The organism is Bradyrhizobium roseum (genome assembly GCF_030413175.1).
Classification (GTDB): domain Bacteria; phylum Pseudomonadota; class Alphaproteobacteria; order Rhizobiales; family Xanthobacteraceae; genus Bradyrhizobium; species Bradyrhizobium roseum.
Genome location: NZ_CP129212.1, coordinates 6,006,069 through 6,120,129 on the forward strand (window position 1 = coordinate 6,006,069; position 114,061 = coordinate 6,120,129).

General features: G+C 63.4%; 106 protein-coding genes and 1 riboswitch (2 of these 107 only partly in view). Of the genes, 39 read left to right on the forward strand and 67 right to left on the reverse strand.

Translation table 11 applies throughout. The features are described 5' to 3' along the window. A protein-coding gene (locus QUH67_RS28375) for a helix-turn-helix transcriptional regulator (protein WP_300942789.1) crosses the window boundary here: on the reverse strand, positions 1-55 show its 5' end (the start). Its footprint begins 575 nt before the window's first position; 55 of the gene's 630 nt are visible here — the first part of the coding sequence; it begins with the start codon at positions 53-55; the stop codon falls past the left edge of the window. 257 nt (positions 56-312) lie between these two features. Between QUH67_RS28375 and QUH67_RS28380 the strand changes: the two genes are divergently transcribed. Further along, complete coding sequence (locus tag QUH67_RS28380) at positions 313-1,659, forward strand: acyl-CoA dehydrogenase family protein (RefSeq protein WP_300942790.1); 1,347 nt, start codon at positions 313-315, stop codon at positions 1,657-1,659. Between the two features lie 116 nt (positions 1,660-1,775). Here QUH67_RS28380 and QUH67_RS28385 read toward each other — a convergent pair whose 3' ends face one another. From QUH67_RS28385 to QUH67_RS28395, 3 genes are all read right to left on the reverse strand, one after another. Continuing rightward, positions 1,776-2,504, reverse strand: a complete 729-nt coding sequence (locus tag QUH67_RS28385) for an alpha/beta hydrolase (RefSeq protein WP_300942791.1) — start codon at positions 2,502-2,504, stop codon at positions 1,776-1,778. 113 nt (positions 2,505-2,617) lie between these two features. Further along, positions 2,618-3,583, reverse strand: a complete 966-nt coding sequence (locus tag QUH67_RS28390) for a helix-turn-helix domain-containing protein (RefSeq protein WP_300942792.1) — start codon at positions 3,581-3,583, stop codon at positions 2,618-2,620. A 92-nt stretch (positions 3,584-3,675) separates the two neighbouring features. Then, complete coding sequence (locus tag QUH67_RS28395; protein ID WP_300942793.1) at positions 3,676-4,389, reverse strand: alpha/beta fold hydrolase; 714 nt, start codon at positions 4,387-4,389, stop codon at positions 3,676-3,678. Positions 4,390-4,567: 178 nt separating this feature from the next. Here QUH67_RS28395 and QUH67_RS28400 point away from each other — a divergent pair, with 178 nt between their 5' ends. Together QUH67_RS28400 and QUH67_RS28405 are read left to right on the forward strand one after the other, a co-directional pair. After that, a complete protein-coding gene (locus QUH67_RS28400; RefSeq protein WP_300942794.1) occupies positions 4,568-5,311 on the forward strand; it encodes a sulfite exporter TauE/SafE family protein in 744 nt (247 codons plus the stop codon). A gap of 72 nt (positions 5,312-5,383) precedes the next feature. Then, entirely contained in the window at positions 5,384-6,325 is a 942-nt protein-coding gene (locus QUH67_RS28405; RefSeq protein WP_300942795.1) for a DMT family transporter, read from the forward strand. Here QUH67_RS28405 and QUH67_RS28410 read toward each other — a convergent pair. The 5 genes from QUH67_RS28410 to QUH67_RS28430 form a co-directional block, all read right to left on the reverse strand. Beyond that, complete coding sequence (locus tag QUH67_RS28410) at positions 6,307-6,708, reverse strand: hypothetical protein (protein WP_300942796.1); 402 nt, start codon at positions 6,706-6,708, stop codon at positions 6,307-6,309. The genes QUH67_RS28405 and QUH67_RS28410 overlap by 19 nt on opposite strands. A 64-nt stretch (positions 6,709-6,772) precedes the next feature. After that, positions 6,773-8,575 (reverse strand): ABC transporter ATP-binding protein, encoded by a 1,803-nt coding sequence (locus QUH67_RS28415; RefSeq protein WP_300942797.1) that lies wholly within the window; start codon positions 8,573-8,575, stop codon positions 6,773-6,775. 411 nt (positions 8,576-8,986) lie between these two features. Beyond that, positions 8,987-9,526 (reverse strand): REP-associated tyrosine transposase, encoded by a 540-nt coding sequence (locus tag QUH67_RS28420; protein WP_300942798.1) that lies wholly within the window; start codon positions 9,524-9,526, stop codon positions 8,987-8,989. Between the two features lie 75 nt (positions 9,527-9,601). Further along, complete coding sequence (locus QUH67_RS28425) at positions 9,602-11,176, reverse strand: DHA2 family efflux MFS transporter permease subunit (RefSeq protein WP_300942799.1); 1,575 nt, start codon at positions 11,174-11,176, stop codon at positions 9,602-9,604. A 50-nt stretch (positions 11,177-11,226) separates the two neighbouring features. Beyond that, on the reverse strand, positions 11,227-12,519 hold the full coding sequence (locus QUH67_RS28430) for an HlyD family secretion protein (RefSeq protein WP_300942800.1): 1,293 nt from the start codon (positions 12,517-12,519) through the stop codon (positions 11,227-11,229). Positions 12,520-12,716: 197 nt separating this feature from the next. On the opposite strand from QUH67_RS28430, the gene QUH67_RS28435 reads away from it, so the two are divergent. Continuing rightward, complete coding sequence (locus tag QUH67_RS28435) at positions 12,717-13,358, forward strand: TetR/AcrR family transcriptional regulator (RefSeq protein WP_300942801.1); 642 nt, start codon at positions 12,717-12,719, stop codon at positions 13,356-13,358. A 90-nt stretch (positions 13,359-13,448) separates the two neighbouring features. On the opposite strand, the gene QUH67_RS28440 is transcribed toward QUH67_RS28435, so the two are convergent. Beyond that, positions 13,449-15,689 carry a TonB-dependent siderophore receptor gene (locus QUH67_RS28440; protein WP_300948201.1) on the reverse strand — a complete coding sequence of 747 codons (2,241 nt, stop codon included), beginning with the start codon at positions 15,687-15,689 and terminating at the stop codon, positions 13,449-13,451. 425 nt (positions 15,690-16,114) lie between these two features. Between QUH67_RS28440 and QUH67_RS28445 the strand changes: the two genes are divergently transcribed. From QUH67_RS28445 to QUH67_RS28460, 4 genes are all read left to right on the forward strand, one after another. Beyond that, on the forward strand, positions 16,115-16,444 hold the full coding sequence (locus QUH67_RS28445) for a KTSC domain-containing protein (protein ID WP_300942802.1): 330 nt from the start codon (positions 16,115-16,117) through the stop codon (positions 16,442-16,444). 85 nt (positions 16,445-16,529) lie between these two features. Continuing rightward, the gene (locus QUH67_RS28450) at positions 16,530-17,201 is read left to right on the forward strand and encodes a TetR/AcrR family transcriptional regulator (RefSeq protein ID WP_300942803.1); all 672 of its coding nucleotides are present in this window, start codon (positions 16,530-16,532) and stop codon (positions 17,199-17,201) included. Next, positions 17,198-19,888, forward strand: coding sequence for a molybdopterin-dependent oxidoreductase (locus QUH67_RS28455; protein ID WP_300942804.1), 2,691 nt, complete (start codon positions 17,198-17,200; stop codon positions 19,886-19,888). Before QUH67_RS28450 ends, QUH67_RS28455 begins: the two co-directional genes overlap by 4 nt. Beyond that, entirely contained in the window at positions 19,885-20,805 is a 921-nt protein-coding gene (locus tag QUH67_RS28460; protein WP_300942805.1) for an FAD binding domain-containing protein, read from the forward strand. Before QUH67_RS28455 ends, QUH67_RS28460 begins: the two co-directional genes overlap by 4 nt. A gap of 16 nt (positions 20,806-20,821) precedes the next feature. On the opposite strand, the gene QUH67_RS28465 is transcribed toward QUH67_RS28460, so the two are convergent. Both QUH67_RS28465 and QUH67_RS28470 read right to left on the reverse strand, forming a co-directional pair. Continuing rightward, on the reverse strand, positions 20,822-21,994 hold the full coding sequence (locus QUH67_RS28465; protein WP_300942806.1) for an extensin family protein: 1,173 nt from the start codon (positions 21,992-21,994) through the stop codon (positions 20,822-20,824). A gap of 356 nt (positions 21,995-22,350) precedes the next feature. Continuing rightward, positions 22,351-23,193, reverse strand: a complete 843-nt coding sequence (locus tag QUH67_RS28470; RefSeq protein WP_300942807.1) for a DUF2147 domain-containing protein — start codon at positions 23,191-23,193, stop codon at positions 22,351-22,353. Positions 23,194-23,398: 205 nt separating this feature from the next. Here QUH67_RS28470 and QUH67_RS28475 point away from each other — a divergent pair, with 205 nt between their 5' ends. Next, a complete protein-coding gene (locus tag QUH67_RS28475) occupies positions 23,399-24,142 on the forward strand; it encodes a DUF2147 domain-containing protein (protein WP_300942808.1) in 744 nt (247 codons plus the stop codon). A 315-nt stretch (positions 24,143-24,457) separates the two neighbouring features. Here QUH67_RS28475 and QUH67_RS28480 read toward each other — a convergent pair whose 3' ends face one another. Genes QUH67_RS28480 through QUH67_RS28490 form a run of 3 tightly spaced genes read right to left on the reverse strand, consistent with a single transcriptional unit; the run spans position 24,458 to position 27,191 of the window. Continuing rightward, positions 24,458-25,588 carry an alanine racemase gene (locus QUH67_RS28480; RefSeq protein WP_300942809.1) on the reverse strand — a complete coding sequence of 377 codons (1,131 nt, stop codon included), beginning with the start codon at positions 25,586-25,588 and terminating at the stop codon, positions 24,458-24,460. A gap of 2 nt (positions 25,589-25,590) precedes the next feature. Then, positions 25,591-26,565, reverse strand: coding sequence for a tripartite tricarboxylate transporter substrate-binding protein (locus QUH67_RS28485; protein ID WP_300942810.1), 975 nt, complete (start codon positions 26,563-26,565; stop codon positions 25,591-25,593). Beyond that, positions 26,562-27,191 (reverse strand): HAD-IA family hydrolase, encoded by a 630-nt coding sequence (locus tag QUH67_RS28490; protein ID WP_300942811.1) that lies wholly within the window; start codon positions 27,189-27,191, stop codon positions 26,562-26,564. Before QUH67_RS28490 ends, QUH67_RS28485 begins: the two co-directional genes overlap by 4 nt. A gap of 70 nt (positions 27,192-27,261) precedes the next feature. Between QUH67_RS28490 and QUH67_RS28495 the strand changes: the two genes are divergently transcribed. Next, complete coding sequence (locus QUH67_RS28495) at positions 27,262-28,173, forward strand: LysR family transcriptional regulator (protein ID WP_300942812.1); 912 nt, start codon at positions 27,262-27,264, stop codon at positions 28,171-28,173. A gap of 235 nt (positions 28,174-28,408) precedes the next feature. Here QUH67_RS28495 and QUH67_RS28500 read toward each other — a convergent pair whose 3' ends face one another. Beyond that, positions 28,409-29,122 carry a DNA helicase gene (locus QUH67_RS28500; RefSeq protein WP_300942813.1) on the reverse strand — a complete coding sequence of 238 codons (714 nt, stop codon included), beginning with the start codon at positions 29,120-29,122 and terminating at the stop codon, positions 28,409-28,411. A gap of 338 nt (positions 29,123-29,460) precedes the next feature. Between QUH67_RS28500 and QUH67_RS28505 the strand changes: the two genes are divergently transcribed. Then, complete coding sequence (locus QUH67_RS28505; protein ID WP_300942814.1) at positions 29,461-30,906, forward strand: FecR domain-containing protein; 1,446 nt, start codon at positions 29,461-29,463, stop codon at positions 30,904-30,906. Positions 30,907-30,919: 13 nt separating this feature from the next. On the opposite strand, the gene QUH67_RS35035 is transcribed toward QUH67_RS28505, so the two are convergent. Further along, a complete protein-coding gene (locus tag QUH67_RS35035; protein WP_300942815.1) occupies positions 30,920-31,672 on the reverse strand; it encodes an NUDIX hydrolase in 753 nt (250 codons plus the stop codon). A gap of 76 nt (positions 31,673-31,748) precedes the next feature. Beyond that, the gene (gene asd, locus QUH67_RS28515) at positions 31,749-32,618 is read right to left on the reverse strand and encodes an archaetidylserine decarboxylase (RefSeq protein ID WP_300948202.1); all 870 of its coding nucleotides are present in this window, start codon (positions 32,616-32,618) and stop codon (positions 31,749-31,751) included. A 34-nt stretch (positions 32,619-32,652) separates the two neighbouring features. Here asd and QUH67_RS28520 point away from each other — a divergent pair, with 34 nt between their 5' ends. After that, positions 32,653-34,317, forward strand: a complete 1,665-nt coding sequence (locus QUH67_RS28520; RefSeq protein ID WP_300942816.1) for an aminotransferase class III-fold pyridoxal phosphate-dependent enzyme — start codon at positions 32,653-32,655, stop codon at positions 34,315-34,317. A 185-nt stretch (positions 34,318-34,502) separates the two neighbouring features. Here the strand turns inward: QUH67_RS28520 and QUH67_RS28525 are convergent, their stop codons facing one another. The 3 genes from QUH67_RS28525 to QUH67_RS28535 form a co-directional block, all read right to left on the reverse strand. Then, positions 34,503-35,120: a hypothetical protein gene (locus QUH67_RS28525; protein WP_300942817.1), complete on the reverse strand. Its 618-nt coding sequence runs from the start codon at positions 35,118-35,120 to the stop codon at positions 34,503-34,505. 121 nt (positions 35,121-35,241) lie between these two features. Continuing rightward, entirely contained in the window at positions 35,242-35,931 is a 690-nt protein-coding gene (locus QUH67_RS28530; protein WP_300942818.1) for a class I SAM-dependent methyltransferase, read from the reverse strand. Positions 35,932-35,985: 54 nt separating this feature from the next. Then, positions 35,986-37,041 (reverse strand): glycosyltransferase family 4 protein, encoded by a 1,056-nt coding sequence (locus QUH67_RS28535; RefSeq protein WP_300942819.1) that lies wholly within the window; start codon positions 37,039-37,041, stop codon positions 35,986-35,988. A 133-nt stretch (positions 37,042-37,174) separates the two neighbouring features. Here QUH67_RS28535 and QUH67_RS28540 point away from each other — a divergent pair, with 133 nt between their 5' ends. From QUH67_RS28540 to QUH67_RS28550, 3 genes are all read left to right on the forward strand, one after another. Beyond that, on the forward strand, positions 37,175-38,572 hold the full coding sequence (locus QUH67_RS28540; RefSeq protein WP_320416106.1) for a TAXI family TRAP transporter solute-binding subunit: 1,398 nt from the start codon (positions 37,175-37,177) through the stop codon (positions 38,570-38,572). Positions 38,573-38,779: 207 nt separating this feature from the next. Next, positions 38,780-39,463, forward strand: a complete 684-nt coding sequence (locus QUH67_RS28545) for a L,D-transpeptidase (RefSeq protein ID WP_300942820.1) — start codon at positions 38,780-38,782, stop codon at positions 39,461-39,463. A 150-nt stretch (positions 39,464-39,613) separates the two neighbouring features. Further along, positions 39,614-41,182 (forward strand): DUF4403 family protein, encoded by a 1,569-nt coding sequence (locus tag QUH67_RS28550; protein WP_300942821.1) that lies wholly within the window; start codon positions 39,614-39,616, stop codon positions 41,180-41,182. A 34-nt stretch (positions 41,183-41,216) separates the two neighbouring features. Here QUH67_RS28550 and QUH67_RS28555 read toward each other — a convergent pair whose 3' ends face one another. The 6 genes from QUH67_RS28555 to QUH67_RS28580 all read right to left on the reverse strand — a co-directional run bounded on the left by QUH67_RS28555 (position 41,217) and on the right by QUH67_RS28580 (position 47,552). Continuing rightward, on the reverse strand, positions 41,217-42,152 hold the full coding sequence (locus QUH67_RS28555; RefSeq protein WP_300942822.1) for a LysR family transcriptional regulator: 936 nt from the start codon (positions 42,150-42,152) through the stop codon (positions 41,217-41,219). Positions 42,153-42,226: 74 nt separating this feature from the next. Beyond that, on the reverse strand, positions 42,227-43,900 hold the full coding sequence (locus QUH67_RS28560) for a carbon-nitrogen hydrolase family protein (RefSeq protein ID WP_300942823.1): 1,674 nt from the start codon (positions 43,898-43,900) through the stop codon (positions 42,227-42,229). A gap of 76 nt (positions 43,901-43,976) precedes the next feature. After that, on the reverse strand, positions 43,977-44,810 hold the full coding sequence (locus tag QUH67_RS28565) for an ABC transporter ATP-binding protein (RefSeq protein ID WP_300942824.1): 834 nt from the start codon (positions 44,808-44,810) through the stop codon (positions 43,977-43,979). Between the two features lie 13 nt (positions 44,811-44,823). After that, entirely contained in the window at positions 44,824-45,816 is a 993-nt protein-coding gene (locus tag QUH67_RS28570) for an ABC transporter substrate-binding protein (protein ID WP_300942825.1), read from the reverse strand. A 38-nt stretch (positions 45,817-45,854) separates the two neighbouring features. Continuing rightward, positions 45,855-46,640, reverse strand: coding sequence for an ABC transporter permease (locus QUH67_RS28575; protein ID WP_300942826.1), 786 nt, complete (start codon positions 46,638-46,640; stop codon positions 45,855-45,857). Positions 46,641-46,988: 348 nt separating this feature from the next. Beyond that, a complete protein-coding gene (locus QUH67_RS28580; RefSeq protein ID WP_300942827.1) occupies positions 46,989-47,552 on the reverse strand; it encodes a hypothetical protein in 564 nt (187 codons plus the stop codon). A gap of 199 nt (positions 47,553-47,751) precedes the next feature. Between QUH67_RS28580 and QUH67_RS28585 the strand changes: the two genes are divergently transcribed. Together QUH67_RS28585 and QUH67_RS28590 are read left to right on the forward strand one after the other, a co-directional pair. Continuing rightward, a complete protein-coding gene (locus QUH67_RS28585; protein ID WP_300942828.1) occupies positions 47,752-48,507 on the forward strand; it encodes a response regulator in 756 nt (251 codons plus the stop codon). 2 nt (positions 48,508-48,509) lie between these two features. After that, positions 48,510-49,847, forward strand: a complete 1,338-nt coding sequence (locus QUH67_RS28590) for an ATP-binding protein (protein ID WP_300942829.1) — start codon at positions 48,510-48,512, stop codon at positions 49,845-49,847. Positions 49,848-49,863: 16 nt separating this feature from the next. Here QUH67_RS28590 and QUH67_RS28595 read toward each other — a convergent pair whose 3' ends face one another. Continuing rightward, the gene (locus tag QUH67_RS28595; protein WP_300942830.1) at positions 49,864-50,058 is read right to left on the reverse strand and encodes a hypothetical protein; all 195 of its coding nucleotides are present in this window, start codon (positions 50,056-50,058) and stop codon (positions 49,864-49,866) included. Positions 50,059-50,395: 337 nt separating this feature from the next. Between QUH67_RS28595 and QUH67_RS28600 the strand changes: the two genes are divergently transcribed. From QUH67_RS28600 to QUH67_RS28635, 8 genes are all read left to right on the forward strand, one after another. Continuing rightward, positions 50,396-50,878, forward strand: coding sequence for a lytic transglycosylase domain-containing protein (locus QUH67_RS28600; protein WP_300948204.1), 483 nt, complete (start codon positions 50,396-50,398; stop codon positions 50,876-50,878). A gap of 98 nt (positions 50,879-50,976) precedes the next feature. Beyond that, a riboswitch (TPP riboswitch) is annotated at positions 50,977-51,119 on the forward strand. After that, the gene (locus QUH67_RS28605; protein ID WP_300942831.1) at positions 51,107-52,120 is read left to right on the forward strand and encodes an FAD-dependent oxidoreductase; all 1,014 of its coding nucleotides are present in this window, start codon (positions 51,107-51,109) and stop codon (positions 52,118-52,120) included. (Overlaps the previous riboswitch by 13 nt.) Next, the gene (gene thiS / locus QUH67_RS28610) at positions 52,111-52,308 is read left to right on the forward strand and encodes a sulfur carrier protein ThiS (RefSeq protein WP_300942832.1); all 198 of its coding nucleotides are present in this window, start codon (positions 52,111-52,113) and stop codon (positions 52,306-52,308) included. Before QUH67_RS28605 ends, thiS begins: the two co-directional genes overlap by 10 nt. 191 nt (positions 52,309-52,499) lie before the next feature. After that, positions 52,500-53,282 carry a thiazole synthase gene (locus QUH67_RS28615; protein WP_300942833.1) on the forward strand — a complete coding sequence of 261 codons (783 nt, stop codon included), beginning with the start codon at positions 52,500-52,502 and terminating at the stop codon, positions 53,280-53,282. After that, complete coding sequence (locus tag QUH67_RS28620) at positions 53,269-53,877, forward strand: thiamine phosphate synthase (RefSeq protein WP_300942834.1); 609 nt, start codon at positions 53,269-53,271, stop codon at positions 53,875-53,877. The genes QUH67_RS28615 and QUH67_RS28620 overlap by 14 nt, the downstream gene beginning before the upstream one ends. Before the next feature lie 143 nt (positions 53,878-54,020). Next, positions 54,021-55,919: a phosphomethylpyrimidine synthase ThiC gene (gene thiC, locus QUH67_RS28625; RefSeq protein WP_300942835.1), complete on the forward strand. Its 1,899-nt coding sequence runs from the start codon at positions 54,021-54,023 to the stop codon at positions 55,917-55,919. A 160-nt stretch (positions 55,920-56,079) separates the two neighbouring features. Next, entirely contained in the window at positions 56,080-56,808 is a 729-nt protein-coding gene (locus tag QUH67_RS28630) for a hypothetical protein (protein ID WP_300942836.1), read from the forward strand. Continuing rightward, positions 56,805-57,368, forward strand: a complete 564-nt coding sequence (locus tag QUH67_RS28635; protein ID WP_300942837.1) for a hypothetical protein — start codon at positions 56,805-56,807, stop codon at positions 57,366-57,368. The genes QUH67_RS28630 and QUH67_RS28635 overlap by 4 nt, the downstream gene beginning before the upstream one ends. Before the next feature lie 335 nt (positions 57,369-57,703). On the opposite strand, the gene QUH67_RS28640 is transcribed toward QUH67_RS28635, so the two are convergent. Then, positions 57,704-60,166 (reverse strand): P-loop NTPase, encoded by a 2,463-nt coding sequence (locus QUH67_RS28640; RefSeq protein ID WP_300942838.1) that lies wholly within the window; start codon positions 60,164-60,166, stop codon positions 57,704-57,706. Positions 60,167-61,203: 1,037 nt separating this feature from the next. Between QUH67_RS28640 and QUH67_RS28645 the strand changes: the two genes are divergently transcribed. Both QUH67_RS28645 and QUH67_RS28650 read left to right on the forward strand, forming a co-directional pair. Beyond that, positions 61,204-61,848 (forward strand): SPFH domain-containing protein, encoded by a 645-nt coding sequence (locus tag QUH67_RS28645; RefSeq protein WP_300942839.1) that lies wholly within the window; start codon positions 61,204-61,206, stop codon positions 61,846-61,848. Between the two features lie 265 nt (positions 61,849-62,113). Beyond that, complete coding sequence (locus tag QUH67_RS28650) at positions 62,114-63,214, forward strand: alkene reductase (protein WP_300942840.1); 1,101 nt, start codon at positions 62,114-62,116, stop codon at positions 63,212-63,214. A 185-nt stretch (positions 63,215-63,399) separates the two neighbouring features. Here the strand turns inward: QUH67_RS28650 and QUH67_RS28655 are convergent, their stop codons facing one another. The 8 genes from QUH67_RS28655 to QUH67_RS28690 all read right to left on the reverse strand — a co-directional run bounded on the left by QUH67_RS28655 (position 63,400) and on the right by QUH67_RS28690 (position 72,130). Beyond that, positions 63,400-65,142: an ABC transporter substrate-binding protein gene (locus tag QUH67_RS28655; protein WP_300948205.1), complete on the reverse strand. Its 1,743-nt coding sequence runs from the start codon at positions 65,140-65,142 to the stop codon at positions 63,400-63,402. 108 nt (positions 65,143-65,250) lie between these two features. After that, complete coding sequence (locus QUH67_RS28660) at positions 65,251-65,577, reverse strand: DUF2160 domain-containing protein (protein WP_300942841.1); 327 nt, start codon at positions 65,575-65,577, stop codon at positions 65,251-65,253. Positions 65,578-65,586: 9 nt separating this feature from the next. After that, complete coding sequence (locus QUH67_RS28665; RefSeq protein WP_300942842.1) at positions 65,587-66,393, reverse strand: carbohydrate ABC transporter permease; 807 nt, start codon at positions 66,391-66,393, stop codon at positions 65,587-65,589. After that, the gene (locus QUH67_RS28670; protein WP_300942843.1) at positions 66,390-67,295 is read right to left on the reverse strand and encodes a carbohydrate ABC transporter permease; all 906 of its coding nucleotides are present in this window, start codon (positions 67,293-67,295) and stop codon (positions 66,390-66,392) included. The genes QUH67_RS28665 and QUH67_RS28670 overlap by 4 nt, the downstream gene beginning before the upstream one ends. Next, positions 67,295-68,380, reverse strand: coding sequence for an ABC transporter ATP-binding protein (locus tag QUH67_RS28675; RefSeq protein ID WP_300942845.1), 1,086 nt, complete (start codon positions 68,378-68,380; stop codon positions 67,295-67,297). The genes QUH67_RS28670 and QUH67_RS28675 overlap by 1 nt, the downstream gene beginning before the upstream one ends. 12 nt (positions 68,381-68,392) lie before the next feature. Further along, entirely contained in the window at positions 68,393-69,472 is a 1,080-nt protein-coding gene (locus QUH67_RS28680) for an ABC transporter ATP-binding protein (RefSeq protein WP_300942847.1), read from the reverse strand. Then, positions 69,469-71,013: a glycerol-3-phosphate dehydrogenase gene (glpD, locus tag QUH67_RS28685; RefSeq protein ID WP_300942848.1), complete on the reverse strand. Its 1,545-nt coding sequence runs from the start codon at positions 71,011-71,013 to the stop codon at positions 69,469-69,471. Before glpD ends, QUH67_RS28680 begins: the two co-directional genes overlap by 4 nt. Before the next feature lie 289 nt (positions 71,014-71,302). Beyond that, positions 71,303-72,130, reverse strand: a complete 828-nt coding sequence (locus QUH67_RS28690) for a DeoR/GlpR family DNA-binding transcription regulator (RefSeq protein ID WP_300942849.1) — start codon at positions 72,128-72,130, stop codon at positions 71,303-71,305. 231 nt (positions 72,131-72,361) lie between these two features. Between QUH67_RS28690 and QUH67_RS28695 the strand changes: the two genes are divergently transcribed. Beyond that, entirely contained in the window at positions 72,362-72,805 is a 444-nt protein-coding gene (locus QUH67_RS28695) for a nuclear transport factor 2 family protein (protein WP_300942850.1), read from the forward strand. 27 nt (positions 72,806-72,832) lie between these two features. Here the strand turns inward: QUH67_RS28695 and QUH67_RS28700 are convergent, their stop codons facing one another. Beyond that, on the reverse strand, positions 72,833-73,021 hold the full coding sequence (locus QUH67_RS28700) for a hypothetical protein (RefSeq protein WP_300942851.1): 189 nt from the start codon (positions 73,019-73,021) through the stop codon (positions 72,833-72,835). Positions 73,022-73,163: 142 nt separating this feature from the next. Here QUH67_RS28700 and QUH67_RS28705 point away from each other — a divergent pair, with 142 nt between their 5' ends. After that, positions 73,164-73,622: a hypothetical protein gene (locus QUH67_RS28705; protein ID WP_300942852.1), complete on the forward strand. Its 459-nt coding sequence runs from the start codon at positions 73,164-73,166 to the stop codon at positions 73,620-73,622. Between the two features lie 3 nt (positions 73,623-73,625). Here the strand turns inward: QUH67_RS28705 and QUH67_RS28710 are convergent, their stop codons facing one another. From QUH67_RS28710 to QUH67_RS28780, 15 genes are all read right to left on the reverse strand, one after another. Continuing rightward, positions 73,626-74,054: an acyl-CoA thioesterase gene (locus QUH67_RS28710; protein ID WP_300942853.1), complete on the reverse strand. Its 429-nt coding sequence runs from the start codon at positions 74,052-74,054 to the stop codon at positions 73,626-73,628. Next, on the reverse strand, positions 74,051-76,144 hold the full coding sequence (locus QUH67_RS28715) for a 3-hydroxyacyl-CoA dehydrogenase NAD-binding domain-containing protein (RefSeq protein WP_300942854.1): 2,094 nt from the start codon (positions 76,142-76,144) through the stop codon (positions 74,051-74,053). The genes QUH67_RS28710 and QUH67_RS28715 overlap by 4 nt, the downstream gene beginning before the upstream one ends. A gap of 2 nt (positions 76,145-76,146) precedes the next feature. Beyond that, positions 76,147-77,430, reverse strand: a complete 1,284-nt coding sequence (locus QUH67_RS28720) for an acetyl-CoA C-acetyltransferase (RefSeq protein WP_300942855.1) — start codon at positions 77,428-77,430, stop codon at positions 76,147-76,149. Next, positions 77,430-79,697: an acyl-CoA dehydrogenase gene (locus tag QUH67_RS28725; protein ID WP_300942856.1), complete on the reverse strand. Its 2,268-nt coding sequence runs from the start codon at positions 79,695-79,697 to the stop codon at positions 77,430-77,432. Before QUH67_RS28725 ends, QUH67_RS28720 begins: the two co-directional genes overlap by 1 nt. A gap of 247 nt (positions 79,698-79,944) precedes the next feature. After that, complete coding sequence (locus QUH67_RS28730) at positions 79,945-80,208, reverse strand: hypothetical protein (protein ID WP_300942857.1); 264 nt, start codon at positions 80,206-80,208, stop codon at positions 79,945-79,947. Positions 80,209-80,471: 263 nt separating this feature from the next. Beyond that, positions 80,472-81,719, reverse strand: coding sequence for an SMP-30/gluconolactonase/LRE family protein (locus QUH67_RS28735; protein WP_300942858.1), 1,248 nt, complete (start codon positions 81,717-81,719; stop codon positions 80,472-80,474). 331 nt (positions 81,720-82,050) lie between these two features. Next, the gene (locus tag QUH67_RS28740) at positions 82,051-82,827 is read right to left on the reverse strand and encodes a potassium channel family protein (protein WP_300942859.1); all 777 of its coding nucleotides are present in this window, start codon (positions 82,825-82,827) and stop codon (positions 82,051-82,053) included. A 69-nt stretch (positions 82,828-82,896) separates the two neighbouring features. Then, the gene (locus QUH67_RS28745) at positions 82,897-83,913 is read right to left on the reverse strand and encodes a L,D-transpeptidase family protein (protein ID WP_300942860.1); all 1,017 of its coding nucleotides are present in this window, start codon (positions 83,911-83,913) and stop codon (positions 82,897-82,899) included. Positions 83,914-83,980: 67 nt separating this feature from the next. Continuing rightward, positions 83,981-84,604: a flavin reductase family protein gene (locus QUH67_RS28750; protein ID WP_300942861.1), complete on the reverse strand. Its 624-nt coding sequence runs from the start codon at positions 84,602-84,604 to the stop codon at positions 83,981-83,983. Between the two features lie 81 nt (positions 84,605-84,685). Next, complete coding sequence (locus tag QUH67_RS28755) at positions 84,686-85,291, reverse strand: TetR/AcrR family transcriptional regulator (RefSeq protein WP_300942862.1); 606 nt, start codon at positions 85,289-85,291, stop codon at positions 84,686-84,688. Between the two features lie 19 nt (positions 85,292-85,310). After that, the gene (locus QUH67_RS28760) at positions 85,311-88,463 is read right to left on the reverse strand and encodes an efflux RND transporter permease subunit (RefSeq protein ID WP_300942863.1); all 3,153 of its coding nucleotides are present in this window, start codon (positions 88,461-88,463) and stop codon (positions 85,311-85,313) included. Positions 88,464-88,544: 81 nt separating this feature from the next. Continuing rightward, on the reverse strand, positions 88,545-89,651 hold the full coding sequence (locus tag QUH67_RS28765; protein WP_300942864.1) for an efflux RND transporter periplasmic adaptor subunit: 1,107 nt from the start codon (positions 89,649-89,651) through the stop codon (positions 88,545-88,547). A 232-nt stretch (positions 89,652-89,883) separates the two neighbouring features. Next, positions 89,884-91,194 carry an MFS transporter gene (locus QUH67_RS28770; RefSeq protein WP_300942865.1) on the reverse strand — a complete coding sequence of 437 codons (1,311 nt, stop codon included), beginning with the start codon at positions 91,192-91,194 and terminating at the stop codon, positions 89,884-89,886. A 142-nt stretch (positions 91,195-91,336) separates the two neighbouring features. Beyond that, a complete protein-coding gene (locus QUH67_RS28775; protein WP_300942866.1) occupies positions 91,337-92,518 on the reverse strand; it encodes a winged helix-turn-helix domain-containing protein in 1,182 nt (393 codons plus the stop codon). A gap of 60 nt (positions 92,519-92,578) precedes the next feature. Then, on the reverse strand, positions 92,579-92,827 hold the full coding sequence (locus tag QUH67_RS28780; protein ID WP_300948206.1) for a hypothetical protein: 249 nt from the start codon (positions 92,825-92,827) through the stop codon (positions 92,579-92,581). Positions 92,828-93,459: 632 nt separating this feature from the next. On the opposite strand from QUH67_RS28780, the gene QUH67_RS28785 reads away from it, so the two are divergent. Next, a complete protein-coding gene (locus tag QUH67_RS28785) occupies positions 93,460-94,092 on the forward strand; it encodes an OmpA family protein (RefSeq protein ID WP_300942867.1) in 633 nt (210 codons plus the stop codon). Positions 94,093-94,345: 253 nt separating this feature from the next. Here the strand turns inward: QUH67_RS28785 and QUH67_RS28790 are convergent, their stop codons facing one another. Next, positions 94,346-95,608, reverse strand: coding sequence for a phospholipid carrier-dependent glycosyltransferase (locus tag QUH67_RS28790; RefSeq protein ID WP_300942869.1), 1,263 nt, complete (start codon positions 95,606-95,608; stop codon positions 94,346-94,348). A 379-nt stretch (positions 95,609-95,987) separates the two neighbouring features. Between QUH67_RS28790 and QUH67_RS28795 the strand changes: the two genes are divergently transcribed. Next, on the forward strand, positions 95,988-96,590 hold the full coding sequence (locus QUH67_RS28795) for a FecR family protein (RefSeq protein WP_300942871.1): 603 nt from the start codon (positions 95,988-95,990) through the stop codon (positions 96,588-96,590). A 2-nt stretch (positions 96,591-96,592) separates the two neighbouring features. Then, positions 96,593-97,750, forward strand: a complete 1,158-nt coding sequence (locus tag QUH67_RS28800; RefSeq protein ID WP_300942873.1) for a hypothetical protein — start codon at positions 96,593-96,595, stop codon at positions 97,748-97,750. Here QUH67_RS28800 and QUH67_RS28805 read toward each other — a convergent pair. The 3 genes from QUH67_RS28805 to QUH67_RS28815 form a co-directional block, all read right to left on the reverse strand. After that, a complete protein-coding gene (locus QUH67_RS28805) occupies positions 97,747-98,166 on the reverse strand; it encodes a VOC family protein (RefSeq protein ID WP_300942875.1) in 420 nt (139 codons plus the stop codon). The genes QUH67_RS28800 and QUH67_RS28805 overlap by 4 nt on opposite strands. 165 nt (positions 98,167-98,331) lie before the next feature. Then, positions 98,332-99,069: an enoyl-CoA hydratase/isomerase family protein gene (locus tag QUH67_RS28810; protein WP_300942877.1), complete on the reverse strand. Its 738-nt coding sequence runs from the start codon at positions 99,067-99,069 to the stop codon at positions 98,332-98,334. Positions 99,070-99,099: 30 nt separating this feature from the next. After that, positions 99,100-99,627, reverse strand: a complete 528-nt coding sequence (locus tag QUH67_RS28815) for a cupin domain-containing protein (protein WP_300942879.1) — start codon at positions 99,625-99,627, stop codon at positions 99,100-99,102. A 133-nt stretch (positions 99,628-99,760) separates the two neighbouring features. Here QUH67_RS28815 and QUH67_RS28820 point away from each other — a divergent pair, with 133 nt between their 5' ends. After that, the gene (locus QUH67_RS28820) at positions 99,761-99,976 is read left to right on the forward strand and encodes a CsbD family protein (protein ID WP_300942881.1); all 216 of its coding nucleotides are present in this window, start codon (positions 99,761-99,763) and stop codon (positions 99,974-99,976) included. Positions 99,977-100,074: 98 nt separating this feature from the next. Here the strand turns inward: QUH67_RS28820 and QUH67_RS28825 are convergent, their stop codons facing one another. From QUH67_RS28825 to ggt, 4 genes are all read right to left on the reverse strand, one after another. Further along, positions 100,075-101,055: a D-2-hydroxyacid dehydrogenase family protein gene (locus QUH67_RS28825; RefSeq protein ID WP_300942883.1), complete on the reverse strand. Its 981-nt coding sequence runs from the start codon at positions 101,053-101,055 to the stop codon at positions 100,075-100,077. A 23-nt stretch (positions 101,056-101,078) separates the two neighbouring features. Continuing rightward, positions 101,079-101,540: an FKBP-type peptidyl-prolyl cis-trans isomerase gene (locus tag QUH67_RS28830; protein ID WP_300942884.1), complete on the reverse strand. Its 462-nt coding sequence runs from the start codon at positions 101,538-101,540 to the stop codon at positions 101,079-101,081. Between the two features lie 84 nt (positions 101,541-101,624). Next, complete coding sequence (locus QUH67_RS28835; RefSeq protein ID WP_407080485.1) at positions 101,625-102,863, reverse strand: NAD(P)/FAD-dependent oxidoreductase; 1,239 nt, start codon at positions 102,861-102,863, stop codon at positions 101,625-101,627. A 114-nt stretch (positions 102,864-102,977) separates the two neighbouring features. Continuing rightward, complete coding sequence (ggt, locus tag QUH67_RS28840; RefSeq protein ID WP_300942885.1) at positions 102,978-104,564, reverse strand: gamma-glutamyltransferase; 1,587 nt, start codon at positions 104,562-104,564, stop codon at positions 102,978-102,980. Between the two features lie 183 nt (positions 104,565-104,747). Between ggt and trhO the strand changes: the two genes are divergently transcribed. Continuing rightward, on the forward strand, positions 104,748-105,500 hold the full coding sequence (gene trhO, locus QUH67_RS28845) for an oxygen-dependent tRNA uridine(34) hydroxylase TrhO (RefSeq protein ID WP_300942886.1): 753 nt from the start codon (positions 104,748-104,750) through the stop codon (positions 105,498-105,500). Next, positions 105,493-105,708 (forward strand): SlyX family protein, encoded by a 216-nt coding sequence (locus QUH67_RS28850; RefSeq protein WP_300942887.1) that lies wholly within the window; start codon positions 105,493-105,495, stop codon positions 105,706-105,708. The genes trhO and QUH67_RS28850 overlap by 8 nt, the downstream gene beginning before the upstream one ends. A 77-nt stretch (positions 105,709-105,785) precedes the next feature. On the opposite strand, the gene QUH67_RS28855 is transcribed toward QUH67_RS28850, so the two are convergent. Then, positions 105,786-105,920, reverse strand: coding sequence for a hypothetical protein (locus QUH67_RS28855; RefSeq protein ID WP_300942888.1), 135 nt, complete (start codon positions 105,918-105,920; stop codon positions 105,786-105,788). A gap of 21 nt (positions 105,921-105,941) precedes the next feature. Continuing rightward, on the reverse strand, positions 105,942-106,160 hold the full coding sequence (locus QUH67_RS28860; RefSeq protein ID WP_300942890.1) for a hypothetical protein: 219 nt from the start codon (positions 106,158-106,160) through the stop codon (positions 105,942-105,944). A gap of 125 nt (positions 106,161-106,285) precedes the next feature. Here QUH67_RS28860 and hemE point away from each other — a divergent pair, with 125 nt between their 5' ends. After that, positions 106,286-107,326 (forward strand): uroporphyrinogen decarboxylase, encoded by a 1,041-nt coding sequence (hemE, locus tag QUH67_RS28865; RefSeq protein ID WP_300942892.1) that lies wholly within the window; start codon positions 106,286-106,288, stop codon positions 107,324-107,326. 25 nt (positions 107,327-107,351) lie between these two features. Here hemE and QUH67_RS28870 read toward each other — a convergent pair whose 3' ends face one another. The 4 genes from QUH67_RS28870 to QUH67_RS28885 all read right to left on the reverse strand — a co-directional run bounded on the left by QUH67_RS28870 (position 107,352) and on the right by QUH67_RS28885 (position 111,426). After that, positions 107,352-108,500 (reverse strand): acyl-CoA dehydrogenase family protein, encoded by a 1,149-nt coding sequence (locus QUH67_RS28870; RefSeq protein WP_300942893.1) that lies wholly within the window; start codon positions 108,498-108,500, stop codon positions 107,352-107,354. Between the two features lie 8 nt (positions 108,501-108,508). Further along, entirely contained in the window at positions 108,509-110,122 is a 1,614-nt protein-coding gene (locus QUH67_RS28875; RefSeq protein WP_300942894.1) for a GMC family oxidoreductase, read from the reverse strand. A 93-nt stretch (positions 110,123-110,215) separates the two neighbouring features. Further along, complete coding sequence (locus QUH67_RS28880) at positions 110,216-110,989, reverse strand: enoyl-CoA hydratase (RefSeq protein WP_300942895.1); 774 nt, start codon at positions 110,987-110,989, stop codon at positions 110,216-110,218. Next, complete coding sequence (locus QUH67_RS28885; protein WP_300942896.1) at positions 110,986-111,426, reverse strand: MarR family winged helix-turn-helix transcriptional regulator; 441 nt, start codon at positions 111,424-111,426, stop codon at positions 110,986-110,988. Before QUH67_RS28885 ends, QUH67_RS28880 begins: the two co-directional genes overlap by 4 nt. A gap of 203 nt (positions 111,427-111,629) precedes the next feature. Between QUH67_RS28885 and QUH67_RS28890 the strand changes: the two genes are divergently transcribed. From QUH67_RS28890 to QUH67_RS28900, 3 genes are all read left to right on the forward strand, one after another. Then, positions 111,630-112,346 carry a GntR family transcriptional regulator gene (locus tag QUH67_RS28890; RefSeq protein ID WP_300942897.1) on the forward strand — a complete coding sequence of 239 codons (717 nt, stop codon included), beginning with the start codon at positions 111,630-111,632 and terminating at the stop codon, positions 112,344-112,346. Between the two features lie 63 nt (positions 112,347-112,409). Continuing rightward, positions 112,410-113,381: an ABC transporter substrate-binding protein gene (locus tag QUH67_RS28895; RefSeq protein ID WP_300942898.1), complete on the forward strand. Its 972-nt coding sequence runs from the start codon at positions 112,410-112,412 to the stop codon at positions 113,379-113,381. 10 nt (positions 113,382-113,391) lie between these two features. Next, positions 113,392-114,061 carry the 5' portion of an ABC transporter permease gene (locus QUH67_RS28900; RefSeq protein WP_300942899.1) on the forward strand. The gene runs 86 nt beyond the window's last position, so only the first 670 of its 756 coding nucleotides appear in the window; it begins with the start codon at positions 113,392-113,394; the stop codon falls past the right edge of the window.

Sequence of the window (114,061 nt, forward strand, 5' to 3'; positions counted from 1 at the left end):
CCTTGGCTTCCAGGAGTTGAGCCAGCAGCTTTTGCTGGGTGTCGCCGACGATCAAGCAAAGCCTCCGTTTCCAGCCTACAGCGCCAGATGTATCCGAACACAGCCGCCCGCGCTGCGTCGATTCCGATCATATCCTGCCCAAAACTCCGACAATTTGCACGCTCGAAGTGCGCTTTTGGTTCTTTAAACAGTTAATACTGCCTAAAGTATTTTCTTGTCGTTTCTTCGCGTGAGCAGATGATGTCGGCGTTGAAGCAAGTCCGGCCGGCTTTGTCTTGAACGATCTGTAACGAGCACCAACGGAGGACTCGAATGGCGATCGATTTCACGATGTCCGCGGAGCAGCGGAAAATTCAGAAAATGGCGCGGGACTTTTCGGAGGGCGTGCTGGCCCCGGTGATACCGGCGGCCGACAAAGAGCCGGACCCCATGCTGGCCTACCAGAAGACCAAGGGCGCCTATATCGAGGCGTACAAGGCCGGCATCGCGATGGCGATGCTGCCGAAGGAATACGGCGGCGGCGGATTGTCGTGCCTCGATTTCGTGATTGCAGCGGAAGAGATCTGCGCCGTCGATCCCGGCTTCGCCTGCACCGTCCTGTGCAACGGACTCGGACTGATGCCCGTGTCCTGGTACGGCAGCGAGGAACAGAAGAAGCGGTTCATCGGGGCGGCAACTTCCGATCCAACCGGCACCTACCTCAGCGCATGGACCGCCGGTGAGCCGCCGGGCGGTACCGGCGGCACGGCGAATTTCGACAGCCCGCTACCGAAGGCCGGCATCGGCATGACCGCGGTCCGCGATGGCGACCACTTCATCCTCAACGGCAAGAAGAAATGGTCGTCTTCCGCCGGCTGGGATGGTCTCGGCACCAATACGCAATGCGCCATTATCCGCACCGACACCAATGTCGGCGGCACCGAGGGACTGTCCGCGATCATCATCGAGCGCGGCACGCCCGGCATCACCTGGACGTTCCTGGACAAGGAGGGCCATCGCACCACGTCGAACGCGTTCATCGTGTTCAAGGATGCCAGAGTGCCGGTCGACAATCTGCTGCCCGGCGCCAAGGGCAACGGCGACTTCGTGATCAACAGGAACTTTGCCTGGTCGGGCCCGGTCGCCGCGATCGCCGCAGTCGGCGTCGCACGGTCGGCCTACGAGGATGCGCTGAAGTTCCTCAAGACCAACACCGCCGGATCGCTGACGCCGATCATCCGCTTCCAGAATGCCGGCTACATCATGGGCGACGTCGCGGCCAAGATCGAATCCGCCCGCTATTTCTCCTGGCGCGCGGCGGATTATCTCGACAAGCACTCGCAGCATGCCGAACTGATCGGTGCGATGTGCAAGATCAACGTCACCGAAGCCATGGTCGACTGCGTCTACAAATGCATGCAGGTGGTCGGCGTCAACAGCCTCAGCACCGAATTCAAGTTCGGCAAGTACCTGCGCGAGGCCGCGGTGCTGCCGATCTACGACGGCGGCAACATGGGGATGCAGCGCCGCCGCGTGCACGGCATCATTGCCGAGGAGAGTTTCAATCCCCGCGCCATCATGGACGACGACTTCGTCAAGTTTGAGAAGTCGATGGAGGCGATCGGCACCGTGGCCGATCCGGTGGCGAAATCCCGCGGCATCATGCAGGCCGCGGAATAGGAGTTCGGGACCGGCCAGCGGCGGCCGGTCCCCTTTCTTTCGAATGCGAAGTCAGGTCGCGATACTTCTGGGCAAGCTACGCGGTGTTTCGAGCGAGGCGATCGCGTGCGCGGATCTCAGTCGCGCCCGGCCTCCGCGATCGCTTGCGCCAGCCGTGCCGGATTGCTGAAGAACATCTCGTGGCTGCCGTCGCATTCGACCAGCCGGAAGAGCCCCAGCCGTTCCGACAGCCGCGGATGCCATGGCAGCCCGTGCGGCAGGGCGGTGTCCTGCCGGCAATTGACATAGGACTTGCCGACCGGCAATTCCGCCAACGCCTGCTTCAACGTGATCTTGTCGGTGAACGTCTTGTACGGATGCAGGTTGAGTTTGGCGTACGCGGATTTCGCCAGCTCAAGATCGGCGTCGTTGATGAAGGCATCGCGCCAGATTTCGAACGGCAGCATCACGGCGCCGTTGTTGGCGGCGGCTACCGCATCGAACAGGTTGACATAGTGCGGCGGCACCATGTCGTTGAGGCACTGTCCGTCCAGCGGCACGAACGCATTGACATAGACGAGGCGTCTGATCCGATCGGTCAAACGGTCGGCGACGCCCGAAATCACCATCCCGCCATAGGAATGTCCGACCAGACGGATGTCGCGCAGATTGTTCGTTTCGATGTAGGTAACGATCGACGAGATCGCTTGCTCGAGGCCAATCTTCTCGCGATCATCATCCGTGTTGTTGCCGGCAATCGTCGGGCAGTGCACGACATGGCCGCCCCTTCGCAGATGTCCGGCCACCGCTTCCATTTCGGCGCCGGTGTGCCACGCGCCATGAACCAGAACATAAGTGTCTGCCATTCCCGTCTCCCTCGATTTCGAAAAATCGAACATTGATACGGACGGGCATCGGTGCCGGATGGCCGGATTCGGCCATCGTCATCGGCGATTTACGCCAAGGGGACAATGCGGCTTCAGCGCTGCCGACGGAATGCGCCTGGCGTCATGCCCAGAGACTTGCGGCATTGGCGGATGAAGTGGGATGGATCGGACAGGCCGACGCGCAGCCCGATGCCGCCGACGCTGAGGCGGTCGAACCGCGGATCGCGCAGCATCCGGCGCGCGGCCGCCATCCGGCAATCGTTCAGCAGCCCGCCAAATGTCAGGCCCGCCTTGTTGAGGCAGCGGTGCAAGGTCCGCTCAGAAACACGCAAATCCTCCGCGACGGCCAAAGCCGTCAGCCCCGGTTCGGCGTAGCGCAGCCTTATGGCACGGCCGATCTGGTCCAAGAGCTTCGTGGCATCGCGCTGCTCGGCGGGCGTGGCCGGAATCTCGCTGCCCAACCCCAGCGCCAGCAGCGCGCCGAGTTGGTCGGTCAGCACCGGAGCCGGCAACGGCCGGTCGGCGGCGAGTTCGGGCGTCAGCTGGCCGGCAAATGCGCTGAGCGCCGCGCCCCAGCCGGCGCGCCCGTCGATGCGCTGCCCGATCCGCCGCTCGGGATCTGATATCCACGATTCGACCCAGTGGATCGGCAGTTCCAGCGACAGCGTGTCGGCGGTCGCCGGAAAGTTGAATTCATAGCAACGCCGGGAATCCAGCAGGACAAGATCCATCGGCCGCATCCGCGACGAATGACCGTTCTGCATGACCGTCCAGTCGTTGTCGGTCTTGCACAGCAAGTAATAGTAGTTGGCCGCGCTGCGCGCGACGCTCGCTTTCCGGCGGTAGACGTGCTGCGCAGATCCCTGCACACGGTTGATGCCGATGGTGTCGAGCTGCCCGCGCTGAACGGAGCAATCGAAGTCCGTGCGGACCTGCGTCGTGATGTCCATTTCGAGAAAACATTCGCAGACGGCGCCGATCCAGTAATCGAGGCGCCGCTCGGGCTTGACCGAACCCGTCGACCACGTCTCGATGCCCGTCGTCGTTCTGGCCGCCATGGCCCCGTCCTCCGCGATCGACGTCGATCACTGGTCGCTAGCTTGTTGAGCGGATGGCAGAGAGTCAATCCTCGAAGAAACCCGAAGCCCCGCTAAGCCGCTATCTTCTGCAGCAGCGCCGCCAGCGCTTCCGGCGCGGTGACGTTCGGCGAGTGGCTGGCGTCGATCTCGTAATAGCTCCAGGCCGGATTGTTCTTTGTCATCTTCGAAAAGCGACCGAACGTATCGGCCGGCGTAATGCGCGTGGCGTAGATGTAGCTGCGCGGCAAGGTGAGCGGGCCGCCCTGCAGCCTGATCGGGGAGTCGAAACATTTGATCGGCATGTCGACCCGGCGGGCGCTGAGCCATTCGAGGTCGGCGGCGGGCGTATCCTCCGGCGTCGGGTTCGGCGGCACGCGCCAGCCGTCGCCGGTCTTGGAGAGCTCCTGCATCCGCGGCCGCGCCACCTCGTTGAGGTCGAGCAGCGACTGGCCGTCTTCCGGCACGAAGGCATCGATGTAGATGAGCTGTTTGACCTTGTCGCGCGCACGGTCGGCGACCCCGGTCGCGACCATGCCGCCATAGCTGTGCCCGATCAGCACGATGTCGCGCAGGTCCTCATATTTGATCACGTTCAGCATGTCCTCGATATGGGAATTGAGGTCGATGCCGGGATGAGCCAGATGGACTCGCTCGCCGAGGCCAGTGTAGCTCGGGGTCACCAGGCGGTGCCCGGCCGCCTGCATCAGCGGATGTACCTTCTTCCAGGCCCAGCCCGCGGACCACGCGCCGTGACAGACGAGAAAGGTTTTTGGAGAGGCACTCATGGGCTTTTTCCACCGGTTATTGTTGACGCTTGGATTGCGATAGTACCTGTCCCGGGCGTCGTGTAAACGAAGCCACAACATTCAACGTCATTCCGGGGCGATGCGAAGCATCGAACCCGGAATCTCGAGATTCCGGGTCTGGTCCTTCGGACCATCCCGGAATGACTGGGGAGAAAGAGTGGACTTAACCACCTACGCCGTTCTGCTCGCCGGCGCGCTCGCCGGCGGCTTCGTCTCCGGACTGGCCGGCTTCGGCACCGCGCTGATGGCGCTGGGGATCTGGTTGTACATTCTGCCGCCGGCGGTGGCGGTGCCGCTGGTGCTGATCTGCTCGGTGAGTTCGCAGATATCGACCTTGCCCGCGATGTGGAAGCTGCTCGACTTCAGGCTCGCGCTGCCGTTCGTAGCCGGCGGACTGCTCGGCATGCCGATCGGCGCCCTGCTGGTCGCGCGCGCCGATCCGCAAACCTTCAAGCTCAGCGTCGGCGTGATGCTGCTGGTATTTCCGACCGCGCTGTTTTTCATTCGCAAGCCGATGGCGTTTCGCTTCGGCGGCCGCATCGCCGATGCCTGTGTCGGGTTTGCCGGCGGCATCCTCGGCGGCCTTGCCGGGCTGTCCGGCCCGCTGCCGACCCTGTGGGCGAGCATCCGCGGCTGGACCAAGGATCAGCGCCGCGGCGTCTTCCAGATTTTCAACGGCACTGTGCTCGGCGCCGCGCTGATCCTGCAGAGCGCGACCGGGTTCGTGAAGCTGAACGTCCTGTTCCTGGCGTTGCTCGCGATGCCCGGCACGCTGGTCGGCGCCCGCCTCGGCATGCGGACCTACCGCGCCCTGAACGATCGAAACTTCTACGACGTGGTGCTGGCGCTGCTGTTCATGTCGGGACTCGGATTGGTGTGGAGCAGCATTGCTCCGAGGTAAAGGCGCATGGCCGCCATGTGCTCCGAGCAGATTGCTGTACGCTGGCGCGCAAAGCGGCTAACCAGTCGCCTCATGTCCTCCCCTGCTTCACGCGAGCGCCTCGGCCTGCTGCTGGGCTTCATCGGCATGGTGATCTTCGGCGGCACGCTGCCGGCGACGCGGCTTGCTGTTGCGGAAATTGATCCGATTGCACTGACCGCGCTGCGCACCGCGATCGCCGGGACGTGCTCGCTCGCGCTGCTTCTGATGTTACGCCGCCCGCTGCCGCCGCGCGCGCTGTGGCCGCAACTGGTCATCGCGATGCTCTGCGTCGCGGTCGTTTTCCCGCTATTGATGTCGATGGGGATGCAGCGGGTCGACGCCTCCCATGGCGGCGTGGTGCTCGGCGTATTGCCGATCGCGACCGCCCTCGCCGCTGTGGCCGTTGCCCACGAGCGGCCGCGGCCCTTGTTCTGGATAGCGTCCATCGCCGGCGCCGCGCTGGTGATTGCGTTCTCTTTGCGCCAGGGCGGCGGCACGTTCTCGACCGGCGATTTGCTGCTGTTCGCCGCGGTAGCGGTATCGGCGCTCGGCTACACGTTCTCCGGCCGGCTCACCGCGCACATGCCGGGCTGGGAGGTCATCAGCTGGATCCTCGTGATCGGCCTGCCGCTGTCGATTCCCGCGGCTGTTCTGACCATGCCGCCCGACGTCGGCCAGGTCGGCGTCAAGCCGTGGCTCGGGCTGCTCTATGTCGCGCTGTTCTCGCAGTGGATCGGCTTCTTCGCCTGGAACGCCGGCATGGCGATGGGCGGTATCGCGCGGGTGTCGCAGGTGCAGCTGCTGCAGCCTTTCGTTACCTTTGCGCTGGCGTCGCTGTTCAACGACGAGACCATCACGCTGCAGATCCTGCTGTTCGCCGCCGCCGTCGTCGTGACGGTCGCGATCTCGACGCGCACGCGCGCCAGGGCCAAGCCGCCCGAAACTGCGCCACCGCAGCGCGATCGCGAGCCGCCTCAGCTGGCTGCTTCCTGATCGATCAGGATCGGGTAATCGACCACCAGTTCGCCCCTCGTTTTTTCCGACTGGATGGCGCGAAGCAGGACTCGCGCGGTCTTCAGATGATCGACCTTCACGCACAGCCTGATGACCTGGCTCACGGAAACGTCGCGCATCGAATCGTCGGAAATCTGCATGGCGATCTCGAGCGCGCGCTTGATGGCAGCCTGGTATCGCGCGGCGTCGGCTGCCAGCTTGTGCTCGGCATCGCGCGTGCTGGCTGCCACCAGCTTTTCCGCGATAGTGGCTGCGGATGCACAAATTTCCCGAATCCTGTGCGCCGCCGCGATATCGCCCAACGGTTGATCGTCGGCGACTTCCCAGACGTCAGGCTGCTTTTCCTTGTTAAACCAGCGCATTGCGCAAGTCCTCTCGGTGCGGGAAGCATATTCCCACACCGCGTGGAATCGCAAGTTGCGCAGATCACACTGCCGCCGAGATGCGGCTGAACTCGGTCGCCTGCAGTTCGAACAGCCCGCGATAGACGCCGCCCGGACGCGCCGTCAGCGCCGCGTGGGTGCCCTGCTCGACGATCTCGCCGCGGTCGAACACCAGGATGCGATCGAGGCTGCGCACCGTCGAAAGCCGGTGCGCGATCACGATCGAGGTGCGCCCCTTCATCAGGCGCTCCATCGCCTGCTGGATCAGGCCCTCCGATTCCGAGTCCAGGCTCGAGGTCGCCTCGTCCAGGATCAGCACCGGCGCGTCCGCCAGGAACGCGCGCGCCAGCGCGACGCGCTGTCGCTCGCCGCCCGACAGCTTGACGCCGCGTTCGCCGACCAGCGTGCCATAGCCCTTCGGCAGCCGCAGGATGAAGTCATGCGCATTGGCGAGCCGCGCCGCCTGCTCGACCGCCGCCATGCTGGCGCCCGGCCGGCCATAGGCGATGTTTTCCGCCAGCGTGCGGTGAAACAGGATCGGCTCCTGCTGCACGATCGCGATCTGGCTGCGCAGCGAATGCTGCGTCGCCTTGGCGATGTCCTGACCGTCGATCAGGATCTTGCCGCCGCTGACGTCGTACAGCCGCTGCACCAGCTTGACGAAGGTGGTCTTGCCGGAACCGGAACGTCCGACCAGGCCGACCCGTTCGCCGGCGCGGATCTCCACCGACAGGCCGTCATACAGCGGCGTGCGATGGCCGCCATAATGGAACGTCACGTTATCGAACACGATGCGGCCGCCCTGGATGTCGATCGGCTTGGCATCCGGCGCGTCGGCGATGCCGATCGGCTCGGCATGGATCGCAACGAGCTCCTCCATGTCGTTGACCGAGCGCTGCAAATTGTTGATGTGCATGCCGACGTCGCGCAGATAGGCGTGGATGATGTAGTAGCTGGTCAGCACATAGGTGACGTCGCCCGGCGTGGCGCGGCCGGCGATCCACAGCAGGATCGCGCCGCCGATCACCGAACCGCGAAAGCACAACAGCACCGCCAGTTGCGCCGTCGAGGTATAGTTGTAGCGATACCACGTCCGCCGCACCCGCCTGCGCCAGCGGCCGATCACCCCGCCCAGCCGTGCATCCTCGCGCGCTTCCGCGCCGAAGGATTTTACCACCGCGTTGCAGGTCAAGGCATCCGCCAGCGTACCGCCGACCTTGGTGTCCCAGGCGTTGGAGACGCGCGCGGCCGGCGCAATGTAGTTCATCGAGAATGCCAGCGTCATCGAGACGTAGATCACCGTACCGACCGCGATCACCGCGCCCAGCACCGGCCAGTGCAGCCCGAGCAGGATCATCGAACCCAGCAGCACCAGCAGCGACGGCGCCAGCGCCATCAGGATGGTGTCGTTGAGCAGGTCGAGCGCCCACATGCCGCGCGTGACCTTGCGCACGGTCGAGCCGGCGAACGAGTTGGCGTGCCAGTCGGTCGAGAAACGTTGCACGCGGGCAAAGGCGTCGCGCGACACGTCGGACATCGTCTTCAGCGTGAACGGCACGATCGCCTGCAGGCCGGCGAGCCGCAGGATCATCGACACCAGGCCAAGCGCCACGATGCCGCCAAAGGCGGTGAACGCAGCATGGCGCGCCGCCGGGTCCGAAGCGCCCAACGTCAGCGCATCGACCAGGCGGCCGGAAAAGATCGGCATGAACAGGTCGGCCGCCGTCGCGCCCAGCAGGCCGCCGGCAACGACGGCGGCGCGGCCGGGCTGTTGCAGCCAGTGGCGGAACACGAACGGGATCACCACGCGTATCGCCGCGGGCTTGTTGTCCTTGAGAGCGGTCATGGCGTCATCCGGCTGCGCTTAAGGCGCACACGCCGGCTCCATCTGTTTGACGCGACGGCAGCCCGAAGGCCGAGCAGGGGCGTCGTTGAAAAAGGTCAAGTCGTTGGGAAGCTTCGGAGATCGGGCATCAGACCCGATCGGGGCCGGCGGCGATCGCGCTCAGTGACGCGATCGAAAGACCAGCACAAGCACCGGACGCGAGGGTGCGATCTGCGAATACATCGACATCATGCAAATCTCCCCGGTTCGAGCGACGATTTGCTGCTTATAAATGCATCGTGGGCGATTTGCAACATGACAAGGGCGTGATGAGAGCAATCACTGCCGGCTTCCCGCATGTCGCTTCGCTCATGGCGGGCTACGATTGCGGACCCGTAGCCCGCCATGAGCGTAGCGAAATGCGGGACAACTCTATCCGCTCACGCGCTCTCCAAAGTTTCCCTCGCCCTGACCGGCGTCTCCCGCCCAGTCCTCGGGCACAATTCCATCCCGCACATAGCGATGAAACGACGAATAGGGCCAGTCACGGACACGCTGCACCAGCCCGTGCTTGACCGGGTTGAAATGAATGTAGTCGACATGCCGCGCATAGTCGCCTTCATCGCGGATGGTGTGTTCCCAGAACCGTCGTTGCCAAAGCGCCAAACTACCGTTCGGCCGGCGCTTTAATTCTGTCGAGGTGTCGATCAAGGCGCTGCTGAAATGTCCCTTGATGCGCCGCCAACGTCCCGAAAAATCGGAATCGTCGGGTGGCAACGTAAAGATTGCATGCAAATGGTCGGGGAGTATGACGACCGCATCGATGACGAATGGACGTTCCCGACGGGCGAAGCGCAAAGCATTGCGCAGGAGGTCGACATGGTCGACCAGGAGTTTGGAACGCCGGTCTGCGAGCGTAACCGTGAAGAAAAACGTACCGCCGGGAAGGAAATTGCGTCGATAGTTGACCATTCGATTAGCGCCATTCCCAGGACTTCCCGCATGTCGCTGCGCTCATGGCGGGCTACGATCGTCGCTATCTCCGTCTCAATGCGCGTCGCCGCCGAGCACCGCGGCAGATGGCTTTTTCAGCACCAACACCAGCACGGTGAGGCCGAAATAGAACACGGTCATCATGAAGAAGGCGTCGCCGTAACCCATCACCACGGCCTGGCGGTGCACGATCTGCGACAATTGCTTCATCGCCATCAGCGCGGCGTCGCCCATGCCCTGCATTTTCTGGGTGAGCATGTTGAGGGTCTCGACCGCGGCGGCGTTGCCCCAGGTGACGCGGTCGTGCAGGCGCGAGATATGCAGGTCGGTGCGGTCGTTCAGCACCTGGTTGATGACGGCGAGCCCCAGGGCGCCGCCGAGATTGCGCGTCAGGTTGAACAGGCCCGAAGCGTTCTTCACCCGATCGGGCGCCAGCGTGCCGAGCGCGATGGTGTTGGTCGGCACCATCGCCAGCATCATGCCGACACCGCGCAGGACCTGCGGAACCAGCAGTTCCCAGAAGTCATATTCCTTCGTGATCCACGTCATCTGATACGAACCCAGCGCGAACAGCATGAGACCGATCGCGATCAGATAGCGCATATCGTACTTCACCATCAGCCGGCCGACGATCGGCGCGGTGAGGAACATGGCGATGCCCGAGACGAACATGGTCTCGCCGATCATCAGCGGGCTGTAGCCGCGCACTTCGGCGAGATAACGCGGATACATGTAGGTCAGGCCGTAAAGTCCGATGCCGACGCAGAACGAGATCAGGCAGCCGACGCCGAAATTGCGGTCGGTAAAAGTCCTGAGGTCGACGATCGGCTCCCGCGCGCTGAGCACGCGCCAGAAGAAGGCGATCGCCGAGACCACGCAGGTCGCCGCGCAAACCGCGACCGAGGTATCCTCCAGCCATTGCGACTGCGGGCCCTCTTCCAGCACATATTCCAGCGTGCCGAGGAAGCCGGCCATGAACGCCAGGCCCCACCAGTCGAAATGCTCGAGCAGCGCGAAGTTCGGCTTGTCGAAATCGCACAGCATCCACACACCGATGGTGATGCCGATGCCGGGAACGATGTTGATGAAGAACAGCCAGTGCCACGACATCAAGTCGGTGATGTAGCCGCCGACCGTCGGCCCGATGGTCGGCGCCAGTGTCGCGACCAGGCCGATGATGGGGCCGACGATATGGAATTTAGAGCGCGGGAACACCGTGTAGGCGGATGCAAACACGGTCGGGATCATGCCGGCACCGAGAAATCCCTGCAGCGCGCGCCAAAAAATCATCTGCTCGATCGTCGAGGCGAACCCGCAGAACAGGCTCGCGACCGTGAAGCCGGAGGCCGAGATCGAAAACAGCAGCCGCGTGCCGAACGCGCGCGACAGGAATCCGGACAGCGGGATCGCGATCACTTCGGCGATCAGGTACGACGTCTGCACCCACGACACTTCGCTGGAACTGGCCGAAAGCCCGGCCTGGATTTGCTGCAGCGATGCCGAGACGACCTGGATGTCCAGGATCGACATGAACATCCCGAATACCATGATGAGGAAGCAGAATAGCCGGCGCGGCGGGATGTGGTCCGCCGCGGTGTTCGTCGTCGATGGGGTAACGGCGTCAGCCATGGTGAACCCGGAATGCGCGCCGGAGGTTTGCCCAACGGCTTCAATAACGACTACTTCGGTTGAACCGTGCCGGGCGCGTCAAGATCCGCATCGCTGTCGGCGTCGGCCGCGCCCTCGCGGGTGTCCACGGTGGTGTAGACCGACATGCCGGCGCGCAGCAGGTTCTGTTTCGCCACTTCCTTCGGCACGCGAATGCGGACCGGCAGCCGCTGCACGATCTTGGTGAAATTGCCGGTCGCATTGTCTGGCGGCAGCAGCGTGAATACCGAGCCTGCGGCCGGCGAGATGCTGTCGACCACCCCGGCGAACTTGCGATGGCCATAGGCATCGACCGAGATGGTGACGGGCTGGCCGGGTCGGATGCGCTTGAGCTGCGTTTCCTTGTAGTTGGCGTCGATGAAGACGTCGTTGAGCGGCACCACGTTCGCAAGCCGCTGCCCGGCCTGGATGAAATCGCCGGCATTGACCAGGCGGTTGGAGAAGGTGCCGTCGACCGGCGCGCGCACCGCGGTAAACGCAAGGTCGCGCTCCGCCTTGGCGAGCTGGCCCTGCAATTCCACGAGCTGCGCGCGGGCCTCGGCCTGCTGCGCCTTCGTCACCTCGACATTGTCGCGCGCGGCATCGAAGGCCGCCTGCGCCGATTTCACCGCGGCAAGGCCCTGATCCCGACTGGCCTCGGAAACCTCGAAGGTGGCGCGCGAGGCAAAGCCCTTGGTGCTCAGCGCCTGCTGCCGTTCGAAGTCGAGGCCGGCGCGCTTCAGCGCCGCGTCCGCCGAGGCGAGCTGCGCCTTGGCCTGCTCGGCCGCGCTTTCCAGCGCGGTGACCTGGCGGCCGATACGATCGATCGTGGCCTGCTGGGTCGCGATCTTGCTCCGCGCGGCCTCCACGGCGATGCGATAGTCACCGTCATCGATCCGGAAGATCACGTCGCCGGCGCGCACGAGGGAATTGTCGCGGGGCAGGATGGCCGCGACGTGGCCCGAAACCCGGGCGCCGAGCGTGGTGTTGTTGGCGCGAACGTAAGCGTCATCCGTCGAGATGTAGAAGCGCCCGACCAGGACGAAGTAGACGCCGTAAGCGATCGCGGCCAGCGCGAGCAGCCCGAACACACCGATCATGATGAATTTGCGCTTGCCCGGTTTCGCCATGGTTGCATCGGCCGCCGGCGGTGCGGCCGGCCGCTCGGCGCCGTGCGACTCGGCCGGACGGCGGCGGGTCTCTTCGGCGACATGCGCGCGCAACTGGTCAGCGAGTTGTGCGCTGGTCTCACTGGCGGCCTCGTCCTGCGCCGTTTCCGATCCGCCGCGGATGATGCGTGCGGCCTGATCTCTCGCTGCGGCCATAACGGCCTCCCCAAAATAACGCGGCGCACGTGAAGCCAGAAAAGCCGGGACAATACCGGCAGCATTGGTGTGCTCGACATCAAAAGTATCATTGACCGAACGGTTCGGTCAACATATATTCATACCATCACGGACCATACGCGAGAAAAGCTTCCCGCCAGATCTTGGGATGAATTGTTGCGCGAGAAGATAAACCAATGGTTGCATCGATACCAAACACGATTCATCCCTTTGGCGAGGACGACAGTTCAAAGCGCCGGCAGATTTTGGACGGCGCACGAAAGGTGTTCATGGATCTGGGCTTTGACGGCGCCAGCATGAACGAGATCGCCCGCGCCGCCGGCGTCTCCAAGGGCACGCTCTATGTCTATTTCAGCGACAAGAGCCGGCTGTTCGAGGCGATGGTCGAGGACGAAGAGGTCGAAAAGGGCAAGATCGCGTTCAATCTCGATCCAGGGCGCGATGTCGAAACCACGTTGCGCGAGTTCGGCCGGAGCTACATCGGTTCGATGTGCCGGCCGGGCGGCGGGTCGTCGATCCGGACGGTGATGGCGATCGCCGAACGGATGCCGGAGGTCGGACGCCGCTTCTACCAAAACGTGCTGGCGAAATCGATCGAAAGCCTTTCCGAATATCTCCAGGCGCATGTCCGGCCGAACGATCTGGCGATCGACGACTGCCAGCTCGCGGCGGCGCAGTTCATGCAGATGTGCCAGGCAACGCTGTTTCTGCCATTCGTGTTCCAGGCCGAACCGGCGCCGTCGGCGGAACGCATCGCGCGCGTGGTCGACAGCGCGACGCGGCTATTCCTGCAGACGTACAAGGCGACGCCGAAGTAGGCTCCTCCCCCACCTTTCCTGACCGTGCGCCAGGTCCCGGCATCACAGATCAGTACTGCGCCACGCACGGGACATGCACGGAAGACTCGCTCAGAACTTGTAGGTGAGTCGCGACAGGATGGACCGCCTTGCCCCGTAGAAGCAGTCGCCGCGCGCCAGACATGACGAGAAGTATTGCTGATCCCCGAGGTTTGATCCGTTGATCTGGAAGCGCCAGTTCCTGTTCTCCCACGCGATCATTGCGTCAAAGAGCGTTTTGGATGGCGTCATGAGCGTGTCGGTGCCGTCCCACTGTTCGCCGATGTAGCGGACGCCGGCGCCGACCGAGAAACCCGGGATGCCGAAGGCCGTGAAGCGGTACTTCGCCCACACTGCAGTCTGATGCTCCGGCACCGTCTCGATCCGCTTGCCGGCGTTGTCGCCTTCCACCACCTTGGCGTCGAGGTAGGTGTAGACACCGATGATGTCGAGGTCGCCCCCGAGCGTGGTCAGCACTTCCAGTTCGGCGCCTTTGATACTTGCCCTGCCGACCTGCACGGCCCCCAACGAGCTGGCGCTATAGGCGATGCGGTTCTGCTGGGTGATGTCGAACAGCGCGCCGTTGATAGCGAGCGTATTCGACGGCTTGTACTTGAAGCCGACTTCATATTGTTCGCCCAGCACGGGCTTGCAGAGGCCCGTGGCGCTGTCGACGCAGCGGTTGTTGCCATACGGCGCGGTACCGAACTGCGGCTCGAACGACTTCGCGTAGGAGAAATACGGCGTCACGTTGTTCGGAAGCTCGTACATCAGGGCCGCGCGCCAGGTCGTCGCTTCGTCCGTCTGCGATGGATTGCCCTGAAGGCTGCTGGTCGCCTGGTCATGGCGCAAACCGAACAGGCCGATCAACGGGCCCCACTTCACCTGATCCTGCACGTAGACGCCGGCCTGCCTCTGCGAGAGCTCCGGCAACACGGAGAGCACGGGCGGTACTACGGAGGTGTAGACCGGCGAATAGAGATCGAACGGCGTCAGGTCGAGTTTGCTTCCTGCCGTGCCGGTCTCGTCCATCCGGCGGTAGTCGAACCCGGCGAGAACCTTGTGCGACAGCGGACCGGTGTTGAACTTCACTTCCGCATTGCTGTCGGAGGTAAACGTCTGGCGATGACTGTTCCAGGCATCGACATAACGCGAAATCGTGCGCCGCGCCGGATCGAGGTACGGGTCCTTGGAGTAGCTGTTGGCATAGACCGTGTTGTAGATGCCGTTGACGTCCTGATAGCGCGCGTTGACGGAGACTTTCAACGCGTCGTTGAAGCGATGCTCGAACAGGCTGGTGATCGACTTCGTCTCGGTCTGATAAAGGTCGTAGTTCGGATCGCCGACGAAGCGGTTGATCGGGATTGTGCCGTTGGGATTGAAGGAGATCGTGCCGGAGTGCGGCAGGAACGCCGTCGACGATCCGGTCTTGTCCTTCTGGTAGTTCGCGAGCACGGTCCAGGTGGTCATATCGGTCGGCACCCACGTCACTGCCGGCATGAAGAAGACGCGATTATCCCTGACGTAGTCGGTCTGGTAGTCGCTGTCGCGGAACACGCCGATCACGCGGTAGAGCCAGCGACCGTCCTCGGAGATTTTGCCGGTGTGGTCGGTCTGGATCTGCTTGCGGTGGAAGCTGCCGTACTGGACTTCGACTTCGTGCAGCGCCTCCGCGCGCGGCCGTTTCGACACCAGATTGATGAGCCCGGCGGTCGTGGTGCTGCCATAGAGCGTCGAAGACGGGCCGCGCAGCGCCTCCGCGCGCTCTAGTGAGTAGGGCTCCGCGCGTTGATGGTTCCACCAGGAATTGGTGATACGCATGCCGTCGAGATAGATGTCGGGATTCATGCCGCGGATCATGATCGAGTCGACGCGCGAATCCGGGCCATAGGCGTCGGCGTTGACACCGGGCACATAGCGCAGCGCCTCTTGCACCGTGGTCACGCCTTGATCTCGCATGCGGTCGGCGGTGACCACCGTGATGGATTGCGGCGTCTGGTTCAGCGGCGTATCGGTCTTGGTTGCGGTCGCGCTCTGGTTGGCGATGTAACCCTGCACCGGACCGTAGGCCGTTTCGGCGCGTGCGCCGGCGGCAGCCGCGGCATCAGGCGTCGTCTGCCCGCGCTGGGCTGCGCGGCGGCTCGCGGCCGACGAAGCTTGCCGCTTCGGTGCGGGCCGCGACCGCGCGGCCGGCGGACGGGAGGGCTGATCGACGACGACGGCCGGCAACTCCCGCGCCGACGACTGCGCATTCGCCGGCGTCATATCGATCATCACGGCCAGCATCGGCAGTGCGGTGCCTAACCGTCCCACAGTCTTCAAGCATGCGCTCATTTCCAGCCCCCATCGCTTCGTGAGGAACCAGTAGCAAGCGCGAACAACGCGATGAAAGTGCATGAGGGAAACAGCGGCGCGGCAAACGCCTGTTTAGAACTAGTATTGCTCCAGACGCACATCGGGAAAGGGGAATTGGTGCGCAACGCGTCTTCTCGCGCGAGCGCAGAGGCGGCTATCGCGCGCTCACCGGAACCAAACCCGCAATGAGGGGTTGCTTCGCGGTGAGAGACTTTGAAATGAGACCTGTGAAATCCACTCTGCTCTGGCTGACCGGCTTTCCGCTGCTGCCGGTCATCCTATTGGTCGCGCTGTTTCTTCATCCGGCTTGACCATCCGCCGCAAGCGCTTGCCGGCTTCCCGCCGAAGGTGCAGAGTGCGGCCTCCTTGCCGGCCCGAACAAGATGACCCGCATCGCCTTCATCCTCGCGTTGCTATTGGCCGCTCCCTGGGAAGAGGCCGAGACCGTTGACGTGAAGGATCGCGGCACGGTCGATCTCAAGCCGTTCAATTGCCAGGACATCACCCGCAGCAGCCTCGTCGGCCGGGTCTGCTACGACGCCGCAAGCCGCCGCCTGCTGGTGCAGCGGCACGCGGTCTACCGCCAATATTGCGAAGTGCCGAAAAGCACGGTCGATGCCTTTCTGAACGCGCCCTCGATGGGCCGGTTTTTCAAGATCAACATCGAAGGCGGCGACGAAGGCGGTCCGCACGCCTGCCCGCCGCATCGATAGAAGCAAACATTTTCGCGATGACCGCTCGCGCAAGGCACACCTGACCGTGACTTGACATTTCTTTCGATTTTGTAAAAATCGTCAAATGGGCCCGCGCACCCGCATTCTCGACGCCGCGATGCTGGTATTCCGCCGGCAGGGTTTTCGGCGTTCGTCGATCGAGCAGGCCGCGGATGCCGCAGGGCTGACGCGACAGGCGCTCTACCATCACTTCAAATCCAAGGAAGAGTTGTTCCGCGCCGTCATCGAACGGTTGCATGAGGACGCGCTCGCCGCCGAAATCGCCGCCGCCGGCAACGCCGAGAAAGCCGGCGGCAGCCTTGCCGACATCCTTGTGGCGTCGGTCACCGCCAAGCTCGGACAACTGGCGGCTTCACTCGACGGCTCGCCCCATGTCGAAGAGCTGTTCTCCGAACACCTCGTGCAGGCGCGCGACCTCTATCAGAAATACACCACCGCCTATGCGGAGCTGATCGCCGCGACCATCGCGCGCGTCTGCCGCCAGCAGGGCCTCGTTCTCAATGCCGGCATGACGCCGCGCGATCTCGCCCGCTGCGTCGAGATGGCGGTTAACGGCACGAAATCCGCCTACCCCGCGATGCAGCCGGCGGACGCCTTCCTCAAGGATCTTGAAATCATGCTGCGCACGTTGATCGCGGGCGCCGTGCGTCCAGCGACGAAACCGCGCGCCGCCAGGCCAACGCCCGCAAAGAAAGTTTCCCGAACCACTGCCCGCAAAACTGGAGATCGCAGATGAGCACGATGACGGTCAACGGCAAGCCAGCTTCCCTCCCCGACGATCCCGATGCGCTGCTGGTCGACGTCGTGCGCGACGCACTCGATCTCACCGGCACAAAACTCGTCTGCGGGGCCGGCGTCTGCGGCGCCTGCACCGTGCTGGTCGACGGCGAGCCTGTGGTGAGTTGCCTGATGCCGGCGCGAGCTGCTGCGAATACGAACGTGACCACGGTCGAAGGTATCGGCGCTGCCAAACTGCATCCGGTGCAGCAGGCCTTCATGGCGCACGACGCCCTGCAATGCGGCTTCTGCACGCCGGGATTCATTGTCGAGGCGGTGGCCTTTCACGACCGCTGGCGCGCGGCCAAGGGAACGGCGGTGCCCTCGCGCGAGGAAATCGGCGCGGCGCTGTCGGGCCACCTCTGCCGCTGCGGCGCCTATGACGGCATTTTCCGGGCCGTGGCGGATGCCTGCGCCGGCCGCTTCGACGGCGGCGACATCCTGCCACCACGCATGGAAGCCCGCGACAAGGTGACGGGATCGGCGAAATACACCGTCGACATCCGCCATGACGGTCAGCTCGAAGGCGCGATCCTGCGCTCGCCGTTCGCACATGCCCGGATCGGCGAACTCGACCTGGCGACGGCGCGCGCGATGCCGGGCGTCGGTGCCGTGATCTCGCTGCTCGGCGACGACCGCATCGTGCGCTATGTCGGCGAACCCATTGCCGCCGTCGCGGCCAGCGACCGCAAGACCGCGCTGGCCGCCATCGCCGCGATCAAGCTCGGCAGTGAACCCCTGCCGTCGGCGATCGGGCTCGACGAAGCCCGCAAGGCCGATGCGCCTGTGGTGTTCGAAAAGTCCGCCCGAAAAAAAGCCGGCAACGTTTCCGAAGGCGCGGGCTCGCCGGCGCCCTGGAAGGGCAACGTCCGCGGACCGTCGGCGGCATTCTCCAAGAAGCCGAAGAAGGTGCGAAACTGGGTCGAGGGCGCGCGCGCCGCGAACCATCCGCTGCTGGTCGAGGGCACGTTCCGGACCGGCACGCAACAGCACGCCTGCCTCGAACCGCATGCTGCCGTCGCCCGTTTCGACGGCGACCGGCTCACCGTGCACGTGTCGACGCAGTCGGTGTTTCACCTGATGGAACTGATCGCCAAGCGCTACAAGCTCGGCCACGACAAGGTGCGCGTGATCGCCGATCACGTCGGCGGCGGATTTGGTTCGAAAGGCACGCTCGGCGTCGAGACCACAACCGCGATCGAACTGGCGCGCGCCGCCAAGGCGCCAGTCAGGGTCGCCTATGACCGGCACGAGGAACTATCGGTGACCGGCTATCGGCCGGCGACGGAGATGAAGATCGCACTGCTGCCCTCCGAACAGGGCGGGTTGAAAGCGCTGTCGCTGACCGCCTGGGCCGATACGGGCGCCGCGACCAATTCGACCATCGCCGCGCTGGCGCGGCTGATCTATCCGGCGGAAGCCAAGGAACTTGCCGACTTCGACGTCATCAGCAATCTGCCGGCGGGCGCGCCGTTCCGCGGTCCCGGCGGGCCACCGATGGCCTTTGCGCTGGAACAGGCGATTGACGAAGCGGCGCTGCGCATGAGCGTCGATCCGATCGCGCTGCGCAAACGCTGGGATCCCGATCCAAACCGGCAGCGGCTGTACGATTGGGCATCGGGCCTTGCAGTCTGGCGTAACCGCAAACCGATTGCCGCACAGAGCGGCCGCTACCGTCGCGGCGTCGGCGTCGCCGCCGGCTACTGGCTTTATCTGTGGCAGCCCGGCTCGAAGGTCGAAGTGGCGGTCAAGGGCGGGCGCCTGGTCGCCAGCACCGCAACGCAGGATATCGGCACCGGCACGCGCTCCGTGATCGCCAATACGGTCGCGCGCGAATTCGGGCTGGAGCCGCATGAGATCGAGGTCCGGATCGGCGATTCAAATCTCCCGGAAGGACCCGGCTCGGGCGGCAGCCGGGTCACGGCCTCGATCATCCCGCCGATGCTGCTGGCGATCGAGCAGTTGAAAGCCTCGATCCAGCAGCAGGCCAAGCGGCAGCCGGTCCCCGGCTCCAACGCGCCGTGGCGCGAACTGCTCGCGGCCTCGCCCGATCTGAGCGTTTCCAGCGTGCGGCCGGAAGACTCCAGGCCGACGGCGGCGGGCGTCGAGTCGCCGCTGAAACAGGTCGGCATCCTGGGAATGATTTTCGGCTGGATGATGCGGCGCTTCTCCAACCTCGCGATCGGGGCCGGCGTGCCGAGTTCGGTGCAGATCATCGAAGTCGAAGTCGATACCTGGCTCGGCCACGTCCGCGTCGTCAACGTTCACACCGGCATCGCGGTCGGCACGGTCGCCGCGCCCGCGCTGGCGCACAGCCAGGCGGCGGGCGCCGTGATCCAGGGCATCGGCTACGCCTTGTATGAAACGCGCGAAATCGATTCCCGCACCGGCGACGTGCTCAGCGCCGGCATGGAGGACTATCGCATTCCCGGCATCGCGGACACGCCCGGGATCGACGTGCATTTCGACCAGGGCGGTTTCGAGCACGTGCTCGGCGGCAGCGTCGGCATCGGCGAGGTCGCGACCGTGCCGACGTCGCCCGCGATCGCCAACGCGATCCATAACGCTACCGGCGTTCGGCTGACCGAAATTCCGATCCGTCCCGACCGTCTTATCGCCGCGCTCAAAGGGAGGGCCGCCGCATGACACCGACAGCCATGACTGCCACAGCAGGTGAATTCCGCGCCGCCGGCACCGACCTCTCCGAGAGGCGGCGCAGCGGCGTCTCGACGGGACCGCTGATCGATATCTCGGCTGCGCCCGACACGACCGGCATGCATTGGGGCGACGACGGAGCTTTGCGCATCGGCGCCTTCTCCACGATTGCCGCGATCGCCGCCGACGCGCGCCTTGCCGAGGCGTATCCAGGCATCGCGGCGTCTGCACAGGGTTTGGCAACGCCGCAGATCCGTCACCTCGCCACCCTCGGCGGCAATCTCGCGCAACGTTCGCGCTGCTGGTACTTTCGCAATCCGCATATCGCCTGCCTGAAGAAGGGTGGAACGGAGTGTCCGGCGCGATCGGGCAATCATCTCTACCATGCGGCTTTCGACCTCGGCCCCTGCGTGGCGCCGCATCCCTCGACCATGGCGGCCGCACTGCTCGCCTATGAAGCGAAAGTAACCACCGATCGCCGGAATTCGCTTGCGATCGGCGACCTGCTCGGCGACGGCTCCAACGGCCGCAGCGACAACGCGCTGCAGCCGGGTGAGATGATCCGAAGCATCGAACTTGGCATTCCCCTGCAAGGCGAGCGCGCGCTGTACAAGCGCGCGATCAGCCGCACCCATGCCGAATGGCCGCTGGTCGAAGTCTGCGCCCGCGCCGTGATCAAGGACGGCGCCTTCCGGTTCGTCCGCCTCGCCGCCGGCGGCATCGCCCCGGTGCCGCTGCGGCTTGCGGCCGCGGAAGCGGCATTGGAGGGCAAGCCAGCAAAGATATCGACGATTGACGTCGCCGCCGAGCGCACGACATCAGGCGCAAAGCCGCTACCGATGACGGGATACAAGCTCGATCTGCTGAAGGGCGTGGTGCGGGATCTGCTGGAGCGGCTGGCGGCGTAGAGACGCCGAGACGGCCTCAATGATCCTCGTACTCGCCGTCCCCGTTCACCTTGCTGCTCTTGCCGTCGAACCAGCGCGACACTGACTTCTTGGCCCCAACCGATCCCGTCGAATACGGATCGCGCGCCGCGTAAGGATTGCGCTGCCCGGCGCGGCCAGCGACCTGGTCGCCCGAGACGGCGGCGGGCTGGCAGATGGTGCGGCGGGAGGACCGGCGCATCAGGTCGACGTGGATGTGATCCTCGTGATGGGAATTGGAGCCCGGCGCCAGCACGGTGCTGAAATGCTGGCAGGCCGCCCCCTGCACGTCGCGCAGAAAACCCTGCTCTTCCGGCATGCCGCGCCAACCGCCCTTGATGGTGACGCGGCGGCCGTCAGCCAGCGTGAAGGCGGCGATATCGAGCGCGTTGCCGAAGGCGTGCTCGGAAATATGTGCGTGCGGATTGCCGTTCATGCCGCGGCAGGAATAGGCCGAGATCTGTCTGATCTCGACGACGCGCACGCCGAACCAGCGCATCGCGGCGGGCTGCACGGCGTCGGAAAGCCAGCGGTCGAGCGCCGAGACGATCGGGCACGCCAGTGTCGCCGGCGGCTTCATCGAGACCTGGCCGAAGGCGCTGACGGCGTTGCCTTGTGCCGGCCCAAGCGGCGGCGCGGCGGGCGATGGCGAATAGGATGGCTGCGGATAGGGCGCGGACGAAGATGACGGATACCGCTCGCGCGATGAATCGGCGTCGTTCTCCGGCGAATCGATGCCCGGTGCGGACAGCGAGATTGGACCGTTCGAAGGTGCGGCATAGTTCGGCTCGCGCGAGGCCGGAGCCCGATAGCCGCCCTGATAGTTATTTTGGGGCGGGGGCGCCGGCGCGCGTGCGATCGGCCAGCGCGGCTGGTTGCCGATCGCGCCGGGCGGCCGCAGGCTTTCGTCGGCGAATCCGAAACCCGTGATGTTTTCGCCGAGCGCGGCGACTTTCAGCGGATACTCCGCGCCGCACACGCCCGGACCTGTAATCGGGTCGATTCGGACCAGTTCCGCGGTTTCCTTGACCGTGCCGGATTTCAGGCAAGCGATTTCGGCCTCGGCGCGCCATGGTTCGCGCTCGGCGGACTGAAAAAATCCGCGGCCACAACCCGCTAGCGAGACAAGGACGAAGGAGCCGACGAGATACAAACGAACTCCGCGCGTCATCGACGCACGTTCAACGAATTTATTTAAGGATCATTCAACATGTTGATTTTACGAATTTTTTACCATGTTGCAGCGTTCGCCCGGGGTGCGAAACCCGGGGATGGACAGCAACCCTGACTTTTTAGGCGGGGAACGCTTTGCTAGCGTCGGTTGTTATTTGTGAGCACGACGTAACCCAAGGGAGCATTCCCACATGGATTTCGTAAGTCCTCTCGTCAGCAGACTCAGCGTTGTAACCGCATATGTTGCATTCGCTTTCGTCGGCGCGATTGTGCTCGGCGTGTTCTAAGAGCCTTCCGTCCAGCGATGGAGCTAAATCGCCCGGTGACCCCGTCACCGGGCGTTTTCGCGCGCCGCTACGAGCGGTGGTCCAACGGCATCTGCCGCGACGTCATAACACCGTCGGCGCGGCGCGTGATGCGACTCCAGTTGTTGCCGGAGCAGTAGAAGCGGCCGAGCGCGCAGGCTTCGACGCGGAGCGTGTTGATCCCCTTCATCGACATGGTGCCGAAATATGTCTCGGCGCTGCTCTGGCTGTAGACGCCGCCGGTCCATTGCATCTGCGTCTTCGGCTTCATGTTGATCAGGATCGCCTCGCCTCGTTCATTCCCCGAATCGAGCACGAATCCGCACAGCGCGTCGCCGCACTTTCCGATCCTCACCTTTCCCTTGCCTTCGGTCTGCCAGTCGCCGATCGGGGAATCCGATGCTGTTTCTTCCTCGGCCTGATGCAGCACGCGCTGCACCTGCGGCGGAGGCGGCGCCGCCTCGACCGGCGCTGCGACCGACGGCGCCGGCGGCACTGGAATGGCGACGTCCTGAACCGCTGGCGCAGCAAGCGGGGGTGGTTCGACGGGCTCGCTTCGCGATGCGGCCGCCGTGTAGACGGGGTCCGGCGCGGTAACGATCGTCTTGGGCGGCGCCGCAGACGGTGGCGGGGCCGGTGGCGAAACCGTTTGCGGCACCGATGGCACAGGCTTTACCGGCATCGTCGCGTCCCGCTCCTCCTCGTAACGGTCCCGCCTGTGGCGCCAGTTGAGGCGTTTGGAGATCGACACCGACGTGCACGATAACGACCGGCAATGCCTGGCGGTTTCGACATGCACGCGATGCTTGCCAAGACTGAATGAAATCGAACGGCCGGCATGGGCCGATGAGGTGAGTGTGAGCAACACGGCGAGAAAACACAGCCGTTTCATGTGAGCCTCCTCGCTGGTGAGGCGGAAGGCTAGCCGCAGGGATGGGGCGCTGAATGTGATTTGAATCACCCGCCCGATTTGTCGCGTCGATTTGGGGCCCAGCGCTTCCGAGCGCATTGTGACACGCATCACAGAACCTGTCCCTCACCCGGCGTAGGGTCCCCCCACATTCAAAACGCTCACACGCCGCTCAGGGGAGCCCGTCATGAAGAAGCTCTACATCACCGCCGCATTGCTGCTGGCCACCACCTCGGCCCAGGCCGGCGGAATTTCCTTCCAGATCAACGGCGAGCGCGTCCGCATCGAAGCGCCGAGCAACTGTGCCGCGATTTCCTGCGTCAAGGTGATCTCGCCCGGCTATACCGGCAAGCTCGGCAATGTCGATCTCAAGGGCATGGGCAAGAAGAAGAACGACGACGACGATGACGTCGTGACCTCAGCGCCCGCCGCACCTCCTCCGGCACCCGCACCAGCCCAGGCCGCTGCGCCGCCGCCCCCTGCTCCCGCTCCGGCAGCGGCACCCGCCCCGGCTCCGACCACCGTCGCGGCTGCGACGCCGTTGCGATACGAAACTGTTTCGCCCGCGCCACTGCCGCCGGCACCGCCCGCTCCCGCCGCGGCGGCGCCCGCCCCGGCTCCGGCTCCGGTCGCCGCCGCGTCCGACCCCAATTCGCCGGTCGGCATCTGGATGACGGAAGAGAACAAGGGCAATGTGCGCATCGAGGAGTGCGGCGCCAATCTGTGCGGCTACTCCGTCAACACCGGCGCGCGCATCCTGATCAACATGAAGCCGCAGGGCAGCAAGTGGACCGGCCGGATCCATGATCCGGACAGCGGCCGCAACTACGACTCGACGATCGCGCTGAAGAGCACCGACACGCTCAAGGTCCAGGGCTGCGCCTTCGGCGGCATGTTCTGCGGCGGCCAGACCTGGAAGCGCGCGAGCTGATCGCCCTGAACGCCCTCTGCCATTCTCCCTGAGACTTATTCTCCCTGAGACTTGGGCCCCGTGAAATTTTCACGGGGCCTTCTTTTTTGCCCATCGTCAAATCGCGTGGGTGGAGGCGGCCTCCGACGCGGCGCGCAGCGAACGGACATCGCCCGCTCATTCCCGCAGTCCCGCCAGGCCGCATTCGGTGCGCTGGTTTCGCTTTATTGGAACAACGCCCGCTACTGCTTCGATCCCGACACCAAAGCCGTGGTGCAACGTCGGCACGGGAACGACCACACGGGCCACGATACCCGACGTGACAGGTAGTCTATGTCACCAGCCATTGAACCGCCGCCACGTTTCAATGCCGTGGTCCGTGGCTGCCTGATATTCGGAGAACTGCGCTCCGGTAGCGCAGGCGTGGTTAGGGAGTATCCGAAGTCGTGTGCCGATCGGGAAACGATTTTCAACAGAGCGACGTCCGTTCGTCGCGGCGAGAATCCCATGTTCCTGATTTGCCGCGATCATGATCAGGTTTTCCTTCAGCGGCTGCCCCTCCAAATCGCATGCGATCCCGTATCCGTAATCATGGCTCTGACGAGCCGTACCGCGGTCTCGGCTCATCGCCATCCATCCCGCATCGACGATGATCCAGCCTTTTTCCGATTGATGCCCGACCACCGTCGTCAGCACGGAAAGGGCAATGTCGTCGATCGCGCAGACGCCGACATTCGTCATGAACAGATCGAAGAACACATACACGCCGCAGCGCACTTCCGTAATGCCTTCCAGGGCGCGGGCGGACAACGCCGTCGGGGTCGATCCGACGCTTACGACCGGGCAAGGAAGACCGGCGGCGCGAAGCCGTTCAGCCGCGCGCACGCTCAAGGCACGCTCCCGCTCCGCCAAGCGCGCCAGGGCCTCGGGGTCGTCGAGTTCATAGGAGTTTCCGGCATGGGTCAGCACGCCGCAAAGTGTGGCGCCACCGGTGTGAAGCATGCGACCGATCTCGATGAGACGCTCGTCCTCGGGGCCCACACCTGAGCGATGCCCGTCAGTGTCGATTTCTATCAGGAGTTCGAAAGGGTCGCGATGCGAGTGCGCCTTGACGACGGCCTGCGCAGCCTCGACCGAGTCGACCAGAATTTTGAGACGGCAGCCCTGATCACGCAGTGCTCGGGCCCGTCGGAGCCTGTGCGGAGCGATGCAGACAGCGTAGAGAATGTCGTCATAGCCCGCGGCAAAAAACTCCTCGGCTTCGCGCAGGGTCGAAACGGTGATGCCGTTCGCGCCTGCGGCACGTTGCCTGTCGGCAACAGCGACGCATTTGGTCGTCTTGACGTGGGGACGGAAACTGACACCGAAGTCATTCATCCGGTCTTGCATGTGGGCGATATTGCGCTGCATGCGCGCGACGTCGACGACGGCCGCGGGCGTCTCGATATCTGAGAGAGATGTCGTCATGACTAATCCAGATATTCGCCCTTGGCGCGCAGCACTGGTACGGCCTGCTCCAGCCCTTGAGCGATCAGCGCACTGACGGCGCCGGGCTCGAGATCCGCCCCCCGGGGCAGTTCGACACCGACCGCAGTCATCTGTCGCACGACATCCGGGTCGGCGAGTGCGGCGCGCAAGGCGTCATTCAATCGCTGACGCACCGGCGCAGGCGTTCCCTTCCGCACGAAGATCGCGTTCCAGGAGCGGAGGTTCACATCTGGATAACCCGCCGCTGCTGCGGTGGGCACCTGAGGCGCCTGCGGCAGGGGCTGATCGCTCAGCGCTGCGATGGCCTTGATCGTTCCGCCGAGCACTTGAGGCAGCGCGGTCGTGGTCTGGTCGCACATGAAGTCCACGTGACCACCCATGAGATCGTTCATCGCGGGGGCAACGCCGCGGTATGGCACATGGGTGACGTTCAGTTTCAGGTTCGACAGCAGCAGAACGCATGCATAATGCGAAATCGATCCGACGCCGGCGCTGCCATAGGTGAGTTTCTCGCGGTTGGCTCGGGCATAGGTGATGAAGTCCTGCAGATTGGACGCCGGCAAGCCCGACTTCGCGACAAGAAGCATGGAGGCCATCCCGGCGAGGCCCACGGGCTCGAAGTCGGCGACAGGGTCGTAAGGCAGGTGCTTGAACAGCGCGACATTAGCGACATGTGTTCCGATGGTGCCAAAGCCGAGCGAGTATCCGTCTGCGGGCGCCTTCAGCAACTTGGTCAGGCCGATGGTGCCGCTGGCGCCGCCGATATTTTCCACGATGACGGATTGCTTCAAGTTGACGGCCATCGCCTGGGCCACTGCCCGGCCCAGCGCATCGCTCGGGCCACCGGCGGGAAACGGAACGATCAGCGTCAGTTGCTTCTCGGGAAATCCCTGAGCCGTTGCCGCTGAGATGTTCAGTCCGACCGCCAACAAGGCCGCCAACGCGCGAGATATCATGAAAAATCCTCCAGCCACGGAATGAGGTCATCGAGATCAGCGGATTCTCTCTCGGCCACCGGGGCGCCATCGGGACGCGCCAGGCCCACGCGATTGTGCCAGTAGGTGCGCAGTCCGACGGCCGAGGTGCCGATGAGGTCGTAGCCGGAGCCTGCGACGAAGGCTGCGTCCGCGGCCGACACGCCCAGCCTGTCCAGGGCCAGACGATAGGGCCGGGTGTCGGGCTTGTAGAAGCCGGCCTCCTCCGCGGTGATCACGACATCCCATGGCGTGCGAAGACGGGCGGCGGCCATTCGTCCGAGACGCGTCGAGCAATTGGTGACGACTGCCAGGCGCGTGCGTCCGGCCAACCGGTCGAGCGCAGCCTGCGCGCCGCTCCAGACCGGGAGCGACTGCCAGTTTTCGTCGAGGGCTTCGGCCGCCGACGGAGCGAGACCGGTCGTGTACGCCGCCTGGCGGACCAGATCCTCATACGGGACATAGCTCCCGCAACCGTATGTCAGGCGAAGATACTCGGCCCTCCAGGCCCGGCCCGAGGCTTCGGATCCGGCGGACGCATTCCAGACGCTCCAGGAATCGAGGAGCGCGGTGAGAAGATCGAAAAGAACGGCGCGTGGCATAGCCATGGCAAACCTCTATCACCCCGATGATCAGTTGTGTTTAAGTAGGACTATCTCTTCCCTTCAGGAAAATTGAATGATCGGCCTTGAGGATTTGCGGTTTGTGGCGGCCCTGAGCCGAACCGGATCGCTCAGCGCGGCGGCAAGGGCGCTGGATGTCACGCCGCCGGCGCTTTCCATGCGATTGAAGAAGCTGGAGGCTGTCCTCGGGGTCAACCTTGTCATTCGCAGCTCCCGAGGGCTGCGCTTCACGCCGGAAGGCGAACAGCTTGTGCTTGAAGCCCAGTCGCTCTTGGCGCGCGTCGACGGGCTGGCGGACAGTCTCAGCGGCGGCGTGTTTGCTGGCCCCCTGCGGGTTGTCGCGCCGTTTGGCTTCGGCAGGATCCATGTCGCGCCCGTCATGGCGGCATTCATTCGAGAGTACCCGCAAGTGCGGGCGACGTTGCATCTTTCCGAGGCGCCTTGGAACAGCAATGTCGAGGCGGACGTCGTCATCCATATTGGATCAGTCCGGGATTCCTCGTGGGTTGCTCATCTTCTTGCCCGCAACGCGCGCTGGGTATGCGCCAGTCCCGGCTATCTTCGACGACACGGAACGCCGTCACACCCTCGAGAGCTGGCGCAGCATGCCTGCCTCTCCGTTCGCGAAAACGAAGAGGACGTGACGCTGTGGCGCTACAGGAACAGCCACCCATCATCGCGGCGATCAGAGGCGCTTCGAATAAGTCCGGCACTCACGAGCAACAATGGCGAGGTTGTTCGCGCGTGGGCCGTCGCGGGGTTGGGCGTCGCGCTCAGGTCCGAATGGGACGTGGCACCATCCGTCAAGCGCGGCGAACTGCGCCGGCTGTTTGTCGAATATGAGTTCGAAGGGGCCGACATTCTGGCTTTGGTGCCCACGCGTCGAGGGGTCTCGGCTCGGGTTTCGCATTTTGTTGAAAGCCTGAAGACCCGCTTTCAACCGAAGCCGCCTTGGCGAAGTAATTGACGGTATGGCCAACCGTATTTGGACTCCGCTCGAAACCGCCGTGTTAACGGCAGCTCGAGCGGCTCGACCTTTGCGATGGCGAGCGGGCCCGGCCGAAGTACGGAAAACATCCGTTGCTGGCCCGCCGTTGCTGGCCCTTGGCGAAGGAGTGCGCCGCGGCGTGAGCTTGATTGCAGCGGGGCAAGCGGACGTGGCCTTCGTCGCGTCACGCCAACGGCGCTAACGGGCGCACCGCCTAGCTTGCCGCGCGGAACTGAACCTCGCCGTCGTTCAGGAAGCATGTCTTGGTGAAGAGGCTCAGGTCCAGCGGATTGGGCAACCTGACGTCATCCAGATCGGGACACGGCTTCTTCGACGGATCGTACGCGCGGTCGATCTGGGAAACAAAGACGAAGATCAGCCCGCGATCGCGGGCGAACGACTGCAGCGCCCGGACCTGAACCATCAATTCCGGATTCTCGCGCTTCTGGTCGAGCAGTTGCAGATAATCGACGACCACGAGCGTGCCGCGCGGCGCGGTGGCCAGCCGCTTGACGATGTAATCCGAACTTATCTCGTCGGAGCTGTCGAATTCAAACAGACCGACAAAATCCTCCCGCGCCACGCCGATGGCCCGGAAACGATCCAGCATATCCTTTTCCGTATATTCCAGCGTGAAGAACACGCCTCGGCTGCCGGACTTCATCGCCTGCACGGCAAGCTCGAGGCTCATCAGGGTTTTGCCCTGGCCCGGACGTGCAGCCACCAGCACCAGGTCGCCCGGCGCCAGCCGTGCAAACAGTTTTGCGGCGGGCGGCGCCGCCGCCGCTTTCGCCGCAAGCAGGCTCCAGCCGCCAACGCCCTCCTGCCGGGCAATGCGGTCGAGCGCTTCGTGCAGCGGGATGTTGTCAGCGCGGGAGAGAAGTCTGGCCTTGCGCTTCAAATGATAAAGGGGCGCGGAAAGCTTCATCGAAAAACCTCCTGTTTGCGAGCAAGATCGCAACCCCTCCTTATGCCGCTGCTCGAACAGTTGGTTCGATGGTGGAAATGGCCCCGCATGAAAGATGCTTTCCCGACGGAGGGGGGAGGCATGGGCCGCGCCAGATTCGAATCATAGCCGATTCTGGCTAAAGCGATATTGCCAGCGTTAGGCGCGGTTGCGAAAATGGTGGAAACCTCCCCGGCAGCCCCCGCTCGATCGTTGCCCTCATCCTGACAACAAGTGGGGCGTTCATCCCGCATTCAGCCCGGGCGCGCTGAAATCGAGACCCCGCCTTCTACCTGCCCCCCGTGAACGGAATTCCCCCGATGCAGCGCCAATTGTCCTTTGCGCTCATGCTGTTGGCCTTGAGCGCGACGATCGGCGCCGCAAATGCCGCTGCGGCTTCGTCCGAACCGATTCATCTGGCGCAGGCGCAGACCGAATCTACGCAGCCCGTCGCGCCGACGGCGGCCGATCCCGCCGCGCCTGACGCGACCGCTGCGGACGCGCCCGAAGAGCCGATCGGCAACGTTGCCACCGTGACCGGCAAGGCCAGCGTGATCCGCAACGACAAGACCACGCCACTCAAGGTGAAGGACGACATCTATCTCAACGACGTGGTGCAGACCGGAGCGAATTCCACGCTCGGCATCACCTTCATCGACGCCACCACCTTCAATCTCAAGGCCAGCACCAAGATCACCATCGACAATTATGTTTATGAGGAAGGCGGCAAGAGCAATGCCGCGATCTTCGACGTCGCCAGGGGTACCGCAGCGTTCGTCGCCGCTTCCGTTGCCAAGACCGGCGACATGAAGATCACGACCCCGACCGCGACGCTCGGCATTCGCGGCACCACGGGTCTCGTCGAGGTGCCGGAGGGCGCCGCCGCCAACAATCCGAACAACGTTGCGGTCAAACTCTATCCCGACGCCGACGGCCGCGTCGGTCGCATCGAGGTCAACGACCGCGCCGGCGCGCGGCTTGGTTTTTTGACCCAGGGCGCCAGCGGCTTCACCATCCGCGCCGGCGCGGGCGGCGCGCGCTTCGCCGCGGTGCCGCTGGCGATCCCGCAAGCAGCGATGCTGCGTGACCAGGGTTTTGTGCGCCAGCTTCACACGATGCAGAATGTCGGGCGGCAGGTCGTGTTCCAGCAGCGCGAATTCCGTCGCGCCAATCCCACCTTCGTCAATCCGAACCGCCCGATCCGGCAATTGCAGCCAGGCCAGACCAGGCCGAATGGTTTGCCCGGACAGCGTCGCCAAAACGGCCTGCCGGGACAACCCGGTCAGCCGCCGCTGCCGGGCGTGCCGAATCGTGCCGGTCAGCAGCCCAATCAGCTCAACCGCCCCGGTCAGCAACCGCCCGGTCAGTTGAACCGTCCCGGTCAGCAGCAACAGCAGGGCGCGCCGAACCGGCAGCGACAGCAGCAACCCGGATCTCCGTCGCGACCGGGCCTGCCGCCGCGCGCAGGCCAGCCGCAACCCGGCTCGCCCAATCAACCCGGCCTGCCGCCGCGGCCGGGACAACCGCCACGGACCGATCTGGCGCCGCAGCCCGGCCTCCCGGCAGGCGCCGGCCAGACGCCGCAGCCTGCCGTACCGGCGCAGCCGCCGTCGATGCGGCCGGGATCGCCGGACAGGTTCGGCGGGCCCGGACTGCAGCGCGCGCCCGGCGTCCGGGGCGCGCCAGCCCTGCAACGGCCGGGACTGCCCGCCGCACCGCGGCGGCAAGCGCCGCAACGCGGCAAGCCGCTAAAGGATCAGCGGTAGACGGAAACAGGCGTCAGGTATCGCGCCGCAGCCAGTCGTGCAGCTTCTGAATGAAGCTTCGCGGCTGCCATCGCGTGCGCGCCTTGCCCGGTTCGACCACCACCGGCTCTATCTCCGGCGCAAATGACGGCGGGCCGTGCCGCTGCGCCTGGTCAGCGGCCTGATCAACTGAGGTGCAGGCAGTCGCATCGATCACGACAGGCCCGTCGTCGTGCTGTGCAACTTGCGGCAGAGGCTGAGCAGGCAAGGACGGAGCAGACGCCGCAGTGGCTGCAGGCGCCTCGGCCGCGTCCGGCTGCCGTGTCCGCCGCTTCTCCGGCTGTTTGGCCCGCGCCTTGCGGGCCGTCGCAGCATGGCTCGCCGCGGAGAGTGCAATCGGGCCGACATTTTCGAGGAACGCGCGCTCATGGTCACGCGAGAGCCGCTCGATGGCGGCATCGAGCGGCAGCCAGTCCACGGCCCTCACGTCGCGCATCAGTTCATGAACGGCGCCGCCGCGCGCTTCCATGCGCCAGTAGTGCACGACCTTGGAACCGCTGCGGGATTCATACACCAGCGTGCCCAGAAACTCGTGCACGGCGACATCGTGCCCGGTTTCTTCCACCACCTCGCGCTCGGCCGCAGCGCGCGGCGTCTCGCCGTCGTTGAGCTTGCCCTTCGGCAAGACCCATTCGTTGCGCTTACGCAGGCGCACGACGGCGACCAGCGGCGTTCGCCCCTGCCGCAATACAATGCCTCCCGCCGCCAGAACGGGCGATCGCGCCATCTCTCTTCCCGCGTTGTCGCACCTGGCCGTCCCGGTGCGCGCGAGCATATAGAGGCATGAGCGAAAAGAATCGAGCCTAAAGCTGCGGTTTTCGCAACAGCGCTTCGCCGGCGCGGACGCGCGCGCCTTCCGCGACATGGTCGGCGAATTCGAAATGTTCCGGCGCCAGCACGATGATGGTCGAGCCGTGTTCGAACCAGCCGAGTTCGTCGCCCTTGCGAACGTTTGCATCACAAGGGAATACCGTCGGCCCCCTGCTCTGCGCATTGAGCGTGCGATCGAGGAAATGCAGCCGGATGCTGGCGACCAGAATGGCGGCGACCGGCACCAGTGTCAGCGCCTCGCCCGACGGCAGCCGCATCTGAAGCACCGCCCGCTCGTTCTTGCAGAACAGCCGCTCGACCCGCTTCAGCGCGATCGGGTTGACGTTCCAGACGTCGCCATGAATGAACGTCACCCGCTCGATCTTGCCGTCATAGGGCGCATGAAAGCGGTGATACATGCTGGAGGTCAGCCGCAGCGTGAGGAAGCGCCCGTTGCGGTGCTTTTCCACCAGCGCGGGATCGCCGAGCAGATCGAGCAGCGAATAAGGCGCGCCCTTGATCTGGAACAGCTCGGTGTCCGCGATCCTGCCGAAGGCGCCGATGATGCCGTCGGAGGGACTGGCCACGATTTGAGGGTCGGGATCGGCCGGCCGCAGCCCATCACGAAGTTCGCGCGTGAAACAATCGTGCAGGCTCTTGAATTCGGTCTTCTTCGCCTCCGACAGATCCAGGTCGGAGAACAGCCGCCAGCAGGCAATCGAGGCATCGCGCACCAGCGGGTTTTCGATCTTGCTGAACCAGCCCATGAAGCGCGTCAGGCCTGCGCGCGGGATGCGGTTGGTCAAGAGGAAATTCAGGTCCTCCTGCTGTGTGAAGCGGGCGATCAGGCCGCGGACTGTCATCAATCTGTCAGCAGGATTGGCTAGCGCTTCAGGCATGGATTCGTCCCTTCCGATTCTTTCCCTGTCCGCCGCTGCGGCCGTAAGCGCCGCGGCAGTATTCCCCAAATTGAAAGCGCGGCTGGCGCTGTCGCGCGCGAAACACCGCTCGCTGACCGGACATTCCAAAATGTCCAAGATGGTCGCGCGGCTGTTGCCGCACTACGAATTCGACATCGACGCTTTCTTCCGTTCCGACGGCGCGCCCAGCGAAATCGCCCTGCAACGCCAGGACGCGTTCTTCCGCCTCGCCAGCCTCTATCAGGAGCGCTACGCCAAGGGTCGGCAGATGACGGCAGACGCCTCGGAGCGCATCTCCGATTTGCAGTTCACCGAAAACTACCGCGTGCCGTTCCAGTACAGCCGCCTGGTGCGCGACAATCTCGGCACCGGCGCGTTCATGGAATCCTCGGCCGGCGTCACCGTCACCGACGTCGACGGCAATTTGTTCTACGATTTGACCGGCTCCTACGGCGTCAACATCTTCGGCAACGACTTCTACAAGGAGTGCATCGCGGAAGCCGAGAAGCGCGCGCATGCGCTCGGCCCCGTGCTCGGCCCCTATCACCCGGTCATCACGGACAACGTCCGCCGGTTGTGCGAAATTTCCGGCCTCGACGAAATCTCGTTCCACATGTCCGGCACCGAAGCCGTCATGCAGGCGGTACGGCTGGCGCGCTACCACACCAGGCGTTCGCACCTGGTTCGTTTTGCCGGCGCCTATCACGGCTGGTGGGGCGACGTGCAGCCCGGCGTCGGCAATCCGGTATCGCCGCACGAGACCTATACGCTGGCCGACATGTCGGAACGCACGCTGCACGTTCTCCGCACGCGCAAGGACATTGCCTGCGTGCTGGTCAATCCGCTGCAGGCGCTGCACCCCAACGCCAACGCGCCCGGCGATTCCGCGCTGGTCGACAGTTCGCGCAAGGGCAATTTCGACCGCGCGGCCTATGCCGAATGGCTGAAGAAGCTGCGCGAGGTCTGCACCGAACGCGGCATCGTTTTGATCTTCGACGAAATCTTCGTCGGCTTCCGCCTCGCCGCCAAGGGCGCGCAGGAATATTTCGGCATTCGCGCCGACATGGTGACCTACGGCAAGAGCCTGGCCGGCGGCCTTCCCGTCGGCGTGGTCTGCGGCCGCAAAGATCTGATGCGGCGCTACCGCGACGACCGCCCCGCGGATGTCTGCTTCGCCCGCGGCACCTTCAATTCGCACCCCTACGTGATGACGGCGATGGACGAGTTCCTCAGCCGCCTCGCCAGCCCGAACTTCAACGCCATCTATCAGGGCCTCGACGAGACGTGGAACGGCCGCGCTGAAACGCTCAACGCGCGGCTCGCGGCCAAGGACCTGCCCGTCCGCGTCAGCAATCTCTCCTCGATCTGGATGGTTCACTATACCGAACCGTCCCGCTACAACTGGATGCTGCAATATTATCTGCGTGCCGAGGGATTGGCGCTGAGCTGGGTGGGGACCGGCCGACTGGTCTTCAGCCTGAACTACACCGATGCGGATTTCAGCGAAGTCGCCGACCGCTTCATTGCCGCCAGCGAGAAAATGAAGCGCGACGGTTGGTGGTGGCATGATGCTGCGATGACCAACAAGACTATCAAGCGGCAGATTTTGAAAGAAATGCTGGCGAAGAAGTTCGGGCGCTGAGGGCGCTCGATCTCTTCTCGTCATGACCGGACGCAGACGTCCGAAGAACGACGTCGCTTTCGCTCGCCTATGTCCGGCCATCCCCGCCTCTGCTGTTGCCGACATCGCGATTCGCTGACGCTCAAGACGTGGATGCCCGGCACAGGGCCGGGCATGACGAGAATTCTTCGAGCGATCAGCAACACTCAAGCGGGCTTGACGTGCTTCTCGAGACCGGGATCGATCAGTTCGCCCTTCATCAGCGCCAGCGGCGCCTTGTAATAGAGCTTGAGGTCGCTGAAGGGGTCGGTGAGAATCTTCGTCATCCAGACCAGGCCGGTTTCGACGTCGCGAATGAAGAACAGGTGCACGGTGCGGAACAGCAGCCCGCCGATACCGACGGCCAGCCATACCTTGGCGACCTGGCGCATGAAGTCGGCATTGGTGACCCAGGGCTCGACCATCCCGAACAGCGTCGGGCTGAAGAACAGCACCACGGGCGACAGCGCCCAGATCGTCATCAGCACGACCTTGCGCTGCAGATTGTAGCCGACCTTGATCTCTTCCTTGTGCTCATGCGTCGCATGGTTGACATGATCGTAGCCGCGCGGCTCGAAGAAGAAGTGACCGGCCTGCCGCGTCGTCATCGACACCAGCCAGCCGACCAGCGCCGATACCACGGGATCGATGAACAGCATCACGTAGGCGAACAGGAAGCTCGCGGCGCTGACGAAGTGCAGCGACTGGTTGATGCGGCTGTGATGGTAGTAGCGATGGTCGTCCCAGCGCTGGGTTCGCAGTTCCTGAAGGAAATTTCTGATCATGTTCTTCCCCAAACGTTCGATGGGACCGGGTCTAATGAGATTCGATGTAGGGCATGTGACATCATCGTAATGACATGTGACAACGCACAGCGGCGCGTTGACGCAATGTCATCGCCGCGCATCACGCGGCCGCGGCGACGCCCGTTTTGCGAAAGCGCACCAGCGAGAAGTGGCCGAGCGGCGGCACGAGGCGGCGTTCCGCCAGCTCCATGCCTTGCGCGCCGGCCAGCCATTGCGCGTAGCGCGACCAGGCAAACTCGGCGGTGCGGAAGCCGAGCGGACGCACCACCGGCTGCAGCCGTCGTTCGATGAAACGGCGCATGCCGGCGTCGGCGCTGACCCGCGTCAGGATGATGAGCTCGCCGCCCGGACGCAGTACGCGGGCGAACTCGTCGAGCGCCTTTTCCGGGTTCGGTACCGCCGTGACGACATACTGCGCCATCACCACGTCGAACGCGTCATCCGGGAATTCGAGGTTCTCGGCGTCCATCACCGCCAGCCCCTCGACGTTCTTCAGGCCGAGTTCATCGACGCGCTTCTTTGCCTTTTCCAGCATCAGCTCCGAAATATCGGTGCCGAAGATCCGCAGATGCGGCGCGTAGAGCGGCAGCGAGATGCCGGTGCCCACACCGACCTCCAGCACCCGGCCACCGATCTTGTTGGTGGCCTGGATCGCCGCCTTGCGGCCCTTGGAGAACACGCCGCCGAACACGAGGTCGTAGACCGGCGCCCAGCGATCATAAGCCTGCTCGACCATTTCGCGGTCGAAATCGAGCTGCCTGGTGTCGTCGAGCTTGATGATGTCTGCCATGATTCTATTCTGCCTTCCGTCTCACGCATGTGACTTGTTGATCGGTGTTCGTCTTCAGCCCTGCACGGCGCTCGCGGCGGGCGCCCGACGCACCGGACGAAGCGCGCGGCTCGGCTGCAGCGCCGTCAGGTTGCCGATGAACTGGCGCGCACTGTTCTCCCAGGAACGCGACAGCGCAAAATTGCGACAGGCCTCGCGCGACATCATCAGCGCGCGCAGGCACGCGCTCCGCAGGTCGGCGTCGATTGCGCCGATCGGATGATCGGCGATGACGTCCTTAGGGCCGGTGACCGGAAACGCCGCGACCGGGGCGCCGCAAGCCAGCGCTTCGAGTTGCACGACGCCAAACGTGTCGGTCAGGCTCGGAAACACGAAGACGTCGGCGGCGGCGAGATGGGCGGTGAGGTCCGCGCCCTTCTTCTCACCGAGGAATACCGCGCCGGGATATTGTCTTTCGAGCTGCGCCCGCTGCGGACCATCGCCGACGACGATTTTTGTGCCGGGCAGGTCGAGCGACAGAAATGCTTCGAGGTTTTTTTCCACCGCGACGCGCCCCATGGTCATGAAGATCGGCCGCGGCAGATCCAGCACGGCAGGCGCATGCGGGTTGAACAGTTCGGTATCGACGCCGCGCGTCCAGAAGCCGAGCTTGCGGAAACCCCTCGCGCCAAGTTCCTGGCGCAGCGATTCGGTCGCGACCATGACGGTGGAAGATGCGGCATGAAAGTGGCGCATCACGGCATAGCCGACGCTGAGCGGCAGTCCGGTACGGACCGCGACGTACTCGGGAAAACGCGTCGTGTAGGATGTGGTAAACGCAAGCTTGCGGCGGCAGCAATAGGCGCGCGTCGCCCAGCCGATCGGGCCCTCGGTCGCGACGTGGATGGCGTCCGGCGCAGCCGCCTCGATCCGCCGCGCGATCTCGCGCCGGTTCGGCAACGCAATGCGCAGGCCGGGATAGGTCGGCAAGGGCATCGACGGAAACCCGTCCGGGGTCAGGAAACTGATATCGGCACCGAGCGCGCCGGCGCTCTTCGCCAGCGACGTCAGCGTGCGAACGACGCCGTTCACCTGCGGATGCCACGCATCGGTCGCGATCAATATCTTCATGGGCCGGACCCGGTATTCGTGAACGATTCTCAAATCCGACGTTCGGCCATGGATATTTCATGCGTATGACGTCATCGATATGTAAGGATGTTTTTTAAGCCCCCCTCCACGCATTTTGGTGTAATTTGACAGAATGATGTCAGATCCGAACGGCAATCCCGCGCGATCTCGCCAGCGGCGGCAGCGCAAGAATTATGCGCTCCTGATCCTGGCCGCCGGCATGCTCGCTTTCGGCGTCGCCACCGGCACGCTGTATTATGTGCTGCGCCCGACGACGCTGCGGATCGCGGTCGGGCCTGCCGGCAGCGAGGACTACAAACTGATCCAGCTGATGGCGCAGACGTTTGCGCGCGAAAACAGCGCGGTGCGGCTGTCGCCGGTCACGACGGAGGGAACCGCCGAAAGCATCGCGCTGTTCGCCGCCGGCAAGGCCGATCTGGCGGTGGCGCGCGGCGACCTGAACTTGCCTGAGAATGCCGAGTCGGTCGCCATCCTGCGCAAGAATGTCGTGGTGCTCTGGGCGCCGTCCGGCCTCTCCGCCAAGGGTTCGAAGAAGCCGCCAACGCCCAAGGTCAAGAGCTTCGACGACCTCGCCGGCCGCCGCGTCGGCGTGATCGGGCGCACGCAGGCCAACGTCACGCTGCTGCGTGTGATCCTGAAAGAGTCCGGCATCGATCCCGACAAGGTAGCGGTCAGCCAGTTCGCCACCAACCAGATCGGCGAGATGGCGCGCGACCCGTCGGTCGACGCCTTCATGGCGGTCGGCCCGCTCAAGAGCAAGATCACGATCGACGCGATCGCAGCGACGGCGACCGCCCGCGGCGAGCCGAAATTCCTGCCCGTCGACATCGCCGACGCGATCGCAAAGAAGAATCCGATCTACGAATCCGAGGAAATTCCCGCCAGCATTTTCGGCTCCTCGCCGCAGCGCCCGGAAGACAAGGTCGATACGGTGGCTGTCAATCACCTGATCATCGCGCCAAAATCGCTGTCGGACACCGCGGTCGCCGCTTTCGCCCGCCAACTCTTCACCAACCGCCAGCAACTCGCCCGCGAATTGCCCTCAGCTTCGCAGCTCGAAAAACCCGATACCGACAAGGATGCGGCGCTGCCGGCGCATGCGGGCGCCGCCGCCTATATCGACGGCAACGAGCGAACGTTTCTCGAAAAATACACCGACTACATCTGGTTCGCGGTGTTGATCGTCTCGGGCCTGGGATCGGCCGGCGCGTGGTTCAAGCATTACTGGTACAAGGACGAGCGCGAGCAGTACATCGCCCATCGCGATCAACTGCTCGAATTGATTTCGAAGGTGCGCAACGCCGAGACGCCGGGGGAACTTGCGGAAATGCAGGGCGCCGCCGACGGCATGCTGCGGGAAGCGCTCGATTGCTATGATGACGGCAGCATCGAGGACGGCGACCTGTCGGTGATCGGGCTCGCGCTCGAACAATTCCATCACGCGGTCGCCGACCGCCGAACGGTGCTCGGCGCCGGCGAAACCGGCAAGCCGCGGCTGCGCGCGGGCTAAACCCGATTGCTTCTTCCTTCTTCCCTTGTGGGAGAACGCGGCGCGGTCCCGGCCGGCCATCAACGAAACCTTAACGAAACGATTCCCTAACGCGACGAAATCATTTTGGCGACTTTGTGCAAATGTCCCGAAACAGTTCCCCTGTACATGTTTTACCAACGACGCGCCGACAACGATGCGCCCAGGCGTTAGAACAGGGGACGACCAATGTTTAATCCATTTGATCTGAACACCCGCTTTGCCGCCGCCGCCTTGGGCGCGCTGGCGATCGGCGCAACTGCATTTTCCGCACCCGCAGCCGCTGCTCCACAGCCGATCTTTCCGTTCTTCCTGCCGCAGATCGAAATGGCCCCGCCGCCGGTGCAGGCCGAGCCTCGATATGAAGAGGATCGGTCGGTCGAACTGCCAGCGCGCCTTCGCCGCCAGGTCGTGAGCTACCCGACCCGCGAGGCGCCGGGCACGATCATCATCGACACCCCGAACACGTATCTCTATCTCGTGCTCGGCAACGGCCAGGCAATGCGCTACGGCATCGGCATCGGCCGCGACGGCTTCACGTGGTCCGGCACGCAGACCATCACCCGCAAGGCCGAATGGCCGGCATGGACGCCGCCGCCGCAAATGATCGCCCGCCAGCCCTATCTGCCGCGCCACATGACCGGCGGCCCGGGTAACCCGCTCGGTGCCCGCGCGATGTATCTCGGCAATACGATCTATCGCATCCACGGCACCAATGCGCCGGAGACGATCGGTACCCGCGTCTCCTCGGGCTGCCTTCGCCTCACCAATGAGGACGTCAGCGACCTCTATTCGCGGGTCAGCGTCGGCACCAAGGTGATCGTGCTGCCGATGACCGATCGTAGAGCCGATCTCGGCCGCACGATCCGCTGAACTCCATAAGATTTTCAAAACGCGAAACGCGACCCCGGCACCGCCGGGGCCGCTTTGCATTTGGACGCAGATCGCAGCAATGTGCAGTGGCTTCCGATCCGCTCTCCCTGTAGAACGCTGTGGGGCGTTGCAACGGGATCCGGGGGAACGATGCGTCTGCCGATGCATCTGAAGACGGTTTCGATCGCGCTCGCGGTCGTTATCATCTCGTTTGTGGCCAGCCTGAAGGTGATGGACATCGTCGCGCCGCGGGCCACGAACCGGCCGCCGGCGCTGGCCGAATTGCCGCCGCTGCCGGCAGCGCCGCGCGCTTCCACCGTGATGGCGCCGATCGCGGTTGCGCTGTCGGCGATCCGCGACGCCGCCGAGCGCGGCGCGCCGCGCTCGTTCGCCGGCAAGGCCGACAATCCGATCTCGCAGATCCTGCAGAATGCCGATATCGGCTGGACCGCCTCGCGCGGGCCGATCGCAGCGACCGGCGCGCAGGACGTGCTGTCGCTGGCGACGCCGCTGACCGGCACACTGAACGTTACCGGCTCGCTGTCGGCCAAGGCGACGGGAGCGGTCGGAGAGGCGCTCGGCGGCCTGCTCGGCGGCAATGTCGCCAAGCAGATCGGCAGCGTGAACATCAAGAACCTGAACGCCAGCGCCGAGATCAAGGGCAACGTCGTGATATCGGCGCGGCCGAAGATCGCCGCGAACTGGCGCATCGAGCCGAACCTCGCGGGCCAGGTCAATCTCAGCGACTCCAGCCTCAGCGTCGCCGGCGCGCGCGTCAGCGTGCCCGCGCAGGTGAAGCCGTTGATCGACAAGAATGTCGCCGAGCAGATCGCGCTGGTTCAGGCGCGCATGCGCAACGATCCGGCGTTCGAGCAGAACGCGCGGGCGCAATGGGTCAAAGCCTGCCGCTCGATTGCGTTGCAGGGCACCACATCAGGCTCAACGATGCCGGCGCTGTGGCTGGAAGTGCGCCCCATTCGGGCGATGGCCGCGCAGCCGCGCGTCGACGCTTCGAACCTGACGCTGACGCTCGGCATCCAGGCGGAGACCCGCATCACATCGGCCGAGACCAAGCCGTCCTGTCCGTTCCCCGCCACGGTCGACATCGTGCCGCCGACACCGGGACGGGTCGCGATCGGCGTGCCGATCGACGTGCCCTTCACCGAGATCAACAAGCTTATCGAAGCGCAATTCGCCGGCAAGACGTTTCCGGAAGACGGCTCCGGTTCGGTCGACGTCACCGTCAAGCGCGCCACCGTCGCGGCATCGGGCAATCGCCTGCTGATTTCGCTGTTGGTCAACGCCCGGGAGAAGAAGAGCTTTCTCGGGCTGGGCGGCGAAGCCAACGTGCATATCTGGGGACAGCCGGCGCTCGATCAGGCCGCGCAGACGCTGCGGCTGACCGATATCGAACTCGCCGTCGAATCGGAGGCCGCGTTCGGGCTGCTCGGCGCCGCGGCGCGCGCGGCGATTCCGCATTTGCAGAAGACGCTGGCGGAAAGGGCTGTCATCGACCTCAAGCCGTTCGCGGCCAACGCCCAGAAGAAGATCGCGGCCGTGATCGGCGACTTCCAGAAAAACGAGGAAGGCCTGCGGGTTATCGCCGAGATCAGCAAGTTGCGACTGGCCGACATCGCCTTCGATTCCAAGACGCTGCGCGTGATCGCCGAAGCCGAAGGCGCGATCAACGTGTACGTCACCGCGCTGCCGGGGCTGTGACGGCGGTGTTGCTTCCACCCATGGTGAAAACACGTCAGTTCCGTCTCGCCGTGCCTCTGACCGACGTCAACAGCGTCCTGTCCGCCTCGACGCGTTTTTCGAGAAACGCGATCACCGCCTTGATGCGCGCGACGTGCAGGAGGTCTTCATGCACCGAAAGCCAGATGTCGCGCGTGGAGAACAGCTCCGGCATCACCGGCCGCAGATCCTTGTCATTAGCCGCGACGTAAGACGGGAGCATCGCGATCCCCTGCCCTTCAGACACCGCGATGTATTGCGCGACGAGGCTGGTGCTGCGAAAAATGATATGGGCGGGACGCAGGATGTCGGATAGCCAGCGGTTCTCCTTGCTGTAGATGTGATCGTCGATGAAATCGATGAAGGCGTGGTCCTCGAGCTCCTTCGGCGTTTTCGGATACGGACGGCTGTCGAAATAATCACTGGAGCTGTAGAGCGATATCTTGAACTCGCCGACCTTCCTGATCGACAGCCGCTTGCCCTGCGGACGGAAGAAGCTCACGAATATATCGGCCTCGCGCCGGCTGAGGTCGAGCAGCCGCGTGTCGGTGATCAGGTCGACCTGGATCGAGGGATAGAGCTTGTTGAAGTCGCCGATGCATTTGGTCAGATAAAAGCTGCCGATCCCCTCCATCGCCGCGATACGCACCGCACCGCCGGCATCAGCCTGCTGCAACCCGATGGCTTCGACGATAGAGTTGGCCTGGCTTTCCATGCCTTCGGCATATTGCAACAAGCGGAGTCCTATCTCGGTCAGGGTAAAACCGGATTTGCTGCGCTTGAACAAAGTGGAATTGAGGCTCTTCTCCAGTTCCCGAATGCGCCGGCTTACAGTGGTGTGGTCCACCCTCAGCTTCTCGGCGGCCCGGACGAGGTTGCGCTGACGCGCCACTTCCAGAAAGTAGACAACGTCGTTCCAGTCATAGCGGAGCTTTTGCTGCGGTTTCTTCACGCCCCCGACCGTCCTCCGCGGCTGCCGGCGGCTGATGCCGCCGGCCCATGAATCGCGGTCGAACATGATTTCGGTCAGGCCGCAACGATCGGAGCGTATGTCTCAACCAGCCGGTTTGCAAACATGTCGACCTTCGGGATCATCAGCTTCTGCCGGCAGAGCGCCAGATCGATATGCTTGGGCATCACGGCGCCGAGCTTCAGCACGCGAGGCGCTGCGACATTGATGTCCCATTGCGGGAAGCCGTTCGGCGGGATCACGACGCTGCCGCCGGGATAGGGCGAATCGACACGGTTAGCGAGCACCACCGCGACCCTGTTATCCTCGGCGCGCGGCACGGCGAGCAACTCGCGTTCGAACGGTTCGCGCAGGGCGGCGGGCCACAGGATGATATCGGCGCCGCCGATGGCAAGGCATCGCGAAGTCTCGGGGAAAACCGCGTCATATCCCGACATCACACCGATGCGGCCGAATGGAGTGTCGAACACCGGATAGTCGTCGCCGGCGACGGCCCATTTGCGCTCTTCTGCCGTCAGATGCGTCTTGCGGTAGCGGCCGGTTTCGTTGCCGTCCGGCCCGACCAGCACGGTCGTGACATGAAGTCCGGCTGCGGCCCGTTCGATGATCGGCGCCGCGATCAGGCAGCCATATTTTGCGGCGACACCCGCAACGGCCGAGAGATGCGACGAAGCCTGATCGGCCAGCGTCGCGGCTTCCCTTGCCGACAGGATATACTCGCCGGCAAAGGCGTATTCCGGCAGCACCAGCACCTTCACGCCGAGCTTGGCCGTATGATCGACCATGTCGATGACGTCGGCGACACTTGCTTCGCTGGTCACGTGCATCTGCACCGCGGCGACCTTCGCCACGGATCTGGACGGGATCAGTGGCCGGTCAGCCACGCCGAACACCGGCGTCCGTTCGTATGGCAGCGCCATGATGCCGTAGGTTTCGGGGCGGCGATCGGCGATCTTGTCATTGGCGGCGTAGATCGTCTTGTCGGCGGCAGCATCGAGGTCGACGTCCGCGATCGCCATGCCGTGCGTGTCGTAGGGGACTCTTGAAAGCACCCGCCCCTTCGGATCGACGATCATGCTGCCGCCGGGATAATAGATCGATCGCTCGTACCCGGACTTGGTCGCGGCGACCAGCCACACGCCGTTCTCGTAACTTCGGGCCGGCCCCCACATATCGGCCTGGTCCATCGCGAAGAAGTTCGCCATGTCGACGATCACTTCCGCGCCCTGCATCGCCATGGCGCGAAAGATTTCCGGAATCCGTCCGTCGAAGCAGATCAATAGACCGATACGGCCGAGATCGGTTTCGACGACCGGGCATCCGCGCTCGCCGAAGGAAAACCAATTCTGGTCGTGGGTCGCCAGGAACTGCTTGTGGTAATGGCAGGCAATCTTGCCCTGGCGATCGAACATGACGCCGCTGTTGAATATCTTCTCCTTGACGGGATCCCATTCCGTGATGCCGCTGGCAATGTAAACGCCGTGCTTTCGGCTGAGATTCGACAGCGCCGTCACGAACGGTCCGCCGGGAACGGTTTCCGCGAGTTCACGGCAGTGCGCGGCCGAATCGAACAGGTAGCCGGTATCCATGCATTCCGGGAATACGATCAGCTCGGCACCCTGCCGGACAGCATCCTCCACGAACTGCGTGGCAAGCGCGATATTGTAGTCGAAATCCCCGAGGCGGGCGAGTGTCTGCACCGCGGCGGCGCGAAAACGGCGCTTCGTCATGTCGGTCTCCAGTCTTGTCGGTGGGTGTGTCAGATCGTTGCCGACGAACGGCGGCGGTGATGGCGGCAGGGCGACGTCACTTCTTGACCTCCTGCCAGAAACGTTCCAGGCAGTGGCGCTTCAGATTCATGAAGGCCTCCCCGGTCGTCACTTCCAGATTGCGCGGCCACGGCAGGTCGACATCGACGATCTCGGCCACCCGGGTCGGCCGCCTCGTCAGCAGTACGACCTTGTCGGCGAGTTCGATCGCCTCATCGAGATCATGCGACACCAGCAGCATTGTCGTCTTCGTCTTCATGAAGATCTTCTGCAGTTGCTCGCGCATGAAGATCGTCATCTCGTAGTCAAGCGCGGAGAACGGCTCGTCGAGAAACAGCACCTCCGGCTCGGTAACGAGCGCGCGGAGGATGGAAACTGTCTGCTGCTGTCCGCCAGATAGCGTGTATGGAAAGGCATTGAGGTCGATGCGGACTTCGAAATCGGCCAGCAGCTTGTCGACGCGCTGGTGACGCTCCTTGCGCGGCACCCCCAACACCTTCAACGGGTAGTGGATGTTGTCAATAGCCTTAAGCCAGGGAAACAGGGCCTCGCGGTAGTTCTGAAATACGTAGGAAACCCGCGTGTCACTGATGCGTTGCCCGTCGTAGAGAACGTCGCCGGCGTCCATCGGCATGAGGCCGGAGACCATGTTGATGAAGGTGCTCTTTCCACAGCCGTTCGGGCCGAACACCGAAATGAAATGCCCGAGCGGCAGATCGATGTCGAAATCATCGTAAACCACGGCATCGTCGAAGGTCTTGCGCAGCCCGCGAACCGTCATCAGCGGCTGCCGCCGCGAACTCTTCGGCGTCGCCGGCGCGGGCACTTCTCCCGTTGCCAGCCGGATGGGGGCGATATTGTTCCTGACCATGTTTGCGTCAGGCTCAGTTGCCGAGATCGATCTTGGTCAGCAGCTTGTCGCGGACGTTCAGCGGGCCCGCCATCACCCCTTCCTTGATGAAGATATCGACCAGCGCCTGGTAGGACTTGATGTCGTTGTCGTTGAGATCCTTGAAGCCGCGCAGGTAAGGCTGCGCCACCAGTTCGAGCTGATCCGCCTTCATCGGCGTGTAGGTCGGCAGCACGGCCTTGTATTTCGCGAAATCGGCGTTAACGAGGTCAGTGGCCTCGTCGATCACCGCCACCACCCTTTTGGCGACATCGGGACGCTCCTTCAGGAACCTTGTCGTCATCACGGACGCGCCGGAATAGAAGGGATCGGCGATAACGGCGGCGACGGGATTGGTCATGGCGCGAATGGCCTTGCCGGATGCGACCGCAATCGAACCGACCGGCTCGAGCGACAGCGTGGCATCCACCGTCCCGCCGACGACGGCCGGCACCTGCATGGCAACCGCAAGATCGACGAGCTTGACGTCCTTGTCGGGATCGAGACCGGCCGAGCGCACCATGTGCCGCGAGATCGTCCGCCACTGGATGCCCGGCACGTGGCCGAGCGTCTTGCCGCGGAGATCGGCGAACGCCTTGATCGGGCTGTCCGGCTTGACGATCAGGCCGTCGTTGATCCTGCCAACAGCGACGCCACCGCCCTGCAGGCCGAACACCCTCAGCTTTCCGGGAAACTTCGATTCCGCGATCATGGCGATGCCAGCGGCCGCACCGGGGGGCCCGAAATCGGCGCGCTCCGCGATCAGAGCGTCGATGATCTGGTTCGGCGATTCCATCTTGTTGGAGTCGAGTTCGATGCAGGCTTTTTCGAACAGCTTCTGTTCGATCGCGACGTAGTAGGCGGTGGTTTGCATGATCGGCAGCCAGGCCGCCGTCACCTTGTCCATCTTGTCGCAGGCCGCGTGGGCGCCGCTATTGGCAAGAGCGGCGGCTGCAACACAGGCGGCGAACAGAACCGGTTTCGACATCGAATGTACTCCCTGGGAGACGATCGCAAGTTGGATGGCTACTTGCCCGACCAGTGAATGACCGAGCGTTCGAGAAACAGCAGTGCAAGATTGAGCCCGTATCCCATCGCGCCGGCGACGAGAATGGAGCCGTACATGTCGGTCAGCGAATAGGAGATTTGCGCATCGATGATGCGATGGCCCATGCCGTCGGTGGCGCCGATGAACATCTCGGCGACGATCACGACCACCAGCGCGAGCGAGACCGCGCTGCGCAGGCCGACGAAAGTCTGCGGCAGGGTCTCGAAGAAGATCACGTCGCGAAAAATCCGCAGCGACGACGCCCCCATCGACCGGGCGGCGAGGATACGCGTCTGCCGCGCGTTCATGACGCCGTAGGCGACGTTGAAGACGATGACGAGCCAGGCGGCGAAGGCCGCGACTGCGATCTTGGCGAGATCGCCGAGGCCGAACAGCAGCAGGAAGAGCGGAAACAGCGCGGTGGCGGGCGTCGAACGGAAGAAATCGACGATGAACTCGACGGAGCGGTAGATCGTGGCCTTTGCCCCCAGAATGATGCCGACCGGCACGCCGGCGACGATCGCGATCACGGTGGCGTAGGACACGCGGACCAGCGTCCGCGAAAAATCCTTCGTCATGCTGCCGGAGCCGATGCTGGACAGCGTGTCGCGGAGCGTTTCGAACGGCGAAGGCAGCAGATCCTTGTTGACCCACCCGCCCTTCGCGGCGACCCACCAGATGCCCAGCAGCAGGATGGGCCCGATCGCGAGCTCGATCGCGCGGCGGAGCCGTCTGGAATTCTGCGTCGAGAGCGCGATGCGCATGGCGGGTCCGCTTCATGGAGAGCGGCGGCCACGTGTGACGTTTGCGACCGCCTGGACACGCGCATCTTCCTGCAATCACTTCGAAAGAAAATGCCGAGAACTGCAACGAGTTGTGCAGAAATACATATTGAAATGCAACAATCGACTGATCAATTTGTATTCATGCATTGCATAGTTTTTGAGCAAAGCGATCCGATGCAGCGCATAAGACCCGATCAGGCGCCCATACAAGTAAATGGCCGGGCGGCATCTCGCCGTCAGGCCATTTCGCAAGCATGGCCGTCCAAGCCGCTTATTCGGTTGAATATCTGAACTCCGGCATCGCCAACCGCTGCGGCGCGCCGCAGCTCAGGTCTGATAGTCGAGCAGCAACGCCGAGAAGGAAGTGCTGCTGCTCGCGCTGGAAGTGCCGGAGGCGCTGTATGTCGTCGATGACGAAGCCTGCATGGATTCCTGCAGCGATTCCAGGAACTGCTTGAGGATGTCCTCGATGGAGGTTGCACTCGACGACGCGTCGTCGCTGGAGGACGCCTCGTCCGCGGGCGGCGGACCGCCGGGAGGGGGACCGCCGGCGTCGCGCGGGCCGCCGCCACCGCCGGGACCGTCGGCGAAGGCCGTCTTGAAAATATCCTGCAGTTCGCTGGCCTGCTCGGTGGTCAGCTTGCCGTCGGCCACCTGGCTGTTGATGAGATCGTCGATCTTCGACCGCAGATCGACGGGCCGCGCGCCGCTGGACTGGTCGCTGGCGCGGCTTGCCTGCAGCGCCGAATCGATATCGGTCAGCGCCGACGCCAGCGCGTCCTGGTCGGACGACTTGACGGCGCCGGATTTCACTTCGGACAGCAACTCATCCTGCAACTTCTGGAGAGGCGACTGGTAGGTCTGGGCCGAGGCCGCCGAGATCGAGGTCATGATAGCTCCAAGGAATCAAGGGGGGTCAGGTGATCGGTCGGGATACGCGTGGACGCCGCAACCGTAGGATCGCGTTTCTTAACGCGGTCTTGTCGTCGGCCCCCGCGCCTGTTGCCCGGTATTGCCCGCGCCGGTTCAGAAACATATGGAAACAAAAATAATTCGCGCCCGCGCCGAATCACCGACAAAAAGGAGCGGCATGGCCCAGGCAATACCCAACATCCTCGTCGTCGAGGACGATCGCGAGACGCGGTCGCTGATCGCCAAATACCTGCGCAGCAACGCCTGCAACGTGGCGACCGCGGCTGACGGCCGCGAGATGGCCCGCGCCATGACCGACCGCCGCGTCGATCTGTTGATCCTCGACGTCATGCTGCCGGGCGAAGACGGGCTGACATTGTGCCGCAAGGTGCGCGCGCAATCGCAGACCCCGATCATCATGCTGACCGCGCGCGGCGAGGATGTCGATCGCATCATGGGCCTGGAGATGGGCGCCGACGACTATCTGGCAAAGCCGTTCAACCCGCGCGAACTGCTGGCGCGGATCAACGCGGTGCTGCGCCGGCAGGCCGCAGCCTTGACCGCCAGCGCCAGCGAAGGCGCGACGGCGCTGACGTTCGCCGGCTGGCGGATCGATTTACGGCTGCGCGAGTTGCGCAACCCGCAAGGCGCGCATGTGGCGATGACCAGCGCGGAGTTCGATCTGCTCAGAACCTTCTGCGAGCGGCCGGGCCGCGTGCTGTCGCGCGACAGCCTGCTCGACCTCACGCAGGGCCGCAACGCCGGCTCGTTCGAGCGCTCCATCGACGTGCTGGTCAGCCGCATCCGCCGCAAGATCGAGCCCGATCCGCAAGCCGCCACCCTGATCAAGACGGTGCGCTCGGGCGGCTACATGTTCACGCCGCAGGTCGAGCCCGCCGGCGCCGAGGCGACCACCATCACCACCGGCCGCTGATCATGAAGGCCCTGTTCAATCTGCGCGGGATCAGCGGCCAGATCGCAGCGCTCGTCATCGTCTCGATCATAACGCTTCATCTGATCATCACCGCGGCTTTCCTGCTGCACCGTTCCGACCTGCTGCACCGTTCCGACCAGGCGCAGCCGTCGCCCGATCGCGGCCACGGCGCACTCATCACGGCCGTGCAGTTGCTGGGTGCAGCGCCCGCTGCCGAACGGCAGCGGCTATCCGACGACATCGCGCGCGCCTTTCCGCAACTCGGCATCGGGATCTTGTCGGTCGCACCAACGCCCGCGGGCGACGCCGACGCGCTCAACCTGCACGGCCTGCAACGGCGCCTCGGTGCCGACTATCGCATCGTCCCGCTGGCCGGCGACGATGGCCGCAGGATGGGCATTGGCCTGCCCGACGGCATGATGATTTCGGCCAGCCTGCCGATGGACCGGCCACGGCCGCCGTTTCTCGGCAGCCCCTGGATGATCACGCTGCTGTTTGCCGTCATCAGCGTCACCTTGCTCGGCCTGTGGGCGGCACGGGCACTGACTGCGCCGCTGTCGTCCTTTGCCAAAGCCGCCGAGAGCTTCAGCCTCGACGGCGCCGCGGCGCCGCTGCCGGAGCGAGGTCCGGAGGAAATCCGCTCGGTCGCGCGCGCGCTCAACCGCATGCGGGAACGCATCACCGCCCTGATCGACGACCGCACCAGGATGCTCGCCGCGATCAGCCACGACTTGCGCACGCCGATTACACGCATGCGTCTTCGCGCCGAATTCATCGAGGACGAAACCTATCGCGGCCGCATGCTCGACGATCTCGACCAGATGCGCGGCATGCTGGAATCGGTGCTGTCGTTCCTGCGCGATGGCCGCAGGCTCGAGGCGATGACCCTGACCGACATCGCCAGCACGCTGCAACTCGTCGCCGACCAGTTCGCCGACATGGGACGCAAGGTGAGCTATGAGGGGCCTGCGCACGCCATGGCCACGGTGCGGCCGGACGATCTGCACCGCGCCGTCACCAACCTGGTGGAGAATGCGGTGAGGTTCGGCGCCGAAGCGGTGGTCCGCCTGCACGTCGCAGCGGAGTTCGTCACCATCGATGTCGAGGACGACGGCCCCGGCATTTCGGATACACAGAAAAAGGACATGCTGGAGCCGTTCGTGCGCGGCGACGAGGCCCGCAACATGGATGAAGCGGCGGGCTTCGGCCTCGGGCTTTCGATCACCAACGCCATCGCGACGGCCCATGGCGGCGCGCTGTCGCTGCACGACCGGCAACCGCACGGGCTGATCGTCCGGCTACGATTGCCGGTCCAGCAGAGCGAGCCCAGGGTGGCTTAGCTGAGCAGACGGTCGCTTACGCGGCCAGCGCGTCCGGATCGGCTTCCTCATAGATCGCTACCGCCTCGAAGCGATAATCGCAGGCGCGGCAGAACCAGAGAAAGGACGTGCGGCCGGGGCTGCTCTCGACCCAGTCTGGTCTGGGGATCGGCTTGCCGCATTGGGCACAGGGATTGCCGCGGGGGAGCGTGCTGGAGTCGAGTCGGGCCATGGCGAATCTCCCTTTGACGTTCGATGACGTCTTGTTCAACCAGTGATGGGGTACGCGGTGAATTGGGACAGGACCGCTGTCAAAAACCGGACTTTGCGGCGGCCACGCTTGTACAAGCTCGTTGCTTCATTTGCACGTCAAACGTGCGCGTCGGCGTGACGCAGCTTCGTCATCGCGCCGGTATTCCGTAACAGCCTGGGGGCCACCTGCCGCGATATCGCCGGTTTTTCGCCACATCTGTGCCCGCTAGTGGAACTACCGAGGCCGCCACTCGTTAGCCGCCGTTCACAGAGATTATTTTATGAAAAGTTTCCCCAAGTTCGCGTTCGCCGCCCTCATGGTCCTGGCGGTTTCCCCCGAAGCAATGGCGCAAAGCCGCGCGCAGTATGAGAGCATGGTGGCAAGCCACGCCCGCGCCAACAACGTGCCGGAGGCGCTGGTGCACCGCGTGATCGTGCGCGAGAGCAAATATCACGCGCACCTCGTCGGACGCGGCGGCACCATCGGGCTGATGCAGATCAAGCTGCCGACGGCGCGCGGCCTTGGCTACACCGGCGATGCCGCCGGCCTGCGCGATCCCGACACCAACCTGAACTGGGGCGTCAAATATCTCGCCGGCGCCTACCGCGCCGCCAATGGCGATCACAGCCGCGCGGTACGTTATTATGCGAGCGGCTATTATTATGCCGCCAAGCGCCAGCGGCAGGAGAAGCCGTTGCAGCTTTCACCGGTACTCGCCAGCGACGCCGCACCGAAAATCGTCGCGGCACCGGCAAAAAAGCCCGCCGACGCCGACGCGCTGCAGACCAACGCCAAATAGCCGGTTGGTGCAGCGCTCTGCGCGGCGCAGCATCCCGCGAATGCGGTGCAGTACCTGCCGTAGCCGCGTTGACACCTCTGCCCAAGCGCCTACATTAGACTCGTTCCGAGGGGTGCTCCGATGAGGAGCTGAGATACCGCACGCTTGGGCCGACTACTTCAAGGTAGAGGCACTGGACCGCGGTGACCCTTTGAACCTGATCCGGGTCATGCCGGCGAAGGGACAGGGATGTACCAGAAGACCGATCCGCGGGGGGATTCCCCGATTTCCATCATCGGGGCGGGCATTGCCGGCGCCTGGCAGGCGTTGCTGTTCGCACAAGCCGGCCACGCCGTTACGCTATACGAGCGCAGCGACGCGGCCATGACGCTCTCCACCAGCCACTGGGCCGGCGGCATGCTGGCGCCCTGGTGCGAAGCCGAGACCTCCGAACCCGTGATCGGCCGGCTCGGGATCCGCTCGCTCGACCTGTGGCGCGAGCATTTTCCCGACACCCCGTTCAACGGCTCGCTGGTGGTGGCGCATGCCCGCGACCGCGCCGACTTCGAACGGTTTGCGCGGCTGACCACCGGCCATGTGAGACTCGACGCGCAAGGGCTGCGCGACCTCGAACCCTCGCTGGAAGGCCGCTTCCGGGACGGGTTGTTTTATCCCGATGAGGCCCATGTCGAGCCGCGAAAAGTGCTTCCAGAACTGCACGCGCGCATCGAGGCCGCCGGCGGCATGGTCAAGTTCGACTGCGATGTGAACGCGCAGGATCTCGACGGCATCGTGATCGACTGCCGCGGGCTCTCCGCGCGCGACGAACAGCCCGAGCTGCGCGGCGTCAAGGGCGAGATGATCATCGTCGAGACCAGCGAGGTCGAACTGGCACGCCCGGTGCGGCTGATCCATCCGCGCTGGCCGCTGTATGTGATCCCGCGCGGCGACGGCAGGTTCATGCTGGGCGCGACCTCGATCGAGGCCGAGGACACCGGCGTCAGCGTCCGCTCGGCGCTGGAGCTGCTGGGCGCCGCCTATGCCGTGCATCCGGCCTTCGCCGAGGCGCGCATCGTCGAATTCGGCTCGGGCCTGCGTCCGGCGTTTCCCGACAATCTGCCGCGGATCACGGTGCACAACGACACCATCGCCGTGAATGGGCTCTACCGCCACGGCTTTCTGCTGGCGCCCGCGCTGGCCGAGCTGACGCTCGGCTATGTGCAGCGTGGCGCTATCGATAACGAGGTGATGCGATGCGTGTGACGGTGAATGGCGAAGCGCGGGAGATCGCTGCTGAACGCGTCGATGCATTGCTCGCCGAGCTCGACTACGAAGGCACGCATTTCGCGATCGCCGTGAATTACGACGTGCTGCCGAAAAGCCGCTGGGCCGAGACGACGCTGAAGGCCGGCGACGAGATCGAAATCATCACGCCGCGGCAGGGAGGGTAGTTAGTGATGAACGGTGCCGCAGCTTCCCTCAACCTCGCCCCGCTTGCGGGGAGAGGTCGGATCGCGCTTGCGATCCGGGTGAGGGGGTACAGGTCCATCGATAGATCACGCGCGCTGAGAGAGCCCCTCACCCCAACCCTCTCCCCGCAAGCGCGGGGCGAGGGAGCGAACCGAACTCGCGGAGACGCACAGTGCTAACCTTCTACGGCAAAACCTTTTCCTCCCGCCTACTGATCGGCACGGCGTTGTACCCGTCGCCCGCGATCATGCAGGACGCGATCCGCGCATCGGGATCCAACATCGTCACCGTGTCGCTGCGGCGCGAGGCGGCCGGCGGCAAGACCGGGGATGCGTTCTGGTCGTTGATCCGCGAGCTCGGCGTCACCGTGCTGCCGAACACCGCCGGCTGCCGCAGCGTGCGCGACGCGGTGACCACCGCAAAGCTGGCGCGCGAATTGTTCGGCACGCCCTGGATCAAGCTGGAAGTGATCGCCGACAACGATACGCTGCAGCCCGACGTCGTGGGCCTGGTCGAAGCCGCCGGCATTTTGATCAAGGACGGCTTTGAGGTGTTCCCCTATTGCACCGAGGACCTGTCGGTCGCGATGCGGCTGGTCGATGCCGGCTGCAAGGTGGTGATGCCCTGGGCCGCGCCGATCGGAAGCGCCAAGGGAATTACCAACCGCGACGCGCTGAAGCTGATGCGCGAGCGCCTGCCTGATATCACGCTGGTGGTCGACGCCGGCCTCGGCGCGCCGTCGCATGCGGCGCATGCGCTCGAACTCGGCTACGACGCCGTGCTGCTCAACACGGCGGTCGCCAAAGCCGCCGACCCCGTCGCGATGGCGAACGCCTTTCGCCTCGGCGTCGAAGCCGGCCGCACCGCTTATGAGGCCGGGCTGATGGAAGCCCGCGATTTCGCCTCGCCCTCAACTCCTGTGATTGGGACCCCGTTCTGGCATGCCGTATCCTGACAAGTTTTATCCCGTCGTTCACAACGTCGCCTGGGTGACGCGGCTGGCGCTGCTCGGCGCCGGCACCATCCAGCTGCGCGCAAAAGACCTCAACGAATCCGAAGCGCTGCAGATCGTCGCCGACGCGCTGGAGGCGATCAAGGGCACCGACGCCAAACTCGTGGTCAACGACTACTGGCGCGCGGCGATCGTCGCCGGCGCCAGGCATCTGCATCTCGGCCAGGAAGACCTTGCCGACGCCGATCTCGGCGAAATCCGCAAAGCCGGATTGACGCTCGGCATCTCCACCCATGACGACGCGGAACTGGCGACCGCGCTGGCCGCGAAGCCGGACTACATTGCGCTGGGACCGATTTTTCCGACCACGCTGAAATCGATGCGCTTCGCGCCGCAGGGCATTCCGAAGATCACCGAGTGGAAGAAGCGCGTGGGCAGCATCCCGCTGGTCGCGATCGGCGGCATCAAGTTCGAGCAGGCCGCGGAGATTTTTGCGGCGGGGGCGGACTCGATCGCCGTTGTCAGCGACGTCACCCAGAACGCCGATCCCGACGCGCGGGTGCGGCAGTGGCTGGGACAGACGGCGAAGGCCGCGTGATGAGCAATCCCAACCATCCACGTCATTGCGAGGAGCGCCAGCGACGAAGCAATCCATTCTCACCATTTGCTCGGTGGCATGGATTGCTTCGCTGCGCTCGCAATGACGGAGAAAACAATCAGAGACACAACGGAGGATAACCCATGAACATCCGCTCCAATCCCGACACCACCCTGCCCGCCGTTACCACCGGCCCGCTGCCCTCGTCGCGAAAAATCTTCGCGACCCCTGACGCCGCGCCCGACCTGCGCGTGCCGCTCCGCGAAATCATTCTCTCGGAAGGCGCCGGCGAGCCGAACCTGCCGGTCTACGACACCTCCGGCCCCTACACCGATCCCTCCGTCGTGATCGACGTCAACGCCGGTCTCTCCCGCAACCGTCTCGCCTGGGTCAAGGAGCGCGGCGGCGTCGAGGAATATCAGGGCCGCGAGATCAAGCCGGAGGACAACGGCAATGTCGGCGCCTCGCACGCCGCAAAGGCGTTCACCGCGCACCACAAGCCGCTGCGCGGCCTCGACGGCCACAAGATCACGCAACTCGAGTTTGCCCGCGCCGGCATCATCACCAAGGAGATGATCTACGTCGCCGAGCGCGAAAACCTCGGCCGCAAGAAGCAACTCGAACGCGCGGAAGCCGCCCTCGCCGACGGCGAAAGCTTTGGCGCCGAAGTGCCCGCCTTCATCACCCCGGAGTTCGTCCGCTCTGAGATCGCGCGCGGTCGCGCCATCATTCCCTGCAACATCAACCACGCCGAACTCGAGCCGATGATCATCGGCCGAAACTTCCTCACCAAGATCAACGCCAATATCGGCAACTCCGCCGTGACGTCGTCGGTCGAGGAGGAAGTCGACAAGATGGTTTGGGCGATCCGCTGGGGCGCCGACACTGTGATGGACCTCTCCACCGGCCGCAACATCCACACGACGCGCGAATGGATCCTGCGCAACGCGCCGATCCCGATCGGCACCGTGCCGATCTACCAGGCGCTGGAGAAGTGCGAAGGCGATCCCGTCAAGCTGACCTGGGAGCTCTACAAGGACACGCTGATCGAGCAGTGCGAACAGGGCGTCGACTATTTCACCATCCACGCCGGCGTGCGCCTGCCCTACATCCACCTCACCGCCAACCGCGTCACCGGCATCGTGTCGCGCGGCGGCTCGATCATGGCGAAGTGGTGCCTGGCGCATCACAAGGAAAGCTTCCTCTATACGCATTTCGACGAGATCTGCGACCTCATGCGCAAGTATGACGTCTCGTTCTCGCTCGGCGACGGCCTGCGGCCCGGCTCGATCGCGGATGCCAACGACCGCGCGCAGTTTGCCGAACTGGAGACGCTCGGCGAACTCACGAAGATCGCCTGGGAAAAAGGCTGCCAGGTGATGATCGAAGGCCCCGGCCACGTGCCGATGCACAAGATCAAGATCAACATGGACAAGCAGCTCAAGGAATGCGGCGAAGCCCCGTTCTACACCTTGGGCCCGCTGACGACGGACATCGCGCCGGGCTACGACCACATCACCTCGGGCATCGGTGCCGCCATGATCGGCTGGTTCGGCTGCGCCATGCTCTGCTACGTCACGCCGAAGGAGCATCTCGGCCTGCCCGACCGCAACGACGTCAAGGTCGGCGTGATCACCTACAAGATCGCCGCCCACGCCAGCGACCTCGCCAAGGGCCACCCCGCCGCGCAACTGCGCGACGACGCGCTCTCCCGCGCGCGGTTCGACTTCCGCTGGACCGACCAGTTCAACCTCGGCCTCGATCCGGAGACCGCGAAGAACTTCCACGACGAGACGCTGCCGAAGGAAGCCCACAAGGTCGCGCATTTCTGCTCGATGTGCGGGCCGAAATTCTGCTCGATGAAGATCACGCAGGACGTGCGGGATTACGCGGCGACGCTGAACGATCCGGCGGGTGTGGGGATGTCGGTGAGCGGGACCATTGAGGACGGGATGGCGTCGATGAGCGCCAAGTTCAAGGAGATGGGCAGCAGCGTGTATCTGGATGCAGAGAAGGTGAAGGAGAGTAATCGGGTGTTGTGAAGGTCCCCTCTTTGAAGAGGCCCGGGTACGACCTGGGCCTCCCGTCACGAGCTAAGACCTATCCGTGATTTTGCGGCGCACTAGAAGTAAACAAAACACACTCCCCGACTTCATGCCCTTATGCTAGTCTTAGGTTGTATTGACGCGCAGGAGGAGATCTATGCCAAGATTCCAAGCGCCGAAACCACCACGGCACAATGAGGCCGAGAGCGCAAAGGCAAGTTTAGAAAAATCGAATAGCGATCCTGACGTCCTAGCCTCAGCTATTAGAGGGGACGTCTCAAGCCTAGTAAGTCAGTCCAGCTTTCCTAATCAATTGACCGTGGATTCCGCTCAAATCGGTACCGCCGATATTGCTAAAGACGTTGAAGAGTACCGTACGCAGATGGAGGAACTCTCACTTAGCGGCAATCCCGCCCACGCTGTGGATCTAGAATACCGTTCACATTCTATGGCCACTGGACGTGGCCGTATAATCACCGTTCTACTCAGGTTTTTACCTATTACCGAACCGATATCCAAGTACGAAGGCTTTTTGACATCGCTCAATCAGTCCGGGATCCGTCCATATCCCATAAGTCAGAATGACGCTCACGAAATCTTCGTTGATCGACTGTCTGAATTCATCGCTACACGAGTCGACTCAGGTGTTGGAAGTTCGCCCCCTTCAACGTTCGTGGAAACAAATCGCATCGGCGAGACGGTCCTCTACGCAAAGGGCTATTTCTTGAGCACGGGAACCGTCTTCGGCACATCCACACCTGCTATCGCTTCTATCCCGAGTGGGCGGTATTCATTTGGGATATTGAATTCGAAGGGGCAGCAGCAATTCGAGAATGCGGTCTGGTCGATACCAACTCAGAGCGCTATTCGGCTGAACCTTTCGTGAGCAAATTCGGCGTTTTTGCGAACCTAGTTGCAATTGCTGGGTCTCTTGCGGCTGCGGCAGCCGCAATATCTTTGGCCTTTCTCAAGCAGGCCAATTGGCGTCCGCCGGAAGAGGCGATCCCCGCAGCCGTTCCAAGGATGTCAGCACTAATATCGATGATCTTCATCGCTATGATATATGTCTTTGGAGTTGACCTCGGAAGGATCGGCCTGGGGATCCTCGCTGGAGGCCTTCTATTCTTGGCTCTCTTTTTCCTTGCGATCGCCATCCATATCAATACTGCGTTCTCCTTCTACTATCCGAACCGCAAAAAAGAGAACCGGAAGTTGGGCGGCGACACTTTGACCGACGAAGCCCAAGAGATAAAACGCGAGAAAAGAATTCCAGAGCAGCAACTATTTGAAGATGCGCAAGGATCGAAGGATTTGGTTTGGACTCGAGCATCCCAGTCAAGGGTGCAGATCAAAGCTGTGTTGTCATTTATAGGATTAATTGCCTTTGGCACTTGTGCACTAGCCGCGGCCTCAATGCTCGTCGCCCTCTTTGTACCTACCAGCTAGGATTTAGGAAGCGTGGCCGACGGCGGCGAGCTTGTTTACGGCAGGTCGCCGAGCACGATTGCGCTGCGGCTGCAGCAAGACCACCCCTTATAAGCGCATCGACATCCAGGGCACGCACTAAATGATCCGGCAGCGCGGGGATGAGAACGCGGTTAGGCTCCATCGCTGGTGGTATGGCGCAATGGACCAGAAATTCAGCGAGTGGGGAGCGCGGGAATCTAGACGCGGAGAAGGTGAAGGAGAGCAATAGGGTATTGTGAGGGGCTACTTTTAGCAGATCACACTTTACCTGAGGGGCCGAGAAAAAACTCGGCTCCATTCGTTAAACCCTGACGTTACGCTGCGAGTCTTCGCATTTCGTTTGCCAGTATCATTAAGGTGGAGTCGTGAGAAAAAAGCTTTTCTGCAGATTCCGTATGCACTTTCAATCTTTCGGCCTGTTTTCCTGTTAACGCTCCGCCTCGTTGAACATAAGCATTCACGCCGTTAAACATCGTGGTGTAGGGGTGGATCGCTATTCTATTGCGATTTCCTTCTAGCTTTATAGCTTCTTCGAGATACGCAAATGCTTCACCAAAAGACTGGCCGATTTTTTGATCGTCCTGCTTCATCTGCTCCAACAGCACTCTTCCTAGAGTTGTCAAACCCAATGGATGCTTTTCAACCTGAACTGCATGCTTAGCGTGAGAGATCGCTTGGTTTAAGTCGGCTACCTTGGAATGCGTTAAAAAACGATCGAGCTTTAGGAGAGCCAATTGCTCCCAGTATCGAGAATTCCAATCCCAGAATTTCTTCATTCTCAGATAGAACTCTTCCGAGCGATTCGGGATAAACTCGTTGACGACGTCGTCGTAGTCGAACATCCGACCGGCGATCCGCGCTTCTGGCGTTCTCTTCCTCATAGCCTCCCGATTCACATACGACGAGAGATGAGAACCTACGGCGCAGTAAACATCGAACACGAGAGATTCGTCCCGCTCGGCCATTGTTCTAAGCACCCTTTCACCAAGGATGGGATTTAGCGGAATCACATACTCTCGATCACTCTCATTGGAATACGCAAGAGGCAACATGTCTCTGGCATTGAACTGTCGCTTAAGATCGTCCGACGTGAATGCACTTGAGAGGATACCGTAACGCAGACCGGCTCGATAACAGTAGCTTGCGAGTGCACTAGCTAGATACCTCTCAATCCTTCCTGAATCAGCATCTTTCAAGAGGGACTCAACAATTTGATCCGCCGACCGAAAATTATTCAAAATTCGGCAAACAGCCAGAGCTATGGGATCCCTAGATATCTCTTGAGACTTTTGGTCAAAATGCTTTGAAGGAATACTCGTGAGACCTGCATTGTCGAGTTTTTGAGCCAGAAGTTTAGCTTCTTGCGCATTAAACTCGGACAAAGTGAAGCGAGCGAACGGACTGCCGGCAAGAATCTGAAGGGCATAATTTAGTCTATACGATCGCTCACATCCAATAACGAGGAAATCATTGCGGTTTATCTTCTTATACAGCTCGATCATCGCCGGCGCATGGTCAGCAAAGTCATCGCAAGCTATGACAAATGGCCCCTTGAGAGCATTGAATATCTTCGCAGATTGATCGACGTCTGGGGTTGAAATCGACTTGTAATTGAAGATAGCAAAACCTTCTGCGGCTAAATCATAGAGAGCTCGCAGGAGAATAGTGGTCTTACCAGTCCCCGCATTCTCGTCGATCAATAGAAAGTTAACATCCCAACTTTTGCCTGACATTCGCTTACGAATGTCAGTTTTCAAATTGAGCGTCGATCGCCGTGGGACATCTCGACCCAACGCGATGTCATCGAGCGTAGGCTCTCTTCCCACCAGGAATCCTAGATCGGCATTCTCTTTGACTTGGCTCGCAACGACAAACGCGAAGTCTCGCGAGAAGAGGGCCAAGTCTTTCTTTCGCGGCGCGACGATAAAATGATCGTCGGACAAGCCAGAAGGCGCGCTGATAGGCAGTGGCCTGTCAGGGAAATTCGAAAGTAACTCAGAAAGAAACTCATCGAACGTCCCCTTGTAGAGCACAAGACCGTGTCGTTCGCATTCCTTCTCTGTCGCAGAATCCGGGTAAGGCTCCACCAGGAATGATGGCCCACGATCTGTCCTGACCGAGTTCAGCGATCTCCCACCGAGGAAATACTCTAAGTCTGGCTCCTCAAGACTCGTGCCGGCGATAATAAACGGCTCAGTAGCGATCGTATGCGCCAACACGGTGACCCAAGGATTGCCCGGTCCCATTGTCCCCGCATACTCAGCCAAAGAAAAAATATATCCGTCGTTTGGCTGTTGTGCCCATCCGTGCACATGAATGACCTGCGCTAGATTTATGTCGCTCGCTTCCACGTACGGCGCAGTATGCGTTTTTGGATCAACCATCTGTAGCGACTGCGGCATTCGATATGCTGTCTCCAACGCATCGTCGATGTTGAGCGTATAAATTCGACGCCAAAAGAAGTTAGGCAGCTTAAGCAGAGCTGGAGCCGGACTGCAATTTGTGAACGGGTCAGTTAGATATGTATCTTTTTCAGACTGCGAGAGCTGAGCATACGCACGTGCGAGTGACGAGGTTGGTTTTATGCCCTTTAGCTTCACAAGCTGCTGTCGCAGATTATCGCCTAATGGCAAGCTTTCTCCGGATCTAAGCTTTCCACCGATATTGACGCCGGCACCCAAGAATAGGGAGTAACGTCCCGCAATGAGCGTTTCACGCAAACTGTTCAAGAGACTAGCTGGTAATGGCATGTAAAATACCCCGCCCTGCAAATTCATATAATTCTATCAGAGAATGTGAGTGGATGAAATAAGCAAGCGTAGGATGGCTAGAGCGATACGAAACCCACCAACTACGTGCCGGCTTGATGGGTTCGCTTCGCTCTGTCCATCCTACTACTCTCGCTGCGTACTGATTCTTTCTGCGGAAGCGTAAATGTTGCGCAGTGCCCGGCACTTCACCTCTACCACCAAATAACTTCTGATTATCAGAAATGACGTCAACCCCTTCCCACAAAAATATTCCGCTTCCGTATCCACCCAAATCACCGGCATAACTCCGCCCGTCTCACCCGATGAGAGGGCGCTCGCGAACGTCACGAACGCGCGGTGGGATGCGGTGGACGCTGCTGGCGCGAGCGACGTGCGCGCCGGAGGCGTACGGTGAAGTCGTGTGGTCCTGGTGTCGCGGTGCTGGCATCAAGTCCAAGAGAGGCGAAAGCATCTCGCGGGCGACGGAGGCAAAAGAGCCGTTCTCCGGGGAGAGCACGAGATAAGCCGTAAAGCCATTGCGCAGGGAAGGCCGGGATGCTCCGGCTGTACCTGTATGCTCGTGTGCAGCTTTTGCTTATGCGCAAACGGCACGCGGGACCGCGGGTGCGGGAAGCACCCGGTCTTCCCTGCGCCCTCCGATTTTCGGGAGGGCAATTGCGATGCAAAGCTCGGGCGAAAGATGTCGCGAGATCGCGAAATCGTATCGACCGTCATTGCGAGCGCAGCGAAGCAATCCATTCCTCCGCACGCACGACGATGGATTGCTTCGCTGCGCTCGCAATGACGCGGATGGCCCGCGGCCAATCAAAGAGAAAAAGCCGCCAGCCACACAACCAAAAGCCGCAGCGCGATGCCGCATCAATCCGCCATCGCAATCAACCGATCCGGAATCGAAATCACCAGGCCACATTCGCCCCGATTTTTTTGCCGGTCGGCCCGGTATTGCAGTGCGGATGACTTATTTTCGACGCACAGAGAACATCCATTTGGGTTCGACTGGCGTAGTCGACTAAAGATCAAGTCCGTGGCGGGGAAGAAGAAGCGTGGGTGAACTTCTGGGCTCGATAGCCCTCACTTTGATCGTGATCGCCGTGATTGCCGGCACGTGGGCCTGGATTTCCACGCTGTTGCGCAAGGGCATGTCGGCGCTGTTCGGGTTCGACCGGGTCATTGTCCAGCAGTTCGAGACCCTGCTGCTCTACCGCAACGGTCGCTTTGATCGCGCCCTGCCCCCCGGTCGGCACCGCGTCCGCTCCGGCAGCCGGCAGATCGCGCGGATCGACCGCCGCCCCGAAATTTTTCGGCTCAACCAGGGCACCGTTTCGACCGACCGGTTTGCGCTCAACCTGACCTATGTCGTGCGCACCCAGATCGTCGATCCCCGCACCACCTTCGAAAGCACGCAGAATTATCGCGACGAAATCTGCATGCGCCTGCAATCGGTGGTGAAGGCGATGTGCAGCCGCAAGACGCGGCTGGAAATCCAGACCGACCACCAGGCCTTCGGCAACAGCGTGCAGAAGGCGGCGAGCCAGGTGTTCCGCACGATCGGCTGCGAATGCCTGACCTTTGAGCTGATGCAGGTCGATATCGCCGGGCCCGCCATCGAGCTGGACGCGAAGCGGGCCGCCGCCGCGCCGCAGGGGCCCGTGAGCGTGGGCGGCAAAGGCGTGATCGCGGCACTGTGATCGCAGCGCGCTGGAGGGTCGCGCTCCGTCGCGCCGCCATCCAGCCTGCGACGCAGCATTTCCGGACCAACGGATGGACGCGCGACAGTCGGCTTTTGCTGCGCAGCCGCCGATTTGGAATGGATCCATCCTACGCGGCGCCGGCATCCGCGACGGGAACGCCCGCGCGGCTCGTCTGCGCAGGCCGAATGGCTGTCGCCATTGCGAAATTCGCCGCAATGCACAACTGTTCCCTCACCTTTCATCCCATTTGGATATTGCAGACATGAGCCAGACCAAACTGTTCGAGCCCTTCAAGCTCGGCCCGATCACGCTTCCCAACCGCCTCGTGATGGCGCCGCTGACCCGCAACCGCGCGGTGCCGCCCGGCATGGTGCCGAGCCCTCTGGCGGTCGACTATTACGGCCAGCGCGCCTCCGCCGGGCTGTTGATCACCGAGGCCAGCCAGGTCTCGCAGCAGGGCCAAGGCTACCAGGATACGCCCGGCATCTATTCCAAGGAGCAGGTCGCAGGCTGGCGCAAGGTCACCGACCGCGTGCATGAAAAGGGCGGCCGCATCTATATCCAGCTCTGGCATGTCGGCCGCATCTCGCATGACTCGCTGCAGCCGAATGGAGGCAAGCCGGTAGCGCCGTCCGCGATCCGCGCCAAGGGCAAGACGTTCGTGAACGGCACCTTCACCGAGATCTCCGAACCGCGCGCGCTCGAGCTGTCCGAGATTCCCGGCATCATCGAGGATTTCAAGCGCGGCACCGAGAACGCGCTCGCCGCCGGGTTTGACGGCGTCGAAATCCACGGCGCCAATGGCTACCTGCTCGATCAGTTCGCCAAGGACGGCACCAACAAGCGCACCGATGCTTACGGCGGGTCGATCGAGAACCGCGCCAGGCTGATGCTGGAGATCTCGAAGGAGGTCGCCGCGGTCGCCGGCCCGGAACGCACCGGCATCCGCATCTCCCCGGTGACGCCGGCGAATGATGTTTCCGACTCCAACCCGCAGCCGCTGTTCGACTACATCGTGGACGGCCTCAACGCATTGAAGCTGACCTACATCCACGTCATCGAAGGCGCCACCGGCGGCCCGCGCGACAACGCCCCGTTCGACTACACGTCGCTGCGCAAGCGCTTCCAGCAGGCCTACATGGCCAACAACGGCTACGATGCCGATCTGGCGAACAAGGTGCTGGACGCCGGCGCGGCCGACCTGATCGCGTTCGGCAAGCCGTTCATCTCGAACCCCGACCTAGTCGAGCGCCTGAAGAAGGGTGCGCCGCTGAACGAATGGGACAAGAACACGTTCTACGGCGGCGGCGCGAAGGGATACACGGATTACCCGACGCTGGGCGCCACGCAGGCGGCGGAGTAGAGCGACGCTCCCTCCCCGTCATTCCGGGATGCGCCCGCTTGGGCGCAGGCCCGGAATCCAACTAACCACGTAACGTGTGGCACGTTGGATTCCGGGTTCTCGCTTCGCGAGCCCCGGAATGACGAAAGAAAAAGGCCGGGATCGCTCCCGGCCTTTGGTTATTGCATCGCTCGTAACCGCGAGCCTTACTTTGCCTCCGCCCGCTTCGGCGGGGTCGCCGGCCACGACTTCACCAGCGTGTCGTAGTCCACCGTCTCGCCCTTCGGCTTTTCGTTCGCCAGCTTGCGCTGCGGCGCGATGTTGCCGTCCTTTTCGGATTTCTTGAACCAGAACTCCGCCGTCTCCTTCTTGTTCAGCTTCGGCCCGCACTCCTTCTGAACGCCGGACTTTTCAAGACGTTCCAGCACCGAGTCCTGGGCGGCGGCCAGTGCATCCATCGCGGCTTGCGGCGTCTTCGCACCGGACGACGCATCGCCGATGTTCTGCCACCACAATTGCGCCAGCTTCGGATAATCCGGGATGTTGTTGCCGGTCGGGGACCACTGCACGCGGGCGGGCGAGCGGTAGAACTCGATCAGGCCGCCGAGCTTCGGCGCGCGCTCGGTGAAGGTCTTGTCCCAGATGTCGGACTCGCGGATGAAGGTGAGGCCGACATGGCTCTTCTTCAGCGACACCGTCTTGGAGGTGATGAACTGCAGATAGAGCCAGGCCGCCTTGCGGCGATCCGGCGGCGTCGACTTGAGCAGGGTGCCCGAACCGACGTCCTGATAGCCGAGCTTCATGCCTTCCTTCCAGTACGAGCCGTGCGGCGACGGCGCCATCCGCCATTTCGGCGTGCCGTCGGCGTTCACGACCGCGATGCCCGGCTTCACCATGTCGGCGGTGAAAGCGGTGTACCAGAACATCTGCTGGGCGATGTTGCCCTGCGCCGGCACCGGTCCCGATTCGGAGAACGTCATGCCTTGCGCCTGCGGCGGGGCATATTTCTTCATCCAGTCGAGATATTTGACGATCGAATAGACCGCCGCCGGACCGTTGGTGTCGCCGCCGCGCTCGACGCTCGAGCCCACCGGACGGCAACCTTCCATGCGGATGCCCCACTCGTCGACCGGCAGGCCGTTCGGGATGCCCTTGTCGCCGTTGCCGGCCATCGACAGCCAGGCGTCGGTGAACCGCCAGCCGAGCGAAGGATCCTTCTTGCCATAGTCCATGTGGCCATAGACCTTGACGCCGTTGATCTCCTTGATGTCGTTGGTGAAGAACTCGGCGATGTCCTCATAGGCCGACCAGTTCACGGGCACGCCGAGCTCGTAGCCATACTTGGCCTTGAACTTGGCCTTGTAGTCCGGATTGGAGAACCAGTCGTAGCGGAACCAATAGAGGTTCGCGAACTGCTGGTCGGGGAGCTGATAGAGCTTCTTGTCCGGCCCCGTCGTAAACGACTTGCCGATGAAGTCGTTGATATCGAGTCCGGGGTTGGTGACGTCCTTGCCCTCGCCGGTCATGTAGTCCGACAGGATCACGGTCTGGCCGTAGCGGAAGTGCGTTCCGATCAGGTCGGAATCGTTGATCCAGCCGTCATAGACGTTCTTGCCGGACTGCATCTGGGTCTGCAGCTTCTCGACGACGTCGCCTTCCTGGATCAGGTCGTGCTTGACCTTGATGCCGGTGATCTCGGTGAAGGCCTTCGCCAGCGTCCGCGATTCATACTCGTGCGTCGTGATCGTTTCCGACACGACGTTGATCTCCATGCCCTTGAAGGGTGCGGCGGCCTTTTCGAACCACTGCAGCTCCTTCAACTGGTCGGCCTTCGACAGCGTCGAGGGCTGGAATTCGCTGTCAATCCAGCGTTGATTGACGGCGTCGTCCGCGCGCGCAGGCGCGGCCATCGTGACGGAAGCCGCGATCAGCGCGGCCGCGCTGGTCATGGTCAGAAAGCGCTCCTTGGTATTACGTCGCATGTTAAGTCCTCCGGTTGCAGCGACAGACACGAAGTCAGGCCCGGGTTGAATCCCGGATCTGTCTATTTTCGCCGTTCAGACGCTGCGAAAAATCGCAACGGCCGAAACGAGCGAAATCAGGGTTGCGAGCCACAGGCTCGATATCTCGACGCCCTCTCCGATCGGGAGCGTCAGAAGCGTATCGGTGCCGAAAAAGGCAATCCACAGCAGGTGAATGACGGCTGACAGCACCAGCGAGATGAACAGCCGGTCACCGCGCGTGGTCGGAATCCGCAGCACGCCGACACGCTCGGCCTCGGGATAGGCGACCGCCAGCCACGTCATGACGCCGAGCGTCAGCGACAGCATGACGAAGAAGATCGCGGTCGGCAGCGTCCAGGCCATCCATGCGATATGTTCCATGTCAGCCCCCTATACCCGACCCAGCGCAAAGCCGCGCGCGATGTAGTTGCGGACGAACCAGATCACCAGCGCGCCGGGGATGATGGTGAGCACGCCGGCCGCCGCCAGCAGACCCCAGTCCATTCCCGAGGCCGAGACCGTGCGGGTCATGATCGCCGAGATCGGCTTGGCGTTGACCGAGGTCAGCGTGCGCGCCAGCAGCAGTTCGACCCAGGAGAACATGAAGCAGAAGAATGCGGCGACGCCGATGCCGCTGGCGATCAGCGGCACCAGAATCTTGACGAAGAAGCGCGGAAACGAATAGCCATCGAGGAACGCGGTCTCGTCGATCTCGCGCGGCACGCCGGAGACGAAGCCCTCGAGGATCCAGACCGCCAGCGGCACATTGAAGATGCAATGCGCCAGCGCGACCGCCCAGGGCGTGTCGAACAGATTGATCGCCGAATAGAGATTGAAGAACGGCAGCGCGAACACCGCCGCCGGCGCCATGCGGTTCGACAGCAGCCAGAAGAACAGGTGCTTGTCGCCGAGGAACCGATAGCGCGAGAAAGCGTAGGCCGCCGGCAACGCCACCGCGATCGAGATCACGGTGTTGATCAGCACGTAGGTCAGCGAGTTGATATAGCCGGAATACCAGCTCTCGTCGGTGAAGATGCGCTTGTAGTTCTCCAGCGTCGGCTGATGCGGCCACAGCGTCATCGTGGTGACGATCTCGGTGTTGGTCTTGAAGCTCATGTTGACCAGCCAGTAGATCGGCAACAGCAGGAAGATCAGGAACGCCACCATGATGATGCGGCGGCCGGGAATCGTGCTCATGACGCGGCTCCCTGTTTCTCGGGGCGCTCGGCCCCCGCGTTGGTCATGACCGTGTAGAAGATCCAGCACACGATCAGGATGATCAGGTTGTAGACCAGCGAGAGCGCCGCGGCCTTGCCGAGGTCGAACTGCCCGAGCGCGATCTTGACCAGTTCGATCGAGACGAAGGTGGTGGAGTTGCCGGGGCCGCCGCCGGTCACCACGAACGGCTCGGTGTAGATCATGAAACTGTCCATGAACCGCAGCAGCACCGCGATCAACAGCACGCGGTTCATCTTCGGCAACTGAATGGCCTTGAACACCGCCCAGCGCGAGGCGCCGTCGATCTGCGCGGCCTGGTAATAGGCGTCGGGGATCGACTTCAAGCCGGCATAGCACAGCAGCGCGACGAGGCTGGTCCAGTGCCAGACGTCCATCACGATGACGGTGGCCCAGGCGTCGAACTCGTTGGAGACGTAGTTGTAGTCGATCCCCATGCCGTTCAGCGTATAGCCGAGCAGGCCGATGTCGGGCCGGCCAAAAATCTGCCAGATGGTGCCGACCACATTCCACGGAATCAACAGCGGCAGCGCGAGGATCACCAGACAGGCCGCGACCGTCCAACCCTGGCGCGGCATCGACAGCGCCACCACGATGCCGAGCGGCACCTCGATCGCCAGGATGATGGCCGAGAACAGCAGATTGCGGCCGAGCGAGGCGAGGAAGCGCCCGCCCAAATCGGTCGACGGATCGAGCAGTTCCTTGAACCAGCCGACGCCGTTCCAGAAGAACTGGTTGTTGCCGAACGTGTCCTGCATTGAATAGTTCACGACCGTCATCAGCGGCAGGATCGCGGAGAATGCGACCACCAGAAACACCGGCAGCACCAGGAACCAGGCTTTCTGGTTGACCGTCTTGTCCATCAGACCACCCCCTCGACCAGACGGCTGTCGGCATAGACGTGGACACGCGCGGGATCGAACACCAGCCCGACATGGTTGTCGGGAATGGCAAAGCCCGCCGGCACGCGGGCGGCGAATTTGGCGTCGCCGACACGGACGCGCGCGAAGCGGACGCGTCCGAGATCGTCGATGCGCTCGATCGTGGCCGACAACAGTCCCGCCGCAGGAGCCGCGACATGCACGAATTCCGGCCGTACGCCGATCTCGATGTTGGCACCGGCCGGCAATGCGCTGTAATTCCGCTGCAGGCCAATGACATGGCCGTCGATCTGCGCCTGCTGGCCGCTGACCTTGGCCGGCACGATGTTCATGCCCGGCGAGCCGATGAAATAGCCGACAAAAGTGTGCGCGGGCTTGTCGAACAGTTCGGCCGGCGTGCCGCTCTGCACCACGCGGCCGTCATGCATGACGACGACGGTATCGGCAAAGGTCAGCGCCTCGGTCTGGTCATGGGTCACGTAGATCATCGTCAGATCGAGCTCGCGGTGCAGCGCCTTCAGTTTCGAGCGCAACTGCCATTTCAGCTCGGGATCGATCACCGTCAGCGGTTCGTCGAACAACACCGCCGCGACGTCGGAACGGACGAGGCCGCGGCCCAACGAAATCTTCTGCTTGGCGTCGGCGGTCAAGCGCGTCGCCTTGCGGCCGAGGTTGGGCGTGAGATCGAGCAGGTCGGCGATCTGCTTGACCCGCGCATCGATCTCAGCTTTTGGCACGCCGCGATTTTTCAGGGGAAATGCGAGGTTCTCACCCACCGTCATGGTGTCGTAGATCACCGGAAACTGGAACACCTGCGCGATGTTGCGCTTCCGGGTTGACAGCGGCGTGATATCGGCGCCGTCGAACAGAATTTTTCCGCGCGAAGGCGTGACGATGCCGGAAATGAGATTGAGCAGCGTGGTCTTGCCGCAACCGGACGGCCCGAGCAGCGCATAGGCGCCGCCCTGCCGCCAGGTCATGGTCACCGGCTTCAGCGCAAACGATTCCGGTGGCGCGTCGTTACCGCCGTAGGAGTGCGCGAGATCGACGAGGTCAATGCGGGCCATGCTGCATTTTCCTCAACTGGAGCCCGGTGCCGCGACCAGGCGGTCGGCGGCATCGAACACGAAAACATTGTCGGGATCCAGCGCGGCATCGAGCAAGTGGCCGGGTTCGTATTCATGCACGCCCGGCAGCACCGCGACCCAGTTGGAGGCGTCGCGGTTGAGATGCACGAAGCTCTCCGACCCGGTGATCTCGGTCACCGTGACGGTGGCATGGAAGGCGTGACGGCCCGCGATGCCGTTGGCCACTTCGAGCTGATGGGCGCGAAAGCCGACGCGATACGCGCCGTCGGCCAACGACGCATAAAGCCCGGTGGCCGGCGCCTGGATGCCGCCGGCATATTGCACAAAACCGTTCTTCTTCTCGATGCCGACGATGTTCAGCGGCGGATCGGAGAACACCTGCGCCACCCGCAGCGTGCCCGGTTGGCGATAGACTTTTGGCGTACTGCCGGCCTGAAGCACTGCGCCTTCCCACATGCAAACGGTGTCGCCGCCGAGCAGCAGCGCTTCCGAAGGTTCGGTCGTCGCGTAGACGAAGATCGCACCCGAGGCCTCGAAGATACGCGGCAGCTCGGCGCGCAGTTCCTCGCGCAGCTTGTAATCGAGATTGGCGAGCGGCTCGTCGAGCAGCACCAGGTCCGCGCCCTTGACCAGCGCGCGCGCAATCGCGGTGCGCTGCTGCTGGCCGCCGGACAATTGCAGCGGCGTGCGTTTCAGAAAAGGTTCGAGCCGCAGCAGCTTTGCGGCTTCCTGGACGCGCCGGTCAATCTCCTCGCGCGGCCGGCCCTGCACCCGCAGGGGCGACGCGATGTTCTCATATACCGTCAGCGAGGGATAATTGATGAACTGCTGATAGACCATCGCAACCGAGCGCTGCCGCACGTCGGCGCCGGTGACGTCCGTGCCGTCGACCAGCACGCGGCCGGTGGAAGGTTTGTCGAGGCCGGCCAGCAGCCGCATGATCGAGGTCTTGCCCGACAGCGTCGGCCCGAGCAGCACGCTCAGCGTGCCGCGCTCGAGCGTCAGCGAGACGTCGCGAATGGTCGGGATGCCATCCACGGTTCGCGTGACGTGTTCGAGCGTGACGCTCATGGACGCCCTCCGGCTTCACGCAAGGGCCGATCACCGGAGGCGCGGTGGGCTTTGATCCATTCGTCGAGCGCTGTGACTTCATCTGCCGACAGCCGCAGGCCGAGCTTGGACCGTCGCCACACGATGTCTTCGGCGCTATACGCCCATTCGTTCGCGATCAGGTACCTGACTTCGCTTTCCGTCAGCGTAGCGCCGAACGAGAAGCCGAGGTCGGCAAAAGATTTTGCGCTGCCGAGCAACTTTGTCGCACGCGTGCCATAGGCGTGTGCCAGCCGGCCGGCGTGCGCCGCAGTAAGGAACGGATATTTCCGCGTCAGTTCGGCACTCAGCGCTGCGACCGCCGAAACATCCATATCGCCCCCCGGCAGCGGTGCCTTGCCGGTCCAGCCTTGTTCCGCTTTCGCACTGCGCAGGTATGGCGCGAGCCGCTCCAAAGCTTCTTCGGCGAGTCGCCGGTAGGTCGTGATCTTGCCGCCATAGATCGACAGCAGCGGCGCGCCGCCGGGCGTATCCAGTTCGAACACGTAATCGCGGGTCGCGGCCTTGGCTTCGCTGGCGCCGTCGTCATAGAGCGGGCGCACGCCGGAATAGGTCCACACCACGTCTTCCGGCTTCACCGGTTTCGCAAGATACTCACTGGCGGAGGCGCAGAGGTAGCGTATCTCCTCATCGGTGGCCTTCACCTTGGCCGGATCGCCATCGTAGTCACGATCGGTGGTGCCGATCAGCGTGAAATCGTTCTGGTAGGGGATGACGAAGATGATGCGGCCGTCGGCATTCTGAAAGATATAGGCGCGGTCGTGCTGATAGAGCCTGGGCACCACGATATGCGAGCCCTGCACCAGCCGTACCTTTGCGCGCGCGTTGACGCCCGAGCCTGACGAAAGCACCTGCTCGACCCACGGGCCGCCGGCATTGACCAGCGCGCGGGCCTGGATGGTCGTGCGCTCGCCAGTGATTGTGCTCTCGACCGTAACCTGCCAGATGCCTTCGACCTGACGGATCTCGACCGCACGCGAGCGGGTGCGGATTTCGGCGCCGCGATCCGCGGCATCCCGCGCGGTGAGCACGACGAGCCGCGCGTCGTCGACGAAGCAATCGGAATATTCAAACCCCTTGGTGTAGCGGTTGGCGATCAAGGGTTTGCCGACCTCGTCATGGACGAGATCGACCGAGCGGGTTGGCGGCAGCAGATGCCGGCCGCCAATATGGTCGTACAGAAACAGCCCGAGCCGGAGCAGCCAGGCTGGCCGCAAGCCGGAGTGATGCGGCAAAACGAAACGCAACGGCCGGATGATATGGGGCGCGATCTGCCAGAGGATTTCGCGCTCCATCAGCGCGTGCCGAACGAGCCGAAACTCATAATATTCGAGATAGCGCAGGCCGCCATGCACCAGCTTGGTCGACCAGGAAGACGTACCACTCGCCAAGTCGTTCATTTCGCACAGGAAAACAGAATTGCCCCGGCCCACCGCATCGCGCGCGATGCCGCAGCCGTTGATACCGCCTCCGACGATGGCGAGATCGAATACCCTATCCAAGTGAAACGCGTCCCCCGGCGATCGCCTCTTCATTTCGGCGATTTTACTTTCGAATGGGAGTTAATCACAACGAAAACCGAAAGCAAGATGAAAGCTGGATAACCCGGCTCGATAGGGCCTGGCCGTTCGGGTTTGCGGGCCTTTTGCGTAGAGAGAGCGGGCTTTCATCCTTCGAGACGGTGCTTCGCAGCTTCCTCAGGATAAGGTCCCTTACCGTTTTCTTCGCCAGAGAGACTTCGGACCCTCATGGTGAGGAGCCGCGCAGCGGCGTCTCGAACCATCTGTCGCCCTACTTCAACCGCACCACCGTCGAAGCCACCTCGCCCGGCTCATCCACATCCGCCACCGGCTTCTCCATCGCCTCGACCACCTCGATGCCGCGGTGGCTGCAGATGCTGGCGAGGCCCGCCGGCAGCGGCGCGTCGGTGATGAAAGTCTGGATCTGGCTGAGATGGGCGATGCGCACCGGCGCGCTGCGGCGGAGTTTTGTGGAGTCTGCGACCAGCATGACGCTGCGCGCATTGGCGATGATCGCCTGCGCCGCCTGCACCTCGCGATAGTCGAAGTCGAGCAGCGCGCCCTCCTCGTCGATCGCAGACGCACCGATGATGGCGTAATCGACCTTGAACTGGCCAATGAGGCTGATCGCGGTCGAGCCGATCACCGCGCCGTCGGCGCGGCGCACCGCGCCGCCCGCCACGATGACCTCGATGCGCGGATGGCGATACAGCAGCATCGCCACATTGAGGTTGTTGGTGATGACCAGCAGGTCCTCATGCGAGGTCAACGCGCTCGCGACCTCTTCGGTCGTGGTGCCGATGTTGATGAACAGCGAGCAGCCGTTCGGGATCCGCGCCGCGGCGGCGACGCCGATCGCCCGTTTCTCTTCCGCAGCCACAAACCGACGCGCCTCGTAGGCGAGGTTCTCGACGCCGGAGGCGATGATGGCGCCGCCATGGATGCGCGTCAGCGAGCGCTGGTCGCAGAGGTCGTTGAGGTCCTTGCGGATGGTCTGCGCCGACACGTCGAAACGCTTGGCAAGATCTTCCACCACCACCCTGCCGAAGGCGCGGGCGATGTTGAGAATTTCGGTCTGGCGGTGGGACAGTCCGGCCATGGTGGGCCCTCCTGCAAACAGGCCTGAGGCACAAAGTTGCCGTTATGGTGCGGCTGATTGGGGCTGCGGTCAACGAGTCTGATCGGCCGTACAGGCTCTTGACCGGGCCGAAACCACCACTTTGGTTAAGGCACCCGCCGCCGAAGCGAGCGCACCATTGCTGCCTGCAGCGCTCGACAAACTAATTACTGGCTGCAAAACTGCCCGCATAAAACAAAAATGGAGGAGACCATGAACATCGATCGACGCCAACTGACTCTGCCCGCCCTCGCGCTCGGACTATTGACCGTCGTTCCAGCCTTCGCTGGTGCGGACGAGGATGCGGTTGCGAAAAACGTGGAAGCCTTCCGTGTGGCGCAGGCCGCCGGCAATGCCGAGGGGCTCGCCTCGCTCTGCGCGGATGACCTGAGCTACAGCCATTCGAATGCCAAGGTCGACACCAAGGCGGCGCTTCTCGACGGTGTTGCCAAGGCCAACTACAAATGGACGGCGCTCGATTACAAGGATCCCACCATCCGTGTCGTCGGCCCGGCCGCCATCGTGCGCTTCACCTTCGTGGGCGAGCAGGAGTTCACCGACGGCAAGAAGACGCCGCAGAACCTGCACATCCTGATGAACTGGCAGAAGCAGGGTTCGGACTGGAAGCTGCTGTCGCGCGCGGCCACCAAGCTCTGACGCCAGGAGGCGTCGCGTCGCTGGCGCTCAGGCGGCCAGCGACATCCCGCCGGCAAGGCGCCGCGCGGCGCGTTCGGCCTCGCGTGCGTTGCGAAATACCTGCCCTTCCAGCCGATTGAAACGGTGTGATGCAGCAAAGAACCGGTAGCCGCCGGGCGCGCGCACGACAATGCCCGCCGCCTGCGAGCTGACTTCGATGATGTAGGTATCCGACATGGCCCAGCCTCTGATTTCTTCCGGGCATCCAACACGTTGCACCGCGAATTGTTCCGGGTCCGCCGTTGCGCCGTTCGGCCGAACTATGGCAAATCTGGTCACGGATTGGCGAGCGAATCGCTCCAGTGGCCGGAGGCCTGACATGATGCCGAAATTCGCGCTCTCGATGCTGATTGCCCTTGCAGTTTGCGCACCGCTTCAGGAAGCGGCGGCGCAGGAAAGCACGCTCGGTGGCGCGCTGTTCGGCGGCGCTGCGGGCGCCATCGTCGGCGGCGCGATCGGCGGCGGTCGCGGGGCTGCGATCGGCGGCGGTCGCGGGGCTGCGATCGGCGCCATCGTCGGCGCAGGCACCGGCGCCGCCATCGGTGCCCAGGGCGAACCCCGGGGCGGCGGCTATCGCTGGTATCAGGGCGGTTGCTACGTTGAAACGGCCGGCGGCTGGCAAGCCGTTTCGCCACGTTACTGCGGTGTGCAGGCACAATACGCGCCCCCGCCACCCCGATATTACGACGATACGCCGCGCTGCATGCGCTCGCCGAGCTATGATCCGCGCCGTGGCACCTTCATCGGCCGCGACGGCTACGAGCGTGCCTGCCCGTAAAACTCAGGTCTGGATGGCACCATCCGGCCGCACCGCCTGCGGCCGTCCGTCCTCGTCGATCGAGACGTAGGTGAAATTGCCGTCGGTCACCAGGATCGATTGCAACTCCTTGCGCCGGACGACCCAGGCTTCGAGATGTACCGTGATCGAGGTGCGCCCGACGCGCACCAGGTTGGCGTATACCGAAACGAGATCGCCGACATAGACCGCCTTGCGAAAGTTCATGGCCTCGATCGCGACGGTGACGGTGCGGGACTTGGCGATCTTGGACGCGAACACGCCGCCGCCGATATCCATCTGGCTCAGGAGCCAGCCGCCGAAGATGTCGCCATTGGCGTTGGTGTCGGCCGGCATCGCCAACGTGCGGATGCAGAGATCGCCGCGCGGCTCGCTTTCGGTGGCGTCCGACGCGTGCACTTGCGTCTCCGTCACTTGAAACTCTCCCAGCCGGCGTCCGGTGTAAATCGCTTGCCGAATTTGTCCGTCAGCGCCTCCAGCGTCGAGACCACGTTCTCCACGCCGCGGGTCCGCGCATAGTTCAACGGACCGCCGCGGAACGGCGCGTAGCCGGTGCCGAAGATGACCGCGCCGTCGATCACGTCGGCATTGTCCACGATCCCCTCGCGGCGGCAGGCGACGCAGACATTCGACATCGGCAGCATCAGCCGGTCGATCATTTCTACCGACGGCTCCGCGATTGCGGTCATGCCGCCGGTGTCGGCCTTGCCGTCCTTCCAGGTGTAAAAGCCCTTGCCGGTCTTGCGGCCGAGTTCGCCCCGGGCGACTTTTTCGCGCAGCCAGACCGGCGTCGGCGGCAGCATGTCGCCGAACTTCGAGCGCAGCATGTCGCCGACGTCGAGGCAGATATCCAGGCCGACCTGATCCGCCAGCTCGATGGGTCCCATCGGCATCCCGAACTTTTTCGCGGCGGCATCGATGACCGTCTTGTCGATCTTCTCGTCCAGCATCACCATCGCTTCAAGCATGTACGGCGTCAGCGCACGGTTGACGAGGAAGCCGGGCGAGGATTTTACGGGCAGCGGCAGCCGGTCGATGGCGCCGACGAAGGCGAGCGCCTCCTTCAGCAATTGCGCATCGGTGCCGTCATGGCTGACGACCTCGACGAGCTGCAGCCGCGATACCGGGTTGAAGAAATGCAGGCCAAGCAGCCGCTCGGGCTTTTGCAGCGTGCTGCGCAGATCCTGCAAGGGGATGCTCGACGTGTTGGTGGCGAGGATCGCGCCGGGCTTCATCTTGGGCTCAAGGCCGGCATAGACCTTCTGCTTCAGTTCCAGCTTTTCCGGCACCGCCTCGATGATGAGATCGGCGTTGCGGACGCCCTCGGCCTGCATGTCCGGCATCAAACGGTCCAGCGCATCGCGCACGGACGTTCGCTTGCGCAGGATTTTTCCGTAGAGATCGGCCGCGCGCTTGAGGGCGCCGGCAATCGGCTCCGGCTTCATGTCGGCGAGCGTCACCCGCATATCCTGGCCGGCGCACCAGGCGGCGATGTCGCCGCCCATCGCGCCCGCGCCGATGACGTGAACGTGCTTGATCTTGTTGCCACTGCCGGCGAGCTTCTTCATCTGCTCGCGCAGGAAGAAGACGCGGATCAAATTCTGTGCGGTCGGCGTCACCATCAGCCTGGCGAAAGACGCTTTCTCGGCGTCGAGCATCGCCCGCTTGTCGCCGCCGTGCTTTTCCCAGAGATCGATCAGCGCGTAGGGTGCTGGATAATGCACTTCCGGCGCGGCCTTCGCCGCCTCGCTGCGCATCCGCCCTGCGAGCAAGCCTCTGACCGGACCGAGGCTGAGAATGCTGTTGAGCGGTCCGGGTCGCGCCCGCGTCAGGCGGCCGGACACGGCGTCCTTGACCGCATTGAGCACGTGGCGCTCCTGCGTCACGGCATCGACCAACCCCAGCGATTTCGCCTTCCGCGCATCGATGGTCTTGCCGGTCAGCATCAGCGGCATCGCCTGCATCGGATTGACGAGCTGGGTCAATCGCACGGTGCCGCCAAGGCCGGGATGCAGGCCCAGCATCACCTCGGGGAAGCCAAAGCGCGCGTCCTCGATCGCAATCCGCATCTGGCAGGCCAGCGCCACCTCAAGGCCGCCGCCGAGGCAGAAGCCGTGGATCACGGCGACGCTCGGAACCCGCAGGGCCTCCAGCCGGTCGATCACCGCATGCGCGCGGCCGATCTCGGCCTCGACGGCGGCGACATCGGTCGCGCCGCGAAACGCGTTGACGTCGGCGCCGGCAATGAAGCCGGACTTCTTGGCCGAACGGATGACGAGGCCGGTGGGGCGGTGGCCTTCCAGTTCCGCCAGCACCTTGTCGAGCTCCTCGATCAGGTCGGCCGAAAGCGTGTTGGCGCTGGTGCCCTCGCGGTCGAACAGCAGCCAGGCGACGCCGTCGGCATCGCGGGTCAGCTTGAAATTCCTGTACGGGCCGGCGGCATCGGGCTTCGGCCCGAGTTCGAGCACGCGATCGCCGAGAACGTCCATGATCTGGCTATCCATGCTCACACCATCTCTATCAGCATCGCGCCGCCCTGCCCGCCGCCGATACATTCGGTGGCGATGCCCCGCCGGGTGCCCAGCCGCTTCATGGCGTTGACGAGGTGCAGCACGATACGGTTGCCGCTGCAGCCCACGGGGTGGCCGAGGCTGATGGCGCCACCATCGACGTTCAGCTTGCTCTGGTCGAGTTCACCCGCCGCGCCGTCAAGGCCGAGGATCTCCTTGCAGAATTTCTCGTCGTTCCAGGCGGCGAGACAGCCTAGCACCTGCGTCGCGAATGCTTCGTTCAATTCCCAGGTCTCGATATCGCCAAGCGTCAGTTCGTTGCGCTTCAGCAGCGCACTGGCCGACAGCACCGGCCCCAAGCCCATGATGCCCGGATCGAGCGCCGACCACTGGCTGTCGAGAATGGCGGCCTTGGGCGTCAGCCCATGCTTGGCCACCGCCTCTTCGGAAGCGAGGATCACCCAGGACGCACCGTCGGTGATCTGCGAGGAATTCCCCGCCGTGACCTTCCCCCACGGCCGCTCGAACACCGGCCTCAGCTTCGCCAGGCTCTCGGGCGTGGAATCCGGGCGGACGCCGTCATCGTGATCGTAGAATTTTCCGTCACGGGCGAACGCGGTCTCGACCTCGCCCTTGAGCCAGCCTTCCGATTGCGCCTTCGCCAGCCGCTTGTGGCTTTCGGCGGCATAGGCGTCCGACTGCGCGCGGGTGACGCCGAAGAGATGCCCGACCACTTCGGCGGTCTGGCCCATATTGAGTTCGGTGATGGGATCGGTCAGCCCGCGCTCCAGCCCGATGATCGGCTTGAAATAGCTCGGCTTCACTTTCAGCGCCGCCATGATCTTCGCGCCGATGCCTTTTGCCCCGGCAAGGCCCGCAAACCAGCGTACCCCCTGCTGCGGCCATACCAGCGGCGCGTGACTCAACGCCTCGGCGCCGCCTGCCAGAATCAGGTCGGAGACGCCCTCGCGGATGTAGCGGTACGCCGTGTCGATCGACTGCATGCCGGAGCCGCAATTGATCTGCACCGTGAAGGCGACCATCTTCTCACCCATGCCAAGCCGCAGCGCCGCGACGCGGGCCGGGTTCATCTCATCGGCGATGACGTTGACGCAGCCCAAAATCACCTGATCGAAGGCATCGGGCGCGAACGGTTGCCGCGCCAGCAGCGGCCGGCCGCACTGGACGGCGAGATCGACCGGCGTGAACGGCCCGGGACCGGAGCGCGCTTTCAGGAACGGCGTCCGGCTGCCGTCGACGATAAAGACCGGTTTGGCCATCAGCTTGCTGCCCTCTGCTCACCCAGTTCCTGGAAGAACTGATGCACATCGGCAGGTTTCTTGTAAATCGGCGACAATGCCTCAGGAGCGAAATCGTCGACCTCGATGACTTTGGCAACGGCCTCGTGCGCGGCCTGCAACTTCTCGCCGTCGGACTGCGTAATGACGCCCTTCTTGACCGCCTCTTTCCAGTCGTGCAGGCGCGCGGCGCGCATCTGCCTGGAAACATCTTCCGCCGCGACGACCAGGAGGAACGCCTTCTCCAGCCGGGCGACGCCGCCATCGTCGTCGACATGCGAAAGATCGGCCGTCAGGCGATCACGCGCTGCCGACGGCTCGAGCACGAGCTGCGCGCATTGATGCACGACGCGGTCCGACGGGCCGGTCACCTTGGCGCCGAATGGCTGGATCAGGAATTTGAGGATCACCGCCACGAACCGGTTCGGCAGGTTGGCCAGGATTTCGGCAAAGCGGTTTTCGATGGTACGGAAACCACTTGCCATGCACCATTCAAGTGCTGCGAAATCCTCGCGCTGCTGCCCCTCGTCCTGCCAGCGCTTCAGCGCGGCCGACAACAGGTACAGCTCGGACAGGATGTCGCCGAACCGCGCGGAAAGCATTTCCTTGCGCTTGAGCGCGCCGCCCAATGTCAGCAACGCCATGTCGGCGCACAGCGCAAACGCCGACGAATAGCGCGAGAGCTGGCGATAGAAACCCGTTGCCTCGCCGGCATCGGGCGCGGGCGCAAACAGCCCGCCGCTCCAGCTCCGGCCCCACGCGCGGAACATGGTCTTGAAGCTGTGACCTACATGCGCCCAGAACGCCTTGTCGAAGGCATCGAGCCCCTTGGTGCGATCGGCTTGCCCCAGTGCATTCATTTCATCGAGCAGGAAAGGATGAGCGCGAATAGCGCCTTGGCCGAACACGATGAGGTTGCGCGTCAGAATATTGGCGCCCTCGACGGTGATGCCGACCGGCACCGAGCGATAGAGATTGCCGAGATAGTTTTGTGGGCCGTCGATCACGGCCTTGCCGCCATGGATGTCCATGGCGTCGTCGATCGCGATCCGCATCCGCTCGGTGGCGTGCAGCTTCATGATGCCGGAAATGACCGCGGGATGATGCCCCTGGTTGAGCGCCGCGCAGGTCAGCCGGCGCGCGGCATCGAGCAGATAGGCGGTGCCGGCCATACGGGCCAGCGGCTCCTCGATACCTTCGAACTTGCTGATGGAAATGCCGAACTGCTCGCGAATGCGCGCGTAAGCGCCTGACGTGCGCGCCGCATAGGCAGCGCCGGCGGCCGACAGCGACGGCAGCGAGATGCCGCGGCCGGCGGCGAGCGCCGTCATCAGCATCTTCCAGCCCTGGCCGAGCCGCTCCTGCCCGCCAATGATATAATCCATCGGGATAAAGACATCGCGGCCCCAATTCGGGCCGTTCTGGAACACCTGCATCGACGGCAGATGCCTGCGGCCGATCTCGACGCCGGGCAGATCGGTCGGGATCAGCGCGACCGTGATGCCGATTTCGTCCTGATATCCGACGAGATGATCGGGATCGTAGGCCTTGAAGGCGAGACCAAGCAGCGTCGCGACCGGCCCCAGCGTGATGTAGCGCTTGTGCCAGTTGAGCCGCAGGCCGATCACTTCGCGGCCTTCAAAGTTGCCCTTGCAGATGATGCCGGAGTCAACCATCGAGGCGGCATCGGAGCCGGCTTCCGGGCTGGTCAGGCCGAAGCAGGGAATGTCGGTGCCCTCGGCCAGCCGGGGCAGCCACCTGCCCTGCTGCTCCTTGGTGCCGAAACGCATCAACAATTCGCCCGGCCCGAGCGAGTTCGGCACCATCACGGTGACGGCGGCGGTCAACGACCGGGAGGAAAGCTTTCGTACCACCTCGGAATGCGCATAGGGCGAGAAGCCCAGCCCGCCATATTCCTTGGGGATGATCATGCCAAAGAACTTGTGGCGCTTGATGAAGGCCCATGCCTCCGGCGGCAGGTCGCGCCATTCCCAATTGATCTTCCAGTCGTCGAGCATGGCGCAGAGGTCGTCGACCGGACCGTTGAGGAAGGCCTGCTCCTCCGCGGTCAGCGTCGCCGGCGCAGTCGCCAGCAATTTCGACCAGTCGGGATTGCCGGTGAAAAGGTCGGCGTCCCACCACACGTCGCCGGCTTCCAGCGCTTCCCGCTCGGTCGCGGACATCGTCGGCAACACGCCGCGCGCCCAGGCGAAGATCGGCTTGCTGATAAAATCGCGGCGGAAGCTCATGGCGAACTCTCCTGGTCTGCGGCGCGACGTCGCGCCGCACGTGGGCCAGACGACGGCTCATTCTAGCTGAACACCGGGGTTTCGGGGCGGCTCGCATCGGGAATGAAGCGGAATTGATGAACCCGGAGATAACGGTGGAGACGCTGAAGCGTTCCGAAAGGTCTGCATTATCCGATGGTTGAGACAGCCTCTTGACACTCCGGGGCGCGACGAAGTTGCAGGCCCGGAAGATCGCGACAGCCCGGCCTTATGAATCGCGCTTGCTGCGCCGCCGCTCATTGGGAGCGAATACGGCAAACACTTCCTTCACGCGAACGGCAGGTGTGACATCCCGGGCAAGGCGTTCGGCCGTGGTCCGGGTTTCGTCTGCCCGCGGCGCGTAAAGGGCGCTGGAGTATAGCGATCCGTCGAACCGCAAATGGCTCTCGTCGTCAGTAAGATAGGCACTGGACACAAACAGGAAAACGAGCAGCGTCGATCCCACGACGGTAGAATAGTTGAATACGGGCATCGGTGCACACGCCTCTTCCTCTTCTTGAAGAGGAGGGTGCGCCACGCGCCATAAAAGTCGGGTTTAAGCGTGCCCCACTTTTGCCGGAGCGGTTGGCCGCCGGTTGCTGATTTAGGACGAATTTTAATGAATCGGTTTTCCCCCGCCGCCATTCCGGGGCTCGCGCAGCGAGAACCCGGAATCCATGATGAGACCGGCAATGTCGCTCGTTGGATTCCGGGCCTGCGCCCAAGAGGGCGCATCCCGGAATGACGGAGAGCCGCTCAACCCGGCCCCGCCCCCTGCGTGGCCGTATAGACCGCATACAGCGACTGGCTCGCCGCCATGAACAGGCGATTGCGCTTGGGGCCGCCGAAGGCGACGTTGCCGCACACCTCCGGCAACCGAATGCGGCCGAGTAGCTTGGCTTCCGGCGACCACACCGTCACGCCGCTGTAACCGACGGCGCGGCCTGCATTGCTTGAGGCCCACAGGTTGCCGTTGACGTCGCAGCGCAGACCGTCGGGTCCGCACTTGACGCCATCGACCATGCAATCGGTGAACCGCTTGTGGTTGGAGAGCTTGTTGTCGGTGCCGACATCGAACACGAAGATCTCGCCCTTGCCGCCCGGCCCGGTGTCGCCCGGCCCCTTACCGGTCGAGGCGACATACAGCTTCTTATAGTCGTGCGAGAAACAGAGCCCGTTGGGATCGGGTACCTGCTCCTCGGTCACCACGAGGTCGACGCGGCCGGACGGATCGATGCGATAGCAGTTGGTCGGCAGTTCGCGCCGGCCCGGCACGAAGCCGGCCGGCTGCCCGATCTTCGGATTGAGCCTGCCGCTCGCGTTGCTCGGACCGCCTGCGACATCAGGCTCACCCTCATAGAGTTGGCCGCCATAGGGCGGATCGGTGAACCAGTAGCTGCCGTCGGGATGAGCGACAACGTCGTTGGGCGAATTCAATTTCTTGCCGCCGAAATTGTCGGCCAGCACCGTTGCGGTGCCGTCATGCTCATAGCGCACCACCCGGCGGCTGAGATGTTCGCAGGAAAGCTGGCGGCCCTGGAAGTCGAACGAATTGCCGTTGGAATTATTGGACGGCGTGCGGAACACGCTGACGTGACCGTCATCTTCCGACCATCGCATCTGCCGGTTGTTCGGGATGTCGCTCCACAGCAGATAGCGGCCCTGGGCGCTCCAGGCCGGGCCTTCGGCCCACAACAACCCCGTATGCAGGCGCTTGATCGCCGTGTTGGGCTGGGCCAGATCGTTGAAGGACGGATCGACTGCAATGATATCCGGGTCCCAGAAATAGGTCGTCGGAGCGCCGCGCGGACTGAAATCGCGCGGCGGGTTGGTGATCGTGGACGGCGGCGCCACCGGGCCCGGTTGCGAGCCGCCTTGAGGCCCACTCTGTGCCAGCGCGGCGCTTGCGCCCGCCACGGTGGCGCCGGCACATAACGCCAGACCATGGACAAGCGTTCGTCGAGATATCGCGGCTTCTGGATCGCGCTGTTTTGGCTGTTGCATCGCATCCTCCCAATGTCTGTGCCGGCCGTTGATCCGGCCTGGCAACCCAAGGTTAGTCCGGTCCGTTTCCGGTTGCGAGAGCTGCTTTCAATTCGGCTCCCTCATTGAGGTTTGCACGCGATCGTGGCGTTACCTCGTCAACGCTTCGCTACCCGTGATTTGGAGGTCGACTTGGGGCGATTGCCCACATGGCTACGAAGCGCGCGATGTGCCAGTCAGCCGCCGCTTCTTCGCATGCTCTGGCAGACAGCCCTGTCCGCTGGACAACGCAACAGGAAGACGTCCACCTGGCAGATATTGCGTTGCAACGCGGGCGCTGCGGGCGGGACGGCTACGTCAAACCTTCGTCGGGAATGTTCAACACCTTGCCGCAGGCCTTGCAGTGAACCGCATCGCTGTCATGGCGCTGCAGCCCGCAGGCCGGGCAGGCAAACCGCACCTTGTGGGGCGAGAGCAGCGCGCGCGCCAGATTGAAGAACAGCGTCACGCCAAAAATCATGATGACGACGGTGATCATGCGGCCGGTCGTTCCCGGCAGGGTGATGTCGCCAAAGCCTGTCGTGGTCAGCGCGGTGACGGTGAAGTACAGCGCGTCCGCATAATTTCCGATCTGCGGGTTACGGAACTTCTGCGTCTCGTAAACGATCGCCGTCATCACGAAGATGAAGACCGCGAGATTGGTGACGGCAAAGATCACCTCCTCATTGCGCTGGAAGAAGGTGCTGTCCTGACGCAGCCGGGCCAGCATCTGGTAGTCGCGCAACAGCCGCAACGTTCGCAGGATTCGCAGGAATCCGCCGGCTTCTCCGGCGAGCGGCGCCAGGAATGAGACGATTGCCACGATGTCGGCCCAGGTCGAGAAGCGGCTGAATTCGCGCATCCGATGGCGGCTGGCAAACAGCCGCGCGGCGAAATCGGCGAGAATGACGACGCCGAACACGATGTCGAACGCTTCCGTGATGTGGTTCGACGGCAGGAACGACGTCGCGATGATGAACAGGACGGTGACGATGTCGAATGCCAGCAGTCCATAGCGGAATCGGACGCCGTCAGGCGTGGCGCCTTCGTACAAGTGTCGAACGGATTTCTGGAATGCGGCAGCCGGCATGGCGCTATATTCGCCGCCCAGGCGCAGCATTGCAAATGGTGGTGAGTGGCGAACACATGGCCGCAGGCGTCACTTCTTGGTCGCGGCCTCGCGCTCGATGAAGGCCACCTCGGTGCCCTTCTTCAGCAGCTTCGCCAGCCGGTCGACGTCCCAGTTGGTGAGACGGACGCAGCCATGCGATTCCGATTTACTGACTTTTGCGGGGTACGGCGTGCCGTGGAAGCCATAGCTTGCCGACGAAAGGCCGATCCAGTGTGTGCCGGCTGGATTGTTGGGACCGGGCTTGATCGTAAACGCCTCTTTGGATCTGACACCCTTGAACTTGTAGTCCGGATTGTAACGGTAGTTCGGCCGCGCATCGATCGAGGTGACCTTGAGCGTGCCGCTCGGCGTCGGCTTCTCGTCGCTCCCGACGCTGGCCGGAAAGAAGGCGAGCAGTTCGACGGCCTTTCCGAGGACCCTTACGGTCTGGGCATCCTTGTCGACCTCGACGCGCCCGACTATCGGCTTGGACCGCTTGGGCCGAGCGCCGGCCTCCTTTGGCAGGGTGTTCAGCACGGAGATGGTCTGACCGGCCTCATCGAACTTCTTGCCTGGATTAAGCGCGTCGAGCAGCGCCTCGCTCATGTGGAATCTTTCGGCGAGCGCCTCGCGCGGGCTCGTATAGTCCAGCGATTTGAGGTCCTTCATGTCATCCATCTTCGCGGGCATCTTTTTCAGGAACGGCCCTTTAACGTCACTTTCCGTGATCTTGTAGTCGATGACGACTGGATCCGAGCTGGTGGCCAGCAGGGCGCCCCAGACTTCGGAAGTCAGGATCTGCTTGCCCACGGCAAGGCTTTTCGATTCAGAAAAGGCCTTGAGTGCCTTCTCCGCGTTCTCGCCGAGCTTGCCGTCGATTTCTCCCGGCGAGAAACGGGCACGGTCGAGCAGCACCTGCGCCTTGACGACCGCGGGATGAATTCGATCCTCGTCCGGCACCCTACCCTTGAACTCGGCGTTGTTGACCGCCGCCGCGTCGAGGCCAGCGAAGGCGGGCGCGGCGAGACAGACAAGCGACATCAACCCGGCGAGCAATCGGATCATCGGCAATCTCCGAAACGACATCTGATAAGGATTTGAGCGGTTCGGGGTTCCGTGCGCTCACGCCCGCTCAATCAGGTCGGATCATCTCGAACATGTTTTCCGGCTTGATCTCGAAATAGTCGCCCTTGCGGCCGGCGCGGACGATCGGGTGAGCCAGGCCGGTCTGGTAGACGCCGTCCTGGATGAGGGCCTTGTCGATATGCACGGCGACGACCTCGCCGAAAGTGACCCAGGCCTGCGCCTTTTTGCCATCGGCACCCTGCAGCTGGACGACCTGCGTCAGCTTGCATTCGAAGGCCACCGGGCTCTCCGCCACGCGAGGCACGTTGACCAGCTTGCAGGGCGCGGCCGTGACACCCGCGAGCTTGAATTCGTCGACGTCGCGGGCGACATGCGCCGCGGTCGCGTTCATCTGCTTCGCCAGGTCCATGGTCGCGAGATTCCAGACGAACTCACCGGTGTCCTGAATGTTGCCCGCGCTATCCTTCCAGTTCGTCGAGGAGAAGCCGATGATCGGCGGCACGTAGCAGAAGGCGTTAAAGAAGCTGTAGGGCGCCAGATTGATGTTGCCGCTGCCGTCGCGCGAGGAAATCCACCCGATCGGGCGCGGGGCGATGATCGCGTTGAAGGGGTCGTGCTTGAGGCCGTGGCCGTTCTTCGGCTCGTAATAGTGCAGGTCTTTGGTGGTCACGTCGGTTGTTTCCTTGTCATTCCAAATTCGATGCCTAGGCATCGCCCCGGAACGGCGGGGAAGTCAACCGGTGAATGCCGGTCAATTCGCCTTGCGCGGCTCGAGCGCCCGGAACAGGAAATCGATCATCTGGTCGATCGTGGCGCTGGGCTTGTTCATGGCCTGCGCGATCATCTGCGGGTGGAAGAAGCGGATCATGCCGGTGCAGGTACAAAGCGCAGTGAGCGGCAGGTCCGGGGCCTCGAACTCGCCTGACGCCACGCCCTGGGCGATCACCTGGCCTATGATGCCGGTAATGCATTCAATGTGGACGACGCAGACGTCCCAGTCCTCCTCCATCGCGATCTCAACCATCTCGTGGAGCTTGGAATCGCCGACATAGCGCTCCGTGTTCATCCGGTTGATGGCCTTGAGCAGTTCGCGCAGACGAGGTTTCGCCGGACCGGGCCGGGCCGCTATCATGCGCGCCTCGACCTCGACCTCGCCCATCAGCGTCCGCGCCACGCCCTCGTGGATCGACTTCTTCGAATCGAAGAAGCGATAGACGTTGGCGGGACTCATCCGCAGTTCCTTGGCGATATCGGCAACCGTGGTCTTCTGGTAGCCGATCTGCCGGAACAGACGCTCCGCCACCACGAGAATTCTTTCCCGGGTGTCCGTCTCGACGTGTTCCGAAACCAGCGCCATGTCAGTTCTCAATGTTCAATTATTCGGCGGCGTCGGCAAGCGGAATTGCATGCTGACCCTTGGCCTGCTCCTTGGCCTGATGTTGCGGCGCAAGATCAGGCCCCTCGGCGCGGCCGGCTTCATCCAGGCTCTTCCTGAACCAGAGGGCGTAAAGGCCCGGCAGGTACAGCAAGGTCAGGAAAGTTGCAACAAACAAGCCGCCCATGATGGTGATCGCCATCGGGCCCCAGAAGGCGGAGCGCGAAAGCGGGATCATCGCCAGGATCGCGGCCAGCGCCGTCAACACCACCGGGCGCGCACGGCGGACGGTGGCCTCGACGATGGCTTCCCGGCGGGTCAAGCCCTGCGAGACATCCGACTCGATCTGATCGACCAGGATCACGGCGTTGCGCATGATCATGCCGGCCAGCGCGATAAGGCCGAGCAGCGCTACGAAACCAAACGGCTGGTTGGCCAGGTTGAGGCCGAGCGAGGCGCCGACGATGCCAAGCGGCGCGGTCAGGAACACCAGTAACAGCCGCGAGAAGCTGTGGAGCTGGATCATCAGCAGCGTCAGCATCACCATGACCATCAGCGGAAACAGCACGAAGATCGAGGCGTTGCCCTTGGCGGATTCCTCGAACGCACCGCCTGGTTCAATCCGGTACGCAGGTTCGAGATGATCGCGGATTTCCTTCAATTTGGGCCAGATCTGATTGGTGACATCGGGTGCCTGGACGCCGTCGACGACGTCGGTACGGACTGTGATCGCCATGTCGCGGTTGCGCCGCCACATGATCGGCTCTTCATGGGAATACTCGATCTTCGCGATCTGTTGCAGCGGCACGGCAACACCATTGCGTGACGTCACAGTGAGGTCACCGACGCTCTTGAGGTCGAGCCGTTCGGACGGGATTGCACGTGCGACCACGCCGACCTTCTCGATGCCGTCACGAATCGTCGTGACCTGCGCACCCGAGATCAGCATGGCGAGCGCCTGCGAAACGTCCTGCGGGGTCAGGCCGAGCGCCCGGGCGCGGTCCTGATCGACCACCAGCTTCAGGTAAGGCGACTGTTCGTTCCAATCGAGTTGCGGCTCCACGACGTTCTTGTTCTGCCGCATGACGTCGCGCACCTTGTAGGCGATGTCGCGCACGGTGTTGGCGTCGGGGCCGATCACGCGGAATTGCACCGGGAAGCCGACGGGCGGGCCGAAATTGAAGCGGTCGATGCGCACGCGGGCTTCGTTCAGATCGCCGTCGGCGACCGCCTTCTCCAGCCGCGCCTTGATTCGCTCGCGGGCCTCGACGTCCTTGGAAACGATAACGACCTCGGCGAAGGCCTCGTTCGGCAGCTGCGGATTGAGGCCGAGCCAGAAGCGGGGCGACCCCTGACCGACATAGGAAGTAAAGGTCACGATGTCCTTGTCGTCCTTGAGCAGCGCCTCGGCCTTCTTCACGGACTTTTCCGTGACGTTAAAGGCCGTGCCTTCCGGCAACCGCAGTTGCAGGAACAGCTCCGGCCGCTCCGACAGCGGGAAGAACTGCTGCTGCACGTTGCCGAAGCCCACGATCGAGAGCGCGAACACGCCGACGGTGGCCAGCACCACCTTGACGCGGTGGTCGACGCACCATTGCACCATGCTGCGCAAACCGCGATACATCCGCGTCTCATAGACGGCATGCGGATCGTGGTTGTGGTGGACCGCGATGTTCGGCAGCAGCTTGACGCCGATATAGGGCGTGAAGATCACCGCCACGAACCAGGAGGCGACCAGTGCGATCGCCACGATCCAGAAGATGCCGCCGGCATATTCGCCGACCGCCGAATTGGCAAAGCCGATGGGGAGGAAGCCGGCGGCCGTGACCAGCGTTCCCGTGAGCATCGGGAACGCCGTCGATTCCCAGGCGAAGGCGGCTGCGCGGACGCGGTCCCAGCCCTGCTCCATTTTCACCACCATCATTTCCACGGCGATGATGGCGTCGTCGACCAAGAGGCCGAGCGCGATGATCAGCGCGCCGAGCGTGATGCGATGCAGGTCGATCGACATCGCGTTCATGACGATGAAGACGATGGCGAGCACCAGCGGCACCGACATCGCGACCACGATGCCCGTGCGCCAGCCGAGCGCCACAAAGGAGACGAACAGCACGATCGCGAGGGCCTCGATGAAGGAACGCACGAACTCGCCGACGGCGCGCTCGACCACCTTCGGCTGGTCGGCAATCTGCTCGACCTCGATGCCTTGCGGCACGGCCTTCATGAAGTCGTTGGTCGCCTTCTCGACCTCCTTGCCAAGCTCCAGAATGTTGGCGCCCTTGGCGGTGACCACGCCGATGCCGAGCGCCGGCTTGCCTTCCTGGCGGGCGACGAAGCTTGGAGGATCGACGAAGCCGTGGGTGACAGTGGCGATATCGCCGAGCCGGAACACGCGGCCGTTGCTTTCGACCGGGCTTTCCGCCACCGCCTTGGCGCCATCGAGCGCGCCGGTGACGCGCAGCGGCACCCGCTGCGAGGAGGTTTCCACCGTGCCCGCGGGCGTGACGTTGTTCTGCTTGGCCAGCGAATCGAACAGCGCCTGCGGCGTGATGCCGAGCGTCGCCAGCTTGGCGTGCGAGAATTCGACGAAGATCCGCTCGTCCTGGGTGCCGTAGAGATTGACCTTGGTGACGCCGTTCACCTTCAACAGCCGCTGGCGCAAGCCTTCGCCCGCCTTCTTCAGCTGCGCATAGTCGGCGCCGTCGCCGGTCATCATGTAGAGAATGGAATCGACGTCGGAGAACTCGTCGTTGACGGTCGGCCCGAGCAGGCCCGCAGGCAACTGGCCCTGCACGTCGGCGAGCTTTTTGCGCAGCATATAGAACAGATAAGGCACGTCCTTCGGTGGGGTCGAGTCCTTGAACGTGACCTGCATCGCCGTGAACGACGGTTTGGAATAGGTCTGCACCTTCTCGAAGAAAGGCAGTTCCTGCAGCTTCTTCTCGATGGGATCGGCGACCTGGGTCTGCATTTCCTGCGCGGTGGCGCCGGGCCAGATCGCGGAGACGTTGACCACTTTCACCGTGAAGAACGGGTCCTCCGCGCGGCCGAGCCGCTCGTAGGAGAAGAAACCGGCGACGCCGAGCACGATCATCAGGAACAGGATCAGGGTCGGATGGCTCACCGCCCAGCCCGAGAGATTGAAGCGCTTCATGTCACTCTCCAACTTCCAGATTCGCTTCCGCCGTCGCTCTTCGAGCTATGGGGGACAAGCCTCGCAATGAAGGCAAAAAACTCAGAACGACAGCGCCGAGACCACCCGGACCTTCTGGGCCGGATCGATCTTCTGCACGCCGAGCGCCACCACCTTGGCGCCCTCGTTGACGCCGCCCGAGATCACGACGGCATTGCTCTCATAGGATTTCACGATCACCGGCTGCAGTTTCACGGCGCCGGCATCGTCGACGATGTAGAGCGAGGGATTGCTGCCCTGGCTGAACAGTGCCGAGAGCGGCAGTCTTGCGACGCGCTCGGTGGCGGCGTCCGCCAGCGTCAGAGTCGCGGTCATGCCGAGCGAGACCTTGTCGTCGGCTTCCGGCAGCGAGAATTTGGCGAGATAGGTCCGGGTCGCCGGATCGGCCGACGGCGCGATCTCGCGCAGTTTTGCGGTGTATTTCTTGTCCGCGTCCGACCACAGCGTCACGCTGGCGGTGCCTGACTTGGCGCGGCCGACGAGCGTCTCCGGAATCGCGACCACGGCTTCCTTCTCGGCAAAGCGCGCGACCCGGATGGCGGTCTGGCCGGCGGCCACGACCTGGCCGGGATCAATCAGGGTAGCGGTGACGACGCCACGGCTGTCGGCCAGCAGCGTCGCATAAGAGAGGGAGTTCTTGGTGAGCTCGACCTGGCGCTCGGCGCGATTGAGCCGCGCCCGCGCCTCGTCGGCGGCGGCGCGGCTTTGGTCCATCTGCGCATCGGTAGTCCAGCCCTTGGCGCGCAGATCCTTGGCGCGCTGCTCGGAGGCGCCCGCTTGCGCCAGCACGCCGGTGGCGGCGCGCAATTCCGCCTCGGCCTGCTCGGCCTGCAGCTTCAGGTCGACCTCGTCGAGGGTGGCGAGCGGTTGGCCGACATCGACGGTCTGACCAACCTCCACCAAACGCTTGGCGACCTTGCCGGGAACCCGAAAGCCCATGTCCGTCTCGATCCGGGGCTTGATCGTCCCGACAAAACTGCGCTCCGGCGTCTCGGCTGCGTAGTGCACGGTGGCGACCAGGACCGGACGTCCGGGAGCGGGCGCCTCGGCCGCCTTTTCATTGCACCCGGCCAAGGCAAATACCGCAAAAGCCAACGAGGCTCCTGTTAATAGCCTGGAATAGCTAGAAAAAAGGGATCGGACGACCATCGCTAATCTCCATCGGAACTCTGATGAAGACTATCGATTGGCGACTGACGAATGTCAATAATCGTCAGTGATCAGGAATTCGTGAAGGAATGTGTAGTTAAGGGGTAATTGATTTTCCTGGTTCCGGCGCGGGTCGTACGGACCCGATTGTCGGATGGGAGAGCGGGAGAGAAACCCATCCTGCCGCGGCGCAAGGGTTTGATGGGTTTCGCTCCGCTCTACCGCTCCTACATTACTTCGCGTTTGCAAATTCCGTCTCGGTGTCATGCCCGCCGAGGAACACGAGCAGCCCTGCCGCGAGCGGCAGCAGCGACAGCACCAGCAATCCCGTCGAGGTGTTGCCGGTCGCTTCCTTCACCCAGCCGATCAGATACGGCCCGCCGAAGCCCGCGAGGTTGCCGATCGAATTGATCAGCGCGATCCCCCCGGCCGCGGCCGTGCCCGACAGCCACGCGGTCGGCAGCGTCCAGAACACCGCAAAGGTGCAGAAGATGCCGATGGCGGCGACGGTCAGCACCACCATGGTGACGGTGGGGTCGGTGATGTAGCTCGTCGCGCCGAGCGCCAGCGCGGTGAGCAGCAGCGGCCCGCCGACATGGGCGACGCGCTCGCGCGTGGCGTCGGAGTGCCGCGCCCAAAGGATCATCGCGATGGTGCCGAACAAATAGGGGATCGCCGTGACGAAGCCGGTTTGCGCGTTGGTGAGGCCAAAGGCCTTGACGATCTGCGGCAGCCAGAACTGCATGCCATAGAGCGCGCCGACGAAGCCGAAATAGATCAGGCTCAGCGTGATCACCTTCGGTGACGACAGCGCTTGGCCGAGCGTCAAATGTTTTGCCGCCTGTTTGGTCGCAATTTCCGCCTGCAGTTTTGCAGATAGCCAGGCCTTTTGTTCCGCGGTCAGCCAGTCGGCCTTTGCGGGCTTATCGGTCAAATAGAACCAGGTGACAAATCCGAGCAGTACCGAGGGGATGCCTTCGATGATGAACAGCCACTGCCACCCCTTCAACCCCATCATGCCGTCGAGCCCCAGCAGCAGGCCGGAGACCGGTGCCCCGATCACGGTGGATACCGGAACGGCGACGGCAAAGGCGGCGAGGAACCGTGCGCGGTATTCGGCCGGATACCAGTAGGTGAGATAGAGAATGATGCCGGGGAAGAAGCCGGCTTCCGCCACCCCGAGCAGGAAGCGCAGCACGTAAAAGCTCAATTCGCCGCTCACCATCGCCATAGCCGCGGAGATGACGCCCCAGGTCACCATGATGCGGGCGATCCAGCGGCTGGCGCCGAATTTTTCAAGCGCGAGATTGCTCGGCACCTCGAAGATGAAATAGCCGATGAAGAAGATGCCGGCGCCCCAGGCGTAGATCAGCGGCGTGAACTTCAGGTCGTCGTTCATGGTCAGCGCGGCGAAACCGAGATTGACCCGGTCGAGATAGGAAAAGAAGTAGGCCAGCACCAGAAACGGGATCAGCCGCCAGGAGATCGCACGGATGGTCGAGGTTTCGATATCGCTCTTCGCGGGCGCGGCAGGCTGGCTCATGGTTTCACCTTCAGGCTTCTTGTTGCCGGCGACGGATTAGCGGCGGGCGCCACTGGTTGCAACGCGAGATTCCGGTGCCGGCGAACCGCGGGCATTCCGTTAGCGAAGGGCCGATGGTCGCAAGCGCGCAAGCAGCGGCTTGTTAATCCGCCAGTTGAAACCGCTCGAAGCGATGCAGTTCTTCCTCAATGCGGCGCTTGAAGTCCTTGCGAAGACTGCGCATTGCGCCCTTTCCGACCCAGTTCCACTTCTGCATCAGGAGCTTCTTGTTCTGCCGATCGGTCTTCAGGTCGATGGCGGCGACGACGTCGCTGCCGACCAGCACCGGCAATGCGAAGTAGCCGAAAACCCGCTTTTCCTTCGGCACATAGGCCTCGAAGCGGTGGCCGTAATCGAAGAACAGCTCGGTACGCTTGCGCTGGATGATGAGCGGGTCGAACGGCGAGAGGATGTGCACCGGGCCTGCATCGCCCTCGCCGGCCGGCACGTGCCCGTTCGCCTCGAGCACGTCCGGCCGGGCCCAATGCTCCTGCTTGCCGGCGCCTTCGAGCGCGACCGGCGTCAATTCCTTGCGCCGCACCTGCGCCTCGATCAGGCGGCGCACCGCCGCCTTGCTCGGCGCGTCGAGGTGGCAGATCGAATCGAGGCTGACGACGCCCTGCGACCGCAACGCGCGATCGAGGAGGTAGGCGGATATCTCCGCCGAGAGCGCCGGCTTCGGCGGCTTGTCCCAACCAAAATGCCGCCCCATCAGCTCATAGGTCTTCAGCATGCCGGTGCGTTCGGAGATCGTCACGTCACCGGTGTAGAAGGCCAGCTGCAGCGCCCGCTTCGAGGGCTTGCGGCTCTGCCACAGATGTTCCTTCTCGGTCAGGACGTCGTCCTCGATGTCGCGGATCGTCAGCGCGCCATCGCGCCGCAACAGCCGCATCACCTTCCGCGTATCCTCGGGCTTCACGGAAGCGAACCAGCGGTGCCCCTCGCGCCGATGCTCGCGCATCGCCGGGACGAAGAACCGAAAATCCTTGGCCGGCACATAGGACAGCGCGTGCGTCCAGTATTCGAAAACGCTCTTGTCGACGCTCTGCGCCTGACGCAAGTCGGCGCGGGCGTAGGCCGGGATGCGGCTATAGAGAATATGATGATGGCAGCGCTCGACGACATGGATGGTGTCGATCTGCACATAGCCGAGATGATCCACCGCCGCCGCCACCGCCTGCGGTCCGGCGCCGAACGGCTCGCTGGTATCGAGCCGCTGGGCGTGCAGCCAGATTCGGCGGCCTTCGGTTTTGGTCAGGGGACGGGGTTCGGTCGCGCGGGGCATCGCCCGGCAATGTAACCGGATTCGCAGGCATGACGAGCCCGGTTTCCCCTGCTTGATCGGCTATGGACCAGGCTCCGCCTTCCGCTTCTGCCGGTCCCCGACGCTGCCGGTTGGGATCTCCGCCTCGCATGACGCGCGGCCGGGCTGCGGCGCATGGCATTTATAGACCTGGCCGGTAAGGCGATCGACCAGCCAAGCGCTCTCCTCCGTCGGGCTTTCGAACCCGACATAGCGGTTGCCAATCGCGTTGATCAGCGTCGACAGCAAGATTGCAGCGGCGATCATCGCCGCACCGATGAGTGTTGGCATTGAATTGCTGGAACCGGCAGGCTCCGATGCGCTGGCACGATACCCCTGGTAATCACGCTGTCGCTTGACTGACTGTAACACCCGCCCCGCCCGTCTGGTTGCCCAACCGAATTCTTCTTCAGATTTTTTTGCGAGTCGATCTGCTACGCGCGCATCTGGCCAATTTGTTGTCGACAGATCGACGTTGGCGCGACGGATGACCTTTTCTTTTCTAAAGAGCGCTGCAGGAAGCAACGGACTTTCCGTATTTGTGCGGAGGCGCCCGATGTCACGCGCTCGCGTCGTCCCGACATCGTGCATTGCGCTGCACGACATGCGGGTCGACGCACTGCGGATCGCCGCGCACCGCTGCCGCTACAGTCAAACGATCCTCCCGCTCGTCGATCGAACGTGTGGTTTATCACGCAGTCCGGGTTGGACGATTCGTCGACGAACGACGGCGCGACATGCAAAATGACGCCTTGTCGGTCTGAAAGCGCCGCACCCAGCCGCTTTTGAGCCAAGCTGGCGGAAAGCCGGCGGTTACCCATGTGACTTGAATCACATAGCTCACTTTGAACCCGTCCTATGCTTGCAGCATCAAAACGTCATGCACGCCAATTGCAGGGCGTTTAACCATGAGGATTAGGACAATGAACCGCTTTCTTTCCATCATGACTGCCGGCGCCGCTCTCTCGATGACGGCCGGCCTGGCCGTCGCCGGCGACACCGTTTCGGCCGAAAAGATCCTGGATGCCCTGAAGCCGAAGGCGAGTGTAAGCCGCGGCCTTTCAACCGGCCCGCAACAGCCGGTGGATGTGGCCGTGCAGGCCAAGGAAAACACTTTCGTCAACACGCTGCGCAACCGCAAAACGCGATCGCTGTCGCTCGGCGAGCGTCAGGAGATTGCGGAACTTGCCGCGACCAAGCCGAAGATCGATCTCGAAATCCAGTTCGACTACAATTCGGCCGATATCAGCAAGACCTCGGTAACCGCCGTGCAGGAACTCGGCAAGGCCCTCTCCGATTCGACGCTGAAGGGGTCGACCTTCGTGGTGGCCGGTCATACCGACGCAATGGGCGGCGAAGCGTATAACCAGGATCTTTCCGAACGTCGCGCCGATACGATCAAGAAGTACCTGACGGAGAAGTACGGCATCGCCGGTTCCAACCTCGTGACCGTCGGTTACGGCAAGACCAGGCCGAAAGATGCGAATGCGCCGATGGACCCGGCCAACCGCCGCGTTCAGGTCGTCAACATGGATACCAAGACCGCGTCGAAGTAAGGCTTTGGATCTCGATCCGCCTGCCGGTTGCGGCAGGCGGACTTTCGTTGCGCAATCGTGGCTCCGGCCCCGGGCGGTCAGTGCCGCAACGGCATCGCCAGCGCCTCGCGGAGGCGCCGCGCGAGTTGGGCCTTGCGATTTCGCGCGATCTGACCTGTCAACCTGCCAGCGTGGCTCTTGCAGCGGCGGAACCGCCCGCCCGATCGAGGCTCGCCGTTGACGGATCGTCCGTTGGCACCATGCAAAGCCCGCCTCAAATCCAATTCTGGAAGATCATCAGGCGGCTGAAAGCCGCCATCGAAGTGCCAATGAATGCAGCCGATATCGGCAACATCGCAACAAAGCCGGCAAAGCCGACGGCAACATAGACCCACAGCAGCCAGCGGGGCGTGCCGCCCCGCTTGAAGGCATAGACCAACGCCAGGCTCGCGGTGGTCGCCGACGGCAGGTAATAATAGATGAAGGCGAGCGTTCGCGGCAGCAAAGCCCAGGCGAGGTAAGGGCCGAGATAGAACGCCAACACCAGAAAGGCATCGGCCCGCCGCGTCGCGATCCAGTCGCGCAGGCAGATCGCAACCGCGATCAGCGCCGGCCACAGGATCAGCGGGTTCCCGAGAAACACGACGGCGGCGATCCGGTCTTCGCCGATCCTGTCGAAGAGATACCAAACCGGGCGCACCAGGAACGGCCAGGATGGCCATGAACTCATATAGGTGTGGCCCGCGATCGCGGTCGTGGTGTTATCGCTGAAGATCCGCCGTTGCGCTTGCAGGATATCGGAAGCGGAAAATCCGTAGAGCGGAATGAACGTCGCGAGATAAACCGCCGCCGGCACCAGCACGAAGCAGATGGCGAAATGCCACCATTTGAAATCGGGCCACAGACCGGGCCTGTACCAATCCTCAGGTCGTGCGTCGGCAAACTCAGTGCGCCAGCCCTGCATGAGGCGGATCGCCCCGACGATGACGATGCAGACCGCGAGCGCGAACAGCCCGCTCCATTTGCAGCCGCCCGACAGGCCGAAGCCTATCCCGGCCAGCGCGAACCAACGATGTGGCCGCTCCTTGCGAAAGCCATGGATGAACGCCGCGATCGCGAACAGGCTGAAGCTGAGTGCAAAAATATCCAGCATCGCGATGCGTGACTGCACGAACAGCATCTGGTTGAAAAACGCGAGCAGGCTTGCGGCAATCGCCGGTCCTTGCGCCGCAAACAGCGCCAGCCCGCACAGATACACAGCAACGACAGCGAGCGATCCGAACACGACGCCCGGATAGCGCCACCCCAGCGGCGCGTCGCCGAACGAATGGATCGACAGCGCGATCAGTTGCTTGGCGAGCGGCGGATGCATCGGATTGAGCATCGGTTCCGGCATGACGGGCTGAAGCATCTGCCGTGACGCCGGCACGTAATGCACCTCGTCGAAATAGAATTTCTCCGGCGTGGTGACGCCGACCAGCATTGCGAAATGCGCGACGAAGAAAAGAATGGCGGCGGTGATGCCTGTGCGGAGCATCACATAAGACGAAACGGAATGTGATGAGGCGGATGGCTTCACGAAAAATCCGACACGAAATCAGAGGCAGGATGAGATTGCGGCAAAACTGAGTGTGATCTCTCGATACTTTTCTGTCCATCGCATTGAACGCATTTCGATTCCGCGATCACTAAACAACGGGCAAGTAGGTCTGCGCGAGTGATAATTCTGCTACATCGCGCACGCTCGCGATCCGGTACGATGCCGGGGTAAATCGATCGGCGTTGAAATGATTTCTAGTAACTGCATTCGTTTGCTTTTCGCAATCGGCCTATCTGCAACCGGCCTTGTAACTGCGTTTGCCGCTCCCGCATACGCGCAAACGCGCGTCGGCGAAGCGGCAGTCGTCAAGAACGAAGTGCTCCGCGTTACCGGACCTTCGAGCACCCGGATCAATGTCGGCGACGGACTGCTGCGCGACGAAACCGTCCGCACCGGTCTCGACAGCGCAACGCGGCTGGTGATGGCCGACAGCACCAATCTTTCGCTCGGGCCGAACGCGTCGCTCAAGCTCGATCGTACCGTGTTCGACGACGAGCACCATTATCGCGAGGTCGCGGTGCGCATGACGTCGGGCGCGTTTCGTTTCGTCACCGGCCAGTCTGACAAGGCCGCCTACAAGATCACGACACCGCTGGCGACGATCGGCGTGCGCGGCACCACGCTCGATATCCTGTCGCAGCGCGGTCAGACCATCGTCAATCTGCAGGAGGGCGCAGCCTCGGTTTGCACGACCTCGTTCGACTGCATCCAGCTCACCCGACCCGGCGACACCGCCATCATCACCGCGGGCGGCGCTGGCGGCAGATCGACGATCAAGAAGAGCAACACGCCGCCCTGGACGTTCGCCGCGACCTGCAGCGCCGCCGCGGGGCTTTGCAGCAAGACGCAATATGCGGATGCGACGCCCGCCATCGTCGACGACGGCAGCGACCCCACCGGCATGCTGTGCGGGCGCTGACCATGGCAAATTTCATCCGCAGCGCGGTGGTGTCCGCAACGCTCCTTGGCGCGGCACTCGCGATCCAACTATCCCCTGCCCGGGCGGCGCAGTCGCCATCGCCTTCACCCTCGCCGACCCCGCAGGCAGAATGCGTCGAGTGCTACCCGCCCACGCCGACACCGACACCGAGCCCTTCCCCCTCGCCGGCGCCCTCGAATTCGCCGACGCCGAACCCCACGGAGCCGCGCACCGACAACCAGTCCACCAACGCGCCGCCGGTGGCCGGCGCGGGTTCGAACGCCGGCTCGATCAACGGACTGGCCGACCAGCGCTTCAACCAGATGATCACCAACCGCGTGCTCGGCACCGTGCTGCTGGGGGTCAACGAGCAGGTCAATTGCAACGATTGCATCAGCGCGTTCGGTTCGGCGGGTTCCTTCTCGGCCGGCATTCACGGCCGCAAGAACCTGACGCCCAACCTGTCGCTGCTCGCCGGCATCGCCTATGCGCAGTACAATGAAGGCGGTTACCACGTCACCTCTTCGCCGATCGGCGCGTTCGCGTTGCGCTACGATTTCGTCGACTGGGGATCGTCGCGGCCGTTCTTCGATATCGGCGCCATCCTGTCGCCGTTCCAGAAGGTGCGCTACGCGCGCGGCTACACGACGAACCTCGGCGCGGTATCGCTCGAGAGTTCGACCAAGAGCGAGAACTACGCCGTCTACGGCCGCGCCGGCTGGATGAGCCGGCTGTCGCCGCGCGACGAGGTCGCGGCTTCCGTCGAGGTCTGGCAGTTATGGCAGCGGGTGAAGGGCTACGTGGACCCCACGGTCGCCTTCAATCCGTTCGACGCCGCGATCAAGGATGGCACCGACCGCACCACCCTCGTCAAGGTCGGCGGACAGTGGACGCATTTGTTCGGTTCGAGGGTCGAGGCCAACATCAATGGCGGATGGGTGCAATCGTTCGGAACGCGATCCGGCATCGTCGCCAGCGTGACCGGCGACGGCACGATCGTGCCGACGATGGGCAACCAGGGCTGGTTCGAATATGGCGGCCGGTTGGGCTTCCGCGTCACCAAGGGCTGGGTAACCGACCTCTTCCTCAACGGCACCGCCGGCCCGCAGCCGGTCGGCAACACCCTGCACGGCGGCGTGGGTTTGCGGGTGAGTTATTAGGCGGACGGCGCGGCAGTCGCGGCCGCGACGTCCATCCACATCACTTCCCAATGATGGCCATCGGGATCTTCAAAACTGCGGCCATACATGAAGCCATGATCCTGCTTCGGGCCCGGATCGGCGGCACCGCCAGCGCCCTGCGCTTTGGCGACCATGTTGTCCACCGCCTCGCGACTATCGGATGACAGGCAGATAATGACCTCACTTGTCGCCTTGGCGTCAGCAATCGTCTTCGACGTGAACTGCCGGTATTTGTCGTGGGTCAGCAGCATCACGTAGATGGATTCGGAAAACACCATGCAGGACGCGGTGTCATCGGAGAATTGCGGGTTATTTTCGGCACCGATCGCCTGATAAAAGGCGGTTGAGCGGGCGAGATCGCTGACCGGCAGGTTGACGAAGATCATCTTGGACATAGCAGGCTCCTTTTGGCGGGTTCCACCCGAGGACGAAAGAGCGGGCAGCAAACCGACACGCCGATAGAGATTCTAGCTATGGAACAACCAGGCGTGGATAGGCGGACTTTCGCAGAGCCGGGCCGGAGCCGTCCCGGCGTCAGCTGCGCAATGCCGAACCTTGTATCATTTTCCCCTGAACTGAGGCGTGCGCTTTTCCGCAAACGCCTTGACGCCTTCCTTGAGGTCATCGCTGTCCCTGATGACATCGAGCAGCCGGCGCACTTCGGCGACGCCTTCCAGCGGTCCCTTCGGCATGGCGTCGCGCGCCAGCTTCTTCAGCGCGCGAACCACCAGCGGCGCATTGGCCGCGATCTTGGCCGCCATCTCCTGGGCAAGCGCGACATGCCGGCCCGGCGGGACGACCTTGTTGACGAAGCCGATCTGATATGCGCGCTCCGCCGACATCTCCTCGCCGACCAAAAGAAACTCCATGGCGATCTTGTGCGGCATCCGCGCCATCACCGAGGAGATGCCGCCGGCGGTGGTGCCGATCTTGCCCTCGGGATAGATGAAGCGCGTCGTCTCCGACGCGACGCACATGTCGGCCATCTGCACCAGCACGAACGCACCGCCGACCACCCAGCCGGACGTCGCGGCGATGACGGGCTTGTCGAGTTCGACGCCGAGGCCCGGCACGGCGTGCCACATGTTGACGGGAAGATCCTTGACGTCGGCGCCTACGGAAAAATACTTTTCCTCGGACGACGCCAGCACGGCCACGCGATCGTCGCTCTCGTGAAAGCGAAACCAGGCCTCGCGTAGTTCGTCGCACAACGCATTGTTGAGCGCGTTGTGCGACGAGGTCCGGTCCATGGTGATGGTGGCGACGTGGTTTGCGCTCTCGTAGCGAACGAGCTTCATCGAATTCCTCCCGGCGTCGCGTTGTTGTTTTTATTTCTTCTCGGCAGGATCGCGGTGTACCGGATCGACCCACAGCACGGTCTCGGGCTTTTCGACCGGTTCGATGTCGAGGTTGATCGCGACCGCCTCGCCGTCACTGCGCACCAGCACGCATTCCAGCACCTCGTCGCGGCTGGCATTGATCTCCTGATGCGGCACGTAAGGCGGCACGAAGATGAAATCGCCGGGGCCGGCTTCCGCGGTGAACTGCAGGTGCTCGCCCCAGCGCATCCGCGCCTTGCCCTTCACCACATAGATGACGCTTTCGAGATGGCCATGGTGATGCGCGCCGGTCTTGGCATCGGGGCGAATGGTGACGGTGCCCGCCCATAATTTCTGGGCCCCGACGCGGGCGAAATTGATCGCGGCCTTGCGGTCCATGCCGGCGGTCGACGGCACGTTGGAATCGAGCTGATTGCCAGGGATGACGCGGATGCCGTCGTGCTTCCAGCGTTCGGCATCGCCGTGGTCGTGATCGTGGGAATGATGGGGATGGGTGTGGTCGTGACTGCCGCTCATCTTGTTGCTTTCCGAATGGTTGCCTCCGGACGGTACATAAAACCGTGATCGCAAACCAGCCATATCGAGGAACTTTCCATGCGGATCGCGGGTTGTTTCGGCGACGTAAGTTCAATCTGGAAGGAGTATTTCGATGGGTTCGACCGCAGACAAGATCAAGGGTACCGCCAACGAAGCAATGGGCAAGGCCAAGCAGGGCATCGGTGAAGCCACCGGTTCCGATCGCCTGCAGGGCGAAGGCGTGATCCAGGAAGTCAAGGGCAAGGGCCAGAAGGCCATGGGCGACGCCAAGGAAGCCACGAAGGATGCCGTGGACAAGGCAGCCGCGGCCGCGAACAAGAATCTCTGATCGAAGCGACGCGATTGGTGAAAACGGAAAGGCCGGTCCCTCGGGGCCGGTCTTTTTCGTGCCGTCTTATATCAACGCCTCGCGGGCCAAGGCTTCCGTTACCGCCGCTTCGCCATCACATCCGGATTGACCACATTGATCGGCGTGCCGGCGGCATAGGCCACGATCTGATCGAAGATATCCGTGAACTGGATTTCGTATTCGTCCTGCGTGACGTAGCCGAGATGGGGCGTGCAGACCACGTTGTCCATGGTCAGCAGCGGATCGTTGACGTCGCGAAGCGGTTCTTTTTCGTAGACGTCGACGGCCGCCATGCCGGGCCGACCGGCGCGCAGCGCATTGACAAGCGCGTTGGGCTCGATCAGCGGCGCGCGGCTGGTGTTGACCAGCAGCGCCGAAGGCTTCATGCGCGCGAGGTCTTCCGCCGTGACGATGCCGCGCGTGGCATCGACCAGACGCATGTGCAGAGAGAGCACGTCGCATCGTTCGAAGAACTCGGCCTTGCTGGCCGCGGTTTCATAGCCGTCGGCACGGGCCTTCGCCATGGCCGGCTCGCGCGCCCATACCAGCACATTCATGCCGAACGCGCTGCCGTAACCGGCGACGACGGCGCCGATCCGCCCGTAGCCGTAGATGCCGAGCGTCTTGCCGCGCACCGAGTAGCCGACGCCGATCTGCCATTTGCCGGCCTTCAGCGCCGCCATCTGCTGCGGAATCGCGCGCATCGCCGCCAGGACCAGCCCCCAGGTGAATTCCGCCGTCGCGTAGGACGGCGTGTCGGCGTGCTGGCCCGAGGATACGACAATGCCGAGCCGGGTACAGGTATCGATGTCGATATGCGGAAAGACGCTGCGCTGGCTGATCAGCTTCAGTTTCGGCAGCCGTTCCAGCAGCGGCGTGCGGATCTGCGTGCGCTCGCGGATCAGCACCAGCGCCTCGGTATCCTGCATGCGCTCTGCCAGCACATCGACATCCTGAACGTGATCGTTCCAGATGGTGACGTCGTGGCCGGCGAGTTTTTTGAAACAATCGAGGGTGCGCACCGTGTCGAAATAATCGTCGAGGATCGAGACCTGCACGATGCGCCTCCGCGATTGCGCGGTTATTTCACGGCCAGCAGTTCGACATCGAACATCAGCGTCGCGTTCGGCGGGATGACGCCGCCGGCGCCGCGCGCGCCATAGCCGAGTTCAGGCGGAATGATCAGCGTGCGCTTGCCGCCGACCTTCATCGAACCGACGCCCTCGTCCCAGCCGCCGATCACCTGCCGAACGCCGATCTTGAACTCGAACGGCTCATTGCGGTCAACGGAAGAGTCGAACTTCTTGCCCTTCTGGCCGTTTTCGTAAAGCCAACCGGTATAATGCATCACGCAGGTCTGGCCGGTCTTCGGCGTGGCGCCGGTGCCTTCCTTGCTGTCGATGATCTGCAAACCTGAAGCTGTCGTCATGGGCTTTTTTCCTGCGGTCTGGGCCGATGCCAGTTCGGTGACGATCGGCGTGGCAACCGCGGCCGCCACGGCGGCAAGAGCGGTCTGGAGTATCGTGCGTCGGGAAGATCGCATCTCAATGCACCTCGTTCGAGAGACGGACGTCTCTAGCCCAAGGTGGGCCGTTTCCATAGCCATTTTTCGGAGGACGGCTATGTTTCAGCCGGCCTTGCCGCCATCGCGATCAATCGCGAAATCGCTGAGCAACGGCGAGGTTTTGCCGGCGATCAGATCGCCGATCAGGCGTGCGGCCAGAAAGCTGAACGTGATGCCGTTGCCGCCATAGCCATAGGCCGCGTAAACGCCCTTGGCGCCCGGCACCGGACCGATCAGCGGCAAGCCGTCTTTGGTGGTATCGAATGTCCCCGCCCAGCGAAATTCGATGTCGGGCTTCGCAGCCGGCCAGAGCGCCGCGAGCCTTCGCGCCAGCACGCGCGATTTCTCGGGGATCGCGCGGTCGCGCGCCTCCGGTTCGATAATTTCCGTGCTGTCCTCGCCGCCGATGATGATCCGCCCCGCTGCGGTGGTTCGCGCATAGAGATAATCTTTCGCATCCTCCCAGATCAGCGTGCCGTCGTTCCAGATATTTTGCGGCTGCGGTACGGTCGCAATCGCCCAGCTTGACGACACCTCATGCACGGTCGAGCGAACGATGTCCGGCATCACGTAACCGGTGGCAAGCACGACGGAGCGCGCCTCGATCTCGCGATCGTTGGCCAGACCGACACTGACCGAACGGCCCGCGGTATCGAATGAAACGGCGTCTGCTTCGAACAACCGCGCACCGCGCGAAAGCGCCGTCCGTAGCAGGCCATGCGACAGCTTCATGGGATCGGCATCGGCCGCGCCCGGCGAGATGATCGCACCGGCACGCGCGATGCCAAAGCGCTCCAGCAGCATGGCATGGTCGATGAAATCGCCGGGCAGGCCGGCGCGGGCCCTCCAGCGATGCTCTTCCACCAGCTCGGCGCTGCCTTCCCCCGCCGCAAGATACAGCGAATCCTTGTCGCGGAGGTCGCACGCGATACCAAGCCGCCAGACCAGCGATTGGAGCCCGGCGACGGCATCGCGGCTGGCGCGATAGGCGCGTGATGCGCGATCGAAGCCATAGATCTCGCTCAGTTCGCGGAGTGGCCGGTCGATTTCCCACAACAACATGGATGTGGAGGCCGCCGTGCTGCCGAGTCCGGGCAACTCGCGATCGACGATGATGACGTCGAGGCCTTGCCGCGTCAGGCGTTCGGCGACCAGCGATCCCGTAATGCCGGCGCCGACGATCAGCGCATCGCATGAGAGGCTCTCGACGAGGTCACGGCGGGACGGATGGGATGATGTCGCGAACCACGGCGACCGGCCGCCGCGCAGATCGGCCTGTTCGCTATCGTCTGAATCGAGAATGGTGATGGCTGACCTCTGAAAACAAGCGGCTGTCAGCAGTCATGCGATCAGCACCGGCCCGCCGCTCTAACGAAAGCGACGGGCCATGGTTCCATAGGTGCAGATAACAGCGCCTCAATACCCCAGCGCACAGCCGTCCTTGCGGGGATCGGAGCCGCCGGTCAGCGTACCCTTTTCCCAGTCGATCCAGATCGCCTGGCCGCCGCCGAGCGGGCCGACCACGCTGGTGGTCTTGTGTCCAATCTTCTTCAGGCCCTCGACGATCTCGGCCGGCACGCTGTCCTCGAGCTGGTAGACGCCCTCGTAATGCAGGCCGCGCGGCATATCGATGGCTTCCTGCACGTCGCAGCCATAGTCGAGGATGTTGCTCAGGACGTGGCTCTGGCCCACCGGCTGATACTGCCCGCCCATCACGCCGAACGGCATCACGGCGCGGCCGTTCCTGGTCGCAAGGCTCGGAATGATGGTGTGCAGCGGCCGCTTGCCCGGCGCGATGCAGTTCGGGTGGCCAGGCTGGATGCGGAAGCCGCCGGCGCGGTTCTGCAAGAGGACGCCGGTCTTGTTGGACACGATTGCCGAGCCGAAGGAATGCGCGATCGAGTTGATGAACGAGCAGACGTTGCGGTCCTTGTCGACCACGGTGATGTACACCGTGGACGGATTCATCGGCGGCGCGACGTTCGGCAGGTCGAGCAGCCTGTCCATCTTGATGTTCTTGATGTGCTCTTCGGCGAATTCCTTGGCGAGGATGCCGGCAACATCGACATGCACCTGGGCGGGATCGCCGATGTACTGCTCGCGCATCATGTAGGCGATGCGCGCGGCTTCGGCTTCCAGATGGAAGCGCTCGACGCTGAGCGGCTTGAACTTGGTCAGCTCGAAACGCGACAGGATATTCAGCATGACCAGCATGGTGATGCCGGGGCCGTTCGGCGGGCACTGCCAGACGTCATGGCCCTTGTACATGGTGCCGATCGGCGAGGTCGTTTCGGTCGAGTGCGCGGCAAAATCTTCCAGCGTATGCAGGCCGCCGATGCCGCGCAGCGTATCCACCATGTCGGCGGCGATCTCGCCGCTGTAGAACGCATCGCGGCCGTTCTTGGCGATCGCGCGCAGCGTCTTGCCGAGTTCGGGTTGGCGGATCACGTCGCCGGCTGCCGCGGGCTTGCCGTGCGGCAACAGATAGCGCTCGGTGTTGGTGCCGTTCTTCAGTTTCTCGAACTGGTTCTTCCAGTCGAAGGCGATGCGGGGCGCGACGACATAGCCTTCCTCCGCGGCCTTGATCGCGGGCTGCAGCAGGGTGTCGAAACCCATCTTGCCGTGGTCGCGCAGGATCGTGTCCCAGGCGTCGATCGCGCCGGGAATGCTCACCGCGTGCGCCGAGGTCAGCGGCACCGAGTTGATCTTGCGCTCCAGGTACCACTCGGCCGTCGCCGCCATCGGCGCGCGGCCGGAGCCGTTATAGGCGACGATCTTGCCCTCGCCCTTGGGCTGGATCAGCGCAAAGCAATCGCCTCCGATACCGGTCGATTGCGGCTCGATCACCCCGAGCAGCGCACAGGCCGCAACCGCGGCATCCGCCGCCGTGCCGCCGGCGCGCATCACATCGATGGCGACCAGCGCGGCATCCGGGTGCGAGGTCGCCACCATCGCGTTCTGGGCATGGACCGTGGAGCGGCCGGCGAAATGGAAATTCCTCATCGCGAGAGCTTTCTTGAAAGGCGGTTCTGGAGTGTCCGGCGGGTTTGCGGACGGTCCTTCGTGGGACGGTTATTGGCATATTCATCCCCTGCGGGGCAATGGCTGGCATGCCAAGGGCAATGCGCGGAATACGCAGGGCTTTGCGGGGTTTCCCCTGCCCGGCCTGCCTGATAAATGGTCGCCATGCCGTTCAAGGTCGCCGCCCTCTACCAATTCGCCGCCCTGCCGGACTTCCGGGAGTTGCGCGAGCCGCTGCGCGCACTCGCGGCGGGGCTTGGGATCAAGGGCAGCGTGCTGCTGGCCCATGAGGGCATCAACGGCACGGTGGCGGGCAGCGATGATGGCATCGACGCGTTCGTTTGGGAGTTGCAGCACGGGCCCCTGTTCGGCGGCCGGCTCGACAATCTCGAACTCAAGTATTCGACCGCTACCGGGATGCCGTTCCAGCGGCTGAAGGTCCGCCTGAAGAAAGAGATCGTGACGCTCGGGGATACCGCCGTCGATCCAACGCAGCTTGTCGGCACGTATGTCGAACCATCGGACTGGAATGCTCTGATATCCGCGCCCGACACGCTCGTGATCGATACCCGCAACGCCTTCGAGGTCGCGATGGGCACTTTCGAGGGCGCTATCGACCCCGGCATAAAGAGTTTTGGGCAGTTCAAGCAGTTCGCAGCGGAGAAACTCGACCCCGCGAAGCATCGCAGGATCGCCATGTTCTGCACCGGCGGTATCCGCTGCGAGAAAGCCAGCGCCTATCTGCTGGCCCGCGGATTCGACGAGGTCTATCACCTCAAGGGCGGCATCCTGCGCTATCTCGAAGGCGTGCCGGAACAGGACAGCCGCTGGCGCGGCGAGTGCTTTGTATTCGATGAACGTGTGGCGCTTGGCCACGGCCTGCGGCAGCGACCACCGGACGATGGCCCCCATGAGTGATCTTGACGCACTGCGCGAGCGTATCGACGGGTTGGAAATCCGACTGGCTTATCAGGATGAGTCCATCGAGACGCTGAACCAGACGATAACCGCGCAGTGGGCGCAGATCGACCGGCTGACGCGCCAGATTACCGAGCTGAAAGAGCGGCTTCAGGAAGCCGAAAGCAACGTGCCGGGCGCGGTGAACGAGCGGCCGCCGCATTATTAATTGGAAGGTCACAAGAAAAAACGGCCTCCCGCAGGAGGCCGCACTCAACGGTTCTCGTATCCATCGGCTGCGTCCGCTCATCCGCGCATGGTGAACCACACCGCCATGACCACAACGACGCCAAGAACAACGGCCCACACCAGCGGTGAAACCTTCTTGTCACCGCCACTGCGCGGCGAGTCGTTGGCGGCGTGATTGAACTCGGTCTTCATCGCCCGGCCCGCCGTTCCATATCAGCGAAACACGCCACGAATTTTTTCCCACAAAGATTCATTGCGGTCGCTGTCCGCCTTTGACGGCGCCGGTTGAGCGGCGCTGACAGGATCGGAAGCCGGAAAGGACCCGACCAGACCCTTCTCGAGCTTCTCGTGCATTTCGCGATCGGCCAGCATTGCCTCGTGGGGATCAGCGGCGTGCTTGTCATGCGGTGCGGGATCGAATTTCTCAGCCATGGGGTTCCTCCGTGACTGGGGTAACGCACCAAATTCATGCGGGTTCCATTTCCTGCCTTGGCCAAGCCGAGGGCTGCGTGTATCAGGGACCCCAAGGACCGGCACACGCACCGTAGGAACTTCCATTGTCCCAGCAGTCAGCTACAAAACCCTTTATCGAAGTGCTGTCCGGCCGCCGTCAGCAGGTGCCGCCGGTCTGGATGATGCGGCAGGCCGGCCGCTATCTTCCAGAGTATCGCGAGCTGCGCGCCAAGGCCGGCGGCTTCCTCGACCTCTGTTTCACGCCGGAATACGCTGCCGAGGTGACGCTGCAGCCGATCCGCCGCTTCAATTTCGACGCTGCGATCATCTTCTCCGACATCCTCGTGATCCCCTATGCGCTCGGCCGTTCCGTCCGCTTCGAGGCCGGCGAAGGCCCCCGCCTCGATCCGCTGGACAAGCCGGATCAAGTGAAGACGCTGGCGCGCGCGGCTGACTTCAGCAAACTCGAACCGGTCTATGAGGCGCTGCGCCGGGTGCGCCGCGAGCTTGCGCCCGAGATCGCATTGATCGGCTTCTGCGGCGCGCCGTGGACGGTCGCGACCTACATGGTCGCGGGCCATGGTACGCCCGACCAGGCTCCGGCGCGGATGATGGCCTATCGCCATCCCGAGGCATTCGCCCAAATCATCGACGTGCTGGTCGAGAACTCGATCCAGTATTTGCTCGGCCAGCTCAAGGCCGGCGCGGATGTATTGCAGATTTTCGATACCTGGGCCGGCGTTCTACCGCCCCGCGAATTCGAGCGCTGGTCGATCGAGCCCGCCAAACGCATCGTCGCGGGCGTGCGCGCGCAGGCGCCCGACGCCAAGATCATCGGCTTCCCCCGCGGCGCCGGCGCGCTGTTGCCGGCCTATGTGGAAGCGACTGGCGTCAATGCCGTCAGCATCGACTGGGCGGCCGAGCCGTCGCTGATCCGCGAACGCGTGCAGAGCCGCGTCGCGGTGCAGGGCAATCTCGATCCGCTGGTGCTGATCGCAGGCGGCGCGGCGCTGGATCGCGCCGTCGACGATGTCCTGGAAAACTATGGGCAAGGCCGGCTGATCTTCAACCTCGGCCACGGTATCCAGCCGGAAACCCCGATCGCGCATGTCGAGCAGATGCTGCGGCGGGTGCGGGGCAGATAAGGGCTAGCCGCGTCGCCGCAGTACCTCACACCGGCGCGGACGGATCCACCGGAAGGCCCATGAAGACGCGCCCGGTGAATTCATAGGTCGGCGGCGCAACCATGATGTGCTGCGTGGCCACATGGCCGTCGCGAAAGCGGCGCTGCAGCGGCGAGGACAGGAACACCGACGAGCCGCCGCCGAGGTCATACATGCTGCGCGCGACATCGGCCGCCGTGCGGGTCGCGTGGGTGGCAGCCAGACGAATCGCGGCGCGGTGCCGCATTTCGATGGCGCCGCTCTGGCGCGCCAATTGCCAGGCCTCGTCGACCGCTTCGTAGAAGAAGGCACGCGCCGAGCGCAGATTGGCTTCAGCGACGGCAAGCGTCGACTGCGCACTATGGCGTTCGGCCAATGTGCGGCGCGAGCCCAGCGGTTGCTTGCCGCCGGCCAGTTCCACGAGATCCTCGATGGCGCCGCGGGCATTGCCGAGTGCGACCGCCGCAATGCCGAGCGCCAGCAGACCAAAAAACGGGAACGCATAAAGCGCACCGGATGCGACCGGAGCATCGTAGGACACCGCGCGCTCGCGCGGCACGGCCAAGTTGGAGACGACCATCTCGCCCGAGCCGGTGCCGCACAGGCCCGACGAATGCCAAGTGTCGTTCAAGGTAGCCGCTTCCGCAGGAAAGATCAGGCGGCGCTCTTCCGGCATTCCGTTCGCAAGCTTTCGCAGTCCACCGTTTTCAGTGACCAGGGCGCCGCCGATCAGCCACCGGCAATTGGCGGAGCCCGAAGCCCATGCCCAGCGGCCATTCAGGAGATAGCCGTCGCCGTCAATTTCGGCTTTCCCCATCGGCGCGAACACGCCGCCGACGATGCAATCCGCGGGGCCGAAGATCTCCCGCGCCAGGGGCGTCGGCAGATAGGCCGCCGTCACGCCAGAGGTCGCGCCGATCATCACGCACCAGCCGACGGAAGCGTCCGCCGCGCCGACGGCCTCGATCGCCCGCAGCATCGCCGCCGGTTCCAACTCCAGCCCGCCAGCCTCCTTCGGTACGGCCATCCGGAAAAGGCCCGCCGCAGCCAGGGATCGCGCCAGATCCGCCGGCAAGCGACGCGCCTGCTCGATCTCCGTCGCCCGGGCACGGATGGCCGGAACCAGTTCGTGGATGGCGGCAAGGGTGTCGGCCATGTGATGCGCTACCGCGCGTCCTCCAAAATCATGTCCGACGCCTTTTCCGCGATCATGATGGTTGGCGCGTTGGTGTTGCCCGACATCAGGTCCGGCATGATCGACGCATCGACCACGCGCAGACCTTCGATGCCGCGCACGCGCAGGCGCTGGTCGACGACGGCAAGCGCGTCGCTGCCCATGCGGCAGGTCGAGGTCGGGTGATACACCGTGCTGCCGGTGCGGCGGCAGTAATCCAGCACCTCGTCGTCGCTCTGCACTTTAGGACCGGGATCGACCTCAGCGACCGCGTAGGCCTTCAGCGCCGGCGCGGCGAGTATCTTGCGTAGAATGCGGATGCCGTCGATGAAGGCGCGGCGATCGGTTTCGGTCGCGAGATAGTTGATGCGGATTTCCGGCGGCACCGCAGGGTCCGCGCTCTTGATCCGCAGCGAGCCGCGGCTTTCCGGACGCAACTGGCAAACCGAGGATGAGAAGCCCGAGAGCGCATGAAGTTTCTCGCCCATCTTGTCGGTCGAGAACGGCAGGAAGTGAATCTGGATGTCCGGCGACGCCAGCCGCGGGCTGGTCTTGAAGAACGCGCCCGAGGTGCCCGCGGCAATCGTCAGCGGTCCCTTGCGGAAGGCTGCGTACTGAAGTCCCGCCATCATCTTGCGGATCGGATGGTTGACGACGTCATTGAGCGTGACCTTCTGCGCGCAGCGCGTAACCAACCGAACCTGCATGTGGTCCTGCAGATCATTGCCGACGCCGGGCGCGTCGAGCACGATCTCGATGCCGTGCTGCCTCAGCAGGTCCGCAGGCCCCACGCCGGAGAGCTGCAGCAATTGCGGCGAGTTGTACGCGCCGCTGGAAACCAGGATTTCCTTGCGCGCCCGCGCCGTGCGCACGCTACCTTCCTGCTTGTATTCGACCGCCTTGGCGCGCTTCCCTTCAAACAGGATGCGCTGCGCCAACGCTGAGGTCTCGACATGCAGGTTAGAGCGACTCCTCGCCGGGCGCAGATAAGAATATGCCGTGCTGGCGCGACGTCCCCGGCTCGTCGTGGTCTGGAAGAATCCAGCGCCTTCCTGGGTCGCGCCGTTGAAATCCGGATTGGTCGGTATGCCGGCTTCGGCGGCGGCGACAACGAAGGCTTCCGACAGGGGATCATGGTGCCGCCAGTCCGATACCGGCAACGGGCCGCCGCTGCCGTGGTATTTGTCGGGCCCGCGCTGCTGGTTCTCGGCTTTCTTGAAGTAGGGCAGCACGTCGTCATAGCCCCAGCCGGCGTTGCCGCGCTGGCGCCAGCGATCGTAATCCTCCTGCTGGCCCCGCACATAGAGCAGGCCGTTGATCGAGCTCGACCCGCCCAGCACTTTTCCGCGCGGTTGAAACACCTGCCGGCCGTTCAAGCCCGGCTCCGGCTCAGTCTGGTACATCCAATTGACGGATTTTTCCTTGAACAGCTTTCCGTAGCCGAGCGGTACGTGGATCCAGAGGTTGCTGTCCTTCGGTCCGGCTTCCAGCAGCAAGACGGAGTGCTTGCCGTCGGCGCTCAGGCGGTTGGCGAGCACACATCCGGCCGAGCCGGCGCCGACGATGACATAGTCGAATTCGGAAGCGTCATTGTTATTGTTCATTGGTCTCCCCGCGCGCGACCCGAAACAGGTAGCGGGACCGTCACGGACGGTCAATCGCCAGACGGTCGCGGGCGGGAAGAAGCGGTGACGCCGCTATTTTGCGAGTTTCAAAAAGTCCGGCGGCCGGCGCTCGGCGAACGCGGTGAAGGCTTCCCGCGCCTCGGCGGTTTGCAGGCGCGCGGCGAACTGCGCGCTTTCCACCTTGATCTGTGCCATCAGCACTTCCGGATTGCGCATCAGCCGTTTTGTGGTGCTGACCGCGCCCGCCGGCTGCTTCGCCAGCCGCAATGCCAGCGCCCTCGCCTCGGCATCGAGTTTGTCGAGTGGCACCACCCGGTTGGCGAGCCCCCAGGCGAGCGCGGACTTGGCGTCGACGGCCTCACCAAGCGCGAACATCTCAAAGGCGCGGGCATAGCCAATGCGGAGCGGCATCAGCAGGCTGGAGGACGCCTCAGGAACCAGCGCCAGGCTGACGAACGGCGTCGAAAGCAGCGCGTTCTCTGCCAGCACGACCAGATCGCAGTGCAGCAGCATGGTGGTGCCGACGCCGACCGCACGCCCCTGAACCGCCGCGACCAGCGGACGGCTCGATTGCGCGAGCGCCTGCAGGAAGCGGCTGACATGCCGCGCGCCCTGGATGGCGCCTGTCGCGATGGCGGCGAACTCGCCGACATCGTTGCCGGCGGTGAACATGTCACCCTTGCCGCGGATCAACAGCACGCGAACGGACGAATCGGTTTCCGCGCCTTCGATGGCGTCGGCCACCGCGCCGTACATCGCGTTGGTCAGCGCGTTCTTCTTGTCCGGACGGGCCATCGTCAGGCTCAAAATCCCTTCGCTCTTCTCGATCTCGATGTGCTCGGTCATTCGTCTTCTCCTCTGGGAAATCTGGTTTGCATGGTCGTGAGCCAACGCGCGACGATTTCGATCTCCGCGTCGGTAAATCCGTCTGTGAGGCGCCTGTTGATTTCCGCGAGTCCCGCTTTCGACTGCGCCAGCGCGGCGCGGCCGGCCGGCGTCAGCCACAGCCGCCACGCCCGGCCGTCCTGCGGATCGGCGCGCCGCCTGATCAGGTTCGCGGCCGCCATCCGGTCCACCAGCCCGCTGATGCCGGGCGGACCGAGATCGAGCGCCGTGCCCGCCTCGCCCATCAGTACGCCGTCGCGCTGGCCCAGCACGAACAGCAAGCCGGACTGCGCGGCCGTTACCCCATTGTGCTGCGCCCGCGCCGCCATCCAGCGCTGCAGCCGGCGTTGCGCCACGTTGAGCAGAAATACCAGTCGAGGTTCGCGACGAACACTCACGTGAATTGCTAAGGCCATTTATTTCGCACGCGAACTATACAGGGTCTGGGTCGGGTTGTCATCACGTCCGATGTGTCAGAAAATGCTCCCGCGGCGCCGTCAAAAATTGATTCGCATCCAAAAATCTCGACAATACAATGCTTTAGACAAAAAATCGATTTTCGATTGACGCCAGCGCCATACCTCGCCAATCTCCGCGCGCCATGAGCAGTATCGGTTTGAGTTTTGACGACAGCCCTGCCGACGAACGGCCGCGCAGCCTGACGTCAGCGGTTCAGGGGCGGCTGCGTGCGGACATTCTCTCGACCCGGCTGCCGCCCGGCCAGAAGCTGCATATCGCCGGCCTCGCCAAGCAGTTCTCGGTCAGCCTTGCCGCGGTGCGCGAAGCGCTGTCGCGGCTGGTCGCGGACGGGCTCGTACAGGCGTCCGACCAGCGCGGCTTTCGCGTCAGTCCGGTATCTCCCGCCGATCTCAGGGACGTGACGCAGACCCGTATCGATATCGAAGGGCTGGCGCTGCGCCGCTCGATCGAGCGCGGCGACGCCGCATGGCTCGCCGCGGTGGAGAGGTCGTTCACCGCACTTTGCGCCGTTCCCTACACCTATCCCGACGACCCGACGCACCACTACGAGGAATGGGTGGTGCGGCACCGCGTCTTCCACCGCACCTTGGTGAATGCCTGCGGCTCGCCATGGCTGCTCGGGTTTCGCGACGTGCTGCACGAACAGAGCGAACGTTATCGGCGGCTTGCGATCCGGCGCAACAACAAGAAAACCCGCAACGTCGAGGCCGAGCACGCCGCTATCGTGCGCGCCACGCTCCAACGCGATGCCGATGCCGCGGTCGTCGCACTCTCGAAGCATTTTATGACGACCATGCGGCTCGTCGAGCTCGCTACTCCCAGCACATCAGGGACGTAGCGGCACCAACTGGGCCGCCATTGGAAGAACAAGCCTTACAAAAAAGCAAAAGGGAAACGCACAATGAGCATCACGCGACGCCACATCCTGGCAATGATCGCCGCCGCCTCCGTTCTTGGAACATCGGCCACGGCGCAGGCCGCCGACACCGTCCGCATCGGGCTTCCCACCAAGACTTACTGGCCGACCACGATCGCAGAAACCGCGGTGCGGCAGAAACTGTTCGAGAAGGAAGGGATCAAGGCCGAACTGACGATCTACCGCGGCGGCGCCGAGACGTTCGAGGCGATGGCGGCGGGCGCTGCGGACGTCATCCTCGACGCCACCTCGCTGGTTTCGGCCGGACGCAGCAAGGGCGTGAACTCCAAGGTGCTGGCCAACGCCGCGATGGGCTATTACGGCTGGCAATTGATGACGCTTTCAAAGTCTACGCTCGGCGTCTCCGACCTGAAGGGCAAGAAGGTCGCGATCACCTCCGCCGGCTCCGGGTCCGACCTGCTGGCGCTGTGGACCCAGCAGGACAAGAAGATCGAGTTCACCCGCGTGCCCGTCGGCGGCGGCGGCCTGGTGCCGAACCTGCTCGCCGGCAATGTCGATGCCGCCGTGGTCTATTCGCCCCTGAGCTTCCAGATCTTGAAGTCGGGCGAAGCCCGTACGATCCTCGACTTCGCCAAGGAAGTGCCGCCGAACCTTGCCGCCGGCTGGATCGCACTCGACAAGTACGTCCAGGACAAGCCGCAGGTGGTGCAGAAGACGCTGAACGCGCTCTACGGCGCGCTGATGTTCATGCGCGCCAACAAGGAAGCCTCCGTCAAGCTGATTTCCGAGCTCTATGAGATCGCGCCCGACATCGCGGCGCAGGAGTATGACAACACAATCATGAAGCTGGAGACCGACGGCAGCATGGCCGGCCCCAAGATCCCGGAGCAGCTCCAGCTCGCGCTCGACATGGCCAAGGCGGGCGGCATGAAGGATCTCGGACCGGCAGCGGAGATCATCTCGACCCAGTTCAAGCCCGTGCCGACCAAGTTCTGAGGCCGGCCCGATGCAAAGCGGGTTGGCCGTCAAGGCGGCGCGGTTCGGCATTGTGATCGCGTTGTTCGCGATCTGGGAAATGCTGTCGCGGACCGGCATGGTCAACCCGCGCCTGCTTCCTTCCGCCTCCGACACGCTCGCCACGCTCGGCGATCTCCTGCAGCGGGCCAGCATACAACATGATCTCGCGGTCACCGCCACCGAGGTGCTGACCGCTTTTGCCCTCGCGGTGCCCTTCGGGGCGCTGGTCGGTTTCCTGATCGCGGAGAACAAGTATTTCGCCGATGTGGCCAAGCCGCTGCTGTTCTTCGCGTTCAGCATCCCGAAATCGATCTTCCTGCCGATGTTCATCCTGATGTTCGGTGTCGGCTTTGCTCAGAAGGTCGGCTTCGGCTTTTTCTCGACCATCTTCATCGTGATCATGTCGACCACGACCGCGGTGGAGTCGGTCAAGGTCGAGCACCTGACGGTCGCCCGGTCCTACGGCGCCACGCCGTTTCAGACCGCGTTCCGCGTCTATCTGCCGAGCATGCTTCCGGTTCTGCTGGAGGCGCTGCGGATCTCGATGATCTTCAATCTCACCGGCGTCATCCTCGCCGAAATGTATGCCTCTCGCGACGGCATCGGCCATCAGATCGCGACCTGGGGCGAAAACTTCCAAATGAAGCAGTTGCTGGCCG

Bases quoted from the DNA above. Each gene is read 5' to 3' on its own strand.
- QUH67_RS28380 (WP_300942790.1), top strand. From the start codon at position 313: ATGGCGATCGATTTCACGATGTCCGCGGAGCAGCGGAAAATTCAGAAA.
- QUH67_RS28385 (WP_300942791.1), bottom strand. From the start codon at position 2,504: ATGGCAGACACTTATGTTCTGGTTCATGGCGCGTGGCACACCGGCGCC.
- QUH67_RS28390 (WP_300942792.1), bottom strand. From the start codon at position 3,583: ATGGCGGCCAGAACGACGACGGGCATCGAGACGTGGTCGACGGGTTCG.
- QUH67_RS28395 (WP_300942793.1), bottom strand. From the start codon at position 4,389: ATGAGTGCCTCTCCAAAAACCTTTCTCGTCTGTCACGGCGCGTGGTCC.
- QUH67_RS28405 (WP_300942795.1), top strand. From the start codon at position 5,384: ATGTCCTCCCCTGCTTCACGCGAGCGCCTCGGCCTGCTGCTGGGCTTC.
- QUH67_RS28410 (WP_300942796.1), bottom strand. From the start codon at position 6,708: ATGCGCTGGTTTAACAAGGAAAAGCAGCCTGACGTCTGGGAAGTCGCC.
- QUH67_RS28415 (WP_300942797.1), bottom strand. From the start codon at position 8,575: ATGACCGCTCTCAAGGACAACAAGCCCGCGGCGATACGCGTGGTGATC.
- QUH67_RS28420 (WP_300942798.1), bottom strand. From the start codon at position 9,526: ATGGTCAACTATCGACGCAATTTCCTTCCCGGCGGTACGTTTTTCTTC.
- QUH67_RS28425 (WP_300942799.1), bottom strand. From the start codon at position 11,176: ATGGCTGACGCCGTTACCCCATCGACGACGAACACCGCGGCGGACCAC.
- QUH67_RS28430 (WP_300942800.1), bottom strand. From the start codon at position 12,519: ATGGCCGCAGCGAGAGATCAGGCCGCACGCATCATCCGCGGCGGATCG.
- QUH67_RS28435 (WP_300942801.1), top strand. From the start codon at position 12,717: ATGGTTGCATCGATACCAAACACGATTCATCCCTTTGGCGAGGACGAC.
- QUH67_RS28445 (WP_300942802.1), top strand. From the start codon at position 16,115: ATGACCCGCATCGCCTTCATCCTCGCGTTGCTATTGGCCGCTCCCTGG.
- QUH67_RS28450 (WP_300942803.1), top strand. From the start codon at position 16,530: ATGGGCCCGCGCACCCGCATTCTCGACGCCGCGATGCTGGTATTCCGC.
- QUH67_RS28455 (WP_300942804.1), top strand. From the start codon at position 17,198: ATGAGCACGATGACGGTCAACGGCAAGCCAGCTTCCCTCCCCGACGAT.
- QUH67_RS28460 (WP_300942805.1), top strand. From the start codon at position 19,885: ATGACACCGACAGCCATGACTGCCACAGCAGGTGAATTCCGCGCCGCC.
- QUH67_RS28465 (WP_300942806.1), bottom strand. From the start codon at position 21,994: ATGACGCGCGGAGTTCGTTTGTATCTCGTCGGCTCCTTCGTCCTTGTC.
- QUH67_RS28470 (WP_300942807.1), bottom strand. From the start codon at position 23,193: ATGAAACGGCTGTGTTTTCTCGCCGTGTTGCTCACACTCACCTCATCG.
- QUH67_RS28475 (WP_300942808.1), top strand. From the start codon at position 23,399: ATGAAGAAGCTCTACATCACCGCCGCATTGCTGCTGGCCACCACCTCG.
- QUH67_RS28480 (WP_300942809.1), bottom strand. From the start codon at position 25,588: ATGACGACATCTCTCTCAGATATCGAGACGCCCGCGGCCGTCGTCGAC.
- QUH67_RS28485 (WP_300942810.1), bottom strand. From the start codon at position 26,565: ATGATATCTCGCGCGTTGGCGGCCTTGTTGGCGGTCGGACTGAACATC.
- QUH67_RS28490 (WP_300942811.1), bottom strand. From the start codon at position 27,191: ATGGCTATGCCACGCGCCGTTCTTTTCGATCTTCTCACCGCGCTCCTC.
- QUH67_RS28495 (WP_300942812.1), top strand. From the start codon at position 27,262: ATGATCGGCCTTGAGGATTTGCGGTTTGTGGCGGCCCTGAGCCGAACC.
- QUH67_RS28500 (WP_300942813.1), bottom strand. From the start codon at position 29,122: ATGAAGCTTTCCGCGCCCCTTTATCATTTGAAGCGCAAGGCCAGACTT.
- QUH67_RS28505 (WP_300942814.1), top strand. From the start codon at position 29,461: ATGCAGCGCCAATTGTCCTTTGCGCTCATGCTGTTGGCCTTGAGCGCG.
- QUH67_RS35035 (WP_300942815.1), bottom strand. From the start codon at position 31,672: ATGGCGCGATCGCCCGTTCTGGCGGCGGGAGGCATTGTATTGCGGCAG.
- asd (WP_300948202.1), bottom strand. From the start codon at position 32,618: ATGACAGTCCGCGGCCTGATCGCCCGCTTCACACAGCAGGAGGACCTG.
- QUH67_RS28520 (WP_300942816.1), top strand. From the start codon at position 32,653: ATGGATTCGTCCCTTCCGATTCTTTCCCTGTCCGCCGCTGCGGCCGTA.
- QUH67_RS28525 (WP_300942817.1), bottom strand. From the start codon at position 35,120: ATGATCAGAAATTTCCTTCAGGAACTGCGAACCCAGCGCTGGGACGAC.
- QUH67_RS28530 (WP_300942818.1), bottom strand. From the start codon at position 35,931: ATGGCAGACATCATCAAGCTCGACGACACCAGGCAGCTCGATTTCGAC.
- QUH67_RS28535 (WP_300942819.1), bottom strand. From the start codon at position 37,041: ATGAAGATATTGATCGCGACCGATGCGTGGCATCCGCAGGTGAACGGC.
- QUH67_RS28540 (WP_320416106.1), top strand. From the start codon at position 37,175: ATGATGTCAGATCCGAACGGCAATCCCGCGCGATCTCGCCAGCGGCGG.
- QUH67_RS28545 (WP_300942820.1), top strand. From the start codon at position 38,780: ATGTTTAATCCATTTGATCTGAACACCCGCTTTGCCGCCGCCGCCTTG.
- QUH67_RS28550 (WP_300942821.1), top strand. From the start codon at position 39,614: ATGCGTCTGCCGATGCATCTGAAGACGGTTTCGATCGCGCTCGCGGTC.
- QUH67_RS28560 (WP_300942823.1), bottom strand. From the start codon at position 43,900: ATGACGAAGCGCCGTTTTCGCGCCGCCGCGGTGCAGACACTCGCCCGC.
- QUH67_RS28565 (WP_300942824.1), bottom strand. From the start codon at position 44,810: ATGGTCAGGAACAATATCGCCCCCATCCGGCTGGCAACGGGAGAAGTG.
- QUH67_RS28570 (WP_300942825.1), bottom strand. From the start codon at position 45,816: ATGTCGAAACCGGTTCTGTTCGCCGCCTGTGTTGCAGCCGCCGCTCTT.
- QUH67_RS28575 (WP_300942826.1), bottom strand. From the start codon at position 46,640: ATGCGCATCGCGCTCTCGACGCAGAATTCCAGACGGCTCCGCCGCGCG.
- QUH67_RS28580 (WP_300942827.1), bottom strand. From the start codon at position 47,552: ATGACCTCGATCTCGGCGGCCTCGGCCCAGACCTACCAGTCGCCTCTC.
- QUH67_RS28585 (WP_300942828.1), top strand. From the start codon at position 47,752: ATGGCCCAGGCAATACCCAACATCCTCGTCGTCGAGGACGATCGCGAG.
- QUH67_RS28590 (WP_300942829.1), top strand. From the start codon at position 48,510: ATGAAGGCCCTGTTCAATCTGCGCGGGATCAGCGGCCAGATCGCAGCG.
- QUH67_RS28595 (WP_300942830.1), bottom strand. From the start codon at position 50,058: ATGGCCCGACTCGACTCCAGCACGCTCCCCCGCGGCAATCCCTGTGCC.
- QUH67_RS28600 (WP_300948204.1), top strand. From the start codon at position 50,396: ATGGTCCTGGCGGTTTCCCCCGAAGCAATGGCGCAAAGCCGCGCGCAG.
- QUH67_RS28605 (WP_300942831.1), top strand. From the start codon at position 51,107: ATGTACCAGAAGACCGATCCGCGGGGGGATTCCCCGATTTCCATCATC.
- thiS (WP_300942832.1), top strand. From the start codon at position 52,111: ATGCGTGTGACGGTGAATGGCGAAGCGCGGGAGATCGCTGCTGAACGC.
- QUH67_RS28620 (WP_300942834.1), top strand. From the start codon at position 53,269: ATGCCGTATCCTGACAAGTTTTATCCCGTCGTTCACAACGTCGCCTGG.
- thiC (WP_300942835.1), top strand. From the start codon at position 54,021: ATGAACATCCGCTCCAATCCCGACACCACCCTGCCCGCCGTTACCACC.
- QUH67_RS28630 (WP_300942836.1), top strand. From the start codon at position 56,080: ATGCCAAGATTCCAAGCGCCGAAACCACCACGGCACAATGAGGCCGAG.
- QUH67_RS28640 (WP_300942838.1), bottom strand. From the start codon at position 60,166: ATGAATTTGCAGGGCGGGGTATTTTACATGCCATTACCAGCTAGTCTC.
- QUH67_RS28650 (WP_300942840.1), top strand. From the start codon at position 62,114: ATGAGCCAGACCAAACTGTTCGAGCCCTTCAAGCTCGGCCCGATCACG.
- QUH67_RS28655 (WP_300948205.1), bottom strand. From the start codon at position 65,142: ATGACCAGCGCGGCCGCGCTGATCGCGGCTTCCGTCACGATGGCCGCG.
- QUH67_RS28660 (WP_300942841.1), bottom strand. From the start codon at position 65,577: ATGGAACATATCGCATGGATGGCCTGGACGCTGCCGACCGCGATCTTC.
- QUH67_RS28665 (WP_300942842.1), bottom strand. From the start codon at position 66,393: ATGAGCACGATTCCCGGCCGCCGCATCATCATGGTGGCGTTCCTGATC.
- QUH67_RS28670 (WP_300942843.1), bottom strand. From the start codon at position 67,295: ATGGACAAGACGGTCAACCAGAAAGCCTGGTTCCTGGTGCTGCCGGTG.
- QUH67_RS28675 (WP_300942845.1), bottom strand. From the start codon at position 68,380: ATGGCCCGCATTGACCTCGTCGATCTCGCGCACTCCTACGGCGGTAAC.
- QUH67_RS28680 (WP_300942847.1), bottom strand. From the start codon at position 69,472: ATGAGCGTCACGCTCGAACACGTCACGCGAACCGTGGATGGCATCCCG.
- QUH67_RS28690 (WP_300942849.1), bottom strand. From the start codon at position 72,130: ATGGCCGGACTGTCCCACCGCCAGACCGAAATTCTCAACATCGCCCGC.
- QUH67_RS28695 (WP_300942850.1), top strand. From the start codon at position 72,362: ATGAACATCGATCGACGCCAACTGACTCTGCCCGCCCTCGCGCTCGGA.
- QUH67_RS28700 (WP_300942851.1), bottom strand. From the start codon at position 73,021: ATGTCGGATACCTACATCATCGAAGTCAGCTCGCAGGCGGCGGGCATT.
- QUH67_RS28705 (WP_300942852.1), top strand. From the start codon at position 73,164: ATGATGCCGAAATTCGCGCTCTCGATGCTGATTGCCCTTGCAGTTTGC.
- QUH67_RS28715 (WP_300942854.1), bottom strand. From the start codon at position 76,144: ATGGATAGCCAGATCATGGACGTTCTCGGCGATCGCGTGCTCGAACTC.
- QUH67_RS28720 (WP_300942855.1), bottom strand. From the start codon at position 77,430: ATGGCCAAACCGGTCTTTATCGTCGACGGCAGCCGGACGCCGTTCCTG.
- QUH67_RS28725 (WP_300942856.1), bottom strand. From the start codon at position 79,697: ATGAGCTTCCGCCGCGATTTTATCAGCAAGCCGATCTTCGCCTGGGCG.
- QUH67_RS28730 (WP_300942857.1), bottom strand. From the start codon at position 80,208: ATGCCCGTATTCAACTATTCTACCGTCGTGGGATCGACGCTGCTCGTT.
- QUH67_RS28735 (WP_300942858.1), bottom strand. From the start codon at position 81,719: ATGCAACAGCCAAAACAGCGCGATCCAGAAGCCGCGATATCTCGACGA.
- QUH67_RS28740 (WP_300942859.1), bottom strand. From the start codon at position 82,827: ATGCCGGCTGCCGCATTCCAGAAATCCGTTCGACACTTGTACGAAGGC.
- QUH67_RS28745 (WP_300942860.1), bottom strand. From the start codon at position 83,913: ATGATCCGATTGCTCGCCGGGTTGATGTCGCTTGTCTGTCTCGCCGCG.
- QUH67_RS28755 (WP_300942862.1), bottom strand. From the start codon at position 85,291: ATGGCGCTGGTTTCGGAACACGTCGAGACGGACACCCGGGAAAGAATT.
- QUH67_RS28760 (WP_300942863.1), bottom strand. From the start codon at position 88,463: ATGAAGCGCTTCAATCTCTCGGGCTGGGCGGTGAGCCATCCGACCCTG.
- QUH67_RS28765 (WP_300942864.1), bottom strand. From the start codon at position 89,651: ATGGTCGTCCGATCCCTTTTTTCTAGCTATTCCAGGCTATTAACAGGA.
- QUH67_RS28770 (WP_300942865.1), bottom strand. From the start codon at position 91,194: ATGAGCCAGCCTGCCGCGCCCGCGAAGAGCGATATCGAAACCTCGACC.
- QUH67_RS28775 (WP_300942866.1), bottom strand. From the start codon at position 92,518: ATGCCCCGCGCGACCGAACCCCGTCCCCTGACCAAAACCGAAGGCCGC.
- QUH67_RS28780 (WP_300948206.1), bottom strand. From the start codon at position 92,827: ATGCCAACACTCATCGGTGCGGCGATGATCGCCGCTGCAATCTTGCTG.
- QUH67_RS28785 (WP_300942867.1), top strand. From the start codon at position 93,460: ATGAACCGCTTTCTTTCCATCATGACTGCCGGCGCCGCTCTCTCGATG.
- QUH67_RS28790 (WP_300942869.1), bottom strand. From the start codon at position 95,608: ATGCTCCGCACAGGCATCACCGCCGCCATTCTTTTCTTCGTCGCGCAT.
- QUH67_RS28800 (WP_300942873.1), top strand. From the start codon at position 96,593: ATGGCAAATTTCATCCGCAGCGCGGTGGTGTCCGCAACGCTCCTTGGC.
- QUH67_RS28805 (WP_300942875.1), bottom strand. From the start codon at position 98,166: ATGTCCAAGATGATCTTCGTCAACCTGCCGGTCAGCGATCTCGCCCGC.
- QUH67_RS28810 (WP_300942877.1), bottom strand. From the start codon at position 99,069: ATGAAGCTCGTTCGCTACGAGAGCGCAAACCACGTCGCCACCATCACC.
- QUH67_RS28815 (WP_300942879.1), bottom strand. From the start codon at position 99,627: ATGAGCGGCAGTCACGACCACACCCATCCCCATCATTCCCACGATCAC.
- QUH67_RS28820 (WP_300942881.1), top strand. From the start codon at position 99,761: ATGGGTTCGACCGCAGACAAGATCAAGGGTACCGCCAACGAAGCAATG.
- QUH67_RS28830 (WP_300942884.1), bottom strand. From the start codon at position 101,540: ATGCGATCTTCCCGACGCACGATACTCCAGACCGCTCTTGCCGCCGTG.
- ggt (WP_300942885.1), bottom strand. From the start codon at position 104,564: ATGAGGAATTTCCATTTCGCCGGCCGCTCCACGGTCCATGCCCAGAAC.
- trhO (WP_300942886.1), top strand. From the start codon at position 104,748: ATGCCGTTCAAGGTCGCCGCCCTCTACCAATTCGCCGCCCTGCCGGAC.
- QUH67_RS28850 (WP_300942887.1), top strand. From the start codon at position 105,493: ATGAGTGATCTTGACGCACTGCGCGAGCGTATCGACGGGTTGGAAATC.
- QUH67_RS28855 (WP_300942888.1), bottom strand. From the start codon at position 105,920: ATGAAGACCGAGTTCAATCACGCCGCCAACGACTCGCCGCGCAGTGGC.
- QUH67_RS28860 (WP_300942890.1), bottom strand. From the start codon at position 106,160: ATGGCTGAGAAATTCGATCCCGCACCGCATGACAAGCACGCCGCTGAT.
- QUH67_RS28870 (WP_300942893.1), bottom strand. From the start codon at position 108,500: ATGGCCGACACCCTTGCCGCCATCCACGAACTGGTTCCGGCCATCCGT.
- QUH67_RS28875 (WP_300942894.1), bottom strand. From the start codon at position 110,122: ATGAACAATAACAATGACGCTTCCGAATTCGACTATGTCATCGTCGGC.
- QUH67_RS28880 (WP_300942895.1), bottom strand. From the start codon at position 110,989: ATGACCGAGCACATCGAGATCGAGAAGAGCGAAGGGATTTTGAGCCTG.
- QUH67_RS28890 (WP_300942897.1), top strand. From the start codon at position 111,630: ATGAGCAGTATCGGTTTGAGTTTTGACGACAGCCCTGCCGACGAACGG.
- QUH67_RS28895 (WP_300942898.1), top strand. From the start codon at position 112,410: ATGAGCATCACGCGACGCCACATCCTGGCAATGATCGCCGCCGCCTCC.